Below are 115,343 nucleotides of genomic sequence, written 5' to 3'. Positions count from 1 at the left end.
TTTGTCGGCGCCACCACCGAAAATCCCTCGTTTGAACTCAACAATGCACTTTTGTCGCGTGCACGCGTTTATGTCCTGAAAAGCCTGACTGATGCGGAACTGATGGAAGTACTGACGCAGGCCTGTGAAGACCCCCTCCGGGGACTCGGGCAGCGTCAGTTGCAGCTTGATGCCAACGCTCTGGACCGCCTGGCAGCGGCCGCTGACGGCGACGCCCGAAAATCTCTCAACCTGCTGGAGATTGCTGCCGATCTGGTGGCCGATGGTGAAGCTATCGGCGATGACATTCTGGAGCAGGTGTTGTTTGGCAGTCCGCGTCGCTTTGACAAGGGTGGCGACCTGTTCTACGACCAGATATCAGCCCTGCACAAGGCGGTGCGTGGCTCTTCGCCGGATGCAGCGCTGTACTGGTTAATACGCATGCTGGATGGCGGCTGTGACCCTTTGTACGTTGCCCGCCGGGTTGTGCGCATGGCCAGTGAAGATATTGGCAATGCCGATCCGCGCTGCCTGCAGATGGCCCTGTCGGCGTGGGATGCGCTGACCCGCCTGGGCAGCCCGGAAGGTGAACTGGTGCTCGCTCATGCGGTCATTTATCTGGCATGTGCGCCCAAGAGTAATGCGGTGTATATGGCCTTCAATGCCGCCAGGGCCGATGTCGCCCGCCAGCCCTCGCACGAAGTACCGCTGCACTTGCGCAACGCCGCTACCGCCCTGATGAAAGATCTGGCATATGGCGCCGAGTATCGCTACGCGCACGACGAAGAGGGTGCCTACGCCGCCGGCGAGAACTACTTCCCCGACGCACTGAAGGACACGCGTTATTATCATCCGGGCGACAATGGCCTTGAACAAAAAATCAGCGAGAAACTGCAGTGGCTGCGACAGCGCGACGCCGCCAGTCCGGTTAAACGCTATCCGGCTAAAGATGCCGGAGGCAAGGCGTGATGACTTACCTGGCCATCGCCCTGGGTGGCGCCATTGGCGCGATGTCGCGATACGGACTGATGAACCTTGTCGCCGGCGCGTTGGGCAACCGGCTGCCATGGGGCACGTTGTTGGTCAACATCAGCGGATCTTTGCTGATTGGCGTGCTCTATGTACTGATCAGCGAAAAATTGCTGCTGTCCAGTGAAGCGAGAGCATTGCTCATCGTCGGTTTTCTGGGTGCCTTCACCACGTTTTCGACCTTCTCACTGGATACCGTACTGCTGATTCAGCAGGGCTGGCTGGCACAGGCTGTCGCTTACATGCTGGCCAGCGTCATGATTTGTGTGCTGGCAACGTGGCTTGGCATGGCACTCGCGCGCCTGCTGGCGTAAAATTGCCCGCAATTGTCTACCTAAACCGAATAAGGACGTCAACGCCATGCTAGATCCACGCCTGTTAAAAACCGATCCCGATCATCTGGTCGCTGCCCTGGCCAAGCGCGGTGTGTCCGTCGATCTGAGTCAGTTTCTGGCACTGGACGAGCAGCGCAAGCGCCTGCAGCAGGAAACCGAGCAACTGCAGAATGAGCGCAACACCCGGGCCAAAACTATCGGCAAAGCCAAGGCCGCCGGCGAAGACGTGGCTCCGTTGCTGGCCGAAGTCAGTGGCCTGGGTGACAAACTGGATGCCGCCAAAACCGCGCTGGCGGATGTGCAGCAAGCTTTCAATGACGCCTGGATACAGTTACCCAACCTGCCGCAGGAATGCGTGCCGGCTGGCAAGGACGAAAAGGACAATGTCGAGCTGCGCCGCTGGGGTACACCAACAGCGATGAACTTCAAGCCGCGTGATCACGTAGAGCTGGGTGAGCATGAAGCCACTACTGGCCTGGCCATGGACTTTGCCGCTGCCACCAAATTGACCGGCAGCCGCTTTGTGGTAATGCGTGGTCGCATGGCGCGCCTGCACCGCGCGCTGATTCAGTTCATGCTGGATCAGCACACCCAGCAGCACGGTTACGAAGAAGTCTATGTGCCGTATATCGTCAATAGCGATTCGCTGATGGGTACCGGCCAGTTGCCCAAGTTTGCCGAGGATCTGTTTCATCTGGAAGGAGAGCAGGATTATTACCTGATCCCGACCGCAGAAGTACCGGTCACCAACCTGGTACGTGACGAGATTATCGCGGCAGAAAAAATGCCGCTGAAACTGGTTTGTCATACGCCCTGTTTCCGCAGCGAAGCCGGCAGCTATGGTCGCGATACCCGCGGCATGATCCGTCAGCACCAGTTTGAAAAAGTGGAACTGGTACAAATGGTTCGGCCACAGGACTCCGATGCCGCGCTGGAAGAACTGACCGGCCACGCTGAGCGCATTCTGCAATTACTGGAGCTGCCTTACCGCACCATGCAACTGTGTGGCGGCGACATGGGCGCCAGTGCTGCGCGCACGCTGGACCTTGAGGTCTGGCTGCCGTCACAGGACTGTTATCGCGAAATTTCTTCCTGCAGCACATTCGAAGATTACCAGGCACGCCGCATGCAGGCGCGCTGGCGTAATCCGGAAACCGGCAAACCAGAGCTGCTGCATACCCTGAATGGCTCCGGTCTGGCCATCGGTCGCACTCTGGTGGCGATCATGGAGAATTACCAACAGGAAGACGGTACTGTGCACATACCTGCCGTGTTGGTGCCATACATGGGTGGCGTCACTACTCTGTAGAACGCAACCTGACACAGACTTGCAGCAAAGCAACACAGGACAGGACAACAGGTCATGGATTATCTTCCGGTCTTTATGAACGTGCGCGGCCAGCGCTGTCTGTTGGTCGGAGCAGGCGAGGTGGCCAGTCGCAAGGCTGCCTTGCTGGTGCGCACCGGTGCCACACTGATTGTGGTCGCCCCCTGGGTCAGTGACGCCGTTCGTGAACTGGTAAAAGAACACGGCGGCGAAATTCACGAACGCGGATTTGCAGATGGCGACCTGGATGATGTGGTACTCGCCGTTGCCGCCACCGACAATGACGACGTTAACAAACGCGTGTCGGTGCTGGCCCGTGAACGCAAACTGCCTGTTAATGTCGTTGACCAGACCGAGCTGTGCAGTTTCATTGTGCCGGCCATTGTTGATCGCTCCCCGGTCGTGGTGGCGATTTCTACCGGTGGCAGTTCTCCGGTACTGACCCGGCAGCTCAAGGAAAAAATCGACATTATGCTGCCAGCGGCATACGGTCGGCTGGCTTTTGTGCTGGGCACTCTGCGTGAGCGTGTCAAACAGGGCGTCCGGGACTTCGCTCGGCGCACGCGATTCTGGGAAAAACTGTTAGCCGGGCCCATGCCCGAACTGATGCTGGCAGGCCGTGAGCAGGAAGCCATGCAGTTGTTTGAGGCCAGCCTGGCAGACGCTGATAATCAAAGCCTGCAGGGCGAAGTCTACCTCGTCGGCGCAGGCCCCGGCGACCCGGATTTGTTAACACTCAAAGCCTTGCGCCTGATGTATGCCGCCGATGTGGTGTTGTACGACCGGCTGGTGTCACCCGAGATCATGAAACGTGTGCGGCCGGACGCTGAACGTATCTTTGTGGGTAAAGAGGCCAAGCATCATCCGGTGCCGCAGGAGCAGATCAATGAGTTGCTGGTGCGTCTGACGCGTGAGGGCAAAAAGGTGCTGCGCCTGAAAGGTGGTGATCCGTTTATTTTCGGCCGCGGCGGCGAAGAGATTGATAAGCTTGCCGCTGCCGGCTTGCCGTTTCAGGTGGTGCCTGGTGTCACAGCAGCATCGGGCTGTGCCGCCTACGCTGGCATTCCACTGACGCATCGGGACTATTCACAGTCGGTGCGTTTTGTCACCGGCCATATGAAAAACAATTTACCCGACCTGGACTGGCCGGTGCTGGCCAGGGAAGAGCAGACCCTGGTGATTTACATGGGTCTGATTACTCTGGCAGTGATTTGTGAACAACTTCAGGCCTATGGCATGAGCAGTGCGATGCCAGTAGGGATCGTGGAGCAGGGCACCTTGCCACAACAGCGTGTTGTCACCGGCACCCTGCAGGACATTGCGGAAAAGGTTGAAGCAGCGCAGTTAAAAGCACCCGCCATTATCATCATCGGGCAAGTGGTCAAACTGCATCGTCAGTTATCATGGTTTAACCCCGACGCCGGGGAGATAGGCTCGACTGCCCAGAAAAGCCAAAAACCTGAAGAGCGGTGATTGTTCTGTCCCCGGTGCTGAATTGCCGGGGCCAGGTCCTTGCTAAACCAGCGAACCAGCCGAGGTGTACGCAGTGGGTCACGAACACGATGACATGTCTCCCGAATCGAAGGACAAGCGCGTTGCCATCGCCATCTGGGCCAATGCCATTCTGACCCTGGCGCAGATCGCGGGCGGCATCTTTGCCGGCAGCCTGGCTCTGATCGCCGACGCCCTGCACAACTTTTCAGATATGGCGTCACTGGTTATCGCATTCGCTGCCCGGAAAATCTCGCGCCGTCCCGCTGACGCCAGTATGACCTTTGGCTACAAGCGAATTGAGGTGGTTGCGGCCCTCATCAACTACACGACCCTGATCATTGTCGGTTTCTACCTGATCTATGAAGGCGGAATGCGGCTCATTGATCCGCCACAAATCAAAGGCTGGTGGGTCGTCTGGCTGGGCGCTATTGCATTGGCCGTCGATACACTCACAGCCTTGCTCACGTACTCAATGCAGAAAGACAGCGTCAACATTCGCGCGCTGTTCCTGCACAATCTTTCCGATGCACTCGCGTCCGTCGCCGTAATCACCGGCGGTGCTCTTATTCTGCTCTACGACCTGCGCTGGGTCGATCCTGCCATCACCATCGGCATTGCAGGCTATATTCTCTACCTGGGCCTGACAGAAATCGGGGGAACCATCAAAACACTGATGCTGGGCAGTCCCTTGAATATTGATACCGATGCCGTCATTCTGGCGCTGAAGGGAATCGACGGCGTTATTGATGTTCATCATGTGCATTGTTGGCAGATGGATGAGCATGAGGCCTCGCTGGACGCCCATGTGGTCATCGACACCGGCGCCTGGGATCAGTTTGAGGATATCAAGCACAGAATAAAGATGGTTTTGCAGGCGGACTTCGCTATACGTCACTCGACACTGGAATTTGAACACCCGGACCACAGGCACCGCGATGCCGAGATTTATGGACACGGATAAATAGCACTTGCGGAGCTAAAAAATACTGCAACTAAAACAGATTAGCAGCAGCGGCGTAGCTGTCATCTAAGCTGACGGGGAATTCACCCTGGCAGATGCTGACGAGGCTTGAACATAACCCTATGCGTCAAACTCTGGAGCAACAACAGGTCTGGTTCTATCTGGTTGCCATTTTACTTGGCATGACCATCGGCTGGGCCTTGCCGGCGCAGACCCGATATTGGGAGCTGCTACTCTGGCCTGTGCTTGGTTGTTTGCTGTACACCACGTTTACCCAGATACCATTGCCCCATCTGCCATCAGCATTTCGCGACCGACGTTTCCTGATCGCCTTGCTGACGGGTAATTTTATCCTGATGCCGCTGGTGGTTGGCGCGCTGCTGCTGTTATTGCCGGATGACGCTGCGATCCGTCTCGGCGTACTCCTGGTACTGACGGTGCCCTGCACGGACTGGTTTATCAGTTTCACTCACCTTGGTGGCGGCGACAGTGTCAAAGCCATCGCCGCGACACCGGTGCTGCTACTCGCGCAGCTGGTCCTGCTGCCTTTCTATATCTGGCTTTTTATGGGTGACCAGGTACTTGAACTGGCAATCAGCAGCTATATGCTGCCGGCATTCATCGGCCTGATAGTCACGCCACTGATATTGGCCTGGTTAACCGAGTGGTTTTCGCAACGGCAACAGGCGGCCAGGAAACTGGTTACATTGGCAGGTTTGCTGCCTGTGCCATTGTTGACCCTGGTGGTATTTCTGATCGCGGGTTCGCAGGTTAGCGTGGTGCTCGCGTATGGCGCTCATCTGTGGTCAGTGTTGCTGGTCTTTGTACTTTTCCTGGTCACTGCCGCCTTTACTGGCAGGTGGCTAAGTGCGCAATTCAGGCTCAGTGTGCCTGTCGGGCGAACGCTGACCTACAGCCTGGGCACGCGCAACTCATTTGTCATGCTGCCACTGGCGCTGTCATTGCCGGAGGCCTGGCACCTGGCAGTTGTGGTCATAGTATTGCAGTCACTGGTCGAATTGTTTGGCATGATCGTCTACCTGCGCTGGTTACCGCGACTGATCCGGGCTAACGATTGAGTTCGACGCCGTATCTAGCGCACGTCGCAAGCCGGGCAGATAGATCAACAGGAAGATCGCGCGCAGGCATACGTAGGTGACAAACGACAACCACAAACCATGGATGCCAGCGACAAGGATCGCCAGCAAGCTCAGCGGCAAGAATATTGCTGTACCGAACATGGCCGCATTACGCATTTCGCGTGTACGCGTGGTACCGATGAATATACCGTCAAGCTGGAACGCTACCACCGCCAACAGCACATAAAGCGATGCCCACGGCAATACCTGAGACACCTGATACCTGACCTGTTCATGTGCACTCAATAACTGTGCTGCGTAGTCGCCACCAAACAGAATTATCGCCGCCAGCACTGCAGCAGACGCCAGCGCCAGTTCACTGCTTTTGCGCACGGCATCATCGAAACGCTGCACATTGTTGGCGCCGGCGGCCTCGCCCACAAGCGCCTCAGTCACATAAGCATAGGCGTCGAGGAAAAACGCTGAAAAGGAAATCAATTGTAATAAAATATGATTGGCGGCCAATACATCATCCCCGAACTGCGCACTTTGCCGCACAAACCAGGCGAAACTGAACACCAGTAACAGCGTGCGGATCATGATGTGGCTGTTGACGCTTAACGTGTGTCGCAGCCGGACCCAGTCACGCAGACGGGGTAAGGGAATGAAGGCTTCTGCATCGACATGACGCTGACGCAGAATTCGCAGCACCAGAAACAGGCCGAGACCGACACTGCTCCATTCTGCCACCACAGTACCCAACGCTATGCCTTCAACACCCATGCCGAGAACGCCGGCAAACCAGATGTCCAGAGCGATATTCACACCATTCAGGAATACCTGTACCAGTAGCAGGGTTTTACTGTGACCCAGACCAATCAGACATCCCATCAGCGCGAACAGCGCCAAAGCCGCGGGAGCGCCCCAGATGCGGATGGCGATATAGCCTTGTGTCAGCACATCGACGCTGTCACTGCCGTTCATCAGGGACAGCGATACAGCGCTGATGGGGGCCTGCAGGACAATCAGCGTCAGACCTAAAGCAACCGCCAGCAGTAGTGCCCGCCATAGCACGGTACGCACTTCGGCTTCGTCTCCGGCACCCACGGCCTGCGCGGTGAAGCCGGTTGTGCCCATACGCAGAAAACCAAAACCCCAATAGACAAAACTGAAGATGATAGCGCCGAACGCGATCGCACCCAGTGCTGATAGCGAACCGGTATTACCAATGACGGCAGTGTCGGACAAGCCGAGCAGGGGGACGGAGGCATTGGCCAGCATGACCGGCCAGGCACGACGCAGAATCTCACTACGTCGCAGGGACGTCACCGGAGTAGTTCCGGTATTACTCATCATCACCGGATTCAGCGGCCAGACGACGTTCTTCAGCTTCCTGGGCCTCGGCACGGGCGTGCTCAATGACCATCAGGATTTCATCAATATTGGCATTTTCCGCGCGACGCTCAAACTGGCCGGTCAATACCACACCTGGACGTAGCCGTCCGCGCTCATACAGATCCCAGATTTCCGGGCCGTAGTAGGTATTGAGCAGCTCGGGAGCGAAACGACCAAAATAGCGTGTCATGTTCTCAACATCACGGATCAGCATGGACGCCGCGTTGTTATTACCGGCGGCATTGACTGCCTGGGGTAAATCAATGATTACCGGACCATCATCCGCCAGCAAAACGTTGAATTCAGACAGATCACCGTGAATAAGTCCGGCGCTCAGCATTTTCACCACATCATCCATAATACGCGCGTGGTGGAGCAGAGCCTGTTCATGTGTCAACTCGACATCATTAAGCCGCGGTGCGACATCTCCTTCAGCATCGACAATCATATCCATCAGCAACACACCATCGACAAAACCATGCGTTCTGGGAACACGCACATTTGCCAGGTGCAGCCGGCGCAAGGCATCGACTTCCGCATTTAGCCAGGCTTCTTCATGGCCGCGCTGACCATATTTGCTGCGGCGGCCCATAGCGCGGGCATCGCGGCTGTTGCGCACCTTGCGGCCCTCCTGATAGGTCGCCGCCTGCTTGAAACTGCGGTTATTGGCTTCCTTGTAGATTTTGGCGCAGCGCAGCTTGGAGCCGCATCGCACAACATAAACCTGTGCTTCCTTGCCGCTCATCAACTGACTGACGACCTCGTCAATCAGGCCGTCATCCATCAATGGCTGTAATCGTGCTGGCGTTTTCATGACAGGATCCGACTCATTCTAGTGTAAACCCGGCAGCACAAGTTGCTGCGCGCACACCAACAACCCATTGTTGTCACCATAAACATACTGACCCGGCACAAATGTGATGCCGGCAAAACTGACCTCAACATTCAATTCGCCGACACCTTTACGCACGCTTTTTAAGGGATGTACGCCCAATGCCTGCACACCCAGATCAAGCTGGCTGATGGCGTTAACGTCGCGGATACAGCCATATACGATGACGCCTTCCCAGCCATGATCGACTGCCGACTCGGCAATCATGTCACCCAGCATGGCGCGACGCATGGAACCGGCACCATCCACCACCAGCACTTTACCCACACCCGATTTACCAAGCTGCTCCCTGACCAGAGAGTTGTCCTCGCAGGCTTTCACAGTGACGATTTCACCACCGAACGCCTCGCGACCACCAAAGTTGATAAACATGGCTTCGGCAACCTTGACCTGATCGGGGAAATGATCACACAGTTCGGGCAGCAAATCGTGTATTGAATCCTTCATTGATGACTCCTGTTAGCTGAGTTGCGCCGGGTCTATCAGCCCGTATTGCTGGTGCAGAATGTCGATGATTTCGGCTTTGGGGTTATCGGGCAGCCGGATTTTCTGATCGGTTATCTTTTCGGCCATACCAACGTAGGTTGCTGACACCTGCATCAGGGCATCGAGCGGCAGGGCATTGTCGCGGGCCAGAGCAATGCGCTCCGGCATACGATTTTTATTCAGCAGAATATCTGGATCGGGGAAATACTGCAGCAGGAACTGCCGGAAAGCCTCCTTCGATTGCTCCACAATCCGGCCGTTGCGATACGCCGGGCCATCCCAGATCCGCGATGAGTCCGGCGTGCCGACCTCATCCATGTAAATCAGTTTCTCGACACCCGTCTGATCACTGACGTAACCAAATTCGAATTTGGTATCCACAAACACCTGGTCCAGCTTCGTCAGTGATTGACTGATAACCGCAAAACCATCACGCAGCAGTTTCTCATATTGGGAAACATCATCTGCCGAGCGAAAGTTGAAGGCGGCATAATTGTCGAGTATGTCCTGACGGCTGATATTGACGTCGTCAGCCTCCGGCACGCCTGGTATGCCTCGCAGAATGCCTTTGGTGGAAGGCGTCATCAGCAATTCCGGCAAGCGCTGGTCCTTGTGCAGGTTATCGGGCAGGGTGATACCGCAGAATTCGCGTTCACCGTTACTGTAAGCTCGCCACATGGAGCCGGTGATGTACTGGCGACAGATTGCCTCAATCATCACGGGGCGGGCTTTTTGTACAATCCATACGAAGGGGTGGGGAATATCCAGAATATGACTGTCAGCCAGACCCTCTTTGCGGAAAAGCTCAAACCAGTGGCTGGCGATGGCGTTCAGCGCCGCGCCTTTACCCGGTACACCGGCCATGCCGCCCTCAGCGTGCCAGACACAATCGAATGCTGACAGCCGGTCGCTGATTACCATGATGGCCAGCGGCGCATCCGGCAGGACCGGGTAATTGCGCTCACGAATCAGCCGGGCGCTGTCTTCTTCCGTCAACCAGTATACCGAGCGCACTTTGCCGCTATGAACCGCTTGCCGGGTCCGGATGGGGAGGTCGTTGTTGACCGCTAGAACACTGTCGGCAGGACGCATATAAAAGATGACCTTGATAAGAATTGATGTTCAGCCTGCAAGGCGCGAAGCATAACAGATTCAGTCACACTAGGCATAAACCAACGCATGCATCAGAAGCAATTCGCCGGGCGGGGCAGACCAGCCAGGCGGCTGATTGTTAACGCCGGCTTGCCGCCAAACAGTGTCATCAGATACAGGCTTTTACCTTTCTCTGCGCCCAGATGCTGGCCGGTGTATTTTACCAGAGCCCGGGTGGCCGGCGAGAGACCGAACTCCTGATAGAACTGCCGAACCAGATTGATGACATCCCAGTGTGCCGGTGTCAGCGTCATGCCTTCCTGATGTGCAAGCGCGGCAGCAACCTCAATGTCCCAGTCACTCAGGCGGGCCAGATAGCCGTCCTTATCCAGCGCAACATGACGTCCATGAGGCAGCGTAAGAGCGGGCCTACCCATAAGAAATACTGTTCCTGTGCTCACAGACCAGCGCAACAAAGCTGGCAGCATCGGCCTGCTGAATCTCAGTTCCGGCAGTCGTCAGACTGCGTGCGATCAGATCCCCGGCCAAGGCAAAGCAGCTAACGTCGGTGCCGGAAATCCGCTCGCCCAGTATCGACAGGTTGACGGCCAGCACGCCGTCTTCTATCAGGATGATACTGTCACCTGGCGCGACCAGCGACAGGCATCTTTGCAGCGCATCGGTACGAAACGGGCTTTTGCTGACAATATGCAGGGTGCTCACAGGCTGAATACCATATCCGAGTCCGCAATCAGTGATCTGATCTCATCACTGTTGCAGGGTTGCGCCGGTATCAACAGTTGCCGTGACTGCAGCCCGCGCGCCTGCAATGATTCCGTATCCAGATAAATCCTGTCAACGCCGTACAGGTCCAGCGCGGGCAGAGCGGCACTGACGTTTTTGGCACCAAGCTGTGCCGAATCCTGGTCGGACAATAGCTGATACACGCCATCATCCAGAAAGATGTACTGAATTTTTTGTTCAAACACGGCTGCTGACAGCACCATATCAAGCAGGGCTTTGGCTTTGCTGCTGCCGTAAGGGCCACTGCGGGCGAGAAAGGTCAGGGTTTTCATGATGCTCTAGACTCCGAAACTGACAACGCGGTCCGAGTGCAGACAGGCGTCAACCCACTGGCCCAGGCCGGAGATTTCGAAGGACGGCTCCAGACTGGCTGCGTTTTTTTCATATCGCGCAGCCTCGTCCGTGTTCAGAACCCCACGCTTCAATGCCGAAGCCACACAAACCACGGCATCCAGCCTATGGTCCCGGATCAGGGTTGCCCATGCCGCGTTCAGGTCACGCTCGTCCTGTGGCCACACGGCCAGTGCGTGGGCGTTGTGTACACCATCTTCGTAAAAAAACAGACGATAGATCTGATGCCCGGCATCCAGTGCGGCCTGGCAGAACGTCAGCGCCGTTTGTGCACCCTGACTGGTTCCGGGCGCGGCATGAATGACCAAGCTGATAATCACCTTATTTGTCCTTTGAGTCCTGATAGAGTCGCAATACCGCCATTATGCCGCAAACTGCCCGCCGGAAACAAAAAAGCCCCGGACGATGCCGGGGCTTTTTTGGGCAATGCTGACTGACGAAGGTTTACTCTTCGCCGCCAAACGCCGTCAGCAGGTTCAGCAGGCTGATGAAGATATTGTATAACGACACATACAGCGTGACCGTAGCCAGAATGTAATTGCGCTCGCCACCGTTGATGATCGCACCCGTCTGCATCAGGATTGCTGCACTGGAGAACAGCATGAACGCAGCTGACAACGCCAGTTGCAGCGCAGGAATCTGCAGAAACAGATTGGCGATAAATGCCGCTACGATAACCAGAAAACCGGCCATCATGAAGCCGCTGAGGAAGGAGAAGTCCTTGCGCGACACCAGAGCATAGCCGGAAAGGCCAAAGAATATGAATGCGGTGCCGCCCAGCGCTGTCATTACCAGCTGGCTACCATTTGAGGTCGCCATGTAATAACTGAGAATCGGTCCCAGAGTGTAACCCATGAAACCGGTGAGGGCGAACACAGCTAGCAGACCCCAGGCGCTGTTCGCCAGCTTGTGGGTAGCGAACAACAGACCATAAAAGCCGATCAGCATCACAAAGATGTTGACGGGTGCTGCGTTGCTGGCCATGGCTAAGCTTGCAGTCAAGGCGCTGAATGCCAGCGTTAATGCCAGTAACAGATAGGTGTTCTTGAGAACCTTGTTAACTACAACCGCAGACTCGCCGGTCCGCGTGGCATTGACTTGGTACTGACTCATACAGGTAAACCTCCGGCTAAACATCCAGTAACACCCGGATGGGTGTTACATCTTCTGTGATAAAGATCGGTAACGTCACCGTAATCTTTCAAGCCATAATCATACCGGTCAGCCCGGCGAAATCAATGAATATCGGACGAAGATGCGCCGGTTGTCGCCAGCCTGGCAATCAATAGTTGACTGATGACAAAATTATAGTAACATGCCGCTTCGCGCTGCGGAGGGGTGGCAGAGCGGTTGAATGCACCGGTCTTGAAAACCGGCGTAGGCTAATAACCTACCCAGGGTTCGAATCCCTGCCCCTCCGCCATTTATCGAAGTCTCCGGCAGTCATGCCACCCCCAACTCTAATAGAATCCCCAACCGTTCGAAGCGGGCAGGGATGTGAACCCGTTACAGGGTTCGACAACTTGTGCAGCAAGTTGAGACGAGCGCGTCAGCGCGAAGCCCGAAGGGTTTAACAGCCCAAAAGGCTGTTAAATCAATCCTGCCCCTCCGCCATTTATCGAAGTCTCTGGCAGTCATGCCAACCCCAACTCCAATAGAATCCCCAACCGTTCGAAGCGGGCAGGGATGTGAACCCGTTACAGGGTTCGACAACTTGCATAGCAAGTTGAGACGAGCGCGCCAGCGCGAAGCCCGAAGGGTTTAACAGCCCAAAAAGCTGTTAAATCAATCCTGCCCCTCCGCCATTTATCGAAGTCTCCGGCAGTCATGCCAACGCCAAGCCGTCTGAGCTTGCGATGCTCCCTGACAAGACCTCACAAAGGGCAGTATCTCGTACTGAACCCGCCAGCCCCCATCAGCTTCCGGCCTTCAATGCAGATATGCGCCAGATATGGGATACTCAACGTTATATTCACCGGGAACGAGCAGGCACTATCTGTTATGGCAAATCAGCAATCATGGCTCTGGATCAAAGATCATCTTGAAGAAATAGCCACCGCAGGCATGACCGCATTCTTTACCGCACTGATGTTCCGTGTCGGCCTGGGTATGTTGTTCTCCATTGTGATGGGGCTGGTGTTGGCCTATTCAATTCGTATACTGCTGTTGAAGACGGTGCGCCAATCCATATTTCGCCGCCTGGCCGGATCCGGCACAAAGCCCGATCCGGCCCGGACTGACAGCAATGATCGACTGTAGTCGCCTGATGGCTTGCCCGTCGCTGATGCCGTTTACACCGGCAAGCCAGGCAATAAAATAATGATGTGCACAGGCACTGGCTGTCCGCCGGGCTTGATGCTGGAACCTATACGACAAATGCTATGAGGAAGTAACGTGGCCAAGACAGCAACTGAGGAACGTATCAAACGCCTGAAATCCCATCTTGAGCAGGAGAACCCATCACTGGCCGAAGTGGTGGAATATTTCCAGGAACTTGATGCGGTGGCTCGCAAACTGGGCTTCATGAATGCTGATGACTCCTACGCAATACAGATTGCCTGGTGGCCGGTCGTGGCCGTGCTGGGGACATTCTCCGCAGGCAAATCCACCTTCCTGAATGAGTATCTCGGACAGTCCCTGCAACGCACCGGCAATCAGGCGGTGGACGACAAGTTTACCGTCATCAGCTACGGCAGTAATGAAGAACCCAAGCAATTGCCCGGCTTGGCGCTGGACAGCGATCCGCGCTTTCCCTTTTATCAGATCAGCCAGGAGATTGAGTCCGGTGCCGAAGGCGAAGGCAAGCGGATCGACTCCTACCTGCAGCTGAAAACCTGCAATGCGGATGTGTTAAAAGGAAAAATCCTGATTGACTCGCCAGGATTTGATGCCGACAAACAGCGCAATGCGACCCTGCTGATTACCGATCACATCATGGGTCTGTCCGATCTGGTGCTGGTATTCTTTGATGCCCGTCATCCCGAACCAGGCGCCATGACAGACACGCTGGAGCATCTGGTGGCCAACACCATCAACCGTCAGGACTCCGACAAATTCCTCTATATCCTCAATCAGATTGATAATACGGTGCGCGAGGATAATCCGGAAGAAGTTGTAGCCGCCTGGCAACGGGCAATGGCACAGTCCGGCCTGACCGCCGGACGTTTCTACCGTATTTATTCAGAATCTGCGGCAGCACCCATTGCGGATCAACAGATTCTCGATCGAATGCGAGCAAAGCGAGACGAAGACCTCGGTGACATCAAAAGCCGGATAGAGCAACTGGACGTCGACCGGGCTTATCGCATCACAGGTCTGCTTGAGCAGAGCGGCAAACATCTGCGTGATGTGTTGATCCCCGAATTGATCGACGCCCGTCGGTTGTGGTTCAAGCGCGCGCGCAGGTTAAACGGTGTGGTGTTCGCTGCCATCATCATTGGGTTTGCGTACTGGAGCCTGAGCTCGGACACCTGGGATGGTTTCATGTTCACACCGATGGCGGGTCTCGCGCCAGCGCTGCAACTACTGGCGGGTGGCACCGTGGTTGTGGTGTTGGGCATTCTTTACGCATACCTTCGTCAGCTGGCAGGACGTTCGGTATTGCGTAAGCTGCAGCGCGACGGTCGTCCGGGCAAAGACGGTAAACGGCTGTCGATGGCATTTGAGAGGAACCTTGAGTCCTGGTCAAAACATATGTCTGCGGAACATCCGCATGGCTGGTCCGGCCGCACACAACGCAAGCTGGACAAACTGATTGCCAGCGCCGATATTCTGGTACAGAAGCTCAATGACCGCTTTACCCGCCCATCCGGGAGTGACACCAAGGAACAGTAACCATGCATGCCGTGCCAGATACACCTTTCTCCCGGGTTCAGGAGAACGATAGACGGGTTGTTTTGTCTGCACTGGCACGGAAACTGACGATGCCTGTCCTGCTGGTGATCGGGCTCGCATTCAGCCTTCTAACAACTGCCGCAGAACAGGGGCACGCAAACGAGCCTGAGTATGGCCCTGATCAGGATTTTGATCGCTCTGATTTTGGTCATACCACCCATCCTGTGTGGAGCTCGTTGACTGCCTTTGAACTGAGAACGCTGGCTAATAACTCAGATGCCGTTCGTCGTGAAAATGACGCTGCCACACGTCTGGCTCTGTACCTCCTGGCTTCCGGTGACGTCAGGAGCGATACCGAATTTGCCTACTATCGCGCACTTTTCGACCGCGGCGTGTCTCGCCTGGAGTCACGCCTGGCGGGGATCACTGGTGCTGCGGAAAAAGGTGAGCTGCTGCTACATGGTATGCACGAATATTTCTTTGCCGACATGGAAGGCGCCGATGCAGACATCCTGGCCGCCTACGATGCCGCGCAAAGCCGGTTGACCCGGGTACTTTCGCATGGGGTGTATAACTGCATCAGCTCCTCCCTGTTGTATATTGTCCTTGCCGAGCACTTCGGCTTGCAGGCCAGCGGTGTGCTGCTGCCGTCGCATGCATTTGTCCAACTGCACCTGCCGGATGGAGACCTGGTAGAGGTGGAAACCACTGCGATCAATGGTTACGGCCTGATTCACGACGCAGAGTTCTATAATAATGATGACAATGACTGGTTCGTTGCACGCGATCTGGAGGTGCCGACATACGAGGATTACCTGGCCCGGCAGATCGTGACAGCGAGAGAGCTTGGCCTGGAGAATATGTGGCATCAGCATACCGGGGCAGAGCGAATGAGTTACCGTGATCGTATGCGACTTGCCGAAATACACAGTTACCTGCGACCAGATAACCATGCAGCACAAAAGAACCGGCTGATCTATTATACCCGTGAACTGCAGTATCTTTCCGCGCAAAACGAAATGCACACGCTGACGCGAATGTTTCAGCATCTCGCACCCTACCTGCAGGCCATGGAGGCGTTGGCAACAGGCACAGCTGAAGCGGATGCCGAATTCCGCAGTCTCCTGGCCTGGTTGCAAGCGGGGCACGCCAATACCGCCGTGCTTGGCAATAATCCCGCGGCTGGGATGACACTGGCGCGCTCGAATCTGGAGGCACTTGGCGATGACTTGCCGAATGCGGCTGCAATTCGCAATAACCTGTACCTGGCGCTGGATCGTTATGCACAGCAATTGGTTGAGCAGCAGGCGTTTGCCCGGGCCCGCCAGGCCTTCGCCGGTCTGGAACCGGACTGTGCACTTACCGCTGCCTGCATCACAGCAATGACCCGGCTGTATTCCGACTGGGCCGCGGCGCATTGGGCGATGGGAGACTGGCCTGATGTGGTTGCCCGTTACGAGGACTACCTGGCACTTGATCTGGGCAGTGAAGACGAAACGGTGATCCGGGAAAACCTTGCCTCGGCATACCTCAACTGGGCTAATCAGGACTGGCTGGATGAGGACCGTCAGCAGGCGATGGCGAGGCTTGCGCAGTGTATTACGGTACTGGATAACGCCAGCGCTTGTGCCGGACGCCTTGCGGAGATGCGCCGTCTGTATTGAGTGTTACGGGCCCGTTATCTGGCAACGCGCCAGTGGGGATCCTGTGACTCCAGGGCGTAACGATCGGTCATGGGGAAGCCGGGCGCACGAATGGAATCGAGCCGGTGATCGAATTCTATGCGTGTCGCGTATCTGGGTTCGGTCGCAGACATTGAACCCGCCACGACACTGCCATAAATATACAGCATGCCATTATTGCGCGCGCGAAACTGCCGAACGCTGAAGCGTCTGCCCGCATAGATGGCTGCCTGTATATGCAGATCACCGGGCCCGGTCACGCTCGGTGTTTCGATCTGAATGGTATGGTCACTGATTAGACTGAGAAGGTCCGGCGAATCTGCTGAATCCTGCGGATTATCTGCATAGCGCAGGTGGCCGGTAATGCTGATTCGATAGGGGGAGTAAACCACGACCTGTCCCGACAATTGACCCTGGACTGACAGGTTGACGCCGTCATTGGCAATCAGATAAACCGTGCCGGCACTTGTAGTGCGATGCCCCTGTACAGGTCCATCGGGGCTGTGTTTCCAGCTGTACTCTCCCGTGGCATGAAAGGTGATCCAACTGGCCCGGTCAAAATAGTGCGGTTCTGATCGTTGCCCCCCGGAGTCGTTCGGGTTTACCTCTGCAGCAAACAAGGGCATTGTCATAGTCGGCAGATCAATGCGCCCGGCCTGCAGTTCCAAGCCATCTGCAAACATGCCGGCAGCAAGGTAAGCGCCAGCCCAGGTCAGCGAGGTGGCAATGCTGACAGGCCCCCGGAATTGCGGCGCAGCCCCGCGTTCGGTACTGATATTGATGGCAGTGTTGGAGTGAAAACGGCCAGTGACGATGTCTTCGGATAGAGTGACATCCGGATCCCAACTGTCGATAAATTGTGCGTAGTGAGAGAAGGGCAGGCGCTGCAACTGAATGGAGCTGTGAACCTGCCGACCGTCGTATTCGGTGCTTATCTCCACCACGGCGCGCTCCATTGCGGTGGCTGATCCGGCCGGCAAATGTCGGACCGCTGCCTGATACTGCCTGCCATCATGTTGCCAGCGAAGCGGCTCTGGCTGATTCAGGAGTTGCTCCGGATCCTCCAGCCACTGCGCAACGCGCTCGCGCAGCATCGTGCTTTCCTGTTCCTGCCAGGCCAGCGCCAGGTTCTGCGGCCGCCAGGGCTCGATGCTGGCCGATACCTTCAGGTCAACTGCTGCCTGGGCTACGTCAAGCCGGTTCGCAGCGTCAGCCCTGGTTACTACAACAGGTGTTCTGGTGGCTATCCCGGGTGCTTGCCGGGCTGCGGGAAGCGGAGCGGGAGCAACCGCCTGCGTGTTTGCCCCGTCGTAGCCGGTGTCTGCCGGGGCACCCGCCGCAGCGTCATCAGCACTATCGCGCACCGGGTCGCTTACCGTACCCAGCAATGCGACTTCCAGCGCCGCTGTGGTGCCGTCGGACGCGGGTGAGGGAGCGGCAGGCGTCAGCAAAGTACCTGCCAGCAGCGCCGCATGTAAAATCGCAGACAATATTAAGGCTGCAAGCAAGGGCCTTGGCGACGATGCCTGTAGTGACGCTGTCGATCCTGACAGCTGCGAAGTTCCGGTATTGCTTTCCTTCGGCATGATCATGCCCTGCTGGAAACGGGTCCGGTAAGATCTTCATTAAAGCATACAGCTTGGCGTTCACAAAGGCATCAGCCTCACCGCGTTCCAGAATACGATGATGATTTAACCGGAGCAGACCGGGTACGGCATGCTAAATCCCGGGGATAGCCCTTGTTCGTCCTTTACACAGAACCTTTGCACAGATCCTTTACACAGCTACCCCCAAACGTCGGCTGGCCTTTGCTGTGGTTGAGCGGTTTGCTTCTGCCGCCGATTCAGCCTAGGGTAGGGGGTCAAGGTTTGATGCCTGCGGTGACCGACCCTGTCGTGCGTTTTTAAATGGCAGCGCATTGCATCAGACACAACTGACCGGATCTTGCTTAAGACTGTTTTGGAGGAATTTGTCCATGTCTGTAACCCGACTTAAAACCAAACGTTTATTTCGCCAGCAATGTTACGTCGGCGGTCAGTGGGTGGAGGCCAGTGATGGCAGCACCATTGAGGTGGATAACCCGGCCAATGGTGACATATTGGGTACTGTGCCGGTACTCGGTGAGGCGCAATTAAAGGATGCCATCAAGCAGGCAGACGCCGGCTTCAGGGTTTGGCGTAAAAAAACTGCACAGGAGCGCGCCGATCTGCTGTTGCGCTGGAATGACCTGATTCTGCAGCACAAGGAAGACATCGCCAGCCTGATGACGCTGGAGCAGGGTAAACCTCTGGGCGAGTCACGCGGCGAGGTGGAATACGCAGCGTCTTTCATTCGCTGGTTTGCTGAGGAAGCGCGCCGGGTTTACGGTGAAACCATTCCCGGAGCCAAGCCGGGTCAGCACATTGTCGTAACCAAGCAGGCCATCGGCGTGACCGCCGCGATCACGCCCTGGAATTTCCCCGCTGCGATGATTACCCGCAAGGCGGGTGCGGCTTTGGCGGCAGGCTGCTCAATGATCGTCAAGCCGGCGAGCGCCACACCCTACACTGCGCTGGCGCTGGCCGAACTGGCCGATGAAGCAGGTATTCCGGCAGGTGTTTTCAACGTGGTGACAGGCAAGGCATCGCTGATCAGTGATGTGCTGACTGGCAGCCCGATTGTACGCAAGCTCAGCTTTACCGGTTCGACGAATGTGGGTAGCCAGCTTATGGCGCAGTGTGCACAACATATTCAGAAGGTGTCGCTGGAACTGGGCGGTAACGCACCTTTCCTGGTGTTTGATGACGCTGATCTGGATCGTGCGGTAGAAGGGGCAATGATCTGCAAGTTCCGCAACACCGGGCAGACCTGTGTGTGCGCCAACCGCTTTCTGGTGCAGTCCGGTATCCATGACCGTTTTGTTGAAAAGCTCTCCGCAGCGATGGCCAAACTAAAATTGGGTGATGGTTTTGCCGAGGGCGTTACCCAATCGGCCTTGATAAACCGTGCCGCCGTTGAAAAGGTGCAGGACCATTTCCAGGATGCTCTGGACAAAGGTGCCAGACATGTTGCCGGCGCAGCCCCGAAAGGCGACAACGGCAATTTCGTGGAGCCAGTTCTGGTCACCGGTGTCACCCGCGACATGCAACTGTGCGACGACGAGACCTTCGGTCCGCTGGCTGCTGTTATCAAATTTGATAGCGAAGAAGAAGCCATCGAGATCGCCAACGACACGCCCTATGGCCTGGCGGCGTATTTCTATAGCACCAACATTCATCGCGTATGGCGCGTCGCCGATGCGCTGGAAGCCGGCATCATTGGCGTCAACGAAGGCGCGGTGTCCAATGCTGCGGCGCCGTTCGGTGGTGTCAAGGAGTCAGGCCTGGGCCGCGAGGGCTCCAGCCACGGCATCGAAGAGTACATGGAAATCAAATACCTGTGCATGGGGACAGAATAAGCCCATGGTCGAACAGGCTGCACACAAGAAAATCGCACTGATGCCGGGCGACGGTATCGGTCACGAGGTCATGGCGTCGGCCGATTCGGTGTTGCAGGCATTGCATGAGATTGAACCATTGCCGCTCGACTGGGAAACGCTGCCATGGCCCAGTACCGCTTGGCATCAGGCACACGGCGAGATGATGCCGAAGGATGCGCTACAGCAGGTACAGCGCTACGACGCGCTGCTGATGGGCGCCCTGGGTGATCCTGGCCCGATCAGTGATGCTCAGCGTTACCGGTTGCCCGACAGTATTTCGCTGGCGCCGCTGCTGACTTTTCGCAAGGGGTTGCAACTCTGGGCTTGCGAGCGACCCGCCAGATTATTGCCGGGCGCGCCGCAATACCTGGCCGACCCGCGTGCAGCAGGCGTCGATATGCTGGTAATTCGCGAAAATAGCGAGGGGGAGTACGTTAACCAGGGCGGGCGCCTGAATCGCGGCACTGACCAGGAAGTGGCGACGCAGCTGGAAGTGTTCACCCGGCACGGCACCGAGCGGCTCATTCGCCACGCCTTTCGTCGGGCGCAGCAACGTCTGGCTGCGCGGCCAAAGGGCATGAAGGCTTTCTTTTGTGCTGAAAAGGGCAACGCTGGTGCACAGGTATGCCTGATTACCAAGCGCAATGCGCAGCCCTTTTGGGGCGATATGTATACCGAAGTGTTTGCTGAAATCGCTACTGAGTTCCCGCAAATAGGCGTTCATCATGAACTGGTCGACGCCGCCTGCATGAAATTTGTACAGAGCCCATGGGACTTTGATGTTGTGGTGGCGAGTAACTTGCATGGCGACATATTGACGGATCTGGCCGCAGTGCTGTCAGGCGGTTTGGGGCTGGCACCGTCAAGCAATATTAACCCGGACAGCCGGGACATGCCGGCGCTGTTTGAACCAACACATGGCAGCGCGCCGGATATCGCCGGCCAGGGGAAAGCCAATCCTGCTGCCATGCTGCTTACCACAGCCATGATGCTGGACTGGGTAGGCTGCATACAGGCTGCCGAGCGCCTGCGCCTGGCCGTCGCCAAAGACCTGGTGACGCTCGCAGGGGCGCGGCGAACTTGTCAGGAGATTACTGCCGGCGTCATCGCCGAGCTGTAATCGCCTTTGGCAGTGTCAGGACCTGCATGGCGAAGTGGCTGGCCTATCGGATTTTCGGGCACGGGTGGGCGCGATGCCCGCTGAAAGGACAGGAGACAGACTATGAGTCATCTATCACCGTTGCTGAAACAAGCCAGTAAAGTGTGTGTTGATCGCGGCGAAGGCAGTTGGCTGTTTGACGTCAACGGCAAACGCTATCTGGACTTCACTTCGGGCATTGGGGTTACCAGCACCGGACATTGCCATCCCAAAGTAGTGGCGGCTGCACGTGAGCAGGTGGGCAAAATTGTTCACGCGCAATACACCACGGTGAGTCATCAGCCCATGCTGGAGCTGTCTGACCGGCTGGCCGAACGTATGCCTGGCCCCATCGATTCGCTGGCTTTTACCAATTCGGGCTCCGAAGCGGTAGAGGCCGCCCTGCGATTGGCGCGCCATGCCACCGGTCGGGCCAATATCATCGTTTTTGATGGTGGCTTCCATGGCCGCACCATGGGCGCGGCCTCATTGACCACTTCCAGCACCAAAGTACGTACCGGCTTTCATCCAATGATGGCAGGTGTGGTGATATCGCCTTTTCCGCACCCGTATCGTCACGGCTGGACAGAAGAACAGGCGACTGATTTTGCCTTGCACGAGCTGGATCACATCATGAAAACGCAGTCGGCGCCCAGCGACACCGCTGCCATGATGATCGAACCGGTGCAGGGTGAGTTTGGTTATTATCCTGCCAACAAAGCATTCATGCAGGGGCTGGCCGAGCGCTGCAAACAGCATGGCATCCTGTTTATCTGCGATGAGATTCAGGCCGGGTACGGTCGTACCGGCAAGTTCTGGAGTCATGACTATTTTGACGTACAGCCCGACGTAGTGATTACCGCCAAGGGCCTGGCCAGCGGTTTCCCGCTGTCAGCCATCGCAGCGCCGGAAGCGTTGATGAACAAAGGCATGCCTGGCTCTCAGGGCGGCACCTACGGCGCCAACGCGGTAGCCTGCGCCGCCGCCCTGGCAACCCTGGAGGTGTTCGACGAGGAGCAACTGGTGGCCAATGCTGCAAAGCAGGGTGATCGTCTGTTGAACCAGCTGCACGAGCTGCAACAACGCTATGACTTTATCGACGCGATTCGCGGCAAAGGTCTGATGCTGGGCATGGAGATTGCTGACAATCACCGCACACCCAGAGCTGATCTCGCGGCCAGGCTCAGCGCCGCCGCCGAAGCCCATGGTCTGCTATTGCTGCGTTGTGGCACCGATGGCCAGATTGTCCGCTGGCTGCCACCACTGACAGTGTCGGAGAGCGAAATTGACGACGCCGTTTCACGCTTTGGCAAGGCACTGCAGGAGGTGGCCGGGTGACCCGTATTCTGGTACTGCTTGCGCCCGGCGAGGCAAATTTGCCGGGCCTTGAATCATTGCCCAAGGGTGTTGAGCTGACCACCGTCAGCGCTGAAGCCGAGCTGCGCGCGCAGCTGCCGCAGACCGATATCCTGGTGGTTACCGATTTCCGAACCGGTCTGCTGGAACGCTGCTGGCCGGCACAGCACAGCATCAAATGGGTACACGCCACCAGCGCCGGCGTCGATGCGCTGTTATTCCCGGCACTGGTGGCAAGTGATTTGCAGCTGACCAACGCACGCGGGGTGTTTGATCTGGGCATAGCCGAATATGTGCTCGGCGCCGTGCTGCTGTTTGCCAAGGATACCCTCGGCAATTTACGGCACCAGCAAGCGCACGCATGGCGGCACCGGGAAACCCGGCTCATTAGCGGCAAGCAGGCGCTGATTATCGGCGCCGGTTCCATTGGCAGCGAGGTCGCACGCCTGCTCGATGCGCTGGGCCTGGACGTTACCGGTGTGGCCCGCAGCGCACGGGAAGCACCTTATTTCAAACAGATAGTGGCCAATGCTGACCTCGAACAATACCTGCCTGACGCCGACTATGTCATTGTTACCGCGCCGCTGACGCCCACAACAGAGGGTCTGATCAACCGCCAGACGCTGGCGCAGATGAAGCCGCAGGCGGTGCTGGTCAACGTCGGCCGGGGCGCTGTGGTGGTAACTGATGATCTGGTCGACGCGTTGCAGCAGGAAGTGATTGCCGGCGCGGCGCTGGATGTATTCGAGCCCGAGCCGCTGCCGGAGAATCATCCGCTGTGGGATATGCCCAACGTGATGATGTCGGCCCACATGGCAGGCGATTTTGTGGGCTGGCGCCGTGCGCTGGGCGAACAGTTCATGGCAAACCTGACACATTGGCTGGCAGATGAGAGTCTGTTTAATCAGGTCGATAAAGGGAAAAACTGAAAGCCGGGCGTGGCGCCCGTTCAGTTTTTCAACGTTGTTTTTACACCTAAGGAGGAGGGTATGTCCCAGGACATTCTTACGATGACCGCAGTACAACTTCGGGAGCATTATGCCGATAAGCAGTTGTCCCCGGTTGAGGTCACCACTGCGATGCTGGATCAGATCGAGAGGCTGGATAAGCACACCAACGGCTTCTGCCTCGTTGATCGTGAGACGTCCATCGGCTTTGCCCGCGAGTCAGAGCAACGCTATCAGCGCGGCGAGGCGCATGGCCTGCTCGATGGCGTGCCCGTCGCGGTCAAGGATGTATTTCTGACGCCCATGTGGCCGACCATCAAAGGCTCGAATACCGTCGACGCGAAAAGCACGCTGGGTAAATCTGCTCCCTGTACTGCCGCGCTGGCGCGTCACGGTTATGTCCCTATTGGCAAGACCACCACACCCGAACTGGGCTGGAAGGGCGTAACCGACAATCCGGTAAACGGGGTCACCAATAATCCCTGGAACCCGGATACCACCTCCGGCGGGTCGAGCGGTGGCAGCGGTGTAGCGGTGGCACTGGGTATGGCGCCGCTGGCACTGGGTACCGATGCCGGCGGCTCAATTCGCATTCCCGCCGCGTTCTGCGGCGTCGTCGGCCTGAAACCTTCCTTTGGTGAAGTACCACACTGGCCATCCAGCCCGTTCGGCACGCTGGCTCATGCCGGTCCCATGACCTGGACAGTGGAAGACTGCGCGCTGCTGATGAATGTGCTGAGTGAGGCCGACTACCGCGACACCAATGCGGTACCACGTCGCCATATCGATTACCTGGCCAAGCTTAAAGACGGTGTGAAGGGCCTGAAAATCGCCTATAGCCCCAATCTGGGTTACGTGGATGTAGACAAGGAAGTGGAAGCCTCTGTGGCCGAGGCAGCCAAAGTATTTGAGTCGCTTGGCGCTCAGGTGGTGCGGGTTGATCCCGGTTTCAGCGATCCGCTGGCTGCGTTTGGCCACCTGTTCTACGGTGGCGCGGCCAATGCTATCCGCGATCTGGGTAGCAAGAAACGTGCGGTGATGGATCCGGAGCTGGTCAAGGTGGCAGAAAAAGCGTCGCGTCTGAGCATGCTGGACTACATGGGGGCGGTGAACGAGTCGATGGCGCTGCGTGAGCGCATGGCCGGATTCCATCAGAAGTACGACCTGCTGCTGACACCGACGTTACCGATCACGGCCTTCAAGACCGGACGCGAAGTGCCGGAAGATTGGCCCAGCACGCGCTGGCCAACCTGGACGCCCTTTACCTACCCCTTCAACATGACCGGTCAGCCGGGGCTGTCGGTGCCCTGTGGCTTTGACAGCAAAGGCCTGCCAATGGGCCTGCAGCTGGTGGGCGCACGTTTCAACGACGCGTTGGTATTACAGGCAGGTTACGCCTACCAGCAGGCGGCACCTTTGACCGACCGTCGTCCAGATTTGTTTACCGCGTGATCACGGGAGAGTTTTATGGCACTTGGCACAAGTGATATCGATCTGTACGAATCCGAAGACCCGGTGTGGAATCCGGCACTGCTGACTATTCCCATTCCCGGCATTCGCAAAATGGTCAATCTGGCCTCCAGCCTTGATGATGTCATTCACCTGTCGATTGGCCAGCCGGATTTGCCGGCGCCCAGAAACGTGGTGGATGCTGCGGTTGAGGCCCTGCAGGCCGGGCAGACCGGGTACACCATGGATGCCGGCCTGCCGGAACTGCTGGAATCCCTGGCAAGTTATTATGGTGGCCGATATCAGCGCGAGCTGACGATGGAAAATATCCTGATTACCACCGGCGCCACCGAGGCGATATATCTGGCGTTGACAGCCGTTGCGGCGCCCGGCCGCCACTTTATTGTGCCCGACCCGGCTTTCATGCTGTATGCACCTCTGATTCGCATGAACGGTGGTGAGGTCACTGAAATTCCGACCCGGGCCGAGAACAACCATCAACTCGATCCCAACGAAGTGATCGACGCGATAGAACCTCATACCCACGCCATTGTGCTTAATTCGCCCAGCAACCCGACCGGCACTCTGTACCCCAGGGAAACGCTGGAAGCAATCCTGGAAGAGGCCGCCTACCGCGGTATTCATGTGATCAGTGATGAGGTGTATGACCACCTGATATACGACGGCAAGGAGTACCCCTCGGTGCTGTCATGCTGCAGTGACCTGGACCATGTCATGGTGGTTAGCAGTTTCTCCAAGACCTACAGTATGGCGGGTATGCGCATTGGCTGGCTGATTGCCAGTCAGGCAGCCATCAAGAAGTTGCGGCGCTATCACATGTTCACCACCACGGTGGCGAACACGCCCTTTCAGTGGGCCGGCGTGGCGGCTCTGAATGGTGGCACCGGGTTTACCGATCATATGCTGGCCGAATACACCCGACGGCGTGACCGTTTGGTGGAACTGGTAGAGCAGACGCCGCACCTGACCGGCTATAAGCCGGAGGGCGCCTTTTACCTCTTTCCCGCATTACCGGAAGGGGTCAATGGCACCAACGTGGCGCTGCGGCTACTTAAGGAGACCGGCGTCTGTACCATTCCCGGCGAGACCTTCGGAAGCAGCTGTAACAACGCCCTGCGTCTGAGTTATTCGACATCGCTGGCGAATATCGAAGAGGCATTCGAGCGCATCATTCCCTGGATGAGCAAACAGGACTTTGGCTGAGGCCATACCCAAGGTTACCCAGGCAATGCCACCATGGCACTGCCTGATCGCAGGGACCGGTAGCATTTCCCGCTGTCAAACCCTAAACTGGATAACATGGAATCACTGTCCGTTCTCGATATCTTCAAGGTTGGTGTCGGCCCCAGCAGCTCGCATACGCTGGGGCCATGGCGTGCCGCAACGCGCTTTATGTCAAGCATAAACGACACGCTTGGCCAACTGGCCTCGCTGCAAATCAAGCTCTATGGCTCCATCGCCAAGACCGGGAAAGGCCATGGCACCGATATTGCGTTAATGATGGGCCTGAGCGGCGAAGATCCGGTTGCCTGCGAGATCGAGCAGATAGCGCCGACCATCAAAAACATTCGCCAACGCAAAACTCTGAGCTTGAATGCACGGTACGAATTGCCGTTTGATCCGGCCAAAGACATTATTTTCCTGAAGGAGCAAATACTGCCGTTTCACCCCAACGGCATAGAGTTCTGTGCGCAACTGAAAGATGGCTCTGTCATAAATGAGATCTGGTATTCGGTTGGTGGCGGATTTGTCATGCAGGAGAACGACAGCAACAAAAGCATGGGCGCGCAGACATCGCTGCCGTATCCAATCGAGTCGGCCACTGAGTTGTCCCGCTGGTGCCGCGAAACCGGTTTACCCATTTCTGGCGTGGTCGCTGAGAATGAAAAAGCCTGGCGCTCCGCCGCTGACACGGAACAGGCGATCATGAAGATCTGGCAGGTCATGAGTGAATGCATGTTCAAGGGATGCCACACCGGCGGTACCTTACCGGGTGGTCTGCAAGTCAAGAGAAGGGCATCACTGTTCAACGAGCGACTGTTGAAAACGGCGACCTATAGCGACTATGAAGGGTGGCGACAGGCCATCCGCGACAGCGGTGAGGGGTTTGCCTATACCCTGGATTGGGTCAGCTGTTTTGCCCTGGCGGTCAATGAGCAGAACGCGGCGTTTGCACGCGTGGTCACTGCTCCCACGAATGGTGCTGCTGGCGTCATCCCGGCCGTACTTCAATATTTGCTGACGTTCAACAAACAGTTTAATCAGCAGGCACCTGACCCGGCATTGATTACCCGGTTTTTGTTTACGGCGTCCGAGATAGGGTGCATTTTCAAGAAGCGGGCGACCATTTCGGCGGCCATGGGTGGTTGCCAGGCAGAAATCGGGGTGTCATCAGCCATGGCTGCTGCCGGTTTGACCGAATTGCTGGGCGGCAATCCTGAACAATGCCTGATGGCGGCAGAAATCGCTATGGAACATCACCTTGGCATGACCTGTGATCCGATTGGCGGACTGGTCCAGGTACCCTGCATCGAGCGCAACACCATGGGTGCAATCAAGGCGATTACCGCTTCCCAATTGGCGCTGCACAGTGATCCATCCCAGGCAAAAGTCTCACTGGACGGGGTCGTGAAAACCATGTGGGACACCGCTCAGGACATGAGTAGCCGCTACAAGGAAACATCCGATGGCGGTCTGGCAGTGAATATTCCCATCAGCCTGAGTGAATGCTAGGCATCATTGCACTATACTCAGGCCATACCCGCGTCTTCATATTACGGATAACCAGGAGTTCAATGTGATTGTCAAACCATGGTTTTTAGCTGCAGCATTAATGATTCCGGCAGCGCCTCTGAGTGCCCAGATTGACATTGAAACCAGTGATCAGGCCGTCGCCTGGCTGCAGGAATTTATTCAGATTGACACCATCAATCCCCCGGGCAACGAATACCGTGCAGTAGAGTTTTACGCGCGTATTTTTGACGCCGCCGGGATTGCTTATGAAACCGCAGAGAGTGCGCCGGGACGTGGCAATATCTGGGCGCGTTTGCCGGGCGGAAATGAGCCGGGACTGATTCTGCTGCAGCATACTGATGTGGTGCCGGCGGATCGCCAGTACTGGTCGTTTGATCCGTTGGCAGGCAATCTTGATGATGGTTATATCTACGGTCGGGGTACGCGTGACATGAAGGGACTGGGCATTGCCCAACTGGTCGCTTTTTTGCAGTTGCACGCCTCCGGTGAACCCCTGAATCGCGATGTCGTGTTTCTGGCCACCGCAGATGAAGAGGCGGGCGGTGCCTTTGGTGTCGGCTGGCTGATTGACAACCATCCGGAAATTTTTGACGGTGCCGGTATTCTGCTTAACGAAGGCGGTGGCGGAAGCCGCAGCGATGGTGAAATTGTCTTTGGTGTAGAAGTGACACAGAAAGTCCCGGTCTGGCTGCGCCTGACGGCGGTTGATGAGCCAGGCCACGGCTCATCGCCGCGCACCACCAGTTCGATGACCCGCGTCGTCCGTGCCTTGAACACGCTGATTGAAAACCCGTTCCCACCACGCATCATTCCGCCGGTAGAGGACTATTTTGCGGGTATGTCGCTGGCACAGGGCCCTGAATGGGCAGACAACTACGCCGATATCCGTCAATCGATTCAGGATCCGGCCTTCGTACAACGTCTGCATGAAAGGCGACCGGGACATCACTCCCTGATTCGCGACACCTGTTCGATGACCCGTATGGAAAGCTCCAACAAGATCAATGTGGTCGCTCCGGAAGCCTGGGCAGAACTGGATTGCCGGATTCTGCCGGATAAACCCGCCGGTCAGTTTGTTGAGGAGCTTACGGCGCTGGTCGAACATACCGGTGTCACCGTCGATGTGATCATGGCATTTACACCGGCAATCTCTACCACCAATTCGCGTCTGTATCAGGCCATTCAGAATGTCACCGCAGAGCTTCACCCCGGATCCCGCGTGCTGCCATCTGTCACCACAGGCTTTACCGACAGTCATTTCACCCGCGATCTCGGTATCATCAGTTATGGGTTTAATCCACTGATCACCGATGACGGAGAACATACCGGTGTGCATGGCAACGATGAGCGGGTGCCGGAAGCGGCGTTCCGTCGGGGTGTCAGCGATTACGATGCAGTTATTCGCAACGTGGTATATGACTGACACGCGTGCGGTGAACTGTGCCCGCGGGGTCCTTTGCTGACCGCGTCTCGGGCGACAATCCAGCTTGTGCTAATAAATTAACATAAGGGCTTGCTTATTCTGCCCCTTGTGTTATTTTGGCCCACAGGTGCTAATTATTTAACACCTTTGCTTACAGATTTTAAACAACGAATGGAACGACCAGGAATAAACCAATGACTCAAGCAGACCAGCTCAGCCGCCGGGAACGACAGATCATGGACATACTGTATCGCCTTGGACAGGCCAGTGCCAAAGATGTCATGCACAACATGGACGATGCCCCCGGTTACTCGTCGGTGCGCACATTGCTGGGCAAGCTTGTAGAAAAAGGTCATGTCGATCACCGCGAAAGCGGGTTGAAATACGTCTATTTTCCGTTGATTGCCCGAGAGAAAGCGTCACGTTCGGCATTGGGCAATGTGGTGAAAACCTTTTTTGATGACTCACCCTATCTGGCAGTGAACTCCTTGCTGGACATGTCGATCAATGACTTGTCGGATCAGGAACTGGACAAACTGAAAGCCATGATTCAGGCACGCAAGAAAACTCAGAACGATAAAAAATAACAGGTGACGACCATGGACAATTCGATCTGGATGGCTGAAGCCGGCCAACTACTTGCTACCCCCTTTTTGCAAATGCCCGCCTTGCAGTTGCTACTGGATAATCTGGTCAAGTCAGTGGGTCTGCTTTGCGCATTCGTGCTGATTGACCGCTTGATAGGGCGCCGACTTGGCAGTGCCAGTCGACATCTTGTCTGGTTAAACGCACTGCTTTGCCTCGCGTTGCTGCCATGGCTTCCGGCCCTGACGGCATGGTGGCCCGACAGCGCCGGAGCAGGGGGCATGGTTACACCGGTGTCGTTAATCGAACTGACCGTCAGGCCTGATATGTCACCCGGCACGTTTATGCAAGCAGGCACGGTCTTGCTTGTCGCCTATCTGCTGCCACTTTCCCTGCTACTGGGCAGGTTGATTGTTGCCCTATACAAATCACGCCAGCTATTTCAGATGGCCGATCCAAACATCGACGCTGTTACCCTGAAATTGTTGCAGAAGCTCAAGCCGGCCCTCGGCGTGTCGCGGCGGGTGCAAGTGCGCATCAGTGCCGCAATCGATTCACCGGTTTCATTCGGCCTGCTCAGGCCTGTCATTTTGTTGCCGTTGCAGGCACGTGACTGGAACGAATCCATCATGACCGATGTGCTGTTGCACGAGTTATCACATATCAAACGCCTGGACTGGTTGACGACACTGCTGGCCTATCTGGTGGCCAGCCTGTACTGGATTAATCCCCTGGTCTGGCTCGCCCTGAGACACCTGCGCGACCAGTCTGAACACAGTTGCGACAGCGCCGTACTGGCGGCTGGCCGCTGTGATACTGATTATGCGGAAAGCCTGCTAGACGTCGCTACCCGGTGTCGACATGCCAGGCACCGTCAGCGCACCAGCGATCCGCTGATGCAACCCATGCTCGACCACAACTCACTGACAATCAGAATAAGCCATGTGCTTGAGGACAATAAAATGCAATCAACCGTATTGAAAAAGCAGATCAAACGATCAGCCCTGGCCCTGGGCCTGATATCAACCACCATGCTCGCCGCATTGAGCACCACACAGCTGTTATCAGCTCAGGAAACCGCTGCCCAGACCCAGAGACCGGCGCCCGCAACCCGCAGTGTCACCGAGGAAATGCTGCCTATTCATTCTGAAACGCCCGTTTACCCGCGTGTAGCCGCCGAAGGACGTATTGAAGGTTGGGTGCACGTTCGTTTTACCGTTGGTGCTGACGGTGCCGTACCGGCCAGTTCAATCAGCGTGATTGAAGCTGAGCCTGCAGATATTTTTAATAACAGCGCTGTCAACGCTGCAGAGAAATTTCAGTTCCGTCCGAGAACTGTTGATGGCGAAGCGGTGGCAGTAGATAACGTCCAGTACGTGTTCCGCTTCAAGTTGAATGATGACGCGGCAGATCCGGTTGATCCAGCAGATCCATTGAGCAGCAAAGATCCGCTGGACACGCGGGCGCCATTGGCGCCAAAACCCCCGGTCGCTCCAGCGGGCTGAACGCTTGGTGACATGCCTCCCATTTAATTGTGAGTGGCGGCAGGCAAAACCTCCAGTTCATGCAGAACGTCTCTGGTCACGGACAGCCGCGCCGGAATAAAACCTGAATCCGGTGCGGTGGCGGTGAGCACGGTGGCAAAGAATGTAACATTGCCATCGTGCTCGACCCAGCCCACCCACCAACCAGTGTGCCGATCATCTTCCGATATTGCCAGGCCGGTCTTGGCTCGCAACACATAGTCCTCGCCTGACTCAATGACCATGATGTCTTTCACGGTCTGCATGGTGTCAGTAGAGAAGGGCAGTTGTTCATCGTGCAGCCGGCGCAACAGGCTTATCTGTTGGGCGGGTGAAATCCGCAGCTCACCGGTCAGCCAGAATTGATCAATGCCACCGCTGATATTCTGATTACCGTATGCGATGTCCGACAGTGCGCGTTGCATGGCCGGCGCGCCAACGGCACGCACCAACGCCTGATAGTGGGGCACCGATGACAGCTGAAACGCATCACGCAATGTCAGGTCGGCATTGGTTGCTGTGCGCCCCCGAGTGACACCATCCCAGGGCAGGACCGTGTCGGCAGTCGCCACCAATCCCGCTTCGATCGCAATCAACGAACTCATGATCTTGAACGTGGAAGCGGGGATGTGTGCTTGTGTGACATTGCCAGCATTGGCCGCGTAGTACTGTTCCCGATTCAGGTCATAGAGCAACATCGTGCCCTGGTAGCCAGTGGCCTCAATGGCAGCCCGGGCGTAGGGTAATTCTTCAATCCCGGCATTTGCCTGCGCCATTACTCTGGATGTCAGCAGCAAACTGCAGAGCAGGGCAATGCTGACGTGAATGGCCGCCAGGGTCGGCAGCAGGGTGCGTCTGTCACACTCAGGATGGGCGGTCAGAATCTCGTTCATGAATATCCTCATTGTCATTTGAAGAGCCGGGAATGTCGCCAGGTCGATTGCGGCTGGTCACACTCAGCCAGTCCAGAGTCACACCTGAAATGGCATTGAAGCGGGACACGCGATAAATAATCTGCAGAAACCGTGGCCGTCGACGAAGCCTGGGCTCAACAGCACGAGCCCAGAACCAGACCGAAATGACTGCACGCAGACCCGCGCTGACACAAAACACAACAAACAGCGGGCTACCAATCCCGCTCAGCCAGTCCCAGGCGAGCACCAGTTGCGTCGAACCGGCGGCAATATACCCGCCGGCCAGTGCTCCCACGAACACCATGCTGGCGCCCAGTGCAGACTGGGTAGCAGCATACACAGCGAAGTCGCTTTTACCGGGACGGATATCATACAGGTAGTTGGCTGTACTCAGCGTAAACCCGCTCCAGACCAGACCCGACACCATTTGCACCAGCAGCAAATAATAAAAATTGGCAGAAACCAGCCATAGCAACGGGATTAGCGGTATTGTCAGACAACAAAAGCGCATGACCAGACGGTTGCCAAACCGGTCGGTAAATCGTCCCCAAAAACTCAACATCAGGAACTGGGTCACTATCGATGCGATTGCATTGAGGCTGTACTCAAGATAGGTGAAGCCCAGGTCACGCAGCATGTATAACGCAAAAAAGGGCGCAGAAATCGCGACCACACCCTGCATGCCGGCGACAAAAAAACTGTAATCACGAAAGGTCTTGTCGTGCAGGGACTGATAGAGCTGCTGCATACTTTGACGAAATCCTTTGCGCCGCTCAGGATGGGGCCGGGGATCCGGATCATGCATCAATGCCAGCAATCGTGCAGACATCGCACGGCCGATAGCAGCAAGACTGAACAGCAGGGTAAAACCCAGCCACGCCATCTCTGCACGCTCACTAAAGGTCAGCAATATGCCGCCACCGATAAACACCAGCAACGACGCAATCATGGTCAAGCGTGTGCGCGCGGCAAAAAACGCGCCGCGCCGTCGCTGGGGCACGATGCTGCCCATCCAGGCTCGCCACTGTGGCTGAATGAAATTGATGCAGGAAAAGTACAAGACTGCCAGCAAAATAAGCCAGCGTACCGCGTTGTCCGGCTGGCTGGCTGCCAGCGCTGCCAGTAACACGACCACAACGGTCTGTGCGACCGCCGTCACCACCACCATGGGCTTGCGGGGCAGGTAGTTACCCAGCCAGGCCGACAACAGTTGCAGTAGTGCGCCAAACAACTGCGGCACGGCCATCAGCCAACCCATTTGCACAGCTGACGCCTGCAGATGGATGGCAAAGGCATTAAAAAAATTGTCGCCGGTAGCTGTCATGGTCGACGATGCCACGGCTTCTTTCTGCGAAAGATTCAGTGTTCGCCGCAGCCACGCACTTCGAGGCGGACCAGTGTCGACAACCGGATTGTCAGTTTCAGGGTTCAGCAAACAAAAAACTCGCTTCAAGCCAGTCAGAGCTCATATCCTAGCATCATTGGCAACGTTGGCAGTTGTCGATTTTCCACTGTTTGCGGTAGTCTAGCGACATTCTTACGGATCGCGGCACAGCTTGGAAACAGTCATGGCAAAATCACTATCGGAACAATTGCTGGGTGCAGGCCTGGTAGACAAGAAAAAGGCGAAACAGGCACAGCAGGAAAAGCGCAAGGAAACCCGCGCGCAGCACAAACTCAAGCAACCAGCTGCTGACCAGACCCAGACCAGACTGGCACAGGAGCGCGCTGCCAAGGCCGAGCGCGACCGCGCACTCAACCAGCAGCGTCGGGATGTCGAAAACCTGAAAGCAATGCGCGCTCAGGTTCGGCAGATGCTTGAACATAGTGGCATCAAGTCCGACGGTGATATCCGCTTCAACTTTAACGACCCGCGCAGTAACAAAATCAAATCGTTGTATGTCAGCGCCAGGCAGCAAAATCAGTTGGCACAGGGGCAGCTCGCGGTGTGCTCGGAAACCGACCAATACGTGCTGGTACCCAGAAATATCGCGGACAAGATTGCGCAGCGTTTCCAGGAGGCAGTGATCTTCCTTGCCGATTATAAGAATGACACGCTGGCGGAAGACGATCCCTACAAAGACTACCCGGTGCCCGATGACCTGATGTGGTAAGCATCCCGGTAGTCAGCTACGTCAATCGACCCATTTTTTTCAAACTTGCAACATTCGCGCTTGCCGGCGCCGACGATTATGATATGCTATATCATATTAATTAGCCGTCGGAGCCAACCCATGTTCGTTCATCGCAAGAAGTTGTCCATCATTGTTCCCGCCTTGATGAGTTCTGCCCTGTTATCACTTGCCTCCAGCAATATCAGTGCCCAGACAGAGGAGGCAGCGGAAAGCAGCAGCCTGCATTATTCCGAAGTGGAAGAAATCATAGTCAGGGCGCTGCCCTTGAGCCGCACCAGGCTGCAATCAGCGCAACCGGTAGACGTCATGGTGGGTGAAAACCTGGCCGACCGTCGCGGCATGACGCTGGGTGAAACCCTGCAACAGCAACCCGGCGTGCAGTCCAGTTTTTACGGCGCCGGTTCGGGCAGACCCATTATCCGTGGCCTGGGTGGTCCCCGTGTGCGCATTCTGGAAGACGGCCTGGCTACCGCCGATACCTCAACTCAAAGCGACGACCATGCGGTGACGGTAGACCCCATGCTGATCGATCAGATCGAGATTCTGCGCGGCCCGGCGACGCTGCTATATGGTTCGTCAGCCTCGGCCGGCGTGGTCAATATCATTGACGGCCGGATCCCGGAACAGCGCGCTGAAGAGCCGCTGACAGGTCGCTTCGAAATTCGCGGTGACAATGTTGCCGATGAACGCAGTGGCGTACTGAGACTCGATGGCGGCGCCGGCAATATTGCCTGGCATCTGGATGGTTCCTGGCGGGAGGCTGACGACTATCGCATTCCGGGCGAGGCACGCATCAACGACGACCATGAACATGAAGAAGAGACCCATGAAGACGAAGCCCACAACGAAAGCAACCAGTTATTCAACAGCTTTGTCGAGTCTCAATCCGGCACAGCTGGCCTGAGCTGGATCGGTGAGCGCGGTTTTATAGGTGGCTCGTTCCGTGCCTACAACTCCGAGTACGGTGTCCCGGCACCCCATTTCCACGCTGAAGAAGAGCACGATCACGAGGATGAACATGACGGGGAAGAGCACGCCGACGAGGAAGAGTTTGCCTACATTGATATGGAGCAGCGCAGCTGGGACGTAAAAGCAGGCCTGGATTCACCTCTGCGCGGCATCAGCCGAGCGACTTTCCGTCTGGGCTATAACGACTATACCCATAGCGAGATCGAGATGGGCGGCATGCACGAGGATGCGCATGACGAGGAAGATGAAGGCGACGATCACGATCATGAACACGGCGCAGGTACTGTGTTTGATGTGCAGACGCTGCAAAGCAGACTGTCGTTCGAAACTGTTCCGATCTGGGGCTGGGAAGGCGCTTTTGGCCTGCAACTTGAACGTGAGCGCTTCGAAGCAGAAGGCGCCGAAGCATTTGTCCCTGACAATGAAACCCGCTCAACGGGTATATTTGTGCTTCAGGAACGCCAGTGGGACGCCTTTACGCTCAGTCTTGGTGCACGTGCCGAGCGCACCAGGGTAAACCTGCGCGAGCACGGGCATGATGACGAGCATGAAGAGGAACATGATGATCACGGCGCCCTTGCCGACGTTGACAGCCGGACTTTCCGCAATGTCTCCGCCAGCATTGGCGGTATCTATGAGTTCAATGACACCTGGCAGGCCTCGGTCAACTTTTCCCGGGTGCAGCGGGCGCCGTCACAATCCGAACTGTTTGCTGATGGTCCGCACCTGGCCACCTTCAGCTACGAAGAGGGTAATGCAGAGTTGCGCACAGAAACAGCCAAGGCCTGGGACCTGACGCTGCACCGTCATGCCGATTTCTTCGACTTTGAAATCAGTGTATTTCGCAAGGACGTTGCCGATTTTATCTACCTGGCGACCACAGATGAAGTTGCCCTGGGCTTCCCGGTGCGCGAAACCGAGCAACAGGATGCGGAAATCACTGGCATGGAAGTGCAGGGCGTCTGGCAGTTGATCACCAGTGACTGGGGTCACTTCGACCTGCATGCCGGTTATGACCGCGTCAATGCCCGGTTGGCGGACAACAGCTATTTGCCACGTATCTCTCCGGAACGGGTCAGTACTGGTGTTGACTGGCATCTCGGTGGCTGGCGGGGTGGTGTTGACGTGTACCGTATGCTGAAGCAGGACAAGGTGCCGGCACTGGAAACAGCAACCCCGGGTTATACCATGGTGAATCTGCGCGTGGCCTACGAGTTCGACGTTGGTGCCAATACACTGGAGGCCTTCATTCAGGGCCGCAACCTGGGCAACGAGGACGCCAGAGTGGCGACATCCTACCTGCGAGATTACGCGCCATTGCCGGGCCGGAACGTCATTGTAGGTATCCGCGGACGCTTTTGATCCGGCCACCAATGACAGGATTAACCGCGTCAGATTACTTTCTGGCAAGAAGCTTGCTTGTTTAAACCAAAAGCAGGACGATTGCTGAAGTAACTGACGGGGTTAACCATGATCTGTGATTTTCTGATAATCGGTGGCGACGGCGACCTTGCATTCCGCAAACTGTATCCGGCGCTCTATCATCTGGATCTGGACCAGTGTCTGCCTGATTGTCTGAAAATCATCAGCGTGTCACGGACCAGACACACCGCCAGGGCGTTTTCACAAAAAACCCGCCAGATGCTGCAGGAACAACTGGGGGACAGGAAACTCGACGCAACCACCTGGAAACGCTTCAATACCCGATTGACCCACTATGCGCTGGATGCCAGCAATGAGGCGGAATTATCCGCGCTGGCACGCAAAGTATTTACCGACACGGACCGTGACCTGGTCACCTATCTGGCGACACCACCCGGCATTTTTGCACCGATTTGTCAGTCACTGTGGGCGGTCGGGCTGGTGCGCGACAACATGCGGCTGGTCATCGAAAAACCACTGGGCAGCAGCCGTGAAACATTTCTCGCCATCAACAACAGTCTCACTGATATTTTTAATGAGCATCAGATCTACCGTATTGATCATTACCTGGGCAAAGAGACTGTCCAGAACCTGCTGACACTTCGTTTTGCCAACTCCCTGTTCGAGCCACTGTGGAGTAACAACTATATTGATCATGTACAGATAACCGCGGCAGAAACCATCGGCTCCGGCGGACGCTGGCCATTCTATGATGAAGCCGGCGCGCTTCGGGACATGGTGCAAAACCACCTGATGCAACTGCTGTGTCTGCTCGCCATGGAGCCACCCGCATCATTGGATGCGCGCGCAGTACACGATGAAAAGCTCAAAGTACTACGCAGCCTGGCACCGCTGACAGGACGGGACGTCACCGACCATACTGTGCGCGGGCAATATACAGCAGGTACCGTCGATGGTCAGTCAGTGCCATCCTATCAGCACGAAAGCGATGCTACCGGAAACTCTGGAACTGAAACATTTGTCGCCATCAAGGCCTCCATAAATAACTGGAGATGGGCGGGTGTCCCATTTTACATGCGCACCGGAAAACGCATGCAAAGGCGTTTCTGCGAGATTGTTGTACAGTTCAAGAAACTGCCACATGCCATTTTCCCGGACCAGACTCATCAGGACAGCGCTAACCGTCTGGTAATTCAGCTGCAGCCGCAAGAAGGCATTCGGCTTTATCTGTTAAACAAGGTCCCTGGCCTGGATGAAAGCTTTCCCATGGAAAACGTGTCGCTGGACCTGTCCCTGTCCGAAGCCTTTACCGAGCGCAGAGTCCCGGAAGCCTATGAACGCCTGCTGTATGACGTCATGCGCTCCAATTCAACGCTATTCATGCGCGCTGATCAGGTAGAAGCTGCCTGGCAATGGGTTGATGATATTGCCGAGGGCTGGACGCAGAACAAACAAAAGTCATTACACTACATGGCTGGATCAAACGGACCCGCAGACAGTATCGCGCTTATTGCCAGAGATGGCCGACGCTGGCAGGATTGAACTGCCAGACAGGAGTATGTAGATGTGGGAGTTGCATGAATTCAAGGACCAGACAACACTGCTGGAGGCGCTAAGCGCCAAAGTCGGTGAGTGTATCAAAGGTTGTGTCGCTGATCGTGGCAAGGCCTCTATCGCGTTGTCAGGCGGCAGCACGCCACAGCGTTTTTATCAGCACATGTCACATCAGGCCTTGCCCTGGCAATCGGTCACGGTCAGTCTGGTTGATGAGCGCTGGGTTAGCGAAGTCCATCCGCAGTCCAATGCCAGACTGGTCAAAAACAGCCTGATTCAGAATGCAGCCCAACGGGCCACTTTCATCGGCATGAAAACCTCGCATACTGATGTTTTCGCGGCAGCCAACTCCCTGAGTGGCATTATCGCTCGCCAGACCCTGCCGTTGGACATGGTTTTGCTGGGCATGGGCCTTGATGGCCACACAGCCTCTTTTTTTCCTGATGCGGAAGGTCTGACAGAGGCGCTGTCCAGTAACAGCAGACAGGTCTGTTGCGCCATTCAGCCACAGAGTAATAAGGAAGACGCTGCACCCGTGGCGAGAATGACCCTGAGTCTCAGAACAATCCTGACAGCACATCAACGTATACTGTATATCAGCGGCGAAGCCAAACGACAGGTACTGGAAGAAGCATTCGCGCCCGGTCCTGTCACGGACATGCCGGTGCGCGCAGTGCTACATCACAACACCACCCTGACCGAGATCTATTATGCCCCAGACGATTAACACCACCGTTGAAGCCGTCACTGAGCGAATCAGAACACGCAGTCAGCAAACAAGGCAGACCTATCTGAGCAATGCTCAGCGGACCATGGCCAGGTTCCCACCTCGCAAGACGCTGTCATGTGGCAATATAGCCCACGCATTTGCCGCCTGTTCGGCGCCTGACAAAACGCGTATTGCCGGCATGCAAACCGCCAACCTGGGCATCGTCACCGCCTACAATGACATGTTGTCTGCACATCAGCCGCTACAGAGCTACCCTGACATTATCAAGGCCACCGCAGCCGAACATGATTGCACGGCACAGGTCGCCGGGGGCGTGCCGGCAATGTGTGATGGCGTGACTCAGGGCCAGCCCGGCATGGAACTCAGCCTGTTCAGCCGCGAAGTCATCGCCATGGCAACTGCAGTCAGCCTGAGCCACAATGTGTTTGATGGCATACTGTGCCTTGGGGTTTGCGACAAGATCGTGCCCGGCTTGTTGATCGGCGCACTTCAGTTCGGACACCTGCCCGCCGGGTTCATTCCAGCCGGCCCCATGGGACCGGGTGTCCCCAATAAGACCAAGGCCGAGGTGCGACAGCGCTATGCCCAGGGGCGTGCTGAGCGGGAGGAACTATTGGCAGTGGAATCGGGGTCATACCACAGCCCCGGCACCTGCAATTTTTACGGCACCGCCAACAGCAACCAGGTCATGGTTGAAATGCTGGGGGTGCAACTTGCCGGCGCCTCATTCGTCAACCCGGACGATCCGTTGCGCGAAGCATTGACCAAAGAGACAGTTCGCCGGGTACTGGCAGCAACCGAGCAGGGCAACCAGCCCAGGCCCTTGACCGAGTTGATTTGTGAAGCTTCGCTGGTGAATGCGGCGGTGGCCCTGCTCGCCAGCGGCGGTTCAACCAATCACACCTTGCATCTGGTGGCTATCGCACGCGCTGCCGGCATCGTCCTGACCTGGCAAGACCTGGATGAATTGTCACACGTCACGCCATTGCTGGCCCGTGTCTACCCGAACGGGGAGGCGGACGTGAATGCATTTCAACAGGCAGGCGGCATGGCCTATCTGGTGCGGGAGCTGCGCTCGGCCGGCCTGCTCAACGAAGATGTTCACAGCCTGATGGGTGACGGCATGGACATGTATACCCGACAGCCAGTGCTGACCGGGAGCGGTGACGTCGAGTGGGTCGAATACGACGCGCCATCACAACGTCTTGATGTACTGCGACCGATCAACAATGCATTCTCCGCTCATGGTGGACTGAAGCTGATACACGGTAATCTGGGCGAAGGGGTCGTGAAAACATCAGCCGTCAAGCCTGAGCATCAACATATCGAAGCGCCATGTCGCGTCTTCGACAGCCAGGATGACATGGTAGCAGCGTTCAAGGCCGGTGAACTGCAGCAGGATGTCATTGCCGTGGTTCGCTTCCAGGGTCCAAAGGCCAACGGCATGCCCGAGCTGCATCAATTGACGCCTTGCCTGGGGGCACTCCAGGATCAGGGGTTTCGCGTCGCCCTGGTGACTGACGGCCGCATGTCAGGGGCATCCGGAAAGGTTGCTGCAGCTATTCATATGAGCCCGGAAGCGCTGGATGGAGGACCACTTGCCAGGCTTCGGGACGGAGATCATCTGTCACTTGACGCCAGCACTGGCCTGCTACAGGTACTGGTCGATGATGACATCCTGCAAGCACGCGATGCTGCCATTTTCACCCCGGACGAAGATACTTTGCCTGACAGTCTGGGACGAGGGCTGTTCTCCACCTTCAGGCGGGCCGCTGGTGTCGCCCATAACGGCGCTTCAGTTTTCGACTAACCATGCATCTCTTCAGGGAGCCAAAACCAGATGTCACACATACGTGAGCAGCTCAACCGCCTGACCATATTACCGGTGCTGGTAGTGAATTCGGAAGCAGAGGCCGTCAGTATCAGTCAGGCGCTGTTTGATGCCGGTATCGGAGCCGTGGAGATCACCTTGCGAACACCGGCAGCCCTGGCGGCCATTCAGGCGGTAAAACAGGCAATACCTTCCCTGGTCGTCGCGGCAGGGACTGTCAACACGGTAGCTGACATGGAAGCTGTCGCCGGTGTCGATGTTGATTTTGCGGTCAGTCCCGGCCTGACCAGCAGTCTGGCTGAATGCGCACGGGCACTGGAACTGCCATTCCTGCCCGGCGTCAGTACCGCATCAGAAGTGCTAGGGGGCATGGAGCTGGGATTCGACTGTTTCAAATTCTTTCCTGCATCCGCCTGCGGTGGACCGGCATTACTCAAGGCGTTGTCCGCCCCGCTGGCCGGGGTGAGTTTTTGCCCCACGGGTGGTATCAACGCCAGCAATGCCGGCGACTACCTGGCACTACCCAATGTGTTGTGCGTCGGTGGCTCCTGGATGCTTCAGGCTGACAGCGTCGCCGCTGCAGACTGGGTATCCATCCGCAACAGCACCCGCGACAGTCTTGCCCATCTGGCCCGGTTCAAGCGCGCCTGACTGTTACTCATCAGCGTTATTCATCCAGCCAGGAACTGCGGCAAGCGGCCGGGGCACTGACCGGGTTGCAGCGGGCGACACCGTCGGTATCAGGTAGCACAACCTGATAATCAGAGCCCAGTGGCGACGGCTCCGCATAATCGGTACTGATGTATTGGGCACCGCTTGCCAGCGCCAGGTCGCGGCGGGTGGTATCACCCGTGCGGGCTTCGTGGCTGGGCACATCAGAGCGAGTACGTATAAGATAACCCTGGGCTGCATAAGCGCTGATGGTGTCAGCCTCGGCAATAACATTGTTCATTTTCAGAAACCCGGATGCCGGATGGCCCGGCTCTGCGCTCACGAATAGTGCCCGATTCGCCAGCACGGGCGAACGCGACAGATAATCGCTCAAATGACGACCGGTATTGTCCAGGGCAAAAAGAACTTTGCCACGACTCTCGGCCAGGGTTGGCCAGCCACCCTCCATAACGGCCGCATTGAGCGTTGGATAATCGCCACGCACATCATCCGGCGTGATGACATGGGAACGCTCGAACACCCGCCAGATTTCCTCATCCACGCTGAAAATGTTATCTGTATTGATAGCCACCGGCGTCGTATAAACCAGCGGCCCCCAATCCTGGCGAGCACCATCCTTGAGTTCCAGCATGATCATGATGGGCAGATGCGTTGGGTTTTGTGTTGACCAGTCACGGATCTGTGTCAGGCATACGATCAGGGTCGAACAGGTAGTCCGATAGTCGACATCCTGGGAATGCAGCACCTTCAGACCCGGCGCATCCATCCGCTCAGAAATCCGACTGATCTCCGGGTCATCAATCAGCAGTCCACCCGCCGGTTGTGAAAACAGGCCTCCGTCGGGGTCGGCAAACACATCGAGTTCGAATTGTCTGATGCCGAGTACTTCCAGCTGTTCCGGCAACGGCCGGTGCTGATAGCTGATGTCGTCGGCCCAGCCGTCACGATAAGCATTGAGCAGGGAGACTAACGCCGGTGCCGGGAAACGCTTGTAGCTATTGTGGGTGCCCAACACCTGCACATGATTGAGACGCAGGCATTGCTCAGCATTGCTTGCGCTGAGCGCTGCACAATGGTCAGCGTCGGCGTCCAGGGTGACGGACACAAAGGGCAGCAACATCGCCCCGGCGAGCAGGGCGGGCAGGGTCAATTTCATGCAACATCCTCGGTCAGATAGTTATCTGTCGAGTCTGCAACGTCAAGAAGACGGTTTCATGACAGCGTCAATAGCCGGATCATCTTCAACGCGCGCGATGCGGATTCGCGCCCAGGCAAATATCAGTGTCATCGCCGGGCTCAACAAACAGAAAAACGCCCAGGGTGCGTAGGCCAGGGTTGCCACACCCAGCACGCTGGCATGGTAAGCACCACAGGTATTCCAGGGCACCAGCACAGAGGTCACGGTGCCGGTGTCTTCCAGGGTGCGACTCAGGTTTTGCGGCGCCAGCCCACGTTTACGATAGGCTTCGGTGAACATGCGACCAGGTACCACAATTGACAGATACTGATCCGATGCTGATACGTTGGTCACAACACAGGTCGCACCAGTCGCTGTCACCAGTCCGGCATCGGACCTGACACGACTGATCAAAGCCTGGGTGATGCGGGCCAGGAAACCACCGGCCTCCATGGCGCCACCAAACACCATGGCTGACAGAATCAGCCAGATAGTGTTGAGCATGCCGGCCATGCCGCCAGTGCTCAGCAGTTCATCCAGCACCGGGTCGCCGGAGACAATGGCGGTACTGCCGTACAGTGCCTGCATCACGCTTTGATACAGACCGCCAGTGGACACCGCCAGCTCGGCCAGCACCGATTGCTGAAACAATACCGCGCAGACAACACCGGCCAGCGCCCCCATGAACAATGCCGGCAACGCCGCCACTTTTTTCACGATCAGGAAAATCACGCCTACCGGTACCAGCAAAAGCAGTGGTGATACCCGGAACTGCTCGGCGATCAGGGCACGATAGCGGTCAGTATCGTTAACATCGACAGCATCAGCCCCCATAAATAACCCCAGCATGAAATACACAACCAGGGTAATGATGATCGAGGGCAGGGCGGTCAGACTGAGATAGCGGATATGGCTAAACAGATCTACACCACTGACCCCGGAGGCCAGATTGGTGGTGTCGGACAGCGGCGACATTTTGTCGCCGAAATAAGCGCCGGAGACAATCGCCCCAGCGACCAGACCCGGGTTCAGGCCCATGGCATAACCGATGCTCATCAAGGCCACGCCCAGAGTCGCCGACGTCGACCACGAGCTGCCAATGACCACAGCCGCGATCGCGGTAATCAGGCAGGCGCTGGCAATAAAAAATGTCGGGCTGAAGATCTGCAGGCCGTAGTAGATCATGGCCGGGACAATGCCGCTGATCAGCCAGCTGCCGGTCAGCGCGCCCACCATCAACAGAATCAACACGGCCGGCGTGGCAGCCTTGATGTTGTCGATGATCTTGTCCTGAATATCGGCCCACGCTTCGCCCCGGGCCAGACCCAGGGCTGCCGCCAGGGCAGCGGCGATGATCAATGCGCTCTGGTTGGCGCCGCTGAGCGAGTCGTCACCATAGACTGCAACGTTGTATCCCAGCAGGGCAAACAGCACGAGCAGAGGGATGACGGACAGAAACAAAGAGGGGCTGGTACGGGGCGCTGTCATCCTTCAATAAATCCTTTTGCTGTGGTTTAGTCAACTTTAACCGGTTCTGCCGCACAATCCCAGTGATCGGAGAAAATATCCCGCATGTTCAGTTGTTTGAGCCCAGAATATGAAACGCTCGGCGAAAACCGGCGATACGCAAAATGACGCTCGCTTGTTTGCGTCCCATCAGTGACTTATGCTGGTTGGGAGAATTTTTTATCCGACTATGGAGATGTAATCTAAATGACAATCCACAAACACTTGATGCCAGGCACAAGTCTGGGAGCTCTGGTGCTTGGGCTGAGCGGCGCCCTGATGCCGTTGGCATCCACCCAGGCAGCCGAGGCTGTCGACTATTCTGATGTCAGTAACTGGCTGTGCCGGCCCAGTAACTCGCGGGCATGTGAAGTTGACATGAGTACAACCATTGTCAAGGCAGACGGATCCATTGGGCTGGAGCCATGGTCGGACAACCCGTTCGCCCCGGTTGACTGCTTTTACGTTTATCCCACGGTGTCGCAGGATGCAACGGCGAACAGTGACATGGTTGCCGGCCCGGAAGAATACGACGTGGTACGCAGTCAATTTACCCGGATGGGGTCACAGTGCCGTGCGTTTGCGCCTTTATACCGGCAGGTAACACTGACTGCGTTGCGCGCAAATATGACCGGAGACTCGGATCTGGTGCCTGACCGGGAACTGGGTTATCAGGACGTGCTGAATGCGTGGAATTACTACCTCGAGAACGATAATGAAGGCCGTGGCGTTGTCCTGATAGGCCACTCCCAGGGCGCCGGCGTTCTGACCCGACTGATTGTAAATGAAATTGAAGGCAAGGATGTAGAGGACCAGATTGTCTCCGCCATGTTGTTGGGCACGACCATACAGGTGCCTGAAGATGCGGTCGTTGGCGGAACGTTTAAACATATGCCCTTGTGTGAGCGCGGTGATCAGACGGGCTGCATCATCACCTATGCCTCCTATCGTGCCACCAATCCACCGCCTCCAATGGCGCTGTTCGGACGCAACGGCAACGGCACGGTCAGTGCGTGTACCAACCCGGCGCAGCTGGCCAAGGGCAGCAATGAGCTTGATGCTTATCTCAGCAATGTTGCTCCGGAAGGTTTTTCCTCCGTCGGCCCCACGCCGTGGACGAGCAGCTATGGCACCAATATCAGCACGCCTTTTGTCAGCGTGCCCGGACTACTCAGTGCGGAATGTGTCAGTAATGATCAGTTTTCGTATCTGGAAATCACGGTCAATGCCAACCCTGATGACCCGCGTACCGACACTATCAGTGGCGATGTCCTGAATCCGGATGGCAGCATCAATGAAGGCTGGGGCCTGCATCTGATTGACGTCAATGCGACCATGGGCGATCTGATTGAACTGGTCTCCAGACAGGCGCACGCCTATCAGTGGCGTTGAATGACGGCTGTTGGTTGTCCGGAAAAATAGAGCAGTAAAAAAAACGGGAGCCAAGGCTCCCGTTTTTGTATCCGTCAACCGCAGATTACTGCTCAGACAGCTCCATAGTGTTCAGCGCTGCCCGCACATTGCCGGAATCGTGCGCGGCGGCCATCGGATTGCCCAACAGCTCCGCCATATCTACCAGGATACGACCACTTTCCTGCAACAGCGGATCGTCTTCCTCACGCTCGTCCTCTGACTCCGCTTCCTCGTCAACAACCGCGACGTCCAGCTCCTCACTGTCTTCCTCAAAGGTCTCGTCGCGCCATTCTTCCAGCGGCAGCCCTTTGGCGGCCAGGCGAGCATTGTTCGCCTCGAATGCTTCACGTCGATCGGCATCTCGCTGTGCTTTCAGTAATTCCCTGTTCAGCGGTATGGTTTCACGCTGACGGGCTTCCATCATGCGCTCAACGGTGCCTTCCAGATAGATGAAATCAGGATCATTCTCCGCCCGCTGCTGATGTCGCGCCTGCAGCTCGGGAATGATCTCGCGCAGCGCGTGGTAAGAGCGGTATTCCACCGGACGCACCGTATCCCAGGGCAGGGCGCCATCAAGATTGCTCTCGCCCATGGTCTCAATCGCCTGGTAGCGGTCAGGGAAGTCAATATCGGGCAACACGCCGCGGTGCTGGGTGCTGGCACCGGAGATACGATAGAACTTGGAGCGCGTCAGTTTGACCTGACCATAGTCCATCGGAATGATTTCCTGCACCGTGCCTTTACCGAATGTCTGTCCACCAAGAACAATGCCACGCTGGTAATCCTGAATGGCACCCGCAAAGATTTCCGACGCAGACGCACTGGCACGGTTCACCAACACTGCCAGCGGACCGTCGTAAACCACTTCCGGGTCGGCATCGCCATAAGAGCGAACAAAACCATTGCGTTGACCGGAGTAGCGAATCTGCACTGTCGGACCCGACTCGATAAACAGCCCAACCAGCTCGTTGGCTTCATTAAGCGAACCACCACCGTTGTAACGCAGATCCACCACCACGGCTTCCACATCATCCTGCTTTAAGTCTTCCAGCAGGGCACGTACATCGCGGGCGGAACTACGGTAATCTGTCAGGCCGGCTGATGCCGCCTCGAAATCAAAATAAAACGAGGGCAGGGTGATCACACCGATGCGATAGATATCATCATCGATGTCGACTTCCAGCACGTCGCTGCGGGCAAACTGTTCCGACAGCTCGACGGTATCACGGGTGATGAGAATCTCGCGCGCGCCGATTTCGCTGGTGGCTTCGGCCGGCAGCACATTAAGTCGCACCAGGGTGCCTTTCTCACCACGGATCTGATCCACCACATCATCCAGGCGCAAACCGATCACGTCCTGCATTTCACCTTCTTCGCCCTGTGCAATACCGATGATACGATCACCGGCTTTCAGCTCGCCGGCCTGCTCGGCCGGACCACCTTTGATGAGCTCGGCAACTTTGGTGTATTCATCTTCCGACGTGAGCTGGGCGCCGATGCCCTGCAACGAGCCACGCAGGCCCATGTTGAAGTTTTCCGAGTCGCGCGGTGAGAAATAACTGGTGTGCGGGTCAACCGTGCGTGCAATCGTCGCCATGTAGGCCTGGAAGACGTCGCGCTCGTTGGTCTTGGCAACCTGGGTCAACTGGTTACGGTAACGCTTGCTCAGGCGCTCCTCTACCTTGTCCATTTCCATGCCTGTCAACGACAGACTCAGGGTGCTGTTCTTGATGCGTTTGCGCCACAATTCATCGAGCGCCGCCTCAGATGCTGCCCAGGGTGCATCCTCACGATCAATGATCAGCTCTTCGTCGAGTGTGAAGTCGAAGGTATCCAGCTCGTTTTCGACAAATTCAACCGTCCACACCAGCCGATCGAGTACCCGTCGATGGTACAGATTGTAGATTTCGAAGCCGGGCTGAAGGTCGCCATTTTTCAGGCTTTCGTCCAGTGAGTCGCGAAGACTTTCAATGGTGTCGATATCGGTCTGCGTCAGGTACAGGCGCGAACCATCCAGCATATCAACATAGTTATCAAAGACTTCCGTGGAAAAGTTATTATCAAACGTCACCGGCGAGTAGTGTTTGGTTTCCAGCTCACGAAGCAGCTCAATGGCCGTGCGGCCGTAAATCGGCAGCGGCGCCATGGCGGCATACAGGCTGTCAGCATCCAGCTCCAGCAGCTCGTCTTCGGCAGCCGGCGCTGTCACACCCGACTCAGCCTGCAGTCCAGCGTCCTGCGCCGCCGCCGGACAAGCAAACATCCAGGCCAGTACTGCGGACAGGCTGATGATGGCGCCTGCTTTGCGCAACAGGGTCGGCAACAATGTCACCGGCTGCGGCTGATCTGGTGTCGATTTGAACTCATGAGTCTCAGTATTCAACGTCATACCTCACACAATTTATTGCCTGAATTTCAGATCCTTGATATTACGATTTGACGCGGTATGTCAAGGTCACCCAAGAATTTATCAGCTAAACGCCCGTTTAGTTGTGTTATTTAGTGACAGGCTTATTGCGGGCGCTGGCATGTCGCTCCGCCCGCTCCACATCAATGTAACGATCCGTGATAGCACTGGAGCCGTGACCGGCGTCGTCACGCACGTGTTCACGAGGCCTGTGTTTGACGTCTTCCGAGATACCGGTATGTCGCAACCAGTGCACCGTAGCCGTCGCCAGCCTTTCAGCCTCCTCAATAGACCCTTCGGCGCGCAGCTTTGCTTCAGCCTGGTTAAAACATTTTTGCACGATACTGCGAATCTGCCGGGTACTGGTGATGCCGCCTTTGCCCCGCGTCTTGTGGATCAGCGGTGTCGCCTCGCCCGGCAGGGGCATGACAGACAGCCCCCGTGACTCGCGGTACCGGCGCAGCGCCTGCAGCATGGCATCGCTGACTGAAACCTCACGCTCCTTGTTGCCTTTGCCGACCGTCAGAAACCACCAGTTGCCTTCCAGATCGCGCTGAAAGTGACCCATTTGCGGAATCCAGCGTTCAGTTTCCACCAATTCCGAGATACGCAGATACATGGCAAACAGAGCGGTCATGATGAAAAGCGTGCGTTCATGCGTGTCCCCATCCTTGTCTGCCATTTCCTCGGCCGTCTCGATCACGACGTCCCATTGTATTTGCGACAAGCGACGTATCTTGTCCTGACCCTGACGTTTACGCAGGAACTTGCCTTTCTGACGAATGCGCGCCACCGGGTTCGCCTGCAGCTGGTTCTCCTGCACCAGGTAATTAAAGAAACTGCTCAGTACCGCGAACATGGCCTGCAAACCCGACTGGGACAGGGCATAAGGCTGATCAGGGTGGGCCTGGTAGGGCCGCCAGTCCGGGTTCGCAACACGCTCACCCTGGCGTTCGATAAAACGGGGCACCTGCTTGCGACCAATCCAGGTATCAGGCGGCTGCCGGGAGAATTCAACGTAGGACTCGAGATGTTCGCGCTGGATCTCGCGCAACGACAGGCCAGCAATCAGCCAGCTCCATTGCAGAAAGTGTTCCAGCTCACGACGATAGGCCGTAAAAGTATCGGGGCTGCCGCGGTAGCTATACAGAAACTCGCTGGCACTGCGGTAGTCGTCAGCAGCACTCGCCGGCAACGCCTGTTTGCAGGATGCCAGCATAGCTGCGCTGATGCGCGGGGGCTCGCGCCACGGATTGGGCATGTTGTCCAGAGTGTCGAACAAAGGGTAGGGTGCTTTCATGGGTCAATATTTTCGCTGTTATTGGCCAGCGATGATAGATATGCTTGGCGTTAACCCGAAATAAAGTTGCAGGAGAGCCATACCAATCATGCAAGAGTTGCTTACGTTGCTGCAGGAACGCTCCCAGCAAGTCATCGTCGCGCTGCAGACACCCGAATACTGGTGGCAGTTTCTGGTGCTGTTATCCGCCCTGGCATTGGCGGCGCTGATTAATGCCCGGATGCAATCCGTACTGGAACAGAGCAACACCCAGAGCACCGGGCTCAGACACATCGCAGTTCGCGGCGCCCAGCGCATCGTCTGGCCATTAACGGCACTGGTGTTCATTCTGATTGCCATCGGCATTCTGGAGAACTATGGCCTGCCCACCGCCATCCTCAATGTCATCTCGCCAATACTGGCGGCGCTGGCGCTGATCCGGCTATGCGTTTACATACTGCGCAAATCGTTTGCATCAAATCCGATCATGCGCTCATCCGAAAATGCGCTGGTGCTGCTGGTCTGGTCAATCGTGATCATGCATTTGCTCGGCTGGTTGCCGGGGGTGCTGGCGCTGCTCGACAATATGGGACTGACGATCGGGGAAACACGCATCACCGTATTGTCGACGTTCCAGCTCCTGTTTATCGTCGCACTCGCGTTCATCCTGGCCGTGTGGATTGCCGACCTCATCAACCGCCAGGTCGCCCGCGTACCGGGAATCTCGCCCAGCATGCAGGTCGGGGTCAGCAAACTGAGCCGGTTTCTGCTGCTGACACTGGCGTTTCTGCTTGCCCTTAACGCAGTCGGCATCAACCTGAGTTCGCTGGCGATATTTGGCGGGGCTCTGGGTGTCGGTTTGGGCTTTGGCCTGCAAAGTATCGCGTCAAACTTCATCAGTGGTTTTATTCTGGTACTGGATCGCTCCATCAAACCCGGTGATATTATTACTGTCGGCACCAAGTTTGGCTGGGTACAGGAGCTTAATGCCCGCTATATTGTGGTTCGCAACAGGGAGGGGGTCGATACCCTGATCCCCAATGAGAACCTGATCACCTCACAAGTGATCAACTGGAGCTACGCTGATCCCAACGTGCGGGTCACCGTGCCGGTGCAGATCAGTTACGACAATGATCCGGAAGTGGCCATGCAGCTTATGCTGGACTGCGCCTTTGCTTCTTCCCGGGTGTTACAGGATCCGCCACCCACCGTCCGGCTCACCGAATTTGCCGACAGCGGCATCGCTCTGGAGGTCAGGGTATGGATCAACGACCCCAACAATGGCTTTACGCCGGTCCGTTCGGATATCAACGTTGCCATCTGGCGGGCATTCAAGAAGGCCAACATTACCATCCCATATCCGCAACAGGATGTTTATATCAAGTCCATGCCGGATTGGCCGAAAGTTCCAGCGGCGGCGGGGTCTGACCCCGCAACAGTCGACACAGACACATCTGACCCCAGCTAAAACGTTGCATTAAGTAACACTTATTTGTTAAGCTTGCGCTTTAAACTATACCATCCGGACGGTAAAGTAATGGCGCAACTCAGATCCAATTCGCGTGACAATATTCTCGACGCCGCGCAGCGCGTGGCTGAGCGCGAAGGCGCGGGGCACCTGACCCTGGACAAGGTCGCCTGCGAATGTGGTCTGAGCAAGGGCGGTCTGTTATACAACTACCCAAACAAGGAAGCCTTGCTGCGGGGAATGCTGGCCCGACTCGTCGAGCAATTCAAGAGCATTACTGCAACCGAAGAACGTGCCATGACCGGTGAGCCCAACGCGCATTTGCGCGCCACATTGCGCGCTGTTGCCGGGCATCAAATGGTCGACCCTGGTATTTACATGTGTATTCTGACCGCGTCGGCAGAAAATCCTGAGCTATTGGAACCCCTGCGTACGGCTTTCCAGGAAAGTTACCAGCGTATCAGCGCGGAATGCACAGATCCCGATATGGGCCTGTTGTTATGGGCTGCTGCCGACGGCATCTGGTTCCATCACATATTGGGTATCTCGCCGTATCCACAGGCTGAGAAAACCAAGCTTTTTCAAAAACTTCTGCAATTATCCGAGGAAATGTCATGAGCCGCTCCTTACGGTCGCTGCTGGTTCGCGTCACGTTGCTGTTGAGTCTGTTTTCCATTCTTAGCGCCTGCCAGGAAAGCACGGCAGAGCAGGACAACGGACGCGAGCTGCGTACGGTGCGCCTGGAAACCATTGGTCAGGATCGCGCCGAGGGTGTGCGTCGTTTTGTCGGCGTTGTCGACGCCCTGAGTACGGTTGATCTTGCCTTCCAGGTTGGCGGTCGTATCGCCCGCATGCCGGTCCAGCAGGGCGCCATTGTGCCGCGTGGCGAACTGATCGCGGAACTGGACGACGCTGATTACGCACTCGCCGTCAGCGAGGCCAGGGTCGCGCTCGACCTGAGCACGCTGGATTACGAGCGTAACCGCAAGATGCTGGACAGCGGGGCGATCCCGCGCGCCACCTACGATCGTGCCGCGTCGGACCTGGAGATGCGCGAACTGGCCTTGCGTGCCGCACAACGAAATCTTGCCTACACCCGCATTGAGGCACCTTTCGATGCCCTGATCACGCGCCGCATTGTAGATTCATTTACCCAGGTGCAGGCGGGCACCGCAGTCGTGCGGGTACAGGATGTTACCGAGCTTCGCGTCCACATTTCGGTGCCGGAAAGCCTGATGGCCATGCTGCAAACTCCGGAACGCTTTACTGTCACAACCGAGATTTCCGCCTATCCCGGGCGCCAGTTTCCGCTGAGTTACCGCGAGCACGCGACCGAGGCGGATCCCGTAACCCAGACCTATCAGGTCAGTTTCGGACTCGCACGCCAGGAGGGCATCAATATCCTGCCGGGCATGACAGCGACCGTGGCAGTGCAGTCCAGCGACAATTTCCTGGTGCCGCGTATTGATGTGCCGGCTGCGGCACTTGATACGGCCGATGACGGCAGCTTTCGGGTCTGGGTCTATAACGCAGGTGAGGGCATTGTCAGTCCGAGAACGGTCACCGTGGGCGCACTGGGCTCCAACCGCGTCGTTATTCATGAAGGTTTGCAGCCGGGCGAACAGATCGTTACCGCAGGCGCCCACATGCTGTATGACGGCATGGCCGTGACACCTTACCGAAACGCTCGCTGAGGGAACAACAAGATGGATTTTGCGCGTTATGCCATCGACCGTCCGGTCAATACATGGTTGTTCATTCTGATCCTGATGTTGGGCGGACTCTGGGGCATCCTGACCCTGGGGCGCCTGGAGGATCCGGCATTCACCCTGAAGCAGGCGGTGGTCGTGACACCGTACCCCGGCGCCACCGCGCAAGAGGTTGAACTTGAGGTCACCGAGCACCTGGAATCTGCCATCCAGCAGCTGTCCCAGCTTAAACGCATTACCTCCAAGTCGGTCCCTGGGCGCTCGGAAATCACCGTCGAAATTCAGGACACCTATGACGGCGACGAAATCCCGCAGGTATGGGATGAGTTGCGCCGCAAGGTCGGCGACTTTCAACGTAACCTGCCCGACGGCGCGGGTCCGTCCATGGTCAACGATGATTTTGCAGATGTCTTCGGCATTTTTTACGCGGTTACAGCGCCCGCGTTCGACGACAATGAAATCCGCGATGTCGCCTCCTTTTTGCGACGCGAACTGCTGACTGTAAACGGCGTCGCCAAGGTCGAAACCCGTGGCTTGCCGGAAGAGGCCATCTACGTTGAATTGCCCAATGACAGGCTTATCGCCACCGGCCTGCCACTGGCACAAATTGTCAACAGCATTCAGGCGGAGAACACTGTGCAAAGCGCCGGCGCGGCCCGTGTCGACGACCTGAACGTACGTATCAGCTCCCGGCCCGGCCTGGACAGCGTCAGCAATATCGAATCATTGCGCATCGGCAGACCCGGCAGTACCGACCAGATTGCCCTGATAGATGTCGCGACAGTATCGCGGCAAAGTGAAGAAATACCCGACCATCTGATACGTCACAATGGCCGTAGCGCCTTTACCCTCGCCATCGCCGGGGTGGCGACCGAAAACATTGTGGAAGTCGGGCAGGCGGTTGATGCGGCCCTGGACAACCTGGCTCCCCGCATCCCGTTGGGTGTCGAACTTGAGCCCATTTACGCGCAACACGTGGTCGTAGACGAAGCCATTGGCAGTTTTATCATCAACCTGGCCTTGTCCGTGGCCATCGTGGTAGGTGTTCTGTGTATTTTCATGGGTTGGCGCGTCGGCCTGGTGGTAGGGCTGACGCTGCTGCTTACCGTCATGGGCACCGTGTTTATGATGCGTGTGTTTACCATCGAAATGGAACGTATTTCGCTGGGCGCACTGATTATTGCCATGGGGATGCTGGTGGATAATGCCATCGTTATCGCCGAAGGCATGCTGATTAACATGCAGCGCGGCTTGCCGGCCCACAAGGCGGCCAGTGATGCTGCCGCGCGCACACAATGGCCATTGTTGGGAGCCACGCTGATCGGCATCATGGCGTTTTCCGGTATCGGTCTGTCACCGGACACGTCCGGCGAATTCCTGTTCTCTCTGTTCGCCGTTATCGGCATATCACTGTTGTTGAGCTGGATTCTGGCGATCACCGTCACGCCGCTGTTTGGTGAGTACCTGTTAAAGGTAAAACCGGGCGCCACCGACAGCGATCCTTATCGCGGTATGTTCTATGCCATCTATCGCAAGGCGCTGCAGGCCAGCCTGGTCTGGCGGCGACTGACCATAGCGCTGCTGATCCTGATAACTGCGAGCAGTTTCTGGGCGTTCGGCTTCGTCAAACAGGCGTTTTTCCCCGACTCCAATACGCCCATCTTTTTTGTAGACTATCGCTTGCCGCAGGGCAGTGACATACGCGCCACAGCGCGTGATCTGGCACAGATCGACGAGCTGGTGATGACCAAACCCGGCGTCGAGGCAGTGTCGACATTCATCGGGCAGGGAGCCAGCCGCTTTATGCTGACGTATGAGCCGCAGCAACCCAACCCGGCTTATGGTCAACTCATTATTCGTACCGCAGATCGTTTTCTGATCGATGAGCTGGCTCAGGAGCTACGCGAAGAACTGGGCGCGACCTATCCGGCTGCCGAGATTCAGACCCGCCGACTGGTGTTTGGCCCAGGTGCAGGCGCCAAGATTGAAGCCCGTTTCAGTGGCACGGACCCCGAAGTACTGCGAGCCCTGAGCACGGAGGCAATGTCCATATTTAATGCCGAGCCCGGGTTAATCGACATTCGCCAGAACTGGCGGCAACGCGAACTGGTTATCGCACCCCGGTTCAATGAAGAACGCGCCCGCGTGGCTGGTATTGCCCGTTCGGATGTTGCCCAAACTCTGGAGTTCGCCACCACCGGTGTCCGGGCGGGTACCTATCGTGAGGCGGACGAGCGCATTCCGATTATTATCCGGCCGCCGGCCGCTGAGCGCTTGCGTGTTGAGCGACTGCAGGAGCGCCTGGTGTGGAGCTCGGGTGAACAGCGTTATGTGCCGATCACTCAGGTTATTGACGGCTTTGATACGCGCGCGGAAGAAACCCTGATTATGCGTCGTGACCGCACGCGAACCCTGTCCGTGCAAGCTGAACCGGCCACCGGACTGACGGCGGACGAAGCCTTGCGCCGGGTACGTGCCGACATTGAAGCCATGCACCTGCCTCCCGGCTACCAATTGGACTGGGGAGGGGAGCTGGAAGCTTCCGGTGAAGCACAGGCGTCATTGGGAGCCCAGCTACCGCTCAGCTTTATGGTTATGCTGGTGATTTCAGTGCTGATCTTTGGCAAGGTGCGGCAGCCCCTGATTATCTGGCTGGTGGTGCCGATGTCACTGTGCGGTGTTGCGATCGGGCTGTTGGCCAGCGGCCTGCCGTTCAGCTTTACCGCCTTGCTCGGCGTCCTGAGCCTGTCTGGCATGCTGATGAAAAATGCCATTGTGCTGGTAGATGAAATCGATTTGCAGATCGAAGAGGGCAAGGGTCCCCATACGGCGATCCTGGATGCCAGTGTCAGTCGTTTACGCCCCGTGTTTCTGGCGTCAGCCACCACCATTCTGGGCATGATCCCGCTGCTCGCCGACGCTTTCTTCGCCAGTATGTCAGTGACCATCATGGCAGGTCTGGCATTCGCCTCCGTGTTGACGCTGATTGCGGTACCGGTGTTTTATGCGGTATTTTTCCGCATCCGGCCTGATGATTCCCGCGTATCAACCTCCGGCACCAGCGCCAAATACGCCTGAACATAAATTAGAAATAACATTAAATATAGAGAGCAATCGCATGATAAAAAGAAGCTTGGCTATTATCGCATCAATGTTAGTGAGTACTCATCTGATCGCTGCAGACCTGGCGCCCGCCAATGCTACGCTGGCCGGAATCACAAATTTTCGGGAGTACAGCAACCGCTTTGCCAGCGCCGGCCAGCCTACCGTAGAACAATTTTCTGCCGTTCGCGATGCCGGTTATGAGCGCGTTATCTACATTGCTTTCACCAATAACCAGAATGCCATCGCCAACGCCGACCAGGTGGTCAAAGGCCTGGGCATGGACTATATCCATATCCCGGTGGACTGGAACAATCCGACCGAACGCGACTTTTATGCCTTCGCGGACGCCATGCAACGTGCGCCGGACATGAAAACGCTGCTGCATTGCCAGGTCAACGCGCGCGCCACAGCCTTCAGCTTTCTGTATCGGGTCATCTACGAAGACGTGCCGGTCGCCGAAGCCAAGGCCGATATGAATACCGTCTGGCAACCCAACGAAACCTGGCGCGACCTGATCTTTGCTTTGCTGGAAGAAAACGGTAAGTCGGCCGAGTGTGAAGGCTGCGACTGGACGCCATCAACCGCAGGCAACTAAGCGGGAGAAGTGAAGGAGTCGCAGCAGAAGTTCTGCACTGTGCGACCTGCATCTCCACTAATTCCGGTAATCTTTATTACCGGAATTAGTGTAACAGGCATGAATATAAGGCGCACCACCCGTCAATCAACATCCTGACCATGACTGCCAGGCATCGCACCTGCATTTACTTACAGTAAGCCTTTGTGTAAAACTCCGACCACCATGACAAGACGCATTCAATATCTGACCGCTTTACTGCTCGCGCTTTGGCTGCCATCCCAGGCACTGGCCAATGTGCTGGTGCACTGTATCGTTGTCGATTCGGCGGCCGCGTCAGTCTCCGTCCATGCATCCCATGACATGACGGTCGGCGCTACGGTCGAAGACTGTCATGGCAAAACTGCAGTCACGGCTGTTGCTGCCGAACCAGGCGTACATCACGAGTCGGATACAACCGACTGTTTTCACTGCACCGGTGGCTGCCACAAGGTGCAGACCATGCTGACGCTGGAGCGTGACGCGCAGCGATCGTCACTGGCAGGCGCCGGCCTCGCCATACCGTCCCACGATCTGGCAGCAGGTTTCCCGGATTTTCCCATCCGTCCCCCCATCATCCTTTCAGTTTGAACAGCATTTGTAACCGTCCCTGACCCGGGGCTGTTAATTCAAACCATGAAAGGACTATTGTTATGCCATTTCAGGCGTTTGCCCTGTTGATGCTGCTGCCGGCACTGATCGCATGCAGCACAACAGGCGATGTAATGACCGCATACGGAAAAACCGACGACTCTCATCAACAGCCACTGCTGCTGGCGTTGCATGACTGGTCGCCCGCGCTAGGCACAATTGCGACGAGACCGGTTCAGGTGACAACTGATAACCCCGCAACTATCCTGAATCCGGCGCAGGCCCAGGCTTTCGCCTTGCAGCACAGCCCGGCCATCAGATCGATACTGGCATCACAAGGGATCGCCGATGCCGATTACCGCCAGGCCACATTAATCAATAACCCGGGATTCAGCGCATCCGCGCTGCGTGCTGAGGGCAGCTGGAAGACCGAATTCGGCATCAGCCTGGGCATCCTCGACTGGCTGACACTGCCCATGCGAAAGCGCCTGGCGGGTGCCGAACTGGAGGCAGCGCGAACCGGCGCACTGACCGCGTTAACCCGCGAACTTGGCGCTGTTCGCAGCCGCTACTTCGCTGTCGTCGCTGCCCGACACGCAAGCCGACAACAACAACAGACAGCGGAAGCTGCGCGGCTCAATGCCGAACTGGCTCGCCAGCTGAACCAGGCCGGCAATCTGAGCGAACTGGAGCAATTACGCTACGAAGACGAGCTTGCCCGACAGCAACTGGCCGCTCAGCAAGCCATAACCGATGCTGATATCAGACTGGCTGAGCTGGAGCTGGCACTGGGTCTGCCATTCAACAGTGAGTTGGTGGTACCTGATGCCTTGCCGGATACAGACGCAGATCTGCTGACACCGGCGGCATTGCGAGCCATCCTGCAGAATGCGGATACCTTTGCAGCATTGCTGACAACAGCCATGCAGCAACGTCCCGAGGTTACCATGATGCGCAATACGCGCGAATCCCTGGAGCGCCGCCTGGATTTGCAGCAGAAGCAGTTTGGTATGTCAGAGCTTGGCCTTGGGCTTGTCACCGAACGCGAACCCGACGGCAGCACCGCGTCGGGCCTGGAACTGGACCTGAGTCTGCCGCTGTTTGATCGCGGTCAGCATCGGGTTTCGTCAATACAATCACGGCTTGTACAATTAACTGCCGATGAGCAGGCCCTGCAACTTGCCATCGCCCATCAACTCAGCCGCAACCTCAACAACCTGCTCAACCTGTCGCAACAGGTCAGGCAATTGCGCGACCAGGACATTCCGCGCCAACAACGCATGCTGGAACTGGTTCTGCAGGAATACAATTTCATGTTGTCAGGCCCGTTTGAGCTGATCAGTGTCAAACAACAGGAAACCGAGACCGTGATGCGTTATGTCAGTCTGCTTGAGCGTTACTGGGCAGAGCACGCTGATTTCATGCAGCATTCAGCCAACACCGCTGATACGTTTGTCGCCGGATTGGTACCGACATCGGATCCATCTGCCCTGTCACCGGACTCTTCTTCACCACACTCGCCTGCGCCACACTCTCTGGACTCTGAATCCTCCAACCATCAGGAGCACCATCATGATTAATCGTCGACAATTGCTGCTGGGCAGCGCCGCCGGTTTTGTCAGTGCCGGTCTAAGCGGCCGATCCGCAGGCACGCAAACCGCACAAGCACCGGCAACCAACAGCAGTTCGCAGAACGCGGCAACCGATCGGCCCTATACGCCGGTGGTGACCCCGAATGGCCGCACCCTGCCCTACAAAATGCGCGATGGCGTCAAGGAGTTCCACCTGATAGCCGAAGAGGTAGATCATGAGTTCGCCGAAGGCACCCGCATCAAAGCCTGGGGCTACAATGGCAGCACGCCGGGGCCGACACTGGAAGCGGTTGAAGGTGACCGGGTCAGGATTTTTGTCACCAATCGCTTAAAGGAACCCACAACCGTGCACTGGCATGGGTTGATTCTGCCCTTCGGCATGGACGGTGTGGCCGGGCTCACTCAGAAAGCAATTCCACCTGGCGAATCATGGGTTTACGAATTTACCCTGAAGCAACATGGCACCCATATGTACCATCCGCACGCTGACGAAATGCTGCAGATGGCCATGGGCATGATGGGGATGTTCATTATTCATCCCAAACAACAGGATGACGCCAATCATGTTGATCGGGACTTTGCCCTGCTCCTGCACAACTGGGCCATACACCCGGGCACCTATCGGCCGGACCCCAGCGTGATGACTGATTTCGACCTATGGACGATCAATAGCAAGGTATTTCCTGCCATTGCTCCGTTGCTGGCGCAGAACGGGGAACGGGTACGCGTCAGAGTCGGTAATCTGTCAATGTACAATCATCCCATGCACATGCACGGCGTACAGTTTGATGTCACCGGATCCGATGGTGGCCGCTGGCCGCGGGGCCAGTGGCGCAAGGAAGTCACCGAGATCGTCGGGGTCGGGCAGACACGGGACCTGGAATTCACCGCTGTCGCCGGCGACTGGCCGTTGCATTGCCACATGTCTCACCACACCATGAATGCCATGGGTCATGAATTGCCGGTCACCACAGGAGTGGATCAGTCAGAACTGGCACGTGAGATAAGACAGATGATTCCCGGCTACATGGCGATGGGCGAGAACGGCATGTCGGCGCACCAGGAGCATATCGATGCCGGCCATATGCGCGGCCCGCAAAATACGCTGGCAATGATGGGAGGTCGGGGCCCGTATGGGCCGATGGAAATGGGTGGCATGTTCACCCTGATCAAGGTACGTGACGAACTTGACGGTGATAACGATCCGGGCTGGTTTGAGCCGCCACAGGGTACCCAGGCATACCGGGTAAATTCTGTGCCGGACGACTTGCCGGTCTGATCACGGGGTCGCGATTACCCCGGACACGGTGGTGATCGCGGCTAAACCGCTGCACGCTTGTCGTTGCCGTCAGCCGCCTGTTGTTGTTCGCCTTCATGGTCACCATCAAAGCACACCCAATTGCGGCCCATGGACTTGGCTTTGTACAGCGCCTTGTCTGCCCGGTCCACCATGCTATTGGTGCTTTCATCAGCGCGCAGCTGCGCAACGCCAATCGAGACCGTCAGATCAGCTTCCGCCTGCGGCTGGTCCCCTGCGTGACTGGCAATACGTTGACGTATGCCTTCGGCCAGAAAGGACGCCTGACTCAGTGACGTGTTTTCAGCCACCACGATAAATTCTTCGCCGCCATACCGGTACAGCGTGTCGGTCGGTCGCAATCGCGCCTGCACCTGCTCTGCTACCCGGCACAGAACTTTATCACCTTCAGAATGGCCCAGGGTGTCGTTGATGCGTTTGAAATTATCAAGGTCGATCATGATAACGGTCGCCGGCGTGGCATAACGCTCAAAAAGGTTTTTCACATGTAACAGCGTTTCATCCATGGCGGTGCGGTTGCCGACCCGGGTCAGCGGATCGATGGTAAGCATCAAATCGAGCTCGTTATTTTTCTTTTCCAGTTGCACCGAGAAGGTGTACAGGAAAATGTTGATCATGGCGAATGCCGCACAATAGCGCACAATATAGGTCGGATCGTCGAACGCCAGGACCACTGCGGCCAGACAGGCCAGTGCATTGACCAGCACGGCCGGACGACGATCCAAAATGTAGTAATTGGCAACGCCGCTGGCATATAACCAGTAACTGGCCATCATGCCGACTTCCATGATGAAAAATATGTTGGCGCCGGTTTGCACAATGGCAATGGACCAGGCGGCAAACGCATTAAAGCCACGCCTGATCAGTGAGACCAGCGCAAAAATCTGCAGCACAACAACCGGCAACAGGATGCCGGAAATCACCAGACTGCCCCAGAACAGATGATAAAGTGCAAACGGCAAACCGAAACTGATGCCGCAGGCAGAGACCGCAATCATGACCCGAGTGTAGAACTCAAGATCACGCGCCTGCGCATTAAAAATCGATGATTTTCTGGCTGACCTTGATTGTTTTACTGACATAGAGTTTCATCTTTATTATAAATTGAGCCACGCCGACAGCGGACCCGTTTATGATGTTTCAGTCATCAACCGGTGTCCGCATGGTGACGAATTCTTCCGCCGCCGTCGGATGTATGCCGATCGTCAAATCAAACTGGGCCTTGGTGGCACCAACCTGCATCGCCACTGCCATACCCTGCATGATTTCAGCGGCATCATCCCCTGCCATGTGCATGCCGACTACACGATCCGTTTCCTTGTCCACCAGCATTTTCATCAGGCTGAATGATTCGCGTCCGGTAAGCGTGTGTTTCAGGGGACGGAACCGGCTACGATAAACCTCGATGTGCTGATGACAACTGCGGGCTTCGGCTTCCGTCATCCCCACTGTTGCAATCTGTGGGTCACTGAACACCGCTGCCGGAACCAGATCGTAGGACACGCGCTGCTCCGGCCCGCCAAACAGGCGCCTCGCCAGTGCCTGTCCTTCCGCCAGTGCCACCGGCGTCAGCGTCACCCGATCGATCACATCACCCACCGCATATACGCCGGGCATGCTGGTTTCAAAGTTCCCGTCGACAATAATGGCGCCGACATCGGACAGCCTCACATCATGGTCAGCCAGCCCCAGATTCGCCGTCGCCGGTACACGGCCGGTAGCATACAGCACAGCGTCAAACGTTTGCTTGCTGCCATCAGCAAACAGCACCTGCTTTTGATCACCCAATGTGTCTATACGCTCAATGTCTGAATTCAGTTTAAGATGTGTGTAGCTTTTAATGGCGTCGGTGAAAAAAGTACGTATATCCTCATCAAAGCCGTTGAGCAGCGAATCACCACGATAAGCCAGCGTCACTTCTGTTCCCAGTCCCGAGAACACCCCGGCAAGCTCGGTCGCAATATAACCCCCGCCAACAATCAGCACCGTTGCCGGCTGACTGGTGAGTTCAAAGAAATCGTCAGAGTCCATGGCGTGCTCAATGCCCGGCACCGGCGGCATGAAGGACTGCCCGCCGACGGCTACCAGTATATGTTTTGCTGTGATTTCCCGATCACCGACAGTGACACGATTGGCACCCGAAATTCGTGCATGGCCTTCATGAATATCGACATTGGCAGCACTCAGCAGGTTTTTATAAATACCGTTCAGCCTTTTGATTTCCTTGTCTTTGTTTTGTTTTAGCAACGACCACTCAAATACCGGCGGGGTCTGCGTATGCCAGCCGTAGGCAGCACTGTCTGCGATATCATGGCGAGTGTGGGCAGCGTAGGTGTAAAGCTTTTTCGGTATGCACCCGACATTGACACAGGTGCCACCAAAGAAACGCGCTTCCGCGATGCCCGTGCGGGCTCCCAGCGCAGCCGCCGTGCGGGCGGCACGCACGCCGCCGGAACCGGCGCCAATAACAAAAAAATCGTATTCGTAAGTCGACATAAGCTACCGTGCTTCTCCGCTTTTTTCCAAAAAAATGCCAATGATCATAACGTTGGCTATGACTGCTGACAAACGCTTTATGATAGGATGAACAACAGATTCAATGAATATAAATCTGACCTTTATCAGAGGCATCGTACATGCTGAACCGCTCTTATCTTACCTGTTTGCTCGTTCTGACTCTCGTTTTTTCCCCTCTGTCATTCGCCAACACCGTATCGGGCAGTAATGGCGTGGTGACATCGCGCTCCCAGCTCGCCTCGGATGTGGGCGTGGAAATTCTGCAACAAGGCGGTAACGCCATTGATGCCGCCGTCGCAGTTGGTTTTGCGCTCGCAGTCACGCATCCGTCTGCCGGCAATATCGGCGGCGGTGGTTTCATGGTTATCAAACTGGATGATGGCACGGTGGTGACCCAGGACCACCGTGAAAAAGCGCCCGGTGCTGCATTTCCTGACATGTTCCTTGATGCGACAGGCGATGTCGATCGCCGCAAGTCACTCTACAGTGCTCAGGCAGCCGGCGTTCCCGGCAGTGTGGCGGGCATGCTCGACGCGCTGCAGCGCTACGGCTCCATGAGCCGTCAGGCAGTGATGGCACCCGCCATCAGGCTGGCGGAACAGGGGTTCCCACTGACACCCGACATGGCCGGTGATTTTGCCCGTGTCGCCGACAGCATGAGCGGCTACCCCGCCTCCACTGCCATCTTCACCAACAACGGCCAACCCTGGCAAGCCGGCGACATCTGGGTCCAGAGCGACCTGGCGGAATCGCTGAAGCGAATTTCCGAACAAGGCAAAGACGGTTTTTACCGGGGCAGAACGGCTGATCTGCTGGTGGCGGAAATGCGCCGTCTGGGCGGCATGATCACGCACGAAGACCTGCAAGCGTACGACGTAAAATGGCGGGAAGCGATCAGCGGCAGTTATCGCGGCTACGATATCTGGTCCATGCCGCCACCCTCCTCCGGTGGTGCTCTGGTCGTGCAAATGCTGAATATGCTGGAACCTTATGACCTGGAAGCTCTGGGCTGGGGTACTGCCAACACCATTCATCTGATGGTGGAAGCTCAGCGCCGCGCCTACGCGGATCGTGCCGAACACATGGGCGATCCGGACTTTTATCCGGTGCCACTGGCCATGCTGACAGACAAGGACTATGCCCGTGAACGTTTCAGTGACTTCAATCCGGAGCAGGCCTCTGACAGTGAAGATATCGGTGCCGGCACCTGGCCAGCGGAAAGCACCGAAACCACACACTACTCCGTCATGGACAAAGATGGTATTGCCGTGTCGGTGACCACCACACTCAATCTGGGTTATGGCAATCGTATTGTGGTCCCCGGCGCGGGATTCCTGCTGAACAACGAAATGGATGACTTTTCCGCCAAACCGGGCGCACCCAACGCCTATGGTTTGCTGGGCGATGAGGCCAACAAGATTGAAGCGGGCAAACGCATGCTCAGCTCCATGACGCCGACCATTGTCACACGTGACGGGGAAACGGTACTGGTCACCGGTTCACCGGGCGGCTCCACCATTATCAATACCGTCTTTCAGGTGATTCTGAATACACTGGACCACGGCATGAACATTGACCAGGCCGTCGCCGCTCCGCGCATCCACCATCAGTGGCAGCCGGACATTGTCCGCTATGAACCCGATGCCTTTGTCGAAGGGGCACTGGAGACGCTGGAACGTATGGGCCATACAGAAATGCGGCCCGGTGGTTACGGTATCGGTGACGCCAACTCGATTCTGGTTCGCGATGGCGTCATGCACGCCACTTCCGACCCACGTAATGACGGGGGTGCAGCCGCTTATTAACTCTGTCGTCCGACAACCGTTTGATATCTGCATCGTCGGCGCCGGCATTATGGGCCTGGCGCTGGCCCGCCACCTGTCGGCGCACTGGCCCAAAGCCTCTGTGCTGGTACTGGAACAGAATGCCGGCACCGGCCAGGAAACCAGCAGCCGCAATAGTGAGGTCATTCACGCCGGACTTTACTACCCGCCGGGCAGTCTGAAAGCACGACTCTGTGTCCGGGGCAATGCCCTGCTCTACGACTACTGTGCCAGGCACGATATCCCGCATCAGCGCATTGGCAAACTGATTGTGGCCCAGCCAGGCGAAGAGGCGGCGCTGGACCAGCTGCAAACTTCCGCGCAGGCATGCGGCGTGGAATCACTGACGCCAATGTCACATCAGGACATGACGCGGCTGGAGCCGCACCTGCAGGCCAGTGCAGCGCTATGGTCACCGGATACCGGCATCATTGACAGCCATGCACTGATGCATCGTCTGCAACATGAGGCCGAACTCAATGGCGCTCTGGTCGCTACCAACAGCCGTTTGCTGCGGGCCGACTGCCAGGGCCCCGGGATTTTTGACGTTGACGTCGAAGCCACGGGAGAGGAGGCACCTTTCCGCCTGCGTAGCCGCATGCTGATCAATTGTGCCGGCTTATCAGCCAACCAGGTTGCCGCCTCAATAGGCGGCATCGATCAGAGCCTGATACCGGCTTTGCATCTGGTCAAGGGGCATTACTTCGCGTTGTCCGGTCGCTCGCCGTTTCGCCACCTGATCTACCCGGTGCCGGATAGCCGACACCGCGGGCTGGGTATTCACGCGACGCTGGATATGGCAGGTCAGTGCCGTTTCGGCCCGGATATCGAACCGGTCAGCAGCGTCGATTATCGCGTCGATGAGTCACGTCGGGCGACTTTTGCCGAGGCAATCAGAACCTATTATCCGGCACTTGATGAAACCCGTTTGCAGACCGCCTATGCCGGCATACGGCCGCGTCTGGGCTCCGCTTATGCAGATTTCATGATTCAGGATGAGTATGTTCATGGATGCCCCGGACTGATTCAATTATTTGGTATTGAATCACCGGGGCTGACGGCCAGCCTGGCACTGGCCGAGTTGGTGACATTGAAGCTACAGGACCAGGCGCCGCTGTAATTTATTAGCACTGCTCTATTATTGCCAACCTGTCACTGATACTGGGACTGCTGATCGGTGACCCGGGTATACAATTCCGTGCTGCCATCGGTTTTCAGCAAGTAGACGTCGTAGGCATCAAAGCGCTCGCCCACTTCCATACCCGGGCTGCCAATGGGCATGCCCGGCACCGCCAGACCTATCGCATCTGCCGGTTTGTCAGCCAGGTACCGGTGAATCAGATGCGCCGGAATATGACCCTCAAACACACTGCCATCCTGTGCCACTGCTGTGTGACACGACTGATATCGCAGTGTGACACCGCGCTGCAGTTTTTCCCGGGTCAGTGCATCATTATCTAGATCGTGGGCAACCACCTGAAATCCGCGCTCTTCAGCGTGTTCTATCCACATGCCACAACAGCCGCAGGTCGGACTCTTATAGACATCCAGCACGGCAGTTTCTGCGACCGCAGCAGCTGACGCAGTTTGCTCTGATTGCGGACCGCAGGCCAGCAGGGAAAGACACAACGCGGTGAATGCCGACACCCGGAGCAGAAGTCTGGCAAAAGCAGGTTGGCTGCCGCGACGGTGTTGCATACTTTGACTGATAAACTGCATGAAGACTGCCTCCGAAATAAACCTTTTGTGATCATAACAGAGCTGTCAGCAACGATTCTATAGATCGTCTGATATCCGACCCGTCGGCATCAAAGTGCAAGCCGACGCCCATGCCATTGCCACCCTGTGCCTGCGCCGGGGTCAGCCAGGCCACAGTGGCATTCAGGGCATGGGTTGTGCGCTGACCGGCGGTGCCCGGCAATGCTGGCAGCGTTACCAGCAAAAACAGCCGCTGGCGCAACGCATACCGGCGAGCCCCGGGGACAAACAGCCCACCCCGTTTGAGGAATGGCAGAAAGCAGCGCTGCAATACACGCGGATCCCGTATGCTGACGGATATCAGCAGGGGACTGACCTGTGTGTTCTGGTTATTGTCGGGAGGCGATAAACTGCACGTCCCCTGGTTTACGGGTGACATCCTTGTCTCCTGTGGTGTTTTGCCAAAGGCTGAAAATATGTTCCAGCGCCATCAACGGGTTCGGGTTGGCGCCACTTTCCAGTTGCCTGTGAATCAGAGTGAGCTCACGCCCGACCTCCAGAAATGCTCTGGCGGCCATGGGTTGTTGGGCCCGCAGCGCCTCACGCGCTTTGTGCAGCGATAACTCCTGCATCAGTTGTATAGCATAATCTGGCGGCTGGGCGTGGCAGTATTTCGCCACTTCCAGTGGCGTCAATCGCCCCGCAGCCATATCCTCAAGCTGCTCCTGCACAATGCTGCGCCATGCCGGGATTCCGGCTTCCAGCAAGGCCAGCGCCTGCAGCGGCGCACCGGGCGCCAGTGACAGCGCCGCGTCCAGTTCAGCGCTCGCTGACGACGAGTGTTCGGACAGCCAGGCCATTCCCTGCTCCGGTGATGCCGGCGCCAACGGCAGGGGCTGGCAGCGACTGCGGATGGTCGGCAGCATTTGCGCACCCGGCTCACTGATCAACAAAAACAGCGTTCTGCCGGGCGGTTCTTCCAGATTTTTTAACAACGAATTGGCAGCCCCGACGCCCAATGCTTCGGCCGGTCGAATAATAATGACCTTGATGGCACCGGTCTGGTTGCTGGTCTGGTTAACCAGACGTGAAATGCTGCGTATCTGGTCAATCTTGATGCTGCTTTTGCCCTCTTCCGGCGTAATATCCAGCACATCCGGGTGATTCCCGGTATCGAACAACAGGCATTGCCGGCACCGGCCACAGGCTACAGCGTCCGGCACACCTTTAACCGCGTTGTCTGCCAATGGTTCCGTGCACAGCATCCGTGCCGCCAGCGCACGGGCAAACTGATACCTGCCGCTGCCCGGCAGCCCGCTGATCAGATAGGCATGTGCCAGACGCTCGTGGCGTTGTTGCGCAATGACCTGCATCCAGGCGTCGATGTGCCACGGCAGAACAGCGTCAAAGGCCATGATGCGGCTCCGCTGTTGCCTGAGCCCGGCTAACGCTGCGCTGGCAGAACTGGTGCAACCCTGCCCTGATCTGGGCCTGAACATCGACCAGGGGTTTGCCGGCATCAACGATCAGGTAGCGATCGGGCGCCGCCTGGGCACGTTCCAGATAGGTTTGCCTGACCCGGGTGAAAAAACTGATGGCTTCCTGCTCAAAGCGGTCCGGCGCCCCGCGCTGATGTGCCCGGGCCAGGCCAACAGCGGGTTCTATATCCAGAATCAGCGTCAGGTCGGGGCGCAATTTGTCCTGTACCAGGTCCTCCAGCGCCGCGATAAGAGACATATCAAGCCCGCGCCCACCGCCCTGATAGGCATAGGTTGCGTCGGTAAAGCGATCACAGACCACCCATTCCCCGCGCAACAATGCAGGCTCAATCAGTTGGTGCAGGTGCTGTGCACGGGCCGCAAATACCAACAGCAGTTCGGTCAGATCCGACATTTTTTCATCGCGGGGTGTCAGCAGCAGTTGCCGGATTTCCTCGGCCAGCGCAGTGCCACCCGGCTCCCGACTCTGAATAAAGGGAATACCCTGTTCCGCAAGACATTCACATATCCAGTTGATATTGGTAGTTTTACCTACGCCTTCAATGCCTTCAACCGTAATCAAGCGACCTGACACGTTAATCCTCTTTTATTGGCGTTGACCCATGACCACGTTGTGATGATGAGTCTCAATTGGTCTCGCTATCGGCACCACCACGCAGATAGCGCTGCACGGCCGCATTATGTTCTTCCAGCGTATCGGAGAACTGGTGACTGCCATCGCCGCGCGAAACAAAGTACAGGGCGCTGCCCTCGCCAGGCTGCAAACTGGCATGAATCGAGTCACGCCCCGCCAGCGCAATTGGCGTGGGTGGCAGGCCATTGATGCGGTAAGTATTGTACGCGGTGGTGGTGTTCAGATCACTACGATAGATGACGCCATCGTAACGGCTGCCCATGCCATAGATCACGGTGGGATCGGACTGCAATCGCATTCCGGTTTGCAGGCGCCTGACAAAAACCCCGGCGATGTCCTGCTTTTCTGCCTGGTAACCGGATTCACGTTCGATAATGGACGCCATGATCAGTGCCTGCCAGGGCGACTCGTAAGGCAGGCCCACTGCCCGCTGTTGCCATTCCTCGTCCAGAACCTGCTGCAGACGCTGGTTGGCGCGGCGCAGGATAGCAAGATCGGTGGTGCCCTTGGTGTAGAAATAGGTATCGGGAAACAGGCCGCCTTCCAGCGCCGGCAAATCGGTTTCCAGTGCCGCGTGAATGTCTTCATCCGACTTGTCGGCCAGCACCTGCGTGATATTGTCCTGCTGCCAAAGGTTCGTCAGTGCCTGGCGCACGGTCCAGCCTTCGACAAAGGTTATGGGGTATTGCACGACACGCCCCGACATCAGCAAATCCATTAGCGTTGTTGGCGTCAGATTCGCCGTCAGCGCATATTCGCCACTGCGTATACGGCGATCAAAACCGTGCCAGCGTGCCCACAACACCAGGGCACGCGGCCAGGCCAGATAACCCTCTGCCGATAGCTGATTGGCAAGCTGTTGCAGTGAGCGGCCCGGTTCAATGTCGACCACCACCGGCTCGTCGGGCAGCGCCAGTGGTGAATCCAGGTACTGCCGCATCGCCAGCCATGAACCGGCCGTCAACAGCAGCACGCTGACGCACAGGAGTACAACAATAATCAGCAGTCTGCGACCGGAAATCAAAGCCATGGCGATATAAATAAACTCTTCACAAGTGCTGCATTAGTGCTGCACGATGGCTGCACAACTTCCGGCTAAATCTGCGCCCTATTTCGTGATCAGCTTTATGCACTGCCGCAGGTTAATGAAACACTGACTTAACCCATTTACTGACAGGCCAATCCGCGTTGCGCACGCCGCGCCATGGCATCATCAGTCAGAACCCGGGTCGCGTCCGAGGTAAAATCATACAGCCGGTTGACCGGCCAGATACCCAATACACTGTTGCAAATAAACACTTCGCTGGCAAGCATCAGCTCATCAGCCGGAATCGTTCTGACCACCACCCCGATACCCTGCCCTGCGCACCACGCCAGCAGCGTCTGCCGCATAATGCCGCAGACACCGGCGGCAGTCACATCCGGGGTACAAAGCTGATCGCGGATAACCGCAAACACATTACTGCGGGTCCCCTCGATCAGGTTGCGCTGGTTATCAAACATCAGGCCCTCTTGCAGCATCGGGTCAACGTGCGGCCGGTTTTGTGCAGCAACCAGCTCCCGACTGCCCATGACCTGATCCAGACGATTGAGATGCTTCAGCCCGCCCAGTCCGGGATTGACCGAAACCCGATGCTGGCACAGCATGCAGGCGATACCCTGGCGGGCAAATTCAGCGTATTGCGCGGGCATGGGATGAAACTGGATCAGGCTGCGCGACACTGCAGATGTCGGCGGGGCATAACCGCGACCACCATCGCCACGCGTGACAATGATCTTGACCACGCCTTCAACAGGCGCCTCCGGTCCGGAGGGCAGGCAGGAAAACAGGAAGTTCAGATGCTGTTCGATTGTCGCCAACTGCAAGGGAATGCCCAGACGTTCGCAGCTTTGCTGCAGGCGACGCAGGTGGGCGGGCAATTGCAACAGTTGTTGCCGGCGATAGCAGATGGTTTCAAACACACCATCGCCATATAACAAACCACGATCGCTGACCGGAATGGTATCAGCCAGCACACCATCAACCAGCGTCACCGCGACCATCAGGGCAGTCGCGTAAAGATCAGGGAGCCATTGGTGCCGCCAAAACCGAAGGAGTTATTGAGCACTGCATTCAGATTCGCGTCCCGGCTACTGCCTGGCACATAATCAAGATCACAGGCTGGGTCTGCCTCGTGCAGATTGATGGTCGGCGTAATGACCTTGTCATGCATTGACATGACACAGATGATCGCCTCGACCGCACCGGCGGCACCCAGCAAATGTCCGATCATGGATTTGCTGGAACTGACGGGCAGCTTGAATGCATGATCACCAAACACGGTTTTCACCGCCTGGGTTTCGGCGACATCACCGGCAACCGTGGAGGTGCCATGGGCGTTGATATAGTCAATATCAGAGGCGTTCAGTCCGGCACTGTTCAGGGCATTCTGCATACAGGCGGCGGCACCACGGCCGTTCTCCGACGGTGATGTCATGTGGAAAGCATCAGCACTCATGCCAAAACCGGAGAGTTCAGCGTAAATGGTCGCGCCGCGCTTGCGGGCATGCTCGTATTCTTCCAGGACCATGATGCCGGCACCATCACTCAATACAAACCCGTCGCGGTCCTTGTCCCAGGGTCGGCTGGCCGCCTGGGGATCATCATTACGCGTTGACAGGGCGCGTGCAGCGCAGAATCCGCCGAGTCCAACCGGCGAGGTCGCCATCTCGGCGCCACCGGCAATCATCAGATCGGCTTGCCCTGACGCAATCATTTGCGCTGCGAGTCCGATATTGTGGGTACCGGTGGTGCACGCGGTGGTGACCGCGATATTGGGGCCCTGCAGGTTGTAACGAATGGACAGCGTCCCGCCCAGCATATTGATGATGGAGCCGGGAACAAAAAATGGCGACACCTTGCGTGGACCTGCACTGCGGATCAGCTCGGCATTGTTCTCAATGGCGGTAATACCACCGATGCCGGATCCGACAGCCGCGCCAAACCGCGTCGGATCGAAACCGCCCTCTTCCAGACCAGCGCTGCGCATAGCCTGAACACCCGCAGCCATCCCGTAAAGAATGAACACGTCCATGCGTTTGGCATCTTTGGCCGACATGTAAAGATCGCTGTCGAAATTTTTGATGGAGCCGCCAAAGCGGGTAGTGAACGCTGATGTATCAAAATGCTCTATATTATTGATACCGCTCTTACCGTCTTTTAGCGCCTGCCAGGTTGAGTCAACATCGTTACCCAAAGGGGTGACCATGCCCAATCCTGTCACGACTACTCGTCTGCCATTGAACACGCTTCTCTCCACGTATTTGACCGCGTCTTCCCGCCCGCAGCTATTGTTACGGCCTTCGCCAGGACAATCACACAGATAAACAAAAGCTACTCTAAGTCGGAACCCAGAGTAGCTTTGGTTTGTATCTATCCGATAAGCGGAATGCTGTTACAGGTGCTGATTGATATAATCAATTGCCAGCTGAACAGTGGTGATCTTTTCGGCTTCTTCGTCCGGAATCTCAGTTTCAAACTCTTCTTCGAGAGCCATAACCAATTCCACGGTATCCAAAGAATCAGCGCCGAGATCTTCTACGAATGAAGAGGAAGCTTTTACGTCTTCTTCCTTAACGCCAAGCTGCTCGCAGACAATTTTTTTTACGCGTTCTTCAATGCTGCTCATAACTCTTATTAGCTCCTAGTACTAAGGTTTGTCATGCATTCCGATTAAATTGGTTAAAATTTGACCAACTGAAATAATCTAAAACGCAAGTTTACATGTATTTTGTAGTGCTTGTAATCTTAAACTGGAAAATAATTCACTTGACCAGATTAATTTAATTACTTATCAATGCTTTATTCTTGTAAATTAAACCATCACTTAATCAATAATTATGCCCCCTTGATACCCTTTACGCCATGTACATACCGCCATTCACCTGAATGGTTTCACCGGTGATATAGGCGCCGGCATCAGACGCCAGGAACCCCGCCACCGACGCAATTTCTTCCGGTTTGCCAAAGCGTGCCAACGGAATCTGCACCAACAGTGATTCAATCTGTTTTTCTGTCAATGCGCGCGTCATGTCTGTGTCGATAAAACCCGGTGCAATAGAGTTCACCGTAATGCCACGGGAACCGATTTCGCGGGCCAACGAGCGCGAGAAACCTTCCACGGCCGCTTTTGACGCCGCGTAATTGGTTTGCCCCGGATTACCACTGGATGCAACCACCGAACTGATATTGATGATACGTCCCCAGCGTGCTTTGGTCATGGCCTTCAGGGCAACACGACACACCCGGTACAGCGAATTGAGGTTGGTGTTGATGACACTGCCCCATTCATCTTCTTTCATGCGCATCAGCAGGTTGTCGCGGGTAATCCCCGCATTATTAACCAGTATCAGCGGCGCCGCGCCCAACTCTGCAGCGATCTTCTCCAGTACGGCCTCGACCGCCTCAGTCGAAGACACATCAAGGCAGAACCCTGCGCCTTTGACACCCTGGCTGGCAAAAAATTCCGTGATCGCCTGAGCGCCCTCTTCTGTCGTCGCCGTACCTGCCACGATGGCACCCTGACTTCCCAGTTCTGCGGCAATGGCCCGTCCGATTCCCCGGCTGGCGCCGGTGACCAGGGCTACTTTTCCTGACATGCTCATGTAATGCGTCACTCCCTTGTTGAATCTGCTAACGCTGTTAAAACAATTTCTTTCAGTGAGCCAGCCCGTCGACCGCCTCGGTCAGCGCCGCCGGCGTTTCAGTGCTGAAACAATTGATTTCAGGCTGAATTCGTTTGATCAAACCACCCAGCACCTTGCCTGGGCCGCATTCTACTACTTTGCCAATGCCAAAGTCGCCCATACAGTAGATGGTATCAACCCATTGCACCGGCATGTACAACTGTTTAAGCAGATTGTCGCGTATTTCGCTCAGCTCTTTGCTCGCACGGCCATTGATATTCTGCACCACTGGCAGCTCGGGTTTTTTGAACTCGATCCCCGCCAGGTCGGTGGCCAGCTGCTCTGCCGCCGGCTTCATCAGCGCACAATGTGATGGTACGCTGACATTGAGTGGCAAGGCGCGCTTGGCACCGGCCTCTTTGCATGCCGCCATGGCGCGCTCGACGGCGGCCCTGTCACCAGCAATCACGGTTTGGCCGGGAGAGTTGAAGTTGGCTGGCGCAACAATGCCCTCACCCGCCACACTACGACAAATCTCGTCAATCCGGCTATCTTCCATGCCAATGATGGCAGCCATCGCGCCGACGCCCGCAGGCACCGCCGTCTGCATATACTGGCCGCGCTTATGTACCAGGACAATGGCATCATCAAAACTCAGCACACCGGCACATACCAGCGCCGAATATTCACCCAGACTGTGTCCGGCAAGCATGTCAGGCAGCGGCGCTTTTTGCGCCATCCAGACCCGCCAGATGGCGACCGACGCCGCCAGCAGGGCCGGTTGCGTGAAATGCGTCTGGTCCAGCAAGCCATCAGGGTTGTCCTGGGTAATCTGCCACAAATCAGCGCCCAGCACGTCGGAGGCCTGGGCAAAGGTATCGGTAATGGCGGGATAATCGGCTGCCAGTTCACTGAGCATACCGGCCTTTTGTGACCCCTGGCCAGGAAATACGATTCCAAATTTCTGCATGTTCTGCTCTCGTTCTCTGATCAATCGCGTGTTTCAGTGTAATGTCAGCTCTGCATTTTACCCGCAATAAGAGCCGGCACATTGTCTTCTATCTGTTTAATCGCGTGGTTAATCGCACGCTCAAAACCATCCTGCCGTGCATTGCCATGACTTTTCACGATAATGCCATGTAGCCCAACCAGCGTGGCACCATTGTACCGCGACGGGTTCAGCTCTTTTTGTATATCCTGCAGCAATGGCCGCGCAAGCAAGCCTAACAGTCGGTAATACCAGGTTGATCTGATACTGCCCAATAACAGCCGCTGCATGACCTTGACGGCGCCGGCACTGGTCTTGATGGTGATGTTGCCGGTAAAACCATCACAGACGATGACATCGGCAACGCCATCAAACAGCTGGTTACCTTCTATAAAACCGATGTAGTTAACGTCAGGGCTGTCGCTCAGTAGTGCTGCGGCTTCACGTATCTCCGGCGTACCCTTGTTCGCCTCGGCACCAATGTTCAACAGTGCGACGCGGGCGTGCGGGCGATCAGACAGACTGGAGGCCAGGACCGCTCCCATCAGGGCAAACTGATAAAGCTCCGCTGCGTTATTACTGACATTGGCACCGACATCGAGCAGGTAGCTGTAGCCACCAGAACGGGTAGCAGGCAAAGAAGCCATGATGGCAGGTTTATCGATACCGGGAATCGGCTCCAGTAAATGACGGCCTGCCATCAACAGGGCACCGGTATTACCGGCGCTGACGCAGGCATCAGCGACACCCTGACGTACATGGTCGACGACGATAAACATGGAGGAGTTCCGGCTGCCGCGCAGAACACTTTCCGGGCGAGCATGAGAACTGACAGCGACATCGGTATGAACAATATCGATGCGATCGGCGTTGTTTGCGGATACAGAGCCTAACAAGGGAGTAATCTGTTGCTCATCACCCACCAGCGTTAGCTGCAGATGCGGGTGTGTTTCCAGTGCTGCCAGCGCAGCCGGCACTGTCACCGGGGGGCCAAAATCTCCCCCCATGACATCAATCGCGATGCGCCTGACTTCAGTCAAACTTATTCGTCACCGAGATTCAGTACTTTCTTGCCTTTGTAAAAACCATCGGCAGTCATGTGGTGACGACGGTGAACTTCGCCCGTGGTCTTGTCCACTGACAGAGTTGGTCCTGTCAATGCATCGTGACTACGACGCTGATCGCGACGCGCGCGGGATTTTTTGTTTTGCTGAACGGCCATGCTGAATGCTCCTGATGTCTGAAACTGCTAACAGCTTCACTAATTAACTTCATGTAAAACCCTGATCTCTAGTGAGATTCAGGCTTGTTCTTTAATGTAGCCAGGACTGAAAACGGGCTGCTTGCCTGCTTTTCTTCAGCCTGGTCATTGTGCTCAATACCAACACCCTTCTCCAGCACTTCCTGCATGATAGCGGCGTTGCATTGTTGGTGCGTGCTGACAATCGGCATGCACAGTATCAATTGTTCTTCCACGATGTCTGCCGGGTTCAGTGTCTCTTCGTCACTTAACCAGGGGTCCAGCGATGCCGGCAGATCCTTGGCCATGGCCTCGGTGCTCACCACGGCCAGTTCAAAGCGCTCACTCAGCGTGATCTGCACAGGTTCCAGACAACGCTGACACTGCACATTGACAGTCGCCTGCAGCTCGCCGTCTATGCGGCGGCGGCGATCCTGATCGAAACGAAACATCAGTACCGCGTGCGCCCTGCCCTCACTGTCTGTCAGCATTGCCGACAGATTTTTGAGCGCCTGCAAAGGCACATAACCCTCTACTGTCTGCTCATGCCGGAACGCTTTGCGGGCATCAACAAACGGCAACAGCGGGGACGCAAATTCGAGGGTCTGATCCATAGGCGCGCAATGATAGGGGCACAAAAGGTTTCTGTCAAAAAATTCTGCTCATTTTCGCATATTTTACCGCCTGTTACCGGCGTTTTTCCTCATTCAGCCGGTCGATGAGCGACTTCATCTCATCACGCAGCGGTGCCGACACCGTCATGGCCTGCCCTGACACCGGATGCCGAAAGCACAATTGTGCTGCGTGCAGATTCAGATGCCTGACCGATGCGAAGTCATGGCGCCGATCGAAGGTGTACTTGGTGTCGCCGATAATAGGGTGCCCGGCATACTGACAATGCACCCGAATCTGATGCGTACGCCCGGTGACCGGCATGGCCTCTATCAGGCTGGCCGTGGCAAAAACCTGCAGCCGCCGGAACCGGGTCAGCGCCGCTTTACCATCGGCCTGCACTGTCACAATGCGCTCACCGGCATGAGGCTGATTTTTTTGCAGTGCAACCTTCACTTCATCAAGCGCGTCAGGCCACACGCCATGAACCAGCGCCTGATAGGTTTTCTCCATCACTTTCTGTTTCAAATCTGCCTGTAACAACTTCAAAACCTTGCCATTCTTGGCTATCAGAATGCAACCTGAGGTATCTTTGTCGAGACGATGCACCAGCTCACGAAAGTCCCCTTCCCCGGCCATGGCTCTGAGCGCTTCAATCAACCCCAGTCGCAAACCCGATCCGGCATGCACCGCCAGCCCGGCCGGCTTGTTGATGGCCATCAGGTGTTCATCTTCGTACAGCACACTGTCCCGGAGGAGCTGCACCAGGCTGGCGCCGGGCCTGGCGGCCGGCTCCTGCTCGCTCAGGCGCAATGGTGCCACGCGCACAACATCGCCCGTCACCAGGCGCGAATCAGGCTTGCAGCGCTTCTTGTTGATCCGCACTTCACCTTTGCGAATCAAGCGGTACAGGTGTGACTTGGGCAGTCCTTTCAGGCGGCTGAGCAGGAAATTATCCAGTCGCTGCCCGTCGGCGTGCTCTGACACGTCAATAAGCTGCACCCCGGTCCTGACTCCGTCAGTCTGAGCATGGATCATAGTGGCGCCCCGATGGCCGTGCTGCGCGCCAATTCGCGCAAAGTCCGCGATTATAACACCGGGCCAAACTGTTTACCGGCACTCAGGCGGCGAATGGTGTAAAATCGCGCCTGTTTTCCACCGACCATAACGGATCATCGACGCAAACGTTAACGTCAGCTCAATCAGCTCAGATCATCAGCACAGGACAGGACTAAGCCATGCTTACCATCAGAGAAACACTGGAAGCCGGTATCACCAAGGCACTGGTCAAAGTGACCGGACAAAGTGACGCCAAAGCACAGGTCATTTACGCGACGAGAGCCGAGTTCGGCGACTATCAGGCCAACGGGGTCATGTCAGTGGCGCGGCAATTGCGTACCAATCCGCGTGAACTTGCCGTCAAGGTGGTAGCAGAAATCGATTGTGGCAACCTGCTTGCCAAAGCGGAAGTCGCCGGCCCCGGCTTTATTAACCTGTTCCTCAGTACCGACGCGCTGGCTGAACGTGCCAGCGAGTGCCTTGACGATGCCGCCAAACTGATTCTGCCGGTAAACAAGCCGCAAACCATTGTGGTCGACTATTCCAGCCCCAACCTGGCCAAGGAAATGCACGTCGGTCACCTGCGCGGCACCATTATTGGCGACGCCATCGTCCGCATCCTCGAGGCCCTGGGCCATTGTGTTATCCGACAGAATCATGTCGGTGACTGGGGTACCCAGTTCGGCATGCTGATTGCGCACCTGAAGACCCTGAGTGATGACGATAAAGCACTGGCCAACAATCTCTCCGACCTGGAAGTGTTTTATCGCGAGGCCAAGCAACGCTTCGATGCCGACCCGGCGTTTGCCGAGCTGGCACGCAGTTATGTTGTGCGCCTGCAGCGCGGTGACCCGGAGTGCCTGGAGGCCTGGCAGCGCTTTATTGATGAATCGCTGCGTCATTGCGAGGAAGTCTACGAGCTGCTCGGCGTGAGCCTGCAGCGCAGCGACCTGTGCCCGGAGAGTTTTTACAACAACGATCTGGCGGAAATCGTTCAGGAACTCGACAACAAAGAGTTGCTGACCCGGTCGGAAGGCGCCAACTGTGTTTTTCTGGAAGAGTTCACCGGCAAGGACGGCAACCCGCTGCCAGTAATCGTACAGAAAAGCGACGGCGGGTACCTGTACGCCACCTCCGATCTGGCAGCCGTCAGATATCGTTGCCATACCCTGGGCGCTGACCGTGTGTTATACGTGGTGGATGCGCGCCAAAGTCTGCATTTTCAACAGGTGTTTGCGGTGGCAAAGCGCGCGGGTTTCGCGCGCAGTGACAGTCATCTGGAACATATCGCTTATGGCACCATGATGGGTGAAGACGGTAAACCTTTCAAAACCCGCAGCGGTGACACCGTCAAACTGCGGGATTTGCTGGATGAATCCGTGCGTCGCGCATTTGCGCTGGTCAGCGAAAAGAACCCCGACCTGCCCGAAGCCGACCGCCAGCAAATTGCCGCTACCGTTGGCATTGCAGCGGTGAAATATTCTGACCTGTCAAAGAACCGCACCAGTGATTACATCTTTGACTGGTCCAGCATGCTGTCGTTCGAAGGCAACACAGCGCCTTATCTGTTGTATGCCTACGCACGTATCCAGAGCGTATTGCGTCGCCTGGCAGAGGAAGGCGCAGCGCCCGGAAAACGCATTGTGCTGGATGCCGCCGAGGAGCGTGCGCTGGCGATGAAGGTGCTGCAATTCTCCGAGATTCTGCGTCAGTTGGGGCTGGATGGTTATCCGAACCAGTTGTGCCTGTATCTGTATGAGCTATCGGGTACGTTCATGAAGTTCTACGAAGGCTGCCCGATTCTGAAAGCCGACGCTGAACTCCGACAGTCCCGCCTGGCCCTGGCGGCGTTGACCGCCCAGACGCTGAAGCGCGGCCTTAACCTGCTGGGCATAGAACCTTTAAACCGGATGTGACCGCCAAGGATGGCGGAAATGCCGTTTTTGCAGGAGCAAAAAACGGCGGACCGCGACCCCGCCGCCGACCGCTCCGAGGATGTGTCACCGACAGTAAAGCTCGACATAACTCCACTGCAGTGGAAAGTCTGCACAAGCCTGTCGGGGCTGGATAGCAACTGAAGGGGCTTGTGCGGCAGGGAAGCCGCACAAGAGCCTCCAGGGATGGATCCACGGCGTCCCCTGAAGGTGCTTTCCAGTCACGACAGGCGCTCCCGAAACGAAGCCGTCAGCCGCCAGCCGCCAGCCGTGACAACGTTAGCAGTTAGTCGCAGAGCTCGAGCAACAACTTGTTCAGCTGCCGGCTGAAGCGCGCCGGATCCTCAAGCTCATTGCCATCGGCCAGGCTCGCCTGATCAAACAGCAACGAGATGAGATCGGTAAAACGCTCCTCATCCTGCTCCTTCTCCAGCTTGTTGATCAACGGATGATCCGGGTTCACTTCAAAGATGGGCTTGGTTTCCGGCACCGGCTGCCCCGATGCTTCCATGATACGGCGCATCTGCGCCCCCATGTCATCATCATCCAGTGCCAGGCAGGCGGCCGAATCTGTCAAACGATGACTGACCCGCGACTCTTTGATCCGATCACCGAGTGCGGTTTTCACGCGATCAAGCAAAGGCTTGAAGGTTTCTTCGCGTTTCTCCTGCTCGGCTTTCTCGTCTTCATCGTCCAGCTTGCCCAGATCAAGCTCGCCACGTGTCACATCCTGCAGACTCTTACCGTCAAATTCATTCAGGTGGCTCATGAGCCATTCATCAATACGGTCTGACAGCAACAGAACTTCGATGCCCTTTTTGCGGAATATTTCCAGATGCGGGCTGTTCTTCGCTGCTTTCCCGGAGTCTGCGATCAGGTAATAAATCTTTTCCTGATCCGGCTTCATGCGCGACACATAGTCGTCCAGACTTTGATCCTGACCGTTGGAGTCGGCATGGGTGCTGTTGAACATCAGCAACCTGGCAATTGTTTCGCGGTTGGAAAAGTCCTCGCCCGGCCCTTCCTTCAATACTTGACCGAACTCCTTCCAGAACGTCGCATACTTGTCCTTGTCTTCTTTTTTCAGCTTGCTCAGCATGTCGAGCGCGCGTTTGGTCAGCGCACTGCGCATGGAGTCCACGGCCGGGTCTTTCTGCAGGATTTCGCGGGAAACGTTCAGCGAAATGTCATTGGAATCGACCACACCTTTGATAAAGCGCAAGTACAATGGCAAAAACTGCTCCGCCTGATCCATGATGAACACACGCTGCACATAGAGTTTCAGGCCGCGCACGCCATCACGATTCCACAAATCAAACGGTGCCCGGGTCGGCAGATACAACAGGCTGGTGTACTCCAGCTTGCCTTCTACCTTGTTGTGACTCCAGCCCAGTGGTTTTTCATAGTCGTGAGAGATGTGTTTGTAGAACTCTTCATATTCTTCCGCTTTGATCTCGGTGCGCGGCCGTGTCCACAGCGCCTTGGCATCATTGACCGCTTCAAATTCCGTGGGTTTGTCGCTGGTCTCGGCGCCCTCTTCCTCGGCTTCTTTGGGCTTGGGCATCATCACCGGTATCGCGATATGATCAGCATATTTCTTCACAATCTGCTTCAGGCGATAGCTGTCGGCGAACTCGCGGGAGTCCTCGCGCAAATGCAGTATCACCGTGGTGCCACGGCTGGCTTTCTCGGTGCTTTCTATGGTGTAGTCGGATTCACCGGACGATGCCCAGTGCACGCCTTCGGATGCCGGCGCACCGGCTTTCCGGGTCAGCACCTCAACCTGATCGGCAACAATGAAGGCAGAATAAAAACCCACACCAAACTGGCCGATCAGTTGTGAGTCCTTCTTCTGATCGCCACTGAGTGACTCCAGAAACTGTGCGGTTCCCGAGCGGGCAATGGTGCCCAGGTTACTGACGACATCGTCGCGTGACATGCCAATGCCATTATCGGAAATACTGACCGTGCCAGCTTCCTGATCAAAATCGATAACAACCTTCAAGTCGGTGTCATCTTCATAAATATCCGGCTGCGACAGCGCCTGAAAGCGCAGTTTGTCTGCGGCATCAGATGCGTTAGAAATCAGTTCACGCAGAAATACCTCTTTGTTACTGTAGAGGGAGTGAATCATCAGTTTCAGAAGCTGTTTTGCTTCCGTCTCGAATCCGCGTGTTTCCTTGTTAATGTCCGTTGCCATGTAAACCCCTGCTGCATCAATCCTGGTTAAATAAAAAAACCCGGCAACCTATTCGGCTACCGGGTTCTTTTATTGGGTCGCTAACGCGCTATTTCAAGTCTGCTAACCACAGCGGATGGATCAAGCCTCTCGATAGTACTCGATGGACTCTTCCTTGCGCTGCTGCAGCGTTTCATAACGTGCTTTCGAATTCTCGATGTAGGTCAGGAACTGCCGGGCGTTATCGACCCCCAGATTCTGAGCAGCTCGCGCTGCTGCTGCGGCGTCGTCAAACCGATCCAGTTCGACCAATGCTCGTGCCAGCGATAGCTGCACATCACCCTGATTTTCCAGTCCGCCACGCTGCAATGCTGTTTGCATGGCTTCAACGGCGCTCTCATAATCACGGTTCATCAGGTGGATGTAACCCAGATAATCCCAGGATTCACCATCGTTGGCCAGTTCGGTCAAACGCTCGGCAGGCTCCACAGCGCCTTCAAACTCGGACGCCATGATGTACATCTGTGTCAGACGTCGCAAATTGGACTCGCTCTCTTCCACAATATCCTTTTCGATACCATCTTCCATGACCTCAATGCCACGATAAGGCGCATCGATACCGGCCAGGGATTGTGCCAGAGTCAGGTACTGGGCTTCACTGTCCATGTAACCTCTGACATAGGTCAGTTCCAGCGTTTGCAGGCGCTTTGCATCGTCTTCCAGGAAGCCATAAATCGCTGCCAGGTTACGATACTCGGGTGCCTCGTCAAACAGGGCAATCATGGTGCGAGTGACTTCCAGTGCATTGCGGTAGTCTTCCAGCTCGATATACATCACGTTGAGCAGACCATAGATGTTCTTGCGTAGCTCACCACCTGAAGCACTGACCAAATCCATGTGACTGATCAACAGTGGAATCGCTTCCTCGTAATTTTCCAGGTAGTAGTGGGATTGCGCCAGAATCAGGTAGATAGTGGCATCTTCCTCGGCTGACAGCTCACGCCACTGGTTCAGAATGTCAATGGCCTCCTCAAAACGCTCCTCACTGGCATACAACTGGCCCAGGGAACGCAATGCACGCAAGCGCGCATCTTCACGCAGCTCCTCGATGGTGAGAATACGCTCAAAGGTCAGCAACGCATTGTCGATATCATCAGTCGACATGTAGTAGTTGGTATAGAAATTGAGCAGCGTTGATTTCTCAAAATCGTTCAGCGAGTCATAACGCTCATTCAACTCATCCAGCTCACGCTTGGCTCGCGGAAGATCCGGTTGATCACCCTCTTCCGTCGGATTCATCAACTCGTTGACTTCTGAAATGACCCGGAAAACTCGATCACTCAGCACTTGTGATGAGCGCGTGGGTGGTGGCTGACGGGGACCGTCATCCTCTTCCTGTGCCGATGCCGTTGCGATAAAGGCAGCCTGCCCTACCAGCGTCGACGCGGCAAATGTCATCGCCAACAGGAGCGATTTATATTTGAACTTCATCTTCAACATAAATTACTCCTCCAACTGATAGCGGAACACGTATTGAACGTTGGGCACAGGCACAGCCTCACCATTCACTACGCGGGGCTGAAAGCGGAAACGTTCGGCGGCGCGTATCGACGCTGAGTCGAACATGCCACGAGGTTCCGCATCAATAACTTCAACATTCTCCACACCGCCCGACGCCGTCACGGTAAACGACACCTGACACCAGCCCTCGATACCGCGTTGTGCAGCCCGGGTCGGATATGTCGGCTGAATATTAACCAGTGGCAGCATTTCACCATCGGTCGCACTCAGTCCGGTTGCACCAATATCCAGACCGATATCAAGATCGGCACCACTGGTATCGATACCCAGATTGGCCATATTGTCCATATCGACATTACGGTTTTCCGGTGGTGGTGGTGTTTCTTCAATTTCCTGAATCTCTTCAGGGCGCTCTACGTCACGTATCACTTCCATCTCGATTTCCGGCATGGTCGCATCCACGATGCGAACGACGTTCGCACGTTGATCGAGCTGACTGCCGGTCGCGATCAGGGCCTGCATGAAATAGAACAGCGCCAGTGTGATACCTGCCGCCAGTACCAGAGAAATCAACCATCGAATTGCAATCATTGTTTAATTCTCCGTTGAAATGGACACTGATGCGATGTTGGCATCGCGTGCAGCTTCCAGGATTCTCATGACGTACTGGTTTTCAGCCGCCTCGTCACCCTGGATGACCACAGAAGCATTCGGTGTTTCCGCCAATCGGCGTTCGAACCGGCTTCTGATAAACCGAGCGTCTATCTGCTCACCATCTATCCAGATCTGACCATCTCCGCTGACCGCGATCAGGATCAGGTCCTGGGAGCGCGGCGAAGCGGTGGATGCATCCGGTTTGTTGACATCAATACCGGCCTCGGTGACAAACACCGAGGTCACGATAAAGAAGATCAGCAAGATGAAAACGACATCAAGCATCGGGGTCAGATCGATCTCCCCGGTGTTTTCGTCATCATCGCGTTTCTTCATTAAACCTGTTTTCATTATTATGCCTTTACAGTATCTCTATATTTGATTTAGGACATATGATCTTCAAGAAGTTCCAGGTCACGGTCAACTCGGTGTTTCAACCAGTTGGTGGCAAAAATACCGGAAAGTGCACCTACCATGCCCGCCATTGTCGGGATAGTGGCTTTTGACACACCACCTGCCATGGATTTGGCGTCACCACCACCGGTAAATGCCATAACGTAGAATACTTCAATCATGCCAGTCACCGTGCCCATCAGCCCGAGTAGTGGGCAAACCACTACCAGGGACTCAATCATGGGCAACGACGACTTCAGATCCAGCGACACTTCAGAGATCATCAGGTGGCGGATCTGCTGAGCGCGCCAGGAACGGGTGTCACTGCGACCAGCCCATGTCGCGAGGGTCTGTTTGACCCTCTTGGCATGGGTGGAGTGCAGATACCAAACCCGCTCGAAAATCAGCGACCACTTCACCAGCAGCAGGGCACCGATAATCCAGAGCACCGGCCCACCCCTGTTCATGAAATCCATAATCGCATCATAAAAATCGAGCAGCGCGAAATACATGGTGCCCCCTTACGCCTTGTTACCGGCGGCTTCTGCTTTCCGTGCGATAAGACCGGTGGCCTGCTCTTCCAGGATATGGATGATGCGGTCACTTTTACTCTTAACCCAGGTGTGCATAAGGATACATGGGATCGCTGCAACGATACCGAGTACTGTTGTCATCAATGCCATGGAGATACCACCTGCCATGATGGTCGGGTCACCAGCACCGTATACGGTGATCTGCTGGAACACCTGAATCATACCGGTTACCGTACCCAACAGGCCCATCAGCGGAGCGATGGTGGCGATGATCTTGATCAGCGTCAGGAAACGTTCCAGCGCAGGTGTTTCCTGCAGGATCGCTTCACCCAGCTTCAGTTCCAGTGTCTCGGTGTCAACATTCGGGTTGGACTCGGCAACCAGCAATACACGACCCAGCGGGTTGTTGCCGTTGGCTTTGTCCGACTTGACCTGAGCGTTCACCTTGGCTGCAACCAGCGTCAGCATGAAGGAACGGATAATACCGACCAGCACACCGATGATGCCCAGACCAATAATCATGAAACCGATTTCGCCGGCATTCTGACGAACCTGCTCGGCAGGCGTCGGGAAGTTGATCAGGTTGGCCATCAGGCTGCCACCAACTGCACCCGTCGGATCGATACCGACTTTGGTGAAGCCGCTCTCAGCGTTTTCGAGTTCTGCGGCACGCGCCATAATGTCACCGTTGGGCTGACGTGGCAGCACCTGCAGATGACCGACAGAACCTGTATAAGACAGGTATTCACCGTCGCCGATGGCGTTGAAGGAACCGATACGGGTAATCATACGGTTTTCCTGTTCACCGGATGCCAGGCCCACAGTATCTTCATACTGCACAACACGACCGGCTTCAGTCATTTCCTGCTGCATGTAGAACCAGAACCGCTCGATTTCATCGACGCGAACCTGTTCGGTATCAGAGGCAACACGTTCAATGAACGAGTCCAGGAATTCAGTACGGCCCGGATACTGGGCACTGATCAGCGAGTCATCAAAGACGCTGCGGAAGTCACCGGCAACACCCTGGATGGTACCCAGCAGTTCGTTCAGGTTGGCACGCACTTCACGCAGTTGCGCGCGAGCGTCGGCGAGCAGCTGTCGATTTTCATCGAAAACGCCTTCCAGACGCGCGTTTTCAGCTTCTTCTTCAGCAATACGCTCTCGCGTCTGCTGCAGAATCTGCTCCTGTTGATCCACATTCTGCTGGAAGCGCTGCTCGCGCTCCTGTGCTTCGGCAGACTCGGCAACGCGGTTCTCTTCGACGTCGCGGAGAAGCTGCTCCAGACTCGAGGCCGGTTGTTGCGCAAACACCTGGGTGGATACGGCGAGCATAAGCCCCGTGACGGTAATACCTGCTAATTTGATTATATTATTCTTCACTGTGCTGACTCCGGCGCAACGATTGGTAGGTCAATGATTTCTGGTGCAACGGTACCGCTGGCGACGCTGATACCGGTGCGAATGGCTTCACGGTAAGTGCCATCGTCAAGCGTTACCCACTGACGGGCTTCCGGATCCCAGGCGCCCGTCATGGAGCGGTCCTTGGTCTGGAATGTCAGCGCTATACGCCCAACACGCAATATATCCACGTCCCGCTCAACACCGTCGATAGTCAGTGTGGTCGGATAAGTTTCGCGGGTACGTCCGTAAGCGTTTTCGGTCTGGTACAGAACCAGAATCTGACGGAAGCGTTCCGCGGTAGAGACGTTGGGGTTATCGATCGCGGCTTTCGCAAACTCGATACGGGCCCGACGCGCCTCCAGGTGGAAAGGCATATCCAGTTCCACGAATTGCTCCATACTGGATATCATGCGGTTCATCAGCAGCGGAAGCTCTTGCGTGACGTTACGAACCTCGGCAATGGACTCCGCAATCGTATTCAGATCCTGCTCCTGAATAGCGATTTGGCGGCGCCAGTTGGCGTTGAGCACCATCAGTGCTTCAAGGTTGTCACTTTCCAGTTTGAAATCTTCGAAGAGAGCGCTTGAAGAGTTGGAGAGACGGTTGATGGTCTCCTGAGACCGGGCTGCTGCCGCGTTAGTCTCGTCTACAACATTCAAGGCTCTGTCAATCGTGCTTGTATCAACGTCTTGCGCCTTGGCTGTTCCGATCACTAGCAGGGATGCGAGTGGTACCAGAACCTTGGAATATAATCGACGGTTATTCATGTGCCATCCTGTTATTGTATTAAACACTCTGATGCGAACACCAGACGTGACATCTTTTCTACTTTACCGGCATGCAGCCGTTCAACTTCACACTGGCAAATCTATCCCCGGAAACGAGACCGGGCTGCAAATACCCAAATTACTGCGATCCTTCGGTTTGCAAACTTTGCATTGTCTCTGCTCGCCCTATCTCTGCTCGATCTGTGCCAAATCCCTTGAGATATCCTGCACAAACCCTGCATAAATCAGGCCAGCCAGTTACCAATCGACACGAACGAAAACCTCGTGAGAAAATTGGTAACAAATATCACCAACATCAATGCTGTTTGGCGTAAATTCAGTGCTCCCTGCCGAATTATGTCGATAAGACTAACACAACCCGTTCGAATTTTTGAACCTCCGCAAGCAGATATTTTCTGCCTTCCTCGGCAAACCTGAAGACTGACGCACCGATCCGGGTCAACGGCGTTGGCCGTGCCCATCAGGGGTGCGCCAGATCACCATTACCAGCCAGTGACTTCCTTCAGCGCATCACCGATATCGGCCAGACTGCGTACAGTCTTGACGCCGGCATCCTGCAGCGCTGCAAACTTCTCGTCAGCTGTGCCCTTGCCACCGGAAATAATCGCACCGGCGTGCCCCATCCGCTTACCGGCTGGTGCTGTCACGCCAGCAATGTAAGATACCACAGGCTTTGTGACATGCTCTTTAATATAGGCCGCGGCTTCTTCCTCAGCGCTGCCACCGATCTCACCAATCATCACAATCGCTTCGGTCGCCGGGTCTTTCTCGAACATAGCCAGAATGTCAATGAAGTTGGAGCCCGGAATCGGGTCACCACCAATACCGACACACGATGACTGACCAAAACCGTGGTCGGTCGTCTGCTTCACCGCTTCGTAAGTCAACGTGCCGGAGCGTGAAACAATGCCCACCTTGCCGGGCTTGTGAATGTGACCGGGCATGATGCCGATCTTGCATTCGCCGGGCGTGATGACGCCGGGGCAGTTAGGACCAATCAGGCGCACGCCCAGCTCGTCACACTTGACCTTGGCATCCAGCATGTCCAGCGTCGGTATACCTTCCGTGATACAAACGATCAGTTTGATACCACCGTTGGCAGCTTCCAGAATGGAATCCTTGCAGAATGCTGCCGGTACGTAGATAACACTGGCATCTGCGCCCGTGGCGGCAACCGCTTCACGTACCGTGTTGAATACCGGCAATCCCAGGTGCGTCGTGCCACCCTTGCCTGGCGTCACACCGCCAACCATTTTGGTGCCGTAGGCAATGGCCTGCTCGGAGTGGAACGTGCCTTGTGAACCAGTAAAACCCTGGCAGATGACTTTGGTGTCTTTGTTAATCAGAATGCTCATTATTTACCCTCCGCGGCCTTGACGACTTGCTGGGCAGCGTCGGTCAGACTGGTTGCAGCGATGATGTTCAGCCCACTGTCGGCCAGTGCCTTGGCACCCAGATCCGCATTGTTGCCTTCCAGGCGAACCACAACGGGCACTTTAACGCCAACTTCCTTAACAGCGCCGATAATACCTTCAGCGATCATGTCACAACGAACAATGCCGCCAAAGATGTTGACCAGTACCGCCTTGACGTTATCGTCCGACAGAATGATCTTGAACGCTTCGGTCACACGCTCTTTGGTAGCACCGCCGCCCACGTCGAGGAAGTTGGCAGGCTGTCCGCCATGCAGATTGACGATATCCATGGTGCCCATGGCCAGACCGGCGCCATTGACCATGCAGCCAATGTTGCCATCAAGCGCCACGTAATTCAGTTCAAAACTGGCCGCGTGCGCTTCACGCGGATCGTCCTGTGACGGATCGTGCATCTCACGTAATTTTGGCTGACGGTACAGCGCATTGCCGTCGATGCCGAGTTTGGCATCCAGGCAATGCAGGTTGCCGTCTTCCTTGATGACCAGCGGGTTGATTTCCAGCAGCGCCAGGTCGTAGTCAACAAACAACTTTGCCAGGCCCATGAAAATCTTGGTGAACTGTTTAATCTGATCACCTTGCAAACCCAGCTGAAATGCCAGGTCACGGCCCTGATAAGGCTGTGCGCCGACCAGCGGATCAACCGTTGCCTTCAGAATCTTCTCAGGCGTGTCATGTGCCACTTTTTCAATCTCGACACCACCTTCGGTGGAGGCCATGAATACGATACGACGTGAGGAACGATCCACCACCGCGCCCAGGTACAATTCCTGTGCGATGTCGGTACAGGATTCAACCAGGATCTTGCTGACCGGCTGACCATTGGCATCGGTCTGATAAGTGACCAGGCGCTTACCCAGCCACTGGGCAGCAAACGCTTTGGCATCATCACGGCTTTTGATCAGTTTTACACCGCCAGCCTTGCCGCGTCCGCCCGCGTGAACCTGAGCCTTGACTACCCACATGTCGCCGCCGATCTTGTCACAGGCTTCTGCTGCAGCTTCAGGCGTATCAACAGCGAAGCCTTTGGAAACAGGCAGTCCATATTCAGCAAAAAGCTGCTTGCCTTGATATTCGTGTAGATTCATTCTGTAATTCCTCTGTTATAAAAGCGCATGAATCAATTGCGCTTACGTTTGTTGGCAGCATGGATGGCGTGACCGCCAACGGCCAATGCTGCTTCGTGCACTGCTTCCGACAAGGTCGGATGTGAGAACATGGTCAGGCCCAGATCTTCTGCACTGGCACTGAACTCCATGGCGATCGCTACCTGCTGCACAAGATCGGCCGCACTCGGGCCAATAATGTGTGCACCCAGGACACGGTCAGTTTTAGCATGAGCAATCAACTTGACCAGGCCAGCGGTATCATTGGCGGCCATGGCGCGACCATTGATACTGAAGGGGAAGGTACCAACACTGTATTCAACGCCCTCTTCCTTGAGCTGCTGCTCGGTTTTACCAACCCAGGCAATTTCAGGATGCGTGTAGATAACAAACGGTACCAGGTCATAATTGACCTGGGTTTTCTTGCCCGCGATACGCTCGGCAACCATGACACCCTCTTCCATGCCCTTGTGAGCCAGCATCGGCCCGCGCACCAGGTCTCCGGCTGCATAAACGCCTGCAACTTTAGTGGCGCACTGATCGTCAACCACAACAAAGCCTCGCTGGTCGACTTCAACACCACAGTCCTCAGACAACAGATCCTTGGAGCATGGGCGACGACCGACACAAACAATCAGCTTGTCAAACACGATTTCCTGCTCGCCATCCTTGTCGGTGTAGCTGACGGTCACTGTCTTGTTCTTGCCTTTGCCACCGACCTTGGTGCCAGACACCTTGCTGCCCAGTTTGATATCCAGACCCTGCTTCTCGAAAACCTTTTTCGCCTCTTTCGCTACCTGCTGATCAACGGCGGGGAGGAAATCCTCCAGCGCCTCAATCACAGTGACTTCTGAGCCCAGTCGCGACCAGACACTGCCAAGTTCAAGGCCGATAACGCCGGCGCCGATGACGCCAAGACGCTTGGGCACTGAACTGAATTCAAGCGCGCCAGTGGAATCAACAATGGTTTCCTGATCAACCGGTGCCGGCGGAATCGTGATGGGCTCGGAACCTGCAGCCAGGATGATGTGCTCGCCTTCGATGGTCTGTGTCTTGCCATCGGCATCCGTCACTTCGACCTTTTTATCCTTCAGCAATTTACCGGCACCCTGAATGCTTTCCACTTTATTGTGGGTAAACAGACCTTTTACACCCTGGGTAAGCTGTTTGACGATTTTCGCCTTGCGGTCGATCATTGCCGGCACATCAATCGCCAGTTTTTCCAGTGAAATACCGTGGATTTCGAAACCTTTCTGGGCTTCGGCATATTTGTGCGAAGAGTCCAGCAGGGCTTTGGAGGGAATGCAGCCCACATTCAGGCAGGTACCACCGAAAACCGCTTCTTTCTTGTCATCGTGCCATTTCTCGACACAGATGGTTTTCAGCCCAAGCTGCGCGCAACGTATCGCGGCAACATAACCGGCCGGGCCGGCACCAACAACAACCACATCGTATTTTTTAGTCATAATAATTTCCTGTCCGTTTGTCTTTCAGTTACTGACCCGTGAAACACATGAGCCACAGCGCTGTTCTGGCTGTGGCTCATGCGAAACGCGAAGAGTGCAGGATCCGACCCTGTTGCCCGGGCAACGGATATCAGATCTCCAGCAGGATTCTCGCAGGATCTTCCAACAGATCTTTGATGGTAACCAGGAACTGCACGGCCTCTTTGCCATCGATCATACGATGGTCGTATGACAGTGCGAGGTACATCATTGGCAATATTTCCACCTTGCCGTTCACAGCCATGGGTCGTTCCTGGATTTTATGCATACCCAGAATTGCCGTTTGTGGCGGGTTCAGAATCGGTGTCGACAGCAGTGAACCGAATACGCCGCCATTGGAAATGGTAAACGTACCGCCGGTCATTTCATCCATTGACAGTTTGCCGTCCTGCGCTTTCAGACCATATTCACGAATTTTGCCTTCCACCTGTGCCAGGCTCATGTGATCAGCGTTGCGCAATACCGGCACCACCAGGCCACGCGGCGAAGATACGGCGACGCCGATATCCTGGTAGCCGTGATAGACAATGTCACTGCCATCAATGGACGCGTTCACCGCAGGGAAGCGCTTCAGTGCTTCAACGCAGGCACGGACAAAGAAGGACATGAAGCCCAGACGCACGCCGTCATGGGTCTTTTCGAACTGGTCCTTGTAGCGTGAGCGCAACGACATCACCGGTTCCATATTGACTTCATTGAAGGTGGTGAGCATGGCTGTTGTTTGCGAAGCCTGCAGCAGACGCTCGGCCACTTTCGCGCGCAGACGGCTCATGGGGACGCGCTCTTCGACGCGACCTGATGACATATCCGCTACCGGATGCTCTCTGCTTGTCGGAGCAGCAGAGCCAGCCTTGGATTCGCTCTTGGAGCCGCCTTCGATAGCGTTCATGACATCTTCTTTGGTCACGCGGCCATCTTTGCCGGTGCCGGTAACCTGTTCGGCTTTGATGCCATGCTCTTCCGCCAGCTTTTTAGCCGCCGGGCTCAATGCCGGGGTATCATCAGAAACAGATTCAGACTTTTTGTCTGCCTTGTCGTCTGTTTTGCTGTCCGCTTTTTTGCTGTCAGACTTGTCGTCCGATTTGCCCGAATCACCGGATGCGGCCGCCCCTTCCTTGACCAGGGCAATCAGCTCGTTGCTGACAATGGTGTCACCAGAGTCTTTAACTATTTTCTCCAGAACACCGTCTGCAGGTGATACCACTTCAATGACAACCTTGTCGGTTTCGATATCAACAAGAAGTTCATCGCGCTTGACTGCATCGCCTGCTTTCTTGTGCCAGCTCGCGATAGTGCCATCTGGCACCGATTCCGGCAGTGTTGGTGCTTTGATCTCAATAGACATGTCTGTTCCTTACACTCATGTGTGTCTGATTTTTATTCATCAAACCAATATATTAAAAACAACGTTTTATAAAACCGTTCAGCAACTGACAACCAATTACTCGTTCGTACCCAGCGCCTGCTCCAGGAATGCGTTCAACTGCTGCAGGTGAAGCGCCGGATATCCGGCGGCAGCAGCAGCAGACGCTTCACGCCCGGCGTAACGCAGGTTCACTGACGAGCCAACTTTCTGAATGACATTGCGCATATGATGCTGGCTTGAGTACCACGCCCCCTGATTCATGGGTTCTTCCTGACACCACACCACATCCTTGAAGTTTGGATACATCTCCATCACCTTGCACAGGTCCTCTTCGGGGAAGGGGTACAACTGCTCCAGCCGGATGATTGCGATGTTGCTAATTTCCCGCTTGCGGCGCTCGGCACGCAGGTCATAGTAGACTTTGCCCGAACACAGAATGACGCGCTCTACTTTGTCCGCAACAATATTGTCATCGGTCTCACCGATCACTACCTGGAATGAACCTTCCGCCAGTTCCTCAAGTGTTGCCGTGGTTTCCTTGTGTCGCAGCAGGCTCTTGGGTGACATAACGATCAATGGCTTGCGCAATGGACACAGCACCTGCTTGCGCAGCATATGGAAAACCTGTGCCGACGTTGTCGGCAAACAAACCTGAATATTGTGCTCTGCACTTAATTGCAGGAAGCGCTCAAGGCGTGCCGACGAATGCTCCGGACCCTGACCCTCATAGCCATGCGGCAGCAGCATGGTCAGACCACACAGACGCTGCCACTTGTGCTCGCCACTGGTGATAAACTGATCGATGACAACCTGCGCCGAGTTGGCAAAGTCACCAAACTGGGCTTCCCAGATGACCAGGGCATTAGGCATCGTAGTCGCATAACCATATTCAAATGCCAGCACCGCCGCCTCTGACAGCAGGGAATCATAAATACAGAAGGTTTTCGGATCGGCCACAATGTTACGCAGCGGAATGTACTCTTCCTCGGTCTCCTGGTCGCGCAGCACGGCATGGCGATGCGAAAATGTGCCGCGTCCCACGTCCTGACCGGTGATGCGGATTCGATTGCCACTGGTCAGGACACTGGCATACGCCAGTGTCTCGGCGAAACCCCAATCAATCGGCGCGTCACCTTCAGCCATTTTCTGACGATCATCACAGATCTTCTGCACTTGTTTGTGCAGGGTCAGGTTCTTTGGCAACGTGGTGATCTTGCGCGCCAGTGCCTGCAAGGTCTCCAGTTTCAGCGATGTATTAAAATGCGCACTCCAGGTGTGTCCCAGATAAGGATTCCAGTCGACAAACATCTCAACATTGGGTTCCTTGATCAGGCTTTTCACTACATGAGAGCCTGTATCCAGCGCACTGCGATAGGAGGAGTTCATTTCATTTACCTCCTCCTCGGTCGCAACCCCTTCCTTGACCATTCGCTCCGCATACAACGTTCGTGTCGTCGGATGCTGACGGATCTTCTGATACATTGTCGGCTGCGTAGAAGACGGCTCATCGGTCTCATTGTGGCCGCGACGCCGGTAACAGACCAGGTCAATGACCACGTCTTTTTTGAATTCATAACGGAAATCCAGCGCAAGCTGGGTCACAAACAGCACCGCTTCCGGGTCATCAGCGTTGACATGGAAAATCGGCGCCTGCACCATTTTGGCGATATCGGTACAGTACTCTGTGGAGCGTGCATCATCCTGACGACTGGTGGTAAAGCCGACCTGGTTGTTGATAATCAGATGCACAGTGCCACCGGTACTATAGGCACGCGTCTTCGACATCTGGAAAGTTTCCATGACCACGCCCTGCCCGGCAAACGCGGCATCACCGTGAATACTGATGGGAACCACGGCATGACCCAGGCTGTCCTTGCGACGATCCTGTCGCGCGCGCACCGAGCCTTCGACTACCGGCGACACGATTTCCAGGTGAGACGGGTTAAATGCCATAGCCAGGTGGACTTCGCCACCGGGCGTCATGATATTCGATGAAAACCCCTGGTGGTATTTGACGTCGCCCGAGCTTTTATACTCCTTTCGGCCTTCAAACTCACTAAACAGTTCGGACGGGTTTTTACCCAGAATATTGACCAGCACATTGAGGCGACCGCGGTGCGCCATGCCAATGACGATTTCTTTCACACCGTAACTTCCGGCGCGCTGGATCAACTCGTCAACCATTGGAATCAGGCTTTCGCCACCTTCCAGACCAAAACGCTTGGTGCCCGGATATTTCGAATCCAGGTGCTTCTCGAGCCCCTCTGCTGCGCACAGGCGCTCCAGCAGATGGCGCTTGACTTCGGGTTCAAAGCCCGGATCACCATGCTTGGGTTCAATGCGTTTCTGCAGCCACTGTTTCTCAGCAAGGTCAACAATATGCATGAATTCGTAACCGATCGATCCGCAATAGATCTTCTCCAGCACTTCGACAATTTCACGCAATGTCGCGGTATCGCGATTGATTTGCAGCGAGCCGGTCTGGAAAACGGTAGAGTTGTCAGCTGGCGACAGGTTGTGGAAATCAAGTTCCAGGTCAGGCACACGCTGACGGTGCATGAGTGACAACGGGTCGAGCGCAGCTTTCTGATGCCCACGCACCCGGTAGGAACTGATCAGGTGCAGAACCTGAACCTGTTTGTTCTCATGCTCGGAGTTGACGACAACGTCGTTACTGAGCACCGGCATGAAACGACTGGTTTTGCCAATGCGACGAAAATACTCCTGAATCTCCTTGTGAGAGACATCACCCTGATTCTGCTCGGCGATTTTGGGCAATTCATCAAAGTAGCGTCGCCACTCCTCAGACACCTGCGCGGGGTCAGTCAGGTACTGATCATACAATTGCTCGACGTATTCCGCGTTACCACCGGACAGATGCCCGGTGCTCCACATTAACTCCATGATGCTGTTATGCATTATTATATATCCCGGTCAACAGAGCCGGATTCGCGACTGCCACCTTGTGAGCGGCACCGGAAACGTCTCTATAAAAAATACAGATTCCTCAAGCGCCGCGCTGTAACAGCATGTGGCGTATATGACCAATAGCCTTGGTCGGATTCAGGCCCTTTGGACAAACCGCGACGCAATTCATGATCCCGCGGCAGCGGAACACGCTGAACGGGTCCTGCAGGTCTTCCAGGCGCTCTTCGGTAGCGGCATCCCGGCTATCGGCCAGAAAACGGTAAGCCTGCAACAGGCCTGCAGGGCCGATGAACTTATCCGGATTCCACCAGAACGAGGGGCAATTGGTGCTGCAGCAGGCGCACAGAATGCACTCATACAAACCGTCAAGTTTGGCCCGGTCTTCGGGTGACTGCAGGCGCTCGATAGCCGGCGCCGGGGTGTCATTAATAAGGAACGGCTTCACCTTCTCGAACTGCTGGTAGAATATACTCATGTCAACTACCAGATCGCGTACCACTGGCAGTCCCGGCAGCGGGCGCAGTACCAGTTTGTTGCCGCCTTTGGTAGCAACCGATACCGGCGTAATGCACGCCAGACCATTGGTGCCGTTCATATTCATACCGTCTGAGCCACAAACACCTTCACGGCAAGAGCGACGATAAGCGACGGTCTGATCCTGCTTCTTGATCAGGCTCAGCACATCCAGCACCATCAGATCGCGACCTTCCGGCAGCTCGATCTCGTAGTCCTGCATGGAGGGTTTGCTGTCTGTTTCCGGGTTGTAACGATAAACACTGACTAACACGTTAGTTCACCTTTATTCATTAATAGGTACGAATCATGGGCTCGAATTTATCGACCGTTTTAGGCGCAAAGTTAACTGCACGCTTGGTCAATGTACGCGATGTCGGATGGTATACCGAATGACATAACCAGTTTTCATCATCACGTTCCTGGAAGTCTTCACGCGCGTGCGCACCGCGGCTCTCGTTACGGCCTTCAGCAGATAGCGCTGTCGCTTCGGCAACTTCGAACAGGTTCTCCAGTTCCAGCGCCTCGATTCGCGCGGTGTTAAAGGCGTTACTCTTGTCTCCCAGCTTGACGTTGGCAATACGGGGGCGCAGAGCTTCCAGCTTCTTGATGCCTTCACGCATGAAGTCACCGGTGCGGAATACACCAAAATGGTTCTGCATGATGCTTTGCAGTTCTTCGCGCAAATCCGCCACATTTTCGCCTTCGGTCGAATTGTTCAACCGGTTCAGGCGTGCCATGGCCCTTTCGATATCGGCCTCGGAGGCATCACGGTACTCAATGCCCTGCCCCAGCATGCTTTCAATATGCTTGCCAGCAGCGCGACCGAACACCACCAGGTCCAGCAGCGAGTTGCCGCCCAGCCGGTTGGCACCGTGCACGGAAACGCACGCGGCTTCACCGACTGCAAACAGGCCGTGAATCAGCTCATCTTCGCCATCAGCATTTTGTGTAATGGCCTGACCGTTCACATTGGTCGGAATACCACCCATCATGTAATGACAGGTCGGGATCACCGGGATCGGTTCTTTCACCGGATCCACATGAGCAAAGGTACGCGACAGCTCCAGAATGCCCGGCAACTTCTCGTTCAGCACCTTTTCACCCAGATGGTCGAGTTTCAGCAGCACGTGATCGCCTTTGGGACCACAGCCCTTGCCAGCAAGGATTTCCTGAACCATGGAGCGGGCCACCACATCACGGCCCGCCAGGTCTTTGGCATTGGGGGCATACCGCTCCATGAAGCGCTCACCATCCTTGTTGATCAGGTAACCGCCTTCACCACGACAGCCTTCGGTGACCAGTGTGCCCGCGCCGTGAATACCGGTCGGGTGGAACTGCCACATTTCCATGTCCTGCATCGGATAGCCAGCACGCAGCGCCATGCCGATGCCGTCGCCGGTATTGATCAGGGCATTGGTAGTGGACGCGTAAATCCGGCCGGCACCACCGGTCGCCAGCACGGTTGCCTTGGACTCGACAAATACGGTTTCACCGGTCTCTATGCAGATGGCAATCACACCAACCACCACCCCGTCCTCATTACGGACGAGGTCAACGGCATACCACTCATTAAAGAACACTGTCTCGTTTTTCACATTGCCCTGATACAGGGTATGCAGCAGCGCATGGCCGGTGCGGTCGGCCGCCGCGCAGGTTCGCGCAGCCTGGCCGCCCTTGCCGTAGTCTTTGGACTGACCACCGAAGGGGCGCTGATAGATACGGCCATTCTCGGTGCGCGAAAATGGCAGACCCATGTGCTCAAGCTCAAAAACGGTTTGCGGGCCTTCGCTACACATGTATTCGATCGCGTCCTGGTCACCGATATAATCGGAGCCTTTGACGGTATCGTACATGTGCCAACGCCAGTCATCATTGGGATCGTCGCTGGCAATGGCACAGGTAATACCGCCCTGGGCGGAAACAGTATGAGAACGAGTCGGGAAAACCTTGCTGATTACGGCTGTCTTGTAACCGGATTGCGACAATTGCAGGGACGCGCGCATGCCTGCACCGCCGCCGCCAACAATCAACGCATCAAAAGAGATCTTGCGAATACCGCTCATTTATAGTCCCCACAGAATCTGAACACCCCAGACGAGGTAGATGAATATCAACAGCACACACGCTGCCTGAAACAGAAACCGGATCACGGTGCCCTTGCTGCCGATCATGTAATTGTTCAGGTAATCGGTGGCAATGGTCCACATGCCAATCCAGGCGTGCGCGCACAGCGCCAACAGCGCGGCGAGACTGGCAATCCGCATCCAGGTGCTGCTGAACAGCGCCTGCCACTCGGCATACCCCAGGTCAGGTGTCATCACCAGGAAACCGAGCAGGCCGACAAAATAAACAGCCAGGATGACAGCACTGACGCGCTGAATAACCCAGTCCGACAGGCCACTACGGCCAAAACTCATGACATTCTTCACCATATCCAAACCCCCGCGGCGATAATTGCGATAGCAGATACGATAACGACAAGACGGGCACCATTAATACCGCCCTGCAGGGTCTCACCGACGCCCGTATCCATGATCAAATGTTTAATGCCGGCAATCAGGTGGTAGAGAAGTCCTGCCACCACGCCCCACACCACGAATTTGACCAGCGGTGAGGTCAGCCATTGCTGGACATTGCCAAAGTCTTGCTCGGAGCGCAGAGACTCGGCCAGCAGGAACAGCAAAATAGCAATGCCGACGAAAATGATTACGCCGGAAATTCGATGCAGGATCGATGTAATCGCCGGCAGCGGAAAATGAAGGGTTTGAAGTTCGAGATTTTTGGGTCTGTTGTCTTTCACTGGTAGCCACTTAGTCAGCGCCGATGACGACGCGGTTAGCGATAAGACCAGCCACAACGCGCTGATCAACCTCCGGAGAGTCTGAACCAGAGCAGGGTCCCTGTCAGGACAATTTCCTGTGCTCATTCAGGCGCTTCGTTAACTTCACCGGTATTATAAAAGACCGGGAGTTCGGCCGCTGAGTATAGACTTATAGGGACGGGAATACAATAAAACACAGGGCAAAGGCGTGGGTTTTGGCCAATATGTGACAACGTTTTGTCAACCACAATAATTTATCCGCATTCGGGGAGTGACCCGGGGCCGGATTATGGTAAAGTAGCGGTTTTGCCGCTGGCCCTGCCTCCCCTAGCATCAAATATATGAGACAAAAACAGAAACGCAGCGTAACAGGTCCGTAGTCGTTATCGACATATATTGAGGGATAACATACCGAGAGCAGACTGCTTGTCGTTTCTCCATGGGAACGCAATTGCTGGCAGCTGGAAGTTTATCAGTCAGGAGTACACTATGAGTGAACAAAAAAAAGCCCGCTTGAGCCTGGCCGGCAGCCAGGAAGTGATTGAACTTCCGGTACTGGAAGGCAGCATCGGCCCGGACGTTATTGACGTGCGCAGCCTGGTATCCAAAGGCGTCTTTACCTACGACCCCGGATTCATGTCAACCGCCTCAACCGAATCCGCGATCACCTACATAGATGGTGACGCCGGCGTCCTGTTACACCGGGGCTACCCCATTGACCAGCTGGCCGATCATTCGGACTACCTGGAAACCTGTTACCTCCTGCTTAACGGCGAATTGCCTGACGACAAAGCCAAGGCCGCATTTGTCGAAGAAATCACCCTGCACACCATGGTGGATTCCCAAACCTCGCACTTGCTGAACGGCTTTCAGCGCAACGCGCACCCGATGGCAGTGATGATTTCCCTGTGCGGCTCTCTGGCCGCCCAGTATCATGACGGTCTCGACATCGACGATGCCGGGCACCGAAGACTGGCCGCGATTCGCCTGATTGCCAAAATGCCGACGCTGGCAGCGATGACCTACAAGCACTCCATCGGCCAGCCCGTCATGTCCCCGCTCAACTCCCTCAGCTATTCAGAAAACTTCCTCCACATGATGTTCGGCGTACCCGCTGAAGCGCCCAATGTCAGCCCGGTGCTGGCCAAGGCCATGGATGTGATTTTCCTGCTGCATGCGGATCACGAGCAGAATGCCTCGACGTCGACTGTGCGCCTGGCCGGCTCAACCGGCGCCAACCCTTACGCCTGCATCGCATCGGGCATAGCGGCGCTTTGGGGCCCGGCACATGGCGGCGCCAATGAAGCCGTACTGAATATGCTGAATGAGATTGGTGACGAATCCCGCATTGAGGAGTTCATCGCCAAAGCCAAAGACAAGGACGACCCTTTCCGCCTGATGGGCTTTGGTCACCGCGTTTACAAAAACTTCGATCCCCGCTCCAGGGTCATGAGCAAGATCTGTGATGAAGTGCTGGCGGACCTGGGCGTTGAAAACGACCCGTTGGTCAGAATCGCTCGCCGACTGGAAAAATTTGCCCTGGAAGACGACTACTTTATCAAACGCAAACTGTACCCTAACGTCGACTTCTACTCCGGCATTATCCTGAAAGCCATCGGCATACCCACAAGCATGTTCACGGTGATTTTTGCCCTCGGCCGCACGCCCGGCTGGATTGCACACTGGAACGAAATGATCAGCAGCTCCTACAAGATCGGACGTCCGCGTCAGTTGTACAAAGGTGCCACCAAACGCGACTACCCGACGAAATAATCCCGTCAAATCCGGTTTTTCGCCGACCTTCCGTTCGGCGAAAAACCAGACAGGAACCAACAAAAAAGGGGTCAAGCGCAAGCTTGACCCCTTTTTTGTTTCCTGCTGTATGGTGGAGCTAATCGGGATCGAACCGATGACCTCAACGCTGCCAGCGTTGCGCTCTCCCAGCTGAGCTATAGCCCCTTCATTCCCTGCGTTGTGCAGAGATCGCGCATTTTAGGCATCACCCCCCTTGCTGTCAATGCCTTAAATGGCTTTTTCCGCACAAGCGTCGGGCAATCTCACCGCAGCCGCTTGCGCGCAGTGCTGAATCACTCGTCAGCCTGCGCCGCCGCAGCAAAAGCCTGCAGATCGCGGAAACGTTTCTCCAGTACTTTGGCCTCTTTCTTGGACACACCACCCAGCACTTCAATCGCCTGCCGGATACGCGCCCGGCTGATGTCCAGACCCAGAATGGTGATGGCATCAATCACCGACACCGACACCGCTCTGCCGGTGATCGCGACAAACAATGGAAACAGCGTTTCGCGGATCTTGATCTCCATGAATGCGGCAAGATGCTGGGCGCTTTGCTCAATACCCTCTCGCGTCCACTCACTCATTTGCTCCAGCTGCCACACATAGAATTGCAGAATGTGTTTGCACTGCTCCTCACTCAACTGCTTGTGGTTGAAATCCTGTGCCTGAATCGGCAACAGGCCACTGAGAAAAAATCCGGCCAGTGGCACTACATCACTGAAACGCTCCACTCTGTCCTTGATCAGCGGAACGATGTCAGCCATTTTGTTATTGGCAAGTGCCCACTGGCTGTAAGCTTCGGTAAACGTCTCGGTGTCGAGATTCTCCCGAATATATTTGCCGTTCAGCCAGTTCAGCTTCTCCACATCAAATACCGGACCACCCAATGACACGCGGTCAATATCAAACGCCGATTCCATCTCGGCCAGCGAAAATTTTTCGCGGCCATCCGGCATTGTCCAGCCCATCATACCCAGATAATTGACCAGGGCTTCAGGCAGATATCCCATGTCCTGGTAATAGGAAATACTCGTTGGGTTTTTGCGTTTACTCAGCTTGCTCTTGTCCGGATTGCGCAACAAAGGCATGTGACAAAATTCCGGTACCTGCCAGCCAAAATGCTGGTACAACAGAATGTGCTTGGGCGTGGAATTGATCCACTCCTCGCCGCGAATCACATGGGTGATTTCCATCAGATGGTCGTCTACCACGTTGGCGAAATGATAGGTCGGCAAATGATCTGACTTCATTAACACCTGCATATCAATCTGCTGCCAGTTGATGCGAATCTCTCCGCGCAAACGGTCATGAAAAACGCACTCACCGTCACGGGGCACTTTCATGCGAATGACGTGTGACTCGCGGGCAGCCAGTTTTGCCGCAATGTCTGCCTCGGTCAGCGTCAGGCAGTGGCCGTCATATCCCGCAGTCTGTTTGTTGGCCATTTGCTCGGCACGCACGGCATCCAGGCGCTCTGCCGAGCAAAAACAGCGAAACGCCTGCCCCTTGTCCATCAGCAGTTCAATATGCTGACGATAGATGTCGCTGCGCTGGCTCTGCCGATAGGGACCGTGAGGGCCGCCGTTATCCGGTCCTTCTGCCCAGTCCAGTCCCAACCATCGCAACGCCTGCAAAATGTCCTGTTCCGAACGGGCCGTGCTGCGCGTCTGATCGGTGTCCTCAATACGCAAAATGAATTCGCCGCCGTGCTGGCGGGCGAAACAGCGATTGAACAGGGCGATATAGGCAGTTCCGACGTGCGGATCGCCAGTAGGTGAAGGCGCAATCCGGGTTCGAACCGGTGATGTTGACGTATTTGACATGGGACTCCTGCAGTCGTTGCAAAAATTTCAGCTGGTTCAGATCGTTGTCCGGACTAATGCCCGAACCAAAGCCCGAAACAAATGTCCGGAAAAGAGCCCGATTATACGTGATGGTGCCAATCTTCACCACGCATGCGATGAGACAGGACGCCCTGACGCCCGGTCTTTGTTATACTTGTTGGCCCGTTTTAATATCATGAGCAGCAGTTTTGAACCAAGTACACACCAAGGTCAGCCCACATCGCTTCTGTGTCGCTCCCATGCTCGACTGGACCGATCGCCACGAGCGATATTTCCTGCGCCTGCTCAGTCGGCACGCCCGACTGTATACCGAAATGGTGACAACCGGCGCACTGTTGCACGGAGATGTGGCACGACATCTGAAGTTCGACGTGGCAGAGCATCCGCTTGCCCTGCAACTGGGTGGCAGCGACCCGGACGCACTGGCGCATTGCGCGACGCTGGCCGAGCAATGGGGCTATGATGAAGTCAATCTCAACATCGGCTGTCCCAGTGACCGCGTCCAATCTGGCAAGTTCGGCGCCTGCCTGATGGCGGAGCCAGCGCTCGTGGCCGCCTGCGTCAGCGCCATGCAGGCGGCAACAGCGTTGCCGGTTACCGTCAAATCGCGTATCGGTATAGACGATCAGGATAGCGATGAGTTTCTGCAACGCTTTGTCGAAACTGTCGCCGGCGCCGGCTGTCGTACTTTTATCATTCATGCCCGCATTGCAGTACTGCAGGGACTCAGCCCAAAACAGAACCGGGACGTGCCACCACTCAATTACCCACGCGTAAAAGGCATCAAGCAACGTTATCCCGAGCTTGAGATCATCATCAATGGCGGCATCAGTTCGCTGGAGCAGACCCGATCATTGCTGGAAGGCAGCGACGGGCCAGCACTGGACGGTATCATGATGGGCCGCGAGGCCTATCAGAACCCCTACATACTGGCACAGGTTGATCAGCAGCTGTTTGCTGACACCCTGCCGGTGCCGTCGCGGGCTGATATCATCGCCGCCTACCTGCCCTACGTCGAAGAACAACTGGCGCAGGGCACGGCGCTGCAGCACATGACGCGTCATATCCTGGGTCTGTTCAAGGGTCAGAGCGGAGGGCGTCTGTTCCGGCGCCATCTCAGCGAAAACGCATTCCGCAAAAACGCTGGTATTTCCGTACTCAGGGACGCATGTGCGCTTGCCGAGGCCGACACCAGCGCCACAGGTGACATGCGTCAGGAAGAACAATTGAAGGAGAACGTATGATAGTTGCGATCAAACGATTTTTTGACAGTCAACTCGCCAGTCCCGAGCAGGAAACCAACGAACATAAAGTCAGCCGTCTCCGACTGGCCAGTGCGGCGCTGATGTTTGAACTACTGAAAACCGACCGGCACATTGATGAACGGGAGACCGATATGATGCGCCGGGTGCTGGAAAAGACCTTTGACCTGGACCAGCGACAACTGGACGAAATCATTGCGCTGGCCGAAGACGAAGCCGCCCAGGCCGTGTCGCTGTATGAATTCACCAGCCTGGTAAACGAGGCTTATCAGTATGAAGACAAGGTTCAGCTGGTGGAGAATCTGTGGCGGCTGGCGCTGGCCGATGATCATCTGGACAAGTATGAAGAGCAGATGATCCGTAAAACTGCCGACCTGCTTTACGTGTCACACAGCGACTTCATCAGGACCAAACTCCGGGTTCGGGATGGCGGTCGTTAAGCCCCGACCATGATCCCCGTCCTGGTCTCTAGTCCTGGTCTCTAGTCCCAGTTACCCCAGTCGCTTTGCTGATCGGCCACCTCGCCATCCTTGACCAGGTACGCACGCTGCTGCAGATACGCTTCCCGGGTAAAAATGTACGGATCGCCAGACATCAACGTCTCCACTGACATTGCATCCACCCGGCGGTCTATCTGTTGCAAAACGAATGCGGCATTTCGCAGCAGGTCGTCATCACGATGGTTGAGTGGATTGGTGTAGGTGTCGGTGGCATAACCGAAACTGTCCCGCACAGTACTGGGACCGAACAGCGGAAGCACTACATAGGGTCCGGGTGGCATACCCCAGTAACCCAGAGTCTGACCAAAATCCTCTTCGTTCTTGTCGAAACCTGCCCAGGTGGCAATATCAATCAATCCGAAGACACCGAATGACGAGTTCAGCATCAGGCGTCCGGTGTCATTGGCCGCCGCTTCCAGCTTGAATTGCAGAAGATTGTTGGCAAGCACTGAAATATTATTGATATTACTGAAAAAATTGCTTACGCCTACCCGTGCCAGACGCGGCACATAACGGGTATAACCGTTAGCCACCGGACGCAAAATCTTGCGGTCAACATAGTCGTTAAAGGCATACACTTTAACATTCACCGGCTCCCACGGATCATAGTCAGACGGTTGCTGCGCAGCAGCACCACTGGTTGCCATGCCCAGGAACCCGCCGAGAACCAGCGACAGAGCCCAGGACAGCGACTGAGTTATAATCTTGCCAAACCGATACTGCATTTGCTTTAACACTCCACAACAACCAGCCCTTAAAAACCGGCGCGCTGACCAATGACCCATCACAACGGCGCGTATTATCCCAGATAAGCAGTGAGCTTGATATAGCCCTAACGGGGGGGTTCGAGCAGCTTGCGCAGCCGCTTCTCGGACACCGGTCCCCGGGTCCCCAGAGCCTGGGCAAACAGCGAAACCCGCAACTCCTGCAGCCACCACGGGAAGTCTGCCAGCTTGCTCTCGTCATCAACACGTGCCTGTATACTGTCCTGACCGTACAGACGGGTCAGCTCATTTAGCACTGACTGCATCTCCTGATCCCGCGCCGGCTGCGACGGCATTTTTTCCAGTCTCTGCACTACCGCTTGCAAATACCTCGGATATTCCCAAAGCCAGGCATCCGGTACTGAATCCGGGAATTCAGCAGGAAACAGGATTACCAGTTGCGCTTCGATATCCGTTGCTGCTTTACGGTAAGCGGCAGGCAGTGCAGACAGGCGACGCCTGATATCAAACAACAGGTCATAACTGTCGGTCAGCAAACGGCTCAAACGACCGGCCTGCCCGACCAGCTCAGCCTTGCCGTCGCTGAGCAATGCCTCAAATTCAGCACGCGTCAGAATCCGTTGTTCGTTCAGACGAAAACTGAGTCGGTAAGCGGCAGATACCGCGTTCTCCAACCATGATTTGTCCTGCGTAATCAGCTTCAGTCCCAGTGCTGTTTGTACGCGACCCAGTTGCTTGAGGATCATGTTTTTTTGCTGCGTTGTTCTCAACATCAGCAGCCGCGCCAGGCCATGCTGGGATATCTGCGCGGCCTTGTGTTCCGATTCGCATAGCACAATGGCGACACTAGCGCCTTCGTCCCTGATAGCCGGATAGCGCACCAGCCGGATGCCTTCGTTGGTTTCAACGTTGGCGGGCAGATCGCCGAAATCCCAATCGGTGATCCCGGTGCGCTCCAGCGGATGCACCGAGGCCCGGGTTGATGCCGCCGGGCTGTTACTGAATTGTTGCTTGAGTCGGGACAGATTCTGCGCCACCGTCAACACCTTCCCCTTGGCATCCAGGACGCGTATCCGTGGCTGCAAATGCAACGGAATGGTTGCCGGATCCCATTGTTCAGGCGCAATGCGAATGCGTTTCAATGACCATGCCCTGTCGGCAAGCAGTTCGGTCAGTGTCTGGGTCTGTGGCACAGTTTTGCCCTGGCCAGACCCGTCCAGCGCCTGTGTGACGAACTCAGGAACCGGCACGAACTGTTTGCGCAGCGCTTTCGGCAGGCTTTTCATCAACGCAATGGCACGCTCCTGAACCAGCCCCGGCACTGCCCAGTCCAGATCCAGTTGGGTCAAACTGCCTATCAGCAACGCCGGTACGTCAATACTGATACCATCTTCGTCGCTACCGGGTTCAAAGCGATAATTGATCGACAGTTCGTTGTGCTGAACCGCAGCGCTATCGGGAAATGCATGCGCACTGTCCTGATCAATGGCACGGGCAATTACGTGCTCACGCTGCATCCGCAGCGGGTCAGCCTGCTGTTGTTGGGGCTCGCGGTACCAGTGCTCCAGCGCCGCAACCGTGTTCACAGAGGGCGACAGGCGTACGTCGTAGAACGCTGCCAACTGGTCATCGCTGACCAGAATATCCGGGCGACGCTCTTTTTCCTCCTGACGCCGGATTGTGGCCAGCAGCTCCATATTGGCCTGATAGAACGGCAGTTGTGTTTCCAACTGTTCAGCGACCAGGCCTTCGCGGATAAAAATATCCCGACTCAACGCCGGGTCAATCGATCCGTAGGAGACCGCGCGCTTTTCAATCAGGGTCAGGCCAAACAGACTGATTTTTTCGTAGGCAACGACTTCACCGCGCTTTTTTTCCCAGTGCGCCTCAAAATAATCGCGCCGCAACAGATGTGGCGCCGCGTCGACGGCCCATTCCGGCTCGATGCGCGCAGCCATGGTGGCAAACAGTCGGCTGGTTTCTATCAGCTCGGCACTGACAATCCAGGGTGGCATTTTCTTGTACAGGGCCGAGCTGGGAAACAGCGAGAATTTTCGTCCCCGGCTCCCCAGGTAGAACCCGTCCTGGGTTTTCTGCCCCAGCTGATTCAGCGAGCCAGGCAACATGGCACGATGCACAGACTCATAATCCGGCACCTGGTCTTCTGTGCGTAATGGTGCCTTGTATCCCAGCGACTGACAGGACAGACTCAACTGGCGGTGTGTTTCACGCCATTCGCGCAACCGCATCCAGGACAGGAAATTGTCCTTGCAGAACTTCCGGAATTGCCCCTGAGTAAGTTCCTGCCGCTGCTTTTCCACCTCGTCCCACAACACCACCCAGGACAGAAAATCAGACTGACCATTGGCAAATTGCTGATGCCGTTCACGCGCGGCCTGACGCTTGTCTGCCGGCGTCTCACGCGGATCCTGCACACTGAGCGCACTGACGATGATCAACAGCTCATACAGTGAATGTCGCCCGGCGGCTTCGAGCAGCATCCGGCCCAGTCGCGGATCCACTGGCAGGCGCGCCATCGCGCGGCCGGTTTCGGTCAGCTTGCGTTCCCGGTTGATGGCACCGAGCTCATCAAGCAATTTGAAACCATCGTTGATGGCACGACGATCGGGCGCCTCAACAAAAGGAAACTGACTGATATCGCCCAGCTTCAGCAACAGCATCTGTAAAATAACAGCACTGAGATTGGTACGCTGGATCTCCGGGTCGGTGTATTCTGGCCGGCTCAGAAAATCGCTTTCGCTGTACAGACGGATACAGACACCACTGGCGACCCGACCACAGCGACCCGCACGCTGATTGGCACTGGCTTGCGATACCGGCTCGATCGGAAGTCTTTGCACTTTGCTCTGCACACTGTAACGACTGATACGTACCAGGCCACTATCGATGACATAACGGATACCCGGCACGGTCAGGGAGGTTTCAGCCACATTGGTGGACAGGATTATGCGTCGCCCTTTATGGGGGGCAAAAATACGTTGTTGTTCATTTTGCGTCAGGCGCGCATACAGTGGCAGTATTTCAGTCTGCCTCAGTTCCTGCTTGCGCAAGGCCATGGCAAGATCACGTATTTCCCGTTCCCCGCTCAGAAACACCAGCGCATCACCGGGCGCCTGGCGCCGTTCCCGCTCGATACTCTCCATCCGTCGCAACGCCTGCATGACACCGGCCAACAGAATGTCCTCGTCTTTATTCTCAGTCTCCAGCTCGGCGGGGTCCTGATACAGGATTTCTACCGGATAGGTTCGACCCGATACACTGATGATAGGCGCGTCAGAGAAATGCCGGGAGAATTTTTCCACATCAATGGTGGCCGATGTGATGATGATTTTAAGATCCGGGCGCTGACGACTCAGCCGCTTGAGATAACCCAGCAGAAAATCGATATTCAGGCTGCGCTCGTGAGCCTCATCAATAATCAGCACTTCGTATTTGTTGAGATATCTGTCTTGCTGAATCTCGGCCAGCAGAATGCCGTCTGTCATCAGTTTGATGAAGGTATTTTCGGTGGTATTGTCGCTGAAGCGCACCTGGTAGCCAACGCCCTGCCCCAGCGTTTCGCCCAGTTCGTCGGCGATACGGGATGCCACGGCACGCGCAGCCAGCCGGCGCGGCTGGGTGTGGCCAATGAGACCTTTCACGCCATAACCCAGCTCCAGACAGATTTTCGGGATCTGTGTGGTTTTACCGGAACCGGTTTCCCCCGCTACCACCACAATCTGATGTTGTTTCAGGGCATCAGCGATGTCCTGGCGCTTTTCCGATACCGGTAGTTCAGGCGGATAGTTGATGTGCGGAATTCTGGCGCGGCGCGACTGCACACGCGCTATCGATTTGTCTATGCGCGCCTGCAGTGCCGTGACGGCCTGCTGGTGCCCTGCATCAGCAGGGCCGTCAGCTATCTGGCGATTCAGACGTGACAGTGCCTGTTGCAACGCAAACTGGTCTGCGCTCAGACACTGCCTGATACGGCTTCGCAAATCTTTACTCATGACTGTTGCTTATTGATGCTGCTTCAACTCTTGCTCACGGATTTCACGCCGCAGAATCTTGCCCACATTGGATTTGGGCAGATCATCAACAAACACGACCTCCTTGGGCACTTTGTAGGCGGTCAGATTTTCCCGGCAATGTGCTGTGATATCTTCAATGGTCAGCACATTGTCGCGGCGAACCACGAACAACTTGATGGCTTCACCGCTTTTTTCGCTGGGCACACCGATGGCGGCGCTTTCTGCAACCCCCGGGTGGGAATTAACCACCTCTTCCACTTCACTGGGGAAAACGTTGAATCCCGAGACGATGATCAGGTCCTTTTTGCGATCCACGATCTTGATGAAACCGTCATCATCGATCCTGGCAAAATCACCGGTTTTAAACCAGCCCTCAGCCGTGATGGACTCTTGCGTCGCCGCTTCATTGCGCCAGTATCCTTTCATCACCTGCGGCCCGCGCACCCACAATTCACCTTTCTCATTTAGGCCAAGGTCATTGCCGTCATCATCAACCGTCATTATCTCGGTACCGGGTACGGGTGGCCCGACTGTGCCGATTTTAACTTTGTCGTAGGGGTTGATACTTACCACCGGCGAACACTCGGTGAGTCCGTAACCCTCATAGACCTGACAGCCGGTAACACGGTGCCACTCTTCGGCCACGCTGATGGTCAGTGCCATGCCGCCGGCACCGGTGAAACGCATCTGACTGAAATCAATCTGCCCGATATCGCGGTGACGACTCATGGCCAGAAACAGGGTATTGATGCCCACTAAACCGTTAATCTGTGGCAGAGCTTTCAGCGTTTTGATCAGCCCATCCAGATCGCGCGGATTGGGTATCAGCACACTCAGATTGCCTGCGTACACACCGGCCAGGCAATGGAACATGAAAGCATAGGTATGGTAAAGCGGCAGCGGCGCCACAATGACATCCTGCCCATCGCGAATCAGCGGCTTACTGACTTCGCGTAGCTGCATCATGTTGTGCACCAGATTGCTGTGCGTCAGCATTGCGCCTTTGGCCAGTCCGGTTGTACCACCGGTGTAAAGCACAATGGCAACGTCGGTGCCACTGTCCGGCACTGCGCGCCGATCCGGCGAACCACTGAGGGCATCAGACCATGTAACAGCACCATCAATCGACCACGATGGCACCATTCGTTTGAGGTATTTAACCGCCAGGTTCATCAACAGACGTTTTGGCTGCGGCAGCATGTCGGCAAGCTGGGTGACCACGACGCATTCAATATCGGTGTCATCGATAATGGCCTCGAGCTTGTCGCAGAAATTCTCCAGAATGACCACGCCCTTGACGCCGGAGTCACTGAACTGATGTTTCATCTCCCGCGCGGTATACAAGGGGTTGGTGTTGACTATGACCAGCCCTGCGCGCGCAGCCGCCACCACGGTTATCGGGAATTGAAGCAGGTTCGGCATTTGAATGGCGATTCGATCACCCGCATTGAGACCGCTTTTGTCGCGCAACCAGGCAGCAAAACGCGCGCTGTACTCATCAAGCTCAGCGTAGCTGATGGTATGACCAAGGCAACTGAAGGCGGGCTTGTCGGCATAATGCTTGAAAGCGTATTCAAACACATCGACGATCTGTTCAAACTGCCCCGGATTCAGATCGGGTTCGGTTGACATCGGTTGCGCTGCAAACATATTGCGGGTCTCCTCGGACACTGCTTTATTGCCAGTTTTTTGAAATTTTTGGTTTTTTGAAATTGCCAGTTCGTTGAGCTTGCTATTTACTCAGGGAGCTCATCGCCTCTTCCAGTCCTTTCACTGACAGCGGATACATTCTGTCCTCCAGCAACTGGCGTACAACAGCAATGGAATAGCCATGTTCCCAATGTTCCTTAGGCACCGGATTGATCCAGGCAATGTGGTCGAAATTATCCGTCAGCCTCTGCATCCAGGTAGCACCGGCCTCCTCATTGTAGTGCTCTATGCTGCCGCCCACATGCGTAATTTCATACGGCGCCATAGTGGCATCACCGACAAAAATGACTTTATAGTCTTTGCCGTATTTATGCAGGATATCAAACAGCGGTGTTGTTTCCGCCTGCCGGCGGCGACTTTGTTTCCATACCGACTCATAGATAAAGTTGTGGAAATAAAAATACTCCAGATGTTTGAATTCCGTGCGCGCAGCTGAAAACAACTCTTCACAAAGCTGCACATAAGGATCCATGGAGCCACCCACATCAAAGAACAACAGAACTTTGACCGAGTTATGACGCTCCGGCACCATCTTGATATCCAGCAGCCCACCCTTGCGGGCAGTCGAAGAGATGGTGTCGTCAATATCCAGCTCATCCTGCGCACCGACGCGCGCGAATTTCCTTAGCCGGCGCAACGCCAGCTTGATGTTGCGAGTACCGATTTCCAGCGTATCATCAAGATCACGGTAATCGCGCCGGTCCCAGACTTTGGCAGCACGCCCTTCGCGCCCTTCATCCTGGCCAATACGAATGCCTTGCGGATTAAAACCGTAAGCGCCGTAAGGTGAGGTGCCACCGGTGCCTATCCACTTGTTGCCACCCTCATGTCGCTCCTTCTGCTCTTCCAGACGCTTACGGAACTCTTCCATCAGTTTGTCGAGACCACCCATGGACTCGATCATCGCGCGCTCTTCTTCGCTCAGGCTGGCTTCGAACTGACGTCGTAACCACTCATCAGGAATGGCATCACGCAACAGATCATCCAGAACCGACAGCTCCTTGAAGTATCGTGAAAACGCCCGGTCAAAACGATCGTAATATTTCTCATCCTTGATCATGCACAGGCGGGCAAGCAGATAGAACTGCTCCATGTCGGCAAATGCAAAATTCTGCTTCAGACATTCGAGCAGCGTAAACAGCTCATCCAGGCTGACCGGGATTTTTTCCCGACGCAACGCATTAAAAAACCGAATCAACATACTGCCGCCGTTACCGTTTCGCTCTGTGCATGAAGGCAATTTTCTCAAGCAGGTGAACGTCCTGCTCATTCTTTAGCAAGGCGCCATACAATGGCGGTATGGCACTTTTCATATCCTGGTTTTTCAATATTTCGTCTGGTATATCATCGGCCAACAACAATTTAAGCCAGTCAATCAACTCGGATGTTGATGGTTTTTTCTTCAACCCAGGCACTTTCCTGACGTCAAAGAATATATCCATGGCCTGCGCCAGCAAGTCCTTTTTGATAGTTGGATAATGTACCGCCACGATTTTTTCCATGGTGACTGCATCCGGAAACTTGATGAAATGAAAGAAGCAGCGACGCAGGAACGCATCCGGCAATTCCTTTTCATTGTTACTGGTAATAATCACAATCGGGCGGTGTCTCGCCTGTACCCGCTGCTGGGTTTCGTAGACATGGAATTCCATCTTGTCCAGCTCAAGCAACAGGTCATTGGGAAATTCGATATCGGCTTTGTCGATCTCATCAATCAGCAGCACCACCTGTTTTTCCGAATCAAAGGCCTGCCAGAGCTTACCTTTGACAATGTAATTGGCAATATCATGAACCTTGGGATCGCCCAGTTGGGAGTCACGCAGGCGTGATACCGCATCGTATTCATACAGCCCCTGCTGCGCACGTGTGGTTGATTTAATGTGCCACTGGATCAGTTCCAGTCCCAGCGATTCCGCAATCTGCTCGGCCAGCATGGTCTTGCCGGTGCCGGGCTCACCTTTGATCAAAAGTGGTTTTTGCAAACTGATGGCAGCGTTGACCGCCATCTGCAGCTCATCCGTTGCCACGTAGGCCTTGGTTCCTGTAAATCGCATAGTATCCTCTTGCACAAGTTTAAATTAACTCACAACATCAACGTTTGCCGGATCGGCTAACCAACGCGCGCAATAACCCCGACATCAGGGCGATGACAATGGCCGCAGTCAGTGCCAGCGTTAATGGCACCAGACCCCTGATAAAGGCATCGCCTCCGATCGTTATCATATCCAGCAGGATAACAATGACAGCCGGCGCCATCAGATCCTCATCGGCAGCGACATACCAGGGCGTATAAATCAACGCAATCATGATGCCGCGCAGCACGTTGGCAAGGGGCTTGAAGCCGATGGCGCCGGTCGCTTTATAAAACAGGATGTAACACAAAGTGCCGGCCGTCAGATAAACCGCCCAGCTTGTAATGTAACCGTAAATACCCAGCATTCAGTGCACCGCCGTCTGTATTATCATCTTCCCAATTTCATTGTCAGGCACGAACCCATCGGATGACGTGCTCTTCCAGCCCGTCCTCATGCACGTGATCCTCTGAGATAACACGCCCGGTCACGGCAATGCCCAACGCCTGCATGGGTTCCCGGGAGCCAGTCAGCAGTGGATGCCATTCCGGCAACGGTTTATTCTGATACCGGAGTTTATAGGCGCAAGTGTCGGGAATCCAGTCAACTGAGGCCTGCAGTACCGACATGTCGAGTACCAGACAATCAGGTACCAGAACATTGCGCCTGCCATAAGCCGTGCAACTGCACTTTTGCTGGTCCAGATAACGGCATACCACCCGTGTGTAGACCAATCTGGCGCTCGCCTCTTCGTCCTGCAGCTTCTTCAGGCAGCAGCGGGCGCAGCCATCGCACAACATTTCCCATTCGCGGCGATTGAGCTCTGCCAGTGGCAGTTCCCAGAAATTTTCGCGTACCGGCAGTTCACTCATGTCGCGTTCGCCTCACCAGCACTGCCTTTGCCAATGGCGGTGTCAGTAATAATATCCGTCAGCGGCGCTGCCAGCAGAGGCTGCTGCCAGCCGGACAGGTCCGCCGGCCACACCAGTGCCGCCTGCTTATTGGTAGCATGCCGGTTCAGATGCATCAGCGTGATCAGCTGCTTCTTGCGCGCCAGCAACTCCTCGGCAATTCCGGTCTGCGCCGCCACCGCGCGCACTGCCTGTTGACAGCGTTTCAACGTTGCCCGTTGCGCTTGCGACATGGGTTCGCCTTCAAGGTTGTTGGCTATCCCATCGGCCACCGGCTCGCTGTCGCGGATTATCGCCAGCAGGGCGTCGGCGTCCTGCTGGTAAATATTGCGATTCAGATCCGGCAATCGGGTCAATGCCTGATGGGTTGCGGGCAGTTGTTGCGCCAGCGTGATCAGATCCGCATCCCGGGCAATCCAGGCGCGCGGCTTGTCACGTTGACGTGACACCTGTTCGCGCCAGATACACAGGTCCTTCAGAGCACCCAGTTGTTTGGCGTTCAGACGCCAGGCAGCGCCCATCGACAGATACAGATCCGGCCAGTTGGCGGGATCTTCTGCGGCCAATGAGATCTGCCGCATGCGTTCGCATTCGTCGCGCAGATAGTCCAGTTTGCCTTCGCGCGTCAGCGCAGCTTTCAGCTCCGCATGCAAACGCGGCAAATAGGCGACATCCAGCGCAGCGTATTTGACCTGGTTTTCCGACAGCGGCCGTTTCAGCCAGTCAGAGCGGGTTTCCCCCTTGCTCAGCTCCACGCCGGTGATATGCAGCACCAGGTTCAGATAGCTGATGCTGTAACCGTGCCCCAGAAACCCCGCCGCTTTCTGGGTATCGAAAATCGGGCCGGGCATGCAGTTATAGAAATAATTGAAAACCACCAGATCTTCCGAACACGAATGCATTATTTTGGTAATGTCAGGCGCTGTCAGGATATCGATGAACGGCTGCCAGTCCTGGATACTGAGCGGGTCCAGCAAATAAGTGCCGTTGCCGTCGCCCACCTGGACCAGTCCCGCACGCGGATAAAACGTACTGACGCGGATAAACTCGGTATCCAGTGCCAGTGTCGGCAATGTCCGCCAGGACTGGCATAACTGAGCCAGTCGCGCATCGTCGATTACCAGTTCCGGAGCAGGAAAATCAGTCATAAACAGCTCTCTTCATGTGCACTCGTCATGGCATTGCGTCAGCGTAGTAACTGACGACCGTTGAAGGCATGACTCAGGGTGCCACCATCAACATATTCAAGTTCACCGCCTACTGGCACGCCATGAGCAATCCGACTGATGACCAGCCCCTGCCCTTTCAGCAGACCGGCGATATAGTAGGCAGTTGCATCACCCTCGACTGTCGGGTTGTTGGCAAGAATCAACTCTTCGACCGGTTTCTCCTGCAACAGGCTCATCAACTCATTGATGCCGATTTCGTCGGGGCCAATGCCATCAATCGGGGACAGGTGACCCGACAGGACAAAGTAAAGTCCCTGGTAGCTGCCCGCCTGCTCGATGGCATACAGGTCCGCTGGCGAACCCACCACACACAGGATTGAGTTATTGCGCGCGGGATTACTGCAGATGCGACAGCGCACTTCCTCAGTCAATGCCCTGCACTGTTCGCAACGACCGATATTGTCCAACGCAGTGGCAAGCGTATCGCTGAGCCTGGCGGCGCCGGTCCGATTGCGTTCAAGCAGATAGATCGCCATTCGCTGAGCCGATTTCGGACCGACACCGGGCAGGCAACGAAGCGACTGGATCAACTGTTCAAGTAACGGGCTATGCATATTGGAAATACACCTGCTCGGCAATAGCCTTCAGAATGGGAACTTGAAACCGTCAGGCAGTTTCATGCCCGATGTCATGGCACTCATGGTATCGCGATTGCCATCATCCAGCTTCTTGACAGCGTCGTTGATAGCGGCCGCGATCAGGTCTTCAATGATCTCTTTGTCTTCCTGCATCAGGTCAGCGCTCAGCTCTACCTTACTGGCATCATAACGGCCACTCAGATGGATTCTGACCATGCCGGCACCGGATTCACCAATCACGATCTTTTTGGCGGCTTCTTCCTGGGCCTTCTGCATCTGCTCCTGCATTTGTTTGGCCTGTTGCATCAATTGATTCAAGTCAGTCATACATTATCCTCATTAATCTGGTTTTCAGGTCTGTTGTTCCGGGTTTCAGGGTGTGCTTTTGATTATCTGCAGGGAATCCTGATCAACCCTGGCGTCAAATTCGGCAATCAATGCCAACACACCCGGGTCGGTATTAAAACGATGATGCAGCTCGTCGATAGCCTGCTGTTTCTCGCGACGTCTGCGTTGCGCCGGCGATTCCGACGGCAGCATGCCTATGTTGACAGTCACCGTGACCGGTCGCTGCAAGGTCTCGCTCAGGGCCTGTGCGATTTTGGGTTGCTGGTCCTCTGAGTACAAGGCGCTCTGTTCCCTGTCCAGTATCAACTCATAGGAATTGTGTGAGACAGATGCAGGTACACAGTTGGCCAGTATGTTGCCGCTGATACCTGACAATTGGCATTGCTGCACTAACGCAAACCAGTCCGTGCCCTCTGTCGGCGCCGTCCCTGTTGCCGAAGCGTCGACATTCACTACGTCCGGGCGGCCTGGTTCTGGTTCTGGTTCTGGTTCTGGTTCTGGTTCTGGTTCTGGTTCTGGTTCTGGCTCTGGTTCGGGCGTTGCTTTCGGCTCTGGTTCTTCTGCCGGTGGCATCACCGGTTCCGGCCGGGCGTGACGCGCGGGTTCAGTTGCCAAGGCTGGTGCCGGGCTCACGTCGACGTCCGGCTCGGGCTCACGCTCAGGCTTGGCCTCCGGCTCGGGGATCGGCGCGGCGCCGGACGGGCGCGGTGGTTCCGGTCTCAGCTCTGCTGCGTCTGCGGCGGGGGCAGGCTTTTTTTTTT

100 protein-coding genes and 2 tRNA genes (1 of these 102 running past the window's edge) are annotated in these 115,343 nt (G+C 55.9%); 41 read left to right on the top strand and 61 right to left on the bottom strand.

Going from position 1 to position 115,343, the window contains the following annotated elements:
* From ENH71_RS12170 to ENH71_RS12145, 6 genes are all read left to right on the top strand, one after another.
* A protein-coding gene (locus tag ENH71_RS12170; RefSeq protein WP_294130202.1) for a replication-associated recombination protein A crosses the window boundary here: on the top strand, positions 1–948 show its 3' portion. Its footprint begins 417 nt before the window's first position; 948 of the gene's 1,365 nt are visible here — the last part of the coding sequence; the start codon falls outside the window, past its left edge; it ends in the stop codon at positions 946–948.
* Positions 948–1,322: a fluoride efflux transporter CrcB gene (gene crcB, locus ENH71_RS12165; RefSeq protein WP_317622337.1), complete on the top strand. Its 375-nt coding sequence runs from the start codon at positions 948–950 to the stop codon at positions 1,320–1,322. The genes ENH71_RS12170 and crcB overlap by 1 nt, the downstream gene beginning before the upstream one ends.
* Positions 1,323–1,368: 46 nt before the next feature.
* Complete coding sequence (serS, locus tag ENH71_RS12160; protein WP_294129863.1) at positions 1,369–2,652, top strand: serine--tRNA ligase; 1,284 nt, start codon at positions 1,369–1,371, stop codon at positions 2,650–2,652.
* A 54-nt stretch (positions 2,653–2,706) separates the two neighbouring features.
* Positions 2,707–4,143: a siroheme synthase CysG gene (gene cysG / locus ENH71_RS12155; RefSeq protein WP_294129865.1), complete on the top strand. Its 1,437-nt coding sequence runs from the start codon at positions 2,707–2,709 to the stop codon at positions 4,141–4,143.
* A gap of 73 nt (positions 4,144–4,216) precedes the next feature.
* Entirely contained in the window at positions 4,217–5,125 is a 909-nt protein-coding gene (locus ENH71_RS12150) for a cation diffusion facilitator family transporter (protein ID WP_317622329.1), read from the top strand.
* Between the two features lie 122 nt (positions 5,126–5,247).
* On the top strand, positions 5,248–6,204 hold the full coding sequence (locus tag ENH71_RS12145; RefSeq protein ID WP_294129867.1) for an arsenic resistance protein: 957 nt from the start codon (positions 5,248–5,250) through the stop codon (positions 6,202–6,204).
* On the opposite strand, the gene ENH71_RS12140 is transcribed toward ENH71_RS12145, so the two are convergent.
* From ENH71_RS12140 to ENH71_RS12100, 9 genes are all read right to left on the bottom strand, one after another.
* Positions 6,175–7,611, bottom strand: coding sequence for an MATE family efflux transporter (locus tag ENH71_RS12140; protein ID WP_294129869.1), 1,437 nt, complete (start codon positions 7,609–7,611; stop codon positions 6,175–6,177). The genes ENH71_RS12145 and ENH71_RS12140 overlap by 30 nt on opposite strands.
* A complete protein-coding gene (locus ENH71_RS12135) occupies positions 7,550–8,413 on the bottom strand; it encodes a PA4780 family RIO1-like protein kinase (protein ID WP_294129871.1) in 864 nt (287 codons plus the stop codon). The genes ENH71_RS12140 and ENH71_RS12135 overlap by 62 nt, the downstream gene beginning before the upstream one ends.
* Before the next feature lie 18 nt (positions 8,414–8,431).
* Positions 8,432–8,938: a putative 4-hydroxy-4-methyl-2-oxoglutarate aldolase gene (locus ENH71_RS12130; protein ID WP_294129872.1), complete on the bottom strand. Its 507-nt coding sequence runs from the start codon at positions 8,936–8,938 to the stop codon at positions 8,432–8,434.
* A gap of 12 nt (positions 8,939–8,950) precedes the next feature.
* Complete coding sequence (locus tag ENH71_RS12125; RefSeq protein WP_294129874.1) at positions 8,951–10,069, bottom strand: phosphoribosylaminoimidazolesuccinocarboxamide synthase; 1,119 nt, start codon at positions 10,067–10,069, stop codon at positions 8,951–8,953.
* A gap of 92 nt (positions 10,070–10,161) precedes the next feature.
* Positions 10,162–10,506 (bottom strand): TusE/DsrC/DsvC family sulfur relay protein, encoded by a 345-nt coding sequence (locus ENH71_RS12120; protein ID WP_294129876.1) that lies wholly within the window; start codon positions 10,504–10,506, stop codon positions 10,162–10,164.
* Positions 10,499–10,792, bottom strand: coding sequence for a sulfurtransferase complex subunit TusB (tusB, locus tag ENH71_RS12115; protein WP_294129878.1), 294 nt, complete (start codon positions 10,790–10,792; stop codon positions 10,499–10,501). The genes ENH71_RS12120 and tusB overlap by 8 nt, the downstream gene beginning before the upstream one ends.
* Positions 10,789–11,145: a sulfurtransferase complex subunit TusC gene (tusC, locus tag ENH71_RS12110; RefSeq protein WP_294129879.1), complete on the bottom strand. Its 357-nt coding sequence runs from the start codon at positions 11,143–11,145 to the stop codon at positions 10,789–10,791. The genes tusB and tusC overlap by 4 nt, the downstream gene beginning before the upstream one ends.
* 6 nt (positions 11,146–11,151) lie before the next feature.
* Positions 11,152–11,544, bottom strand: coding sequence for a sulfurtransferase complex subunit TusD (gene tusD / locus ENH71_RS12105; protein ID WP_294129881.1), 393 nt, complete (start codon positions 11,542–11,544; stop codon positions 11,152–11,154).
* A 124-nt stretch (positions 11,545–11,668) separates the two neighbouring features.
* Positions 11,669–12,337: a Bax inhibitor-1/YccA family protein gene (locus tag ENH71_RS12100; protein ID WP_294129882.1), complete on the bottom strand. Its 669-nt coding sequence runs from the start codon at positions 12,335–12,337 to the stop codon at positions 11,669–11,671.
* 219 nt (positions 12,338–12,556) lie between these two features.
* Between ENH71_RS12100 and ENH71_RS12095 the strand changes: the two genes are divergently transcribed.
* The 4 genes from ENH71_RS12095 (at position 12,557) to ENH71_RS12080 (ending at position 16,722) form a co-directional block, all read left to right on the top strand.
* Positions 12,557–12,647 (top strand) — tRNA-Ser (locus tag ENH71_RS12095).
* Positions 12,648–13,225: 578 nt separating this feature from the next.
* Positions 13,226–13,483, top strand: coding sequence for a hypothetical protein (locus tag ENH71_RS12090; RefSeq protein WP_294129883.1), 258 nt, complete (start codon positions 13,226–13,228; stop codon positions 13,481–13,483).
* A 135-nt stretch (positions 13,484–13,618) separates the two neighbouring features.
* The gene (locus ENH71_RS12085; protein ID WP_294129884.1) at positions 13,619–15,058 is read left to right on the top strand and encodes a dynamin family protein; all 1,440 of its coding nucleotides are present in this window, start codon (positions 13,619–13,621) and stop codon (positions 15,056–15,058) included.
* A gap of 2 nt (positions 15,059–15,060) precedes the next feature.
* Positions 15,061–16,722, top strand: a complete 1,662-nt coding sequence (locus ENH71_RS12080; protein ID WP_294137845.1) for a transglutaminase family protein — start codon at positions 15,061–15,063, stop codon at positions 16,720–16,722.
* A gap of 14 nt (positions 16,723–16,736) precedes the next feature.
* On the opposite strand, the gene ENH71_RS12075 is transcribed toward ENH71_RS12080, so the two are convergent.
* Positions 16,737–18,230 carry a hypothetical protein gene (locus tag ENH71_RS12075; RefSeq protein WP_294129886.1) on the bottom strand — a complete coding sequence of 498 codons (1,494 nt, stop codon included), beginning with the start codon at positions 18,228–18,230 and terminating at the stop codon, positions 16,737–16,739.
* Positions 18,231–18,715: 485 nt separating this feature from the next.
* Between ENH71_RS12075 and ENH71_RS12070 the strand changes: the two genes are divergently transcribed.
* From ENH71_RS12070 to ENH71_RS12025, 10 genes are all read left to right on the top strand, one after another.
* Positions 18,716–20,176, top strand: coding sequence for an NAD-dependent succinate-semialdehyde dehydrogenase (locus ENH71_RS12070; RefSeq protein ID WP_294129887.1), 1,461 nt, complete (start codon positions 18,716–18,718; stop codon positions 20,174–20,176).
* Between the two features lie 4 nt (positions 20,177–20,180).
* Positions 20,181–21,317: an isocitrate/isopropylmalate dehydrogenase family protein gene (locus tag ENH71_RS12065; protein WP_294129889.1), complete on the top strand. Its 1,137-nt coding sequence runs from the start codon at positions 20,181–20,183 to the stop codon at positions 21,315–21,317.
* 102 nt (positions 21,318–21,419) lie between these two features.
* Complete coding sequence (locus ENH71_RS12060; protein WP_294129891.1) at positions 21,420–22,673, top strand: aspartate aminotransferase family protein; 1,254 nt, start codon at positions 21,420–21,422, stop codon at positions 22,671–22,673.
* Positions 22,670–23,620, top strand: a complete 951-nt coding sequence (locus ENH71_RS12055) for a D-2-hydroxyacid dehydrogenase (protein ID WP_294129892.1) — start codon at positions 22,670–22,672, stop codon at positions 23,618–23,620. The genes ENH71_RS12060 and ENH71_RS12055 overlap by 4 nt, the downstream gene beginning before the upstream one ends.
* Before the next feature lie 60 nt (positions 23,621–23,680).
* Positions 23,681–25,090, top strand: coding sequence for an amidase (locus ENH71_RS12050; RefSeq protein ID WP_294129893.1), 1,410 nt, complete (start codon positions 23,681–23,683; stop codon positions 25,088–25,090).
* Positions 25,091–25,105: 15 nt separating this feature from the next.
* A complete protein-coding gene (locus ENH71_RS12045) occupies positions 25,106–26,311 on the top strand; it encodes a pyridoxal phosphate-dependent aminotransferase (protein WP_294129895.1) in 1,206 nt (401 codons plus the stop codon).
* A gap of 96 nt (positions 26,312–26,407) precedes the next feature.
* Positions 26,408–27,841 carry an L-serine ammonia-lyase gene (locus ENH71_RS12040; protein WP_294129897.1) on the top strand — a complete coding sequence of 478 codons (1,434 nt, stop codon included), beginning with the start codon at positions 26,408–26,410 and terminating at the stop codon, positions 27,839–27,841.
* 64 nt (positions 27,842–27,905) lie between these two features.
* Positions 27,906–29,285: a M20/M25/M40 family metallo-hydrolase gene (locus tag ENH71_RS12035; RefSeq protein ID WP_294129899.1), complete on the top strand. Its 1,380-nt coding sequence runs from the start codon at positions 27,906–27,908 to the stop codon at positions 29,283–29,285.
* Positions 29,286–29,479: 194 nt separating this feature from the next.
* Positions 29,480–29,872, top strand: coding sequence for a BlaI/MecI/CopY family transcriptional regulator (locus ENH71_RS12030; protein ID WP_294129901.1), 393 nt, complete (start codon positions 29,480–29,482; stop codon positions 29,870–29,872).
* A 12-nt stretch (positions 29,873–29,884) separates the two neighbouring features.
* Positions 29,885–31,375 (top strand): M56 family metallopeptidase, encoded by a 1,491-nt coding sequence (locus tag ENH71_RS12025; protein ID WP_294129903.1) that lies wholly within the window; start codon positions 29,885–29,887, stop codon positions 31,373–31,375.
* Between the two features lie 23 nt (positions 31,376–31,398).
* Here the strand turns inward: ENH71_RS12025 and ENH71_RS12020 are convergent, their stop codons facing one another.
* Positions 31,399–32,286 (bottom strand): penicillin-binding transpeptidase domain-containing protein, encoded by an 888-nt coding sequence (locus ENH71_RS12020; protein ID WP_294129905.1) that lies wholly within the window; start codon positions 32,284–32,286, stop codon positions 31,399–31,401.
* Positions 32,258–33,646, bottom strand: coding sequence for an MFS transporter (locus ENH71_RS12015; protein ID WP_294137843.1), 1,389 nt, complete (start codon positions 33,644–33,646; stop codon positions 32,258–32,260). Before ENH71_RS12015 ends, ENH71_RS12020 begins: the two co-directional genes overlap by 29 nt.
* A 229-nt stretch (positions 33,647–33,875) precedes the next feature.
* On the opposite strand from ENH71_RS12015, the gene ENH71_RS12010 reads away from it, so the two are divergent.
* The 6 genes from ENH71_RS12010 to eda all read left to right on the top strand — a co-directional run bounded on the left by ENH71_RS12010 (position 33,876) and on the right by eda (position 41,560).
* Positions 33,876–34,421: a DUF2058 domain-containing protein gene (locus ENH71_RS12010; protein ID WP_294129907.1), complete on the top strand. Its 546-nt coding sequence runs from the start codon at positions 33,876–33,878 to the stop codon at positions 34,419–34,421.
* Positions 34,422–34,541: 120 nt separating this feature from the next.
* Entirely contained in the window at positions 34,542–36,773 is a 2,232-nt protein-coding gene (locus ENH71_RS12005) for a TonB-dependent receptor (protein ID WP_294129909.1), read from the top strand.
* Positions 36,774–36,881: 108 nt separating this feature from the next.
* Positions 36,882–38,336 (top strand): glucose-6-phosphate dehydrogenase, encoded by a 1,455-nt coding sequence (zwf, locus tag ENH71_RS12000; RefSeq protein WP_294129910.1) that lies wholly within the window; start codon positions 36,882–36,884, stop codon positions 38,334–38,336.
* A gap of 22 nt (positions 38,337–38,358) precedes the next feature.
* Positions 38,359–39,075 (top strand): 6-phosphogluconolactonase, encoded by a 717-nt coding sequence (pgl, locus tag ENH71_RS11995; protein WP_294129911.1) that lies wholly within the window; start codon positions 38,359–38,361, stop codon positions 39,073–39,075.
* The gene (edd, locus tag ENH71_RS11990; RefSeq protein WP_414704678.1) at positions 39,071–40,888 is read left to right on the top strand and encodes a phosphogluconate dehydratase; all 1,818 of its coding nucleotides are present in this window, start codon (positions 39,071–39,073) and stop codon (positions 40,886–40,888) included. Before pgl ends, edd begins: the two co-directional genes overlap by 5 nt.
* Positions 40,889–40,918: 30 nt before the next feature.
* Positions 40,919–41,560, top strand: a complete 642-nt coding sequence (gene eda / locus ENH71_RS11985; protein WP_294129915.1) for a bifunctional 4-hydroxy-2-oxoglutarate aldolase/2-dehydro-3-deoxy-phosphogluconate aldolase — start codon at positions 40,919–40,921, stop codon at positions 41,558–41,560.
* 16 nt (positions 41,561–41,576) lie between these two features.
* Here the strand turns inward: eda and ENH71_RS11980 are convergent, their stop codons facing one another.
* Both ENH71_RS11980 and nhaC read right to left on the bottom strand, forming a co-directional pair.
* Complete coding sequence (locus ENH71_RS11980) at positions 41,577–42,737, bottom strand: phosphatidylinositol-specific phospholipase C1-like protein (RefSeq protein WP_294129917.1); 1,161 nt, start codon at positions 42,735–42,737, stop codon at positions 41,577–41,579.
* 42 nt (positions 42,738–42,779) lie between these two features.
* On the bottom strand, positions 42,780–44,246 hold the full coding sequence (nhaC, locus tag ENH71_RS11975) for a Na+/H+ antiporter NhaC (protein ID WP_294129919.1): 1,467 nt from the start codon (positions 44,244–44,246) through the stop codon (positions 42,780–42,782).
* Positions 44,247–44,471: 225 nt separating this feature from the next.
* Between nhaC and ENH71_RS11970 the strand changes: the two genes are divergently transcribed.
* The gene (locus tag ENH71_RS11970; RefSeq protein WP_294129921.1) at positions 44,472–45,656 is read left to right on the top strand and encodes a DUF3089 domain-containing protein; all 1,185 of its coding nucleotides are present in this window, start codon (positions 44,472–44,474) and stop codon (positions 45,654–45,656) included.
* A gap of 85 nt (positions 45,657–45,741) precedes the next feature.
* On the opposite strand, the gene ENH71_RS11965 is transcribed toward ENH71_RS11970, so the two are convergent.
* Together ENH71_RS11965 and ENH71_RS11960 are read right to left on the bottom strand one after the other, a co-directional pair.
* Entirely contained in the window at positions 45,742–48,066 is a 2,325-nt protein-coding gene (locus ENH71_RS11965) for a carboxy terminal-processing peptidase (protein WP_294129922.1), read from the bottom strand.
* 106 nt (positions 48,067–48,172) lie between these two features.
* On the bottom strand, positions 48,173–49,384 hold the full coding sequence (locus tag ENH71_RS11960) for a tyrosine-type recombinase/integrase (RefSeq protein WP_294129923.1): 1,212 nt from the start codon (positions 49,382–49,384) through the stop codon (positions 48,173–48,175).
* 88 nt (positions 49,385–49,472) lie between these two features.
* Between ENH71_RS11960 and ENH71_RS11955 the strand changes: the two genes are divergently transcribed.
* The 8 genes from ENH71_RS11955 (at position 49,473) to ENH71_RS11920 (ending at position 59,720) form a co-directional block, all read left to right on the top strand.
* Entirely contained in the window at positions 49,473–50,831 is a 1,359-nt protein-coding gene (locus ENH71_RS11955; RefSeq protein ID WP_294129924.1) for a mechanosensitive ion channel family protein, read from the top strand.
* A gap of 69 nt (positions 50,832–50,900) precedes the next feature.
* A complete protein-coding gene (locus ENH71_RS11950) occupies positions 50,901–51,449 on the top strand; it encodes a TetR/AcrR family transcriptional regulator (RefSeq protein WP_294129925.1) in 549 nt (182 codons plus the stop codon).
* Positions 51,446–52,525, top strand: a complete 1,080-nt coding sequence (locus tag ENH71_RS11945) for an efflux RND transporter periplasmic adaptor subunit (RefSeq protein WP_294129927.1) — start codon at positions 51,446–51,448, stop codon at positions 52,523–52,525. Before ENH71_RS11950 ends, ENH71_RS11945 begins: the two co-directional genes overlap by 4 nt.
* 12 nt (positions 52,526–52,537) lie before the next feature.
* Positions 52,538–55,618: an efflux RND transporter permease subunit gene (locus ENH71_RS11940; protein WP_294129929.1), complete on the top strand. Its 3,081-nt coding sequence runs from the start codon at positions 52,538–52,540 to the stop codon at positions 55,616–55,618.
* Between the two features lie 40 nt (positions 55,619–55,658).
* Positions 55,659–56,240, top strand: coding sequence for a protein tyrosine phosphatase family protein (locus ENH71_RS11935; RefSeq protein ID WP_294129931.1), 582 nt, complete (start codon positions 55,659–55,661; stop codon positions 56,238–56,240).
* A 204-nt stretch (positions 56,241–56,444) separates the two neighbouring features.
* Positions 56,445–56,849: a hypothetical protein gene (locus ENH71_RS11930; protein WP_294129932.1), complete on the top strand. Its 405-nt coding sequence runs from the start codon at positions 56,445–56,447 to the stop codon at positions 56,847–56,849.
* Between the two features lie 62 nt (positions 56,850–56,911).
* Positions 56,912–58,429: a TolC family protein gene (locus ENH71_RS11925; protein WP_294129935.1), complete on the top strand. Its 1,518-nt coding sequence runs from the start codon at positions 56,912–56,914 to the stop codon at positions 58,427–58,429.
* Complete coding sequence (locus ENH71_RS11920) at positions 58,422–59,720, top strand: multicopper oxidase family protein (protein WP_317622330.1); 1,299 nt, start codon at positions 58,422–58,424, stop codon at positions 59,718–59,720. Before ENH71_RS11925 ends, ENH71_RS11920 begins: the two co-directional genes overlap by 8 nt.
* A 41-nt stretch (positions 59,721–59,761) precedes the next feature.
* Here ENH71_RS11920 and ENH71_RS11915 read toward each other — a convergent pair whose 3' ends face one another.
* The gene (locus ENH71_RS11915; RefSeq protein WP_294129939.1) at positions 59,762–60,841 is read right to left on the bottom strand and encodes a GGDEF domain-containing protein; all 1,080 of its coding nucleotides are present in this window, start codon (positions 60,839–60,841) and stop codon (positions 59,762–59,764) included.
* Positions 60,842–60,899: 58 nt separating this feature from the next.
* Positions 60,900–62,255 carry a glutathione-disulfide reductase gene (gorA, locus tag ENH71_RS11910; RefSeq protein ID WP_294129941.1) on the bottom strand — a complete coding sequence of 452 codons (1,356 nt, stop codon included), beginning with the start codon at positions 62,253–62,255 and terminating at the stop codon, positions 60,900–60,902.
* Positions 62,256–62,395: 140 nt separating this feature from the next.
* On the opposite strand from gorA, the gene ggt reads away from it, so the two are divergent.
* Both ggt and ENH71_RS11900 read left to right on the top strand, forming a co-directional pair.
* Positions 62,396–64,081 carry a gamma-glutamyltransferase gene (gene ggt / locus ENH71_RS11905; protein ID WP_294129943.1) on the top strand — a complete coding sequence of 562 codons (1,686 nt, stop codon included), beginning with the start codon at positions 62,396–62,398 and terminating at the stop codon, positions 64,079–64,081.
* A complete protein-coding gene (locus ENH71_RS11900) occupies positions 64,065–65,219 on the top strand; it encodes an NAD(P)/FAD-dependent oxidoreductase (RefSeq protein ID WP_294129945.1) in 1,155 nt (384 codons plus the stop codon). The genes ggt and ENH71_RS11900 overlap by 17 nt, the downstream gene beginning before the upstream one ends.
* 32 nt (positions 65,220–65,251) lie before the next feature.
* Here ENH71_RS11900 and ENH71_RS11895 read toward each other — a convergent pair whose 3' ends face one another.
* The 14 genes from ENH71_RS11895 to ENH71_RS11830 all read right to left on the bottom strand — a co-directional run bounded on the left by ENH71_RS11895 (position 65,252) and on the right by ENH71_RS11830 (position 76,473).
* Complete coding sequence (locus tag ENH71_RS11895; RefSeq protein WP_294129947.1) at positions 65,252–65,818, bottom strand: DUF411 domain-containing protein; 567 nt, start codon at positions 65,816–65,818, stop codon at positions 65,252–65,254.
* 31 nt (positions 65,819–65,849) lie between these two features.
* Positions 65,850–66,236 carry a PilZ domain-containing protein gene (locus ENH71_RS11890; protein WP_294129949.1) on the bottom strand — a complete coding sequence of 129 codons (387 nt, stop codon included), beginning with the start codon at positions 66,234–66,236 and terminating at the stop codon, positions 65,850–65,852.
* A complete protein-coding gene (gene holB, locus ENH71_RS11885; protein WP_294129951.1) occupies positions 66,187–67,212 on the bottom strand; it encodes a DNA polymerase III subunit delta' in 1,026 nt (341 codons plus the stop codon). The genes ENH71_RS11890 and holB overlap by 50 nt, the downstream gene beginning before the upstream one ends.
* Positions 67,202–67,870, bottom strand: coding sequence for a dTMP kinase (tmk, locus tag ENH71_RS11880; protein ID WP_294129952.1), 669 nt, complete (start codon positions 67,868–67,870; stop codon positions 67,202–67,204). Before tmk ends, holB begins: the two co-directional genes overlap by 11 nt.
* 52 nt (positions 67,871–67,922) lie before the next feature.
* The gene (mltG, locus tag ENH71_RS11875) at positions 67,923–68,960 is read right to left on the bottom strand and encodes an endolytic transglycosylase MltG (RefSeq protein WP_294129953.1); all 1,038 of its coding nucleotides are present in this window, start codon (positions 68,958–68,960) and stop codon (positions 67,923–67,925) included.
* Between the two features lie 137 nt (positions 68,961–69,097).
* Positions 69,098–69,973: an aminodeoxychorismate lyase gene (pabC, locus tag ENH71_RS11870; protein ID WP_294129955.1), complete on the bottom strand. Its 876-nt coding sequence runs from the start codon at positions 69,971–69,973 to the stop codon at positions 69,098–69,100.
* On the bottom strand, positions 69,973–71,217 hold the full coding sequence (gene fabF, locus ENH71_RS11865) for a beta-ketoacyl-ACP synthase II (protein WP_294129956.1): 1,245 nt from the start codon (positions 71,215–71,217) through the stop codon (positions 69,973–69,975). The genes pabC and fabF overlap by 1 nt, the downstream gene beginning before the upstream one ends.
* Before the next feature lie 147 nt (positions 71,218–71,364).
* A complete protein-coding gene (gene acpP, locus ENH71_RS11860) occupies positions 71,365–71,598 on the bottom strand; it encodes an acyl carrier protein (protein ID WP_058021632.1) in 234 nt (77 codons plus the stop codon).
* A gap of 229 nt (positions 71,599–71,827) precedes the next feature.
* Positions 71,828–72,574, bottom strand: a complete 747-nt coding sequence (gene fabG / locus ENH71_RS11855; protein WP_294129960.1) for a 3-oxoacyl-ACP reductase FabG — start codon at positions 72,572–72,574, stop codon at positions 71,828–71,830.
* 52 nt (positions 72,575–72,626) lie between these two features.
* Positions 72,627–73,565: an ACP S-malonyltransferase gene (fabD, locus tag ENH71_RS11850; RefSeq protein WP_294129962.1), complete on the bottom strand. Its 939-nt coding sequence runs from the start codon at positions 73,563–73,565 to the stop codon at positions 72,627–72,629.
* A gap of 44 nt (positions 73,566–73,609) precedes the next feature.
* A complete protein-coding gene (gene plsX, locus ENH71_RS11845; RefSeq protein WP_294129964.1) occupies positions 73,610–74,623 on the bottom strand; it encodes a phosphate acyltransferase PlsX in 1,014 nt (337 codons plus the stop codon).
* 2 nt (positions 74,624–74,625) lie between these two features.
* Positions 74,626–74,805: a 50S ribosomal protein L32 gene (rpmF, locus tag ENH71_RS11840; RefSeq protein ID WP_294129966.1), complete on the bottom strand. Its 180-nt coding sequence runs from the start codon at positions 74,803–74,805 to the stop codon at positions 74,626–74,628.
* A gap of 68 nt (positions 74,806–74,873) precedes the next feature.
* The gene (locus ENH71_RS11835; RefSeq protein WP_294129967.1) at positions 74,874–75,437 is read right to left on the bottom strand and encodes a YceD family protein; all 564 of its coding nucleotides are present in this window, start codon (positions 75,435–75,437) and stop codon (positions 74,874–74,876) included.
* A gap of 73 nt (positions 75,438–75,510) precedes the next feature.
* Positions 75,511–76,473, bottom strand: a complete 963-nt coding sequence (locus ENH71_RS11830; RefSeq protein ID WP_294129969.1) for an RluA family pseudouridine synthase — start codon at positions 76,471–76,473, stop codon at positions 75,511–75,513.
* Positions 76,474–76,673: 200 nt separating this feature from the next.
* Between ENH71_RS11830 and argS the strand changes: the two genes are divergently transcribed.
* Positions 76,674–78,410 (top strand): arginine--tRNA ligase, encoded by a 1,737-nt coding sequence (argS, locus tag ENH71_RS11825; protein ID WP_294129971.1) that lies wholly within the window; start codon positions 76,674–76,676, stop codon positions 78,408–78,410.
* 304 nt (positions 78,411–78,714) lie between these two features.
* Here argS and htpG read toward each other — a convergent pair whose 3' ends face one another.
* From htpG to sdhC, 16 genes are all read right to left on the bottom strand, one after another.
* Positions 78,715–80,628, bottom strand: coding sequence for a molecular chaperone HtpG (htpG, locus tag ENH71_RS11820; protein ID WP_294129972.1), 1,914 nt, complete (start codon positions 80,626–80,628; stop codon positions 78,715–78,717).
* 120 nt (positions 80,629–80,748) lie between these two features.
* Positions 80,749–82,107 carry a tetratricopeptide repeat protein gene (locus tag ENH71_RS11815; protein WP_294129974.1) on the bottom strand — a complete coding sequence of 453 codons (1,359 nt, stop codon included), beginning with the start codon at positions 82,105–82,107 and terminating at the stop codon, positions 80,749–80,751.
* 3 nt (positions 82,108–82,110) lie between these two features.
* Complete coding sequence (locus ENH71_RS11810) at positions 82,111–82,719, bottom strand: energy transducer TonB (RefSeq protein WP_294129975.1); 609 nt, start codon at positions 82,717–82,719, stop codon at positions 82,111–82,113.
* A gap of 3 nt (positions 82,720–82,722) precedes the next feature.
* Complete coding sequence (locus ENH71_RS11805; RefSeq protein WP_294129976.1) at positions 82,723–83,133, bottom strand: ExbD/TolR family protein; 411 nt, start codon at positions 83,131–83,133, stop codon at positions 82,723–82,725.
* 32 nt (positions 83,134–83,165) lie between these two features.
* The gene (locus ENH71_RS11800) at positions 83,166–83,687 is read right to left on the bottom strand and encodes a MotA/TolQ/ExbB proton channel family protein (protein WP_294129977.1); all 522 of its coding nucleotides are present in this window, start codon (positions 83,685–83,687) and stop codon (positions 83,166–83,168) included.
* 9 nt (positions 83,688–83,696) lie between these two features.
* The gene (locus ENH71_RS11795; protein WP_294129978.1) at positions 83,697–85,091 is read right to left on the bottom strand and encodes a MotA/TolQ/ExbB proton channel family protein; all 1,395 of its coding nucleotides are present in this window, start codon (positions 85,089–85,091) and stop codon (positions 83,697–83,699) included.
* Positions 85,088–85,879 (bottom strand): DUF3450 domain-containing protein, encoded by a 792-nt coding sequence (locus ENH71_RS11790; protein ID WP_294129979.1) that lies wholly within the window; start codon positions 85,877–85,879, stop codon positions 85,088–85,090. Before ENH71_RS11790 ends, ENH71_RS11795 begins: the two co-directional genes overlap by 4 nt.
* Before the next feature lie 503 nt (positions 85,880–86,382).
* Complete coding sequence (gene sucD, locus ENH71_RS11785) at positions 86,383–87,255, bottom strand: succinate--CoA ligase subunit alpha (RefSeq protein ID WP_294129980.1); 873 nt, start codon at positions 87,253–87,255, stop codon at positions 86,383–86,385.
* Positions 87,255–88,421, bottom strand: coding sequence for an ADP-forming succinate--CoA ligase subunit beta (sucC, locus tag ENH71_RS11780; RefSeq protein ID WP_294129981.1), 1,167 nt, complete (start codon positions 88,419–88,421; stop codon positions 87,255–87,257). Before sucC ends, sucD begins: the two co-directional genes overlap by 1 nt.
* Before the next feature lie 32 nt (positions 88,422–88,453).
* Positions 88,454–89,905 carry a dihydrolipoyl dehydrogenase gene (lpdA, locus tag ENH71_RS11775; protein WP_294129983.1) on the bottom strand — a complete coding sequence of 484 codons (1,452 nt, stop codon included), beginning with the start codon at positions 89,903–89,905 and terminating at the stop codon, positions 88,454–88,456.
* A gap of 130 nt (positions 89,906–90,035) precedes the next feature.
* Positions 90,036–91,289, bottom strand: a complete 1,254-nt coding sequence (gene odhB, locus ENH71_RS11770) for a 2-oxoglutarate dehydrogenase complex dihydrolipoyllysine-residue succinyltransferase (RefSeq protein ID WP_294129985.1) — start codon at positions 91,287–91,289, stop codon at positions 90,036–90,038.
* 96 nt (positions 91,290–91,385) lie between these two features.
* A complete protein-coding gene (locus ENH71_RS11765) occupies positions 91,386–94,229 on the bottom strand; it encodes a 2-oxoglutarate dehydrogenase E1 component (RefSeq protein WP_294129987.1) in 2,844 nt (947 codons plus the stop codon).
* An 88-nt stretch (positions 94,230–94,317) separates the two neighbouring features.
* Entirely contained in the window at positions 94,318–95,025 is a 708-nt protein-coding gene (locus ENH71_RS11760; protein ID WP_294129989.1) for a succinate dehydrogenase iron-sulfur subunit, read from the bottom strand.
* Positions 95,026–95,044: 19 nt separating this feature from the next.
* A complete protein-coding gene (gene sdhA / locus ENH71_RS11755) occupies positions 95,045–96,817 on the bottom strand; it encodes a succinate dehydrogenase flavoprotein subunit (RefSeq protein WP_294129990.1) in 1,773 nt (590 codons plus the stop codon).
* Positions 96,818–97,186: a succinate dehydrogenase, hydrophobic membrane anchor protein gene (gene sdhD / locus ENH71_RS11750; RefSeq protein WP_294129991.1), complete on the bottom strand. Its 369-nt coding sequence runs from the start codon at positions 97,184–97,186 to the stop codon at positions 96,818–96,820.
* Entirely contained in the window at positions 97,180–97,554 is a 375-nt protein-coding gene (sdhC, locus tag ENH71_RS11745) for a succinate dehydrogenase, cytochrome b556 subunit (protein WP_294129992.1), read from the bottom strand. The genes sdhD and sdhC overlap by 7 nt, the downstream gene beginning before the upstream one ends.
* A 510-nt stretch (positions 97,555–98,064) precedes the next feature.
* On the opposite strand from sdhC, the gene gltA reads away from it, so the two are divergent.
* Positions 98,065–99,348 (top strand): citrate synthase, encoded by a 1,284-nt coding sequence (gene gltA / locus ENH71_RS11740; protein ID WP_294129993.1) that lies wholly within the window; start codon positions 98,065–98,067, stop codon positions 99,346–99,348.
* A 110-nt stretch (positions 99,349–99,458) separates the two neighbouring features.
* Here the strand turns inward: gltA and ENH71_RS11735 are convergent.
* Together ENH71_RS11735 and gltX are read right to left on the bottom strand one after the other, a co-directional pair.
* A tRNA-Ala gene (locus tag ENH71_RS11735) sits at positions 99,459–99,534 on the bottom strand.
* Between the two features lie 128 nt (positions 99,535–99,662).
* Entirely contained in the window at positions 99,663–101,192 is a 1,530-nt protein-coding gene (gene gltX, locus ENH71_RS11730; protein ID WP_294129994.1) for a glutamate--tRNA ligase, read from the bottom strand.
* A 209-nt stretch (positions 101,193–101,401) separates the two neighbouring features.
* Here gltX and dusA point away from each other — a divergent pair, with 209 nt between their 5' ends.
* Both dusA and ENH71_RS11720 read left to right on the top strand, forming a co-directional pair.
* Positions 101,402–102,457, top strand: coding sequence for a tRNA dihydrouridine(20/20a) synthase DusA (gene dusA / locus ENH71_RS11725; RefSeq protein ID WP_294129996.1), 1,056 nt, complete (start codon positions 101,402–101,404; stop codon positions 102,455–102,457).
* On the top strand, positions 102,454–102,915 hold the full coding sequence (locus ENH71_RS11720) for a tellurite resistance TerB family protein (RefSeq protein WP_294129997.1): 462 nt from the start codon (positions 102,454–102,456) through the stop codon (positions 102,913–102,915). Before dusA ends, ENH71_RS11720 begins: the two co-directional genes overlap by 4 nt.
* 41 nt (positions 102,916–102,956) lie before the next feature.
* Here the strand turns inward: ENH71_RS11720 and ENH71_RS11715 are convergent, their stop codons facing one another.
* The 11 genes from ENH71_RS11715 to ENH71_RS11665 all read right to left on the bottom strand — a co-directional run.
* Positions 102,957–103,712, bottom strand: a complete 756-nt coding sequence (locus ENH71_RS11715) for an MlaA family lipoprotein (protein WP_294137841.1) — start codon at positions 103,710–103,712, stop codon at positions 102,957–102,959.
* A gap of 95 nt (positions 103,713–103,807) precedes the next feature.
* Positions 103,808–107,713 (bottom strand): ATP-dependent RNA helicase HrpA, encoded by a 3,906-nt coding sequence (hrpA, locus tag ENH71_RS11710; RefSeq protein ID WP_294130002.1) that lies wholly within the window; start codon positions 107,711–107,713, stop codon positions 103,808–103,810.
* A 9-nt stretch (positions 107,714–107,722) separates the two neighbouring features.
* Entirely contained in the window at positions 107,723–109,384 is a 1,662-nt protein-coding gene (locus ENH71_RS11705) for an AMP-binding protein (protein WP_294130004.1), read from the bottom strand.
* A gap of 82 nt (positions 109,385–109,466) precedes the next feature.
* Positions 109,467–110,645, bottom strand: coding sequence for a vWA domain-containing protein (locus ENH71_RS11700; protein WP_294130005.1), 1,179 nt, complete (start codon positions 110,643–110,645; stop codon positions 109,467–109,469).
* 10 nt (positions 110,646–110,655) lie between these two features.
* Positions 110,656–111,498, bottom strand: coding sequence for an AAA family ATPase (locus tag ENH71_RS11695; RefSeq protein WP_294130007.1), 843 nt, complete (start codon positions 111,496–111,498; stop codon positions 110,656–110,658).
* A gap of 37 nt (positions 111,499–111,535) precedes the next feature.
* A complete protein-coding gene (locus ENH71_RS11690) occupies positions 111,536–111,883 on the bottom strand; it encodes a hypothetical protein (protein WP_294130009.1) in 348 nt (115 codons plus the stop codon).
* Between the two features lie 43 nt (positions 111,884–111,926).
* A complete protein-coding gene (locus ENH71_RS11685; RefSeq protein WP_294130011.1) occupies positions 111,927–112,388 on the bottom strand; it encodes a YcgN family cysteine cluster protein in 462 nt (153 codons plus the stop codon).
* A complete protein-coding gene (gene rnd / locus ENH71_RS11680; protein ID WP_294130013.1) occupies positions 112,385–113,575 on the bottom strand; it encodes a ribonuclease D in 1,191 nt (396 codons plus the stop codon). The genes ENH71_RS11685 and rnd overlap by 4 nt, the downstream gene beginning before the upstream one ends.
* 38 nt (positions 113,576–113,613) lie before the next feature.
* Positions 113,614–114,210 (bottom strand): recombination mediator RecR, encoded by a 597-nt coding sequence (gene recR, locus ENH71_RS11675; RefSeq protein WP_294130015.1) that lies wholly within the window; start codon positions 114,208–114,210, stop codon positions 113,614–113,616.
* Between the two features lie 30 nt (positions 114,211–114,240).
* Positions 114,241–114,561 carry a YbaB/EbfC family nucleoid-associated protein gene (locus ENH71_RS11670; RefSeq protein WP_294130017.1) on the bottom strand — a complete coding sequence of 107 codons (321 nt, stop codon included), beginning with the start codon at positions 114,559–114,561 and terminating at the stop codon, positions 114,241–114,243.
* A gap of 45 nt (positions 114,562–114,606) precedes the next feature.
* Positions 114,607–115,343 (bottom strand): DNA polymerase III subunit gamma/tau C-terminal domain-containing protein (locus ENH71_RS11665; protein ID WP_294137840.1); only part of this gene is annotated, 737 nt, incomplete at its 5' end.

The sequence above is a fragment of the Pseudohongiella sp. genome (assembly GCF_011050365.1).
In the GTDB taxonomy this organism is placed as follows: Bacteria; Pseudomonadota; Gammaproteobacteria; order Pseudomonadales; family Pseudohongiellaceae; genus Pseudohongiella.
The sequence above is the reverse complement of the archived record's forward strand: the minus strand, read 5'-3'. Positions and strand labels throughout refer to the sequence as shown.

What these genes read in the sequence shown, in the direction of transcription:
- ENH71_RS11970 (WP_294129921.1), top strand. Translation starts at nt 44,472, where the DNA reads ATGACAATCCACAAACACTTGATGCCAGGCACAAGTCTGGGAGCTCTG.
- ENH71_RS12020 (WP_294129905.1), bottom strand. Translation starts at nt 32,286, where the DNA reads ATGAACGAGATTCTGACCGCCCATCCTGAGTGTGACAGACGCACCCTG.
- zwf (WP_294129910.1), top strand. Translation starts at nt 36,882, where the DNA reads ATGATCTGTGATTTTCTGATAATCGGTGGCGACGGCGACCTTGCATTC.
- ENH71_RS11950 (WP_294129925.1), top strand. Translation starts at nt 50,901, where the DNA reads ATGGCGCAACTCAGATCCAATTCGCGTGACAATATTCTCGACGCCGCG.
- nhaC (WP_294129919.1), bottom strand. Translation starts at nt 44,246, where the DNA reads ATGACAGCGCCCCGTACCAGCCCCTCTTTGTTTCTGTCCGTCATCCCT.
- sucD (WP_294129980.1), bottom strand. Translation starts at nt 87,255, where the DNA reads ATGAGCATTCTGATTAACAAAGACACCAAAGTCATCTGCCAGGGTTTT.
- ENH71_RS12100 (WP_294129882.1), bottom strand. Translation starts at nt 12,337, where the DNA reads ATGAGTCAGTACCAAGTCAATGCCACGCGGACCGGCGAGTCTGCGGTT.
- ENH71_RS11830 (WP_294129969.1), bottom strand. Translation starts at nt 76,473, where the DNA reads ATGATCCATGCTCAGACTGACGGAGTCAGGACCGGGGTGCAGCTTATT.
- pgl (WP_294129911.1), top strand. Translation starts at nt 38,359, where the DNA reads ATGTGGGAGTTGCATGAATTCAAGGACCAGACAACACTGCTGGAGGCG.
- ENH71_RS11815 (WP_294129974.1), bottom strand. Translation starts at nt 82,107, where the DNA reads ATGTTGAAGATGAAGTTCAAATATAAATCGCTCCTGTTGGCGATGACA.
- mltG (WP_294129953.1), bottom strand. Translation starts at nt 68,960, where the DNA reads ATGGCTTTGATTTCCGGTCGCAGACTGCTGATTATTGTTGTACTCCTG.
- ENH71_RS11940 (WP_294129929.1), top strand. Translation starts at nt 52,538, where the DNA reads ATGGATTTTGCGCGTTATGCCATCGACCGTCCGGTCAATACATGGTTG.
- gltX (WP_294129994.1), bottom strand. Translation starts at nt 101,192, where the DNA reads ATGTCAAATACGTCAACATCACCGGTTCGAACCCGGATTGCGCCTTCA.
- ENH71_RS11720 (WP_294129997.1), top strand. Translation starts at nt 102,454, where the DNA reads ATGATAGTTGCGATCAAACGATTTTTTGACAGTCAACTCGCCAGTCCC.
- ENH71_RS11945 (WP_294129927.1), top strand. Translation starts at nt 51,446, where the DNA reads ATGAGCCGCTCCTTACGGTCGCTGCTGGTTCGCGTCACGTTGCTGTTG.
- ENH71_RS12125 (WP_294129874.1), bottom strand. Translation starts at nt 10,069, where the DNA reads ATGCGTCCTGCCGACAGTGTTCTAGCGGTCAACAACGACCTCCCCATC.
- crcB (WP_317622337.1), top strand. Translation starts at nt 948, where the DNA reads ATGACTTACCTGGCCATCGCCCTGGGTGGCGCCATTGGCGCGATGTCG.
- tusC (WP_294129879.1), bottom strand. Translation starts at nt 11,145, where the DNA reads ATGAAAACCCTGACCTTTCTCGCCCGCAGTGGCCCTTACGGCAGCAGC.
- ENH71_RS12030 (WP_294129901.1), top strand. Translation starts at nt 29,480, where the DNA reads ATGACTCAAGCAGACCAGCTCAGCCGCCGGGAACGACAGATCATGGAC.
- ENH71_RS11930 (WP_294129932.1), top strand. Translation starts at nt 56,445, where the DNA reads ATGACAAGACGCATTCAATATCTGACCGCTTTACTGCTCGCGCTTTGG.
- gltA (WP_294129993.1), top strand. Translation starts at nt 98,065, where the DNA reads ATGAGTGAACAAAAAAAAGCCCGCTTGAGCCTGGCCGGCAGCCAGGAA.
- ENH71_RS11920 (WP_317622330.1), top strand. Translation starts at nt 58,422, where the DNA reads ATGATTAATCGTCGACAATTGCTGCTGGGCAGCGCCGCCGGTTTTGTC.
- ENH71_RS12050 (WP_294129893.1), top strand. Translation starts at nt 23,681, where the DNA reads ATGTCCCAGGACATTCTTACGATGACCGCAGTACAACTTCGGGAGCAT.
- recR (WP_294130015.1), bottom strand. Translation starts at nt 114,210, where the DNA reads ATGCATAGCCCGTTACTTGAACAGTTGATCCAGTCGCTTCGTTGCCTG.
- ENH71_RS12120 (WP_294129876.1), bottom strand. Translation starts at nt 10,506, where the DNA reads ATGGGTAGGCCCGCTCTTACGCTGCCTCATGGACGTCATGTTGCGCTG.
- ENH71_RS11670 (WP_294130017.1), bottom strand. Translation starts at nt 114,561, where the DNA reads ATGACTGACTTGAATCAATTGATGCAACAGGCCAAACAAATGCAGGAG.
- ENH71_RS12070 (WP_294129887.1), top strand. Translation starts at nt 18,716, where the DNA reads ATGTCTGTAACCCGACTTAAAACCAAACGTTTATTTCGCCAGCAATGT.
- ENH71_RS11690 (WP_294130009.1), bottom strand. Translation starts at nt 111,883, where the DNA reads ATGCTGGGTATTTACGGTTACATTACAAGCTGGGCGGTTTATCTGACG.
- ENH71_RS12040 (WP_294129897.1), top strand. Translation starts at nt 26,408, where the DNA reads ATGGAATCACTGTCCGTTCTCGATATCTTCAAGGTTGGTGTCGGCCCC.
- ENH71_RS11915 (WP_294129939.1), bottom strand. Translation starts at nt 60,841, where the DNA reads ATGTCAGTAAAACAATCAAGGTCAGCCAGAAAATCATCGATTTTTAAT.
- ENH71_RS12145 (WP_294129867.1), top strand. Translation starts at nt 5,248, where the DNA reads ATGCGTCAAACTCTGGAGCAACAACAGGTCTGGTTCTATCTGGTTGCC.
- acpP (WP_058021632.1), bottom strand. Translation starts at nt 71,598, where the DNA reads ATGAGCAGCATTGAAGAACGCGTAAAAAAAATTGTCTGCGAGCAGCTT.
- serS (WP_294129863.1), top strand. Translation starts at nt 1,369, where the DNA reads ATGCTAGATCCACGCCTGTTAAAAACCGATCCCGATCATCTGGTCGCT.
- pabC (WP_294129955.1), bottom strand. Translation starts at nt 69,973, where the DNA reads ATGGTCGCGGTGACGCTGGTTGATGGTGTGCTGGCTGATACCATTCCG.
- ENH71_RS12065 (WP_294129889.1), top strand. Translation starts at nt 20,181, where the DNA reads ATGGTCGAACAGGCTGCACACAAGAAAATCGCACTGATGCCGGGCGAC.
- ENH71_RS11955 (WP_294129924.1), top strand. Translation starts at nt 49,473, where the DNA reads ATGCAAGAGTTGCTTACGTTGCTGCAGGAACGCTCCCAGCAAGTCATC.
- htpG (WP_294129972.1), bottom strand. Translation starts at nt 80,628, where the DNA reads ATGGCAACGGACATTAACAAGGAAACACGCGGATTCGAGACGGAAGCA.
- ggt (WP_294129943.1), top strand. Translation starts at nt 62,396, where the DNA reads ATGCTGAACCGCTCTTATCTTACCTGTTTGCTCGTTCTGACTCTCGTT.
- fabD (WP_294129962.1), bottom strand. Translation starts at nt 73,565, where the DNA reads ATGCAGAAATTTGGAATCGTATTTCCTGGCCAGGGGTCACAAAAGGCC.
- gorA (WP_294129941.1), bottom strand. Translation starts at nt 62,255, where the DNA reads ATGTCGACTTACGAATACGATTTTTTTGTTATTGGCGCCGGTTCCGGC.
- ENH71_RS12045 (WP_294129895.1), top strand. Translation starts at nt 25,106, where the DNA reads ATGGCACTTGGCACAAGTGATATCGATCTGTACGAATCCGAAGACCCG.
- eda (WP_294129915.1), top strand. Translation starts at nt 40,919, where the DNA reads ATGTCACACATACGTGAGCAGCTCAACCGCCTGACCATATTACCGGTG.
- ENH71_RS12080 (WP_294137845.1), top strand. Translation starts at nt 15,061, where the DNA reads ATGCATGCCGTGCCAGATACACCTTTCTCCCGGGTTCAGGAGAACGAT.
- hrpA (WP_294130002.1), bottom strand. Translation starts at nt 107,713, where the DNA reads ATGAGTAAAGATTTGCGAAGCCGTATCAGGCAGTGTCTGAGCGCAGAC.
- holB (WP_294129951.1), bottom strand. Translation starts at nt 67,212, where the DNA reads ATGGCCTTTGACGCTGTTCTGCCGTGGCACATCGACGCCTGGATGCAG.
- lpdA (WP_294129983.1), bottom strand. Translation starts at nt 89,905, where the DNA reads ATGACTAAAAAATACGATGTGGTTGTTGTTGGTGCCGGCCCGGCCGGT.
- sucC (WP_294129981.1), bottom strand. Translation starts at nt 88,421, where the DNA reads ATGAATCTACACGAATATCAAGGCAAGCAGCTTTTTGCTGAATATGGA.
- ENH71_RS12135 (WP_294129871.1), bottom strand. Translation starts at nt 8,413, where the DNA reads ATGAAAACGCCAGCACGATTACAGCCATTGATGGATGACGGCCTGATT.
- ENH71_RS11925 (WP_294129935.1), top strand. Translation starts at nt 56,912, where the DNA reads ATGCCATTTCAGGCGTTTGCCCTGTTGATGCTGCTGCCGGCACTGATC.
- ENH71_RS11980 (WP_294129917.1), bottom strand. Translation starts at nt 42,737, where the DNA reads ATGAAATTGACCCTGCCCGCCCTGCTCGCCGGGGCGATGTTGCTGCCC.
- argS (WP_294129971.1), top strand. Translation starts at nt 76,674, where the DNA reads ATGCTTACCATCAGAGAAACACTGGAAGCCGGTATCACCAAGGCACTG.
- ENH71_RS11695 (WP_294130007.1), bottom strand. Translation starts at nt 111,498, where the DNA reads ATGCGATTTACAGGAACCAAGGCCTACGTGGCAACGGATGAGCTGCAG.
- ENH71_RS12130 (WP_294129872.1), bottom strand. Translation starts at nt 8,938, where the DNA reads ATGAAGGATTCAATACACGATTTGCTGCCCGAACTGTGTGATCATTTC.
- ENH71_RS11965 (WP_294129922.1), bottom strand. Translation starts at nt 48,066, where the DNA reads ATGACGTTGAATACTGAGACTCATGAGTTCAAATCGACACCAGATCAG.
- ENH71_RS12025 (WP_294129903.1), top strand. Translation starts at nt 29,885, where the DNA reads ATGGACAATTCGATCTGGATGGCTGAAGCCGGCCAACTACTTGCTACC.
- sdhA (WP_294129990.1), bottom strand. Translation starts at nt 96,817, where the DNA reads ATGAGCGGTATTCGCAAGATCTCTTTTGATGCGTTGATTGTTGGCGGC.
- ENH71_RS11700 (WP_294130005.1), bottom strand. Translation starts at nt 110,645, where the DNA reads ATGTTGATTCGGTTTTTTAATGCGTTGCGTCGGGAAAAAATCCCGGTC.
- ENH71_RS12060 (WP_294129891.1), top strand. Translation starts at nt 21,420, where the DNA reads ATGAGTCATCTATCACCGTTGCTGAAACAAGCCAGTAAAGTGTGTGTT.
- ENH71_RS12005 (WP_294129909.1), top strand. Translation starts at nt 34,542, where the DNA reads ATGTTCGTTCATCGCAAGAAGTTGTCCATCATTGTTCCCGCCTTGATG.
- odhB (WP_294129985.1), bottom strand. Translation starts at nt 91,289, where the DNA reads ATGTCTATTGAGATCAAAGCACCAACACTGCCGGAATCGGTGCCAGAT.
- ENH71_RS11765 (WP_294129987.1), bottom strand. Translation starts at nt 94,229, where the DNA reads ATGCATAACAGCATCATGGAGTTAATGTGGAGCACCGGGCATCTGTCC.
- ENH71_RS11895 (WP_294129947.1), bottom strand. Translation starts at nt 65,818, where the DNA reads ATGCAGTTTATCAGTCAAAGTATGCAACACCGTCGCGGCAGCCAACCT.
- sdhD (WP_294129991.1), bottom strand. Translation starts at nt 97,186, where the DNA reads ATGGTGAAGAATGTCATGAGTTTTGGCCGTAGTGGCCTGTCGGACTGG.
- fabG (WP_294129960.1), bottom strand. Translation starts at nt 72,574, where the DNA reads ATGAGCATGTCAGGAAAAGTAGCCCTGGTCACCGGCGCCAGCCGGGGA.
- ENH71_RS12010 (WP_294129907.1), top strand. Translation starts at nt 33,876, where the DNA reads ATGGCAAAATCACTATCGGAACAATTGCTGGGTGCAGGCCTGGTAGAC.
- ENH71_RS11705 (WP_294130004.1), bottom strand. Translation starts at nt 109,384, where the DNA reads ATGTTTGCAGCGCAACCGATGTCAACCGAACCCGATCTGAATCCGGGG.
- ENH71_RS11790 (WP_294129979.1), bottom strand. Translation starts at nt 85,879, where the DNA reads ATGAATAACCGTCGATTATATTCCAAGGTTCTGGTACCACTCGCATCC.
- ENH71_RS11890 (WP_294129949.1), bottom strand. Translation starts at nt 66,236, where the DNA reads ATGTCACCCGTAAACCAGGGGACGTGCAGTTTATCGCCTCCCGACAAT.
- cysG (WP_294129865.1), top strand. Translation starts at nt 2,707, where the DNA reads ATGGATTATCTTCCGGTCTTTATGAACGTGCGCGGCCAGCGCTGTCTG.
- ENH71_RS12090 (WP_294129883.1), top strand. Translation starts at nt 13,226, where the DNA reads ATGGCAAATCAGCAATCATGGCTCTGGATCAAAGATCATCTTGAAGAA.
- ENH71_RS11685 (WP_294130011.1), bottom strand. Translation starts at nt 112,388, where the DNA reads ATGAGTGAACTGCCGGTACGCGAAAATTTCTGGGAACTGCCACTGGCA.
- ENH71_RS11960 (WP_294129923.1), bottom strand. Translation starts at nt 49,384, where the DNA reads ATGAAAGCACCCTACCCTTTGTTCGACACTCTGGACAACATGCCCAAT.
- ENH71_RS11835 (WP_294129967.1), bottom strand. Translation starts at nt 75,437, where the DNA reads ATGGATCAGACCCTCGAATTTGCGTCCCCGCTGTTGCCGTTTGTTGAT.
- ENH71_RS11805 (WP_294129976.1), bottom strand. Translation starts at nt 83,133, where the DNA reads ATGAAAACAGGTTTAATGAAGAAACGCGATGATGACGAAAACACCGGG.
- ENH71_RS11810 (WP_294129975.1), bottom strand. Translation starts at nt 82,719, where the DNA reads ATGATTGCAATTCGATGGTTGATTTCTCTGGTACTGGCGGCAGGTATC.
- rnd (WP_294130013.1), bottom strand. Translation starts at nt 113,575, where the DNA reads ATGACTGATTTTCCTGCTCCGGAACTGGTAATCGACGATGCGCGACTG.
- ENH71_RS11935 (WP_294129931.1), top strand. Translation starts at nt 55,659, where the DNA reads ATGATAAAAAGAAGCTTGGCTATTATCGCATCAATGTTAGTGAGTACT.
- rpmF (WP_294129966.1), bottom strand. Translation starts at nt 74,805, where the DNA reads ATGGCCGTTCAGCAAAACAAAAAATCCCGCGCGCGTCGCGATCAGCGT.
- ENH71_RS11800 (WP_294129977.1), bottom strand. Translation starts at nt 83,687, where the DNA reads ATGTATTTCGCGCTGCTCGATTTTTATGATGCGATTATGGATTTCATG.